Genomic DNA, 113,471 nt, shown 5'->3' with positions numbered 1-113,471 from the left:
GACCCGGTAGAGGTAGGTCGAGATGACGTCGGCCGTCGAGTACGTCAACGGGTTGTACAGCAACAGCACCTTCTCGAACCCGACATTGAGGAACGCGCCGATGTTCAAGATCAACAAGGTGATCATCACCGGGCGCAGCCCAGGCAGCGTCACGTGCCAGGTCTGCCGCAGCCGCCCCGCCCCGTCGATCTTGGCCGCCTCGTACAGCGCCTCGTCGATCGACGTCAGCGCCGCGAGATAGAGGATCGTGCCCCAGCCGAGGGTCTGCCACAGCTCGGAGCCGACGTAGATGGTCCGGAACCACTCCGGCCGCTGGATGAACGCGACCGGCTCGCCGCCGAAGGCCTCGACGATCTGGTTGACCGTGCCCTGCAAGGACAACAGTTGCAGCACCATGCCGGCCACGATGACGATGGACAGGAAGTGCGGCAGGTAGGTGATCGACTGGACCACCCTCTTGAACGCCTTCTTCCTGACCTCGTTGAGCATCAGCGCCAGCACGATCGGCAGCGGGAAGCAGACGATCAAGGTCGTGCCACCGAGGATCGCGGTGTTGGCGAAGACCTTCCAGAACGAGGGGTCGCCGATGAACATCTCGATGTAGCGCAGCCCGACCCATTGCTCGCCGAAGATGCTGCCGCCGGGCCGGAACCGGCGGAACGCGATCACGTTGCCGAGCATCGGCCCGTACTTGAAGATCACGAAGAAGATCAACGGGAGCAGGGCCAGCGCGTACAGCTGCCAGTCGCGCCGCACCGCCTGCCGCCAGGTCCGCCGCCGCGGCCCGACCGGCCGGGGTGGGTCGAGGATCTCCGGTCCGGGCCGAGCCGCCGGATCGGCCGGCGGGTCACCGGCCCCGGACCGGGATGCCGGATCCGTTCGTAGGGTCGCCATGGGTCGCTCCGCGCCGCCGGCGGCCTCAGCCGTTCTGCTCGACGAAACGCTTCCGCGCCCCGTTGAGAAGATCAAGATAGTTTTGCAGACCCTGGCCCTCCAGCTCCGCCACGTACTGGTCCCACTCGGCGATGTCGCGATCCCCGAGGATGAACTTCAGCGTGTTCGTGTCGACGGTGTCCTTCAGCGGGGTCGCCATCAGGGAGGCCTGCTCGAGCTCGGCCTCGTTCAGCGGAGCCGGCGGGTAGGGCTCCCGCGGCTTGCGGCTCGTCAGCACGGCGTCGATGTAGCTGACGAATTCGGGCGCGTTGTAGGACTCCTTCAGCGCCCTGGACTCGGTCGAGTCGGCGAAGACGGCATTCGACCAGCCGAGATCCTTCTGCAGGTCGGTCTTCCCCTTGGGGTTGAGGTTGTACGCATCGAGCGAGTACTCCGGCTTCAACGTGATCTTGCCGTCGGCACCCTTGGTGTAGGTCTCACCCTCGACGCCCCACCGGATCAGCTCCCGGGCCTGCGGGTTGTAGTAGAGCCAGTCGAGGAACTGCAGCGTGGCCAGGAAATGCTCGGAGTCCCTGAGCTCGGAGTTGAGCATGAAGCCGTTCCAGAAGTTCCGCGGCTCCACCACCTGGCCGGCCGGGCCACCGGGCGGTGCGATCTGCAGTACCTCGAACTTGCCCTGGCCCACCGTCTCGGCCAGGGCCTGGGCGAACTCGATCGCCGTACCGGCCGAGCCGGAGGCGGCGAAGACGCGCTGGTTCGCGAACTTCTCCGCCACGCTGCCGCCACCGCCGCCGTCGTTCGACGCGGTCATGGACTCGGTGTCGACAAGATCATCGGCGACCAGGCCGCGGAAGTACTCCACCATCTGCTTGTACTCCGGCGAGGTCGCCGTGTACTTGAGGCCGCCGGCGCCGTCGTCCACCATCCCGTCGCCGAAGCCCCAGCCGGCCCGGGCGCCCCAGGCGTGGGAGGCGTAGTTGAGCAGCGACTGTCCTTCGAAGCCGTCGGCCAGCGGCTTGGAGTCCGGATACTTCTGTTTGATCTTGAGCAGCGCCGTCCGCATCTCGTCCCAGGTCTGCGGCACGGCGGCGCCGACCTCGTCGAAGACGTCCTTGCGGATGATCACCGTGAACACCGGGACGGATACCTCCTGCAACCCGGGCACCATGTAGGACTTGCCGTCGGACTGCTTGAGCCGGGTGATCATCTCCGCCAGGTCCCATTCCTGGACGTACTTGTTGAAGTTGGGCATGTGCTGGACGTAGTCGCTCATCGGCAGGATCGCGCCGGAGGAGACGAACGACTCCTCCTCGCCCGTGTAGACCAGCGGAATGACGCTGGGTGCGTCGCCGGCACTGATCAACAGGTTCCGCTTCTCGGTCGCGTCGCTGAACGGGATGTGCGTGGTCTCCAGCGTGACGCCGGTGCGCTTCTCGATCTCCTTGAAGAACGTCCACGAGTCCTTCACCGGCAGGTCCGGCCAGTCGGTCCAGAGCACCGACAGGGTGAACGGCTCGGTCGCCTTGAACTGGGTGTCCGCGGCGAACCCCTCCATCGCCCCCTTGGACTTGCTCGCGAGGTCGCCCTCGGGATCGCCGCCGCCGGTTTCGGCGCTGCAGCCGGCGACGGCCAGCCCCGCCGCGGCGACCGAATATCCGAGGACCTGTCGGCGGCTGGCCCGCAGGGGCCCCCGCCCGAACGCGTCTGACATGTCTCTCCTCATTGAGATGGTGTGAAGCCGCCGGCCGATATCCGACGACAGAAAGTTTCGTAGAAGATGCGATACTTTCCCTGAATCTAGAAGCGCTTGGGAGAGGTGTCAAGGGTTCGGGTGGGCTGTGATCCTTCGGTGACGCGTGGATCGCCGAGGGGCCGAGGTTGGTCCGCCAGGGTTCGAAAGTTTCGTCGGGTTAACGGTCGAATCGAGCGAGTGGATCGAAAGTTTCGGTACGATCCCGGTGCCACGAACATCGGAGTCGAGGAGGACCATGGCCGACAAACGTCCCCGCATCACGATCGCCACCATCGCGGACCAGGCAGGCGTGTCGATCCCGACCGTGTCGAAGGTGCTCAACGGGCGCGGCGACGTCGCACCGGCCACCCGGGAACTCGTCGAGGCGCAGTTGCGGGAGTCCGGCTACCAGCGCCGCCGCACCGCGGCCCCGAGCCCGGTGCCGATGATCGATCTGGTCTTCCACGACCTCGGCAACCCGTGGGCCGTCGAGGTGATCCGCGGCGTCGAGGAGGCGGCGCGGGAGGAGAACGTCGAGGTCGTGCTCTCCGAGTGCGGTGCCGCGCGACGGCCGCGCCAGGAGTGGATCAACTCGGTGCTGATCCGCCGGCCGGCGGGCGTGATCATGGTGTTCTCCGATCTCGCCCCGGATCAGCGGGCGCAACTCGACGCCCGCCAGATCCCTTATGTGGTGGTGGATCCGATCGGCGAGGAGGACGAGTCGGTCGCGTCGATCGGCTCGAACAACTGGAGCGGCGGCCGGGCGGCGACCCGGCACCTGATCGAGTTGGGCCATCGCCGGATCGCCGCCATCAGCGGCCCGGCCGACACCCTCTGCGCCCGGGCCCGGATGGACGGCTACGTCGACGCGCTGCGCCGGGCGGGGCTGCCCGATGCCCCGGAGTTGGTACGCGTCGGCGACTTCAGCGTCGAGGGCGGCTACCGGTGCGCGAGGGATCTGCTGGCGCTGCGCGATCGCCCGACGGCGATCTTCGCGGGCAGCGACATGCAGGCGCTCGGGGTGCTCCGGGCCGCTCGCGAACTCGGCTGGGACGTACCGCAGGACCTGTCGGTGGTCGGGTACGACGACCTGCCGCTGGCGTCCTGGGTCTGGCCCCGGCTGACCACCGTCGCGCAGCCGCTGGTCGAGATGGCCGGCCAGGCCACCCGGCTGGTCCTGGCGCTCGCCCGCGGTGAACAACCGGCGGTGCGCAAGATGGACCTGGCGGTCCGGCTGGTCGAACGGGAGAGCACCGCGGCGTGGCCCGGTGGACCGGCGGCCGGCCAGGGGCAGGACCGGTCCTGAGCCGACGCCGCGGCACCCTCGCTACCGGGTCCGCTGGTCCGCGACGTACTCGGCGAGGTGCTGTCCGGTGAGGGTCGACCGGCTCGCGACCAGCTCGGCCGGGGTGCCCTCGAAGACGATGCTGCCGCCGTCGTGTCCGGCGCCCGGACCGAGGTCGATGATCCAGTCGGCGTGCGCCATCACGGCCTGGTGGTGCTCGATGACGATCACCGACTTGCCCCCGTCGACGAGCCGGTCCAGCAGCCCCAGCAGCTGCTCGACGTCGGCCAGGTGCAGGCCGGTGGTCGGCTCATCCAGGATGTAGGTGCCACCCTTCTCCGCCATCCGGATCGCCAGCTTGAGCCGCTGCCGTTCGCCGCCGGACAGCGTGGTCAGCGGCTGGCCCAGGGTGAGGTAACCGAGCCGGACGTCGGACATCCGGGACAGGATCGCGTGCGCCGCCCTGGTCTTCGCCTCGCCCGCGGAGAAGAAGACGTCCGCGTCGGCGACCGACATCGCGAGCACCTCGCTGATGTCCTTGCCGCCGAGCTTGTACTCCAGCACCTCGGCCTGGAATCGTTTGCCGCCGCACTCCTCGCACACGGTCGCCACCCCGGCCATGATCGCCAGGTCGGTGTAGATCACGCCGTTGCCGTTGCAGTTCGGGCAGGCGCCGGAGGAGTTCGCGGAGAACAGTCCGGGCTTGACCCCGTTGGCCTTCGCGAACGCGGCACGGATCGGATCGAGCAGCCCCGTATACGTGGCCGGGTTGCTCCGCCGGGAACCGCGGATCGCGGTCTGGTCCACCGACACGACGCCCGCGTCCTTCGGGATCGAGCCGTGGATCAGGGAACTCTTGCCCGAGCCCGCGACGCCGGTGACCACCACCAGCACGCCGAGCGGGATGTCGACGTCGACGTTGCGCAGGTTGTGCCGGTCGGCGCCCCGGATCGGCAGCGTCCCGGTCGGCTTCCGGGTGGTCTCCTTGAGTCGGGCCCGATCGTCCAGATGCCTCCCGGTGAGTGTGCCGCTGGCGCGCAGCGCTTCGACCGAACCCTCGAAACAGATCGTGCCGCCCGACCCGCCGGCGCCCGGGCCGAGGTCGACAACGTGGTCGGCGATCTTGATCGTCTCCGGTTTGTGCTCCACCACGAGCACCGTGTTTCCCTTGTCCCGCAGGCGAAGCAGCAGATCGTTCATCCGCTGGATGTCGTGCGGGTGCAGGCCGATGGTCGGCTCGTCGAAGATGTACGAGACGTCGGTCAGGCTGGAACCGAGATGCCTGATCATCTTCGTCCGCTGCGCCTCGCCGCCGGACAGCGAGCCGGACGGGCGATCGAGACTGAGGTAGCCGAGCCCGATCTCGACGAACGAGTCGAGGGTCTGCTGCAGCGTCTTGAGCAGGGGAGCGACCGCCGGGTCGTCGAGCTTGCGGATCCATTCGGCCAGGTCGCTGATCTGCATCGCGCAGGCGTCGGCGATGTTGATCCCGTCGATCCTGGACGCGAGCGCGGCCTGGTTGAGCCGGGTGCCGCCGCACTCCGGGCAGGCGGCGAACGCCACCGCCCGCTCGACGAACGCCCGCAGGTGTGGCTGCAGCGCGTCCTTGTCCTTCTGCAGCAGCGCCTTCCGGATCCGCGGCACCAGTCCCTCGTAGGTCAGGTTCATGTCGCCGACCTTGACCTTGCACTGCTCCTTGTAGAGGAAGTCCGCCAGCTCCTGGTCGGTGTAGTCGCGGATCGGCTTGTCCGGGTCCAGGAACCCCGACTCGATGTAGATCCGCACCTGCCAGCCGTCGACGTTGTAGCCGGGGATGGTCAGCGCGCCCTCGCGGAGCGACTTGTCCCGGTCGTACAACTCGTCCAGGTCGATCTCGGTCGCCGTACCCAGGCCTTCGCAGCGCGGGCAGGCGCCCGCCGGCAGATTGAAGCTGTAGTGGAACGACGGGCCGGCGCTCGGCCGGCCGAGCCGGCTGAACACGATCCGCAGCATCGCGTTCGCGTCCGTCGCGGTGCCGACGGTCGACCGGGAGTTGGCGCCCATCCGTTCCTGGTCGACGATGATCGCCGTCGTCAGGCCCTCCATCAGGTCGGTGTCGGGCCGGTCCAGGCTGGGCATGAAGCCCTGGACGAACGTGCTGTACGTCTCGTTGATCAACCGCTGCGACTCGGCCGCGATGGTGCCGAAGACGAGCGAGCTCTTGCCGGAGCCGGACACTCCGGTGAACACGGTCAGCCGTCGCTTCGGGATGGCGACCGAGACGTCCTTGAGGTTGTTCTCGCGGGCACCGTGGACGTGGATCAGATCATGCGAATCCGCTGGATGAGGCATGACGGAGACCGTAGTCGGGAGCACCGACACCAGGCGCCCCGAGCGGGCGTGCCGCGGGCCGGTGGCGGCGTGTCGTGGCGGTTCCGGAAAGTCCAAGCGGACTGTCGGTGGCACCGGGTAGGTTCGGGCTCGCGTCGGGGACCAGCGCCGATTCTTGACCTTAACCAGACTTGAAGTTCTACGGTGCGAGTCCGTACCGAATTCGTTGACCGAGGGAGATCATGACCGAGACCGAGGCCGTCGCCGTTCCGGCCCATTGGCGACGCAACCTTGCCATTTTCCTGTCCGGCCAGACCGTGTCCCTGTTCGGCTCGATGATCGTGCAGTACGTGGTGATGTGGTACGTCACGCTCGAGACCCAGTCCGGCGTCGCCGTCGCGCTCTACGCGGTGGCCGCCTTCGCCCCGCAGGGGATCGTGTCGATCTTCGGCGGCGTGCTCGCGGACCGGATGAACCGGAAGGTGCTGGCGATGTCGGCCGACATCGGGATCGCCGCGTCGACCCTGGTGCTCGCGCTGCTGATGATGAACGGGATCACCGACCTGTGGATCATCCTGCTGGCGGTGGGCGTCCGGTCGCTCGGCGCCGGTGTGCAGACCCCGACCGTGCAGGCGATGATCCCGCAGCTCGTGCCCGGTGATCAGCTGATGCGGGTGAACGGGATGTTCCAGACCATCCAGTCGGTGATGTCGCTGTTGGCGCCGGCCGTGGCGGGGGCGATCTACGCGTTCGCCGGCATCGTCCCGGTGTTCTTCCTCGACGTGGTGACCGCGGTGATCGGGGTCGTGCTGCTGGGTCTGGTCACGGTGCCCACCCTGGCCCGGGCGACCGAGTCCACGACGACGTACGGGCAGGACCTGGTGGAGGGGATGCGCTACATCACCACCCATCCGATCGTGCGCTGGCTGCTCGGGGTGTTCGCGATCTTGTTCCTGCTCACTGTCGCGCCGTCGTTTCTGACCCCGTTGATGGTGGCCCGCAGCTTCGGCGACGAGAAGTGGATGCTGGCCGTGCTGGAGATCGTGTTCAGCGTCGGCATGATGCTGGGCGGCGTCCTGGTGTCGACGATCCTGGCCAAGAAGAACCCGATGCGGTTGATCTTGGTCGCGACGTACGGGTTCGCGCTGTTCACCATCCTGCAGGGCCTGGCGCCGAACCTCTGGGTGTTCTACGGCTTCATGTTCGCGTTCGGGCTGATGGTGCCGCCGTTCTCGTCGCCGTTCATGACCCTGTTCCAGCGCACGGTGGAGCCGGCGAAGCACGGCCGCGTGTTCAGCTACGTCGGGATCGTGATGGCACTCGCGACGCCGATCGGGATGGTGGCGTTCGGGCCGCTGGCCGACGTGATCAGCGTGCAGCTGCTGCTGATCATCGCGGGCACGGCGACCATGATCGTGATCACCGTCGCGATCTTGCTGCCGTCCGGCCGGGCGGCCCTCGCCGCGGCCAGGGAGTCGGAGCCCGACGAGGACTCCGGCGACACCGCCGACCAGGTGCCGTCCGACACCGTTCCGTCCGACACGGTTCCGTCCGGCACCGTGCCGTCCGGCACCGAGCTCCGCGCTCCGTCCGGTTCCGACTACCCGGAGCCGGAGGCTCCCGCGACGCTGCGCTGATCGGGGCGCCGGTCCCGGGCTGCCGGGGCCGGCGCCGCAACCTTCCCGCTCCGTGGACCGGCCGAACAGTTAGTTCAGCAGATTAACTATAATGTGGGCCGGGAGGTGCCCATGGGGAAGCGGCAGAGTCGTCGTGATGCGGTCCGGACACTGCTCCGGGCCGGGCGGATGCTGGACCGGGTGAACACCGGCCTGACCCCGCCGCAGTACCGGCTGCTCTCGCTGCTCGCCGACGGCACCGAACGTTCGACGGCGCTGGCGCAGCGCCTGACGGTGTCCAAACCGGCGATCAGTGCCGCGGTCGAGTCGTTGTCCGCGGCCGGGTTCGTCCGCCGGCGCAGCGACGAGTCGGACCGGCGGATCACCTGGCTGGAGATCACGACGGACGGCGAGACGGCGCTGGCCGTGGCCGACGACGCGCTGGTGCGGCGCTTGGACGAGGTCCTCGACGAGCTGGGCGACGCCTCGGCGGTGTTGACCGCGTTGGCGGCTCTGGACGAGGCGATGGAGAAAAACCGGGAGGAACGACGGCGTGCTCGACAGGCGTGAACAACCAAACTCGGAGCCGGATCCACCGCAAGCCGTGACCACGGGCGAGGCACCGCCGGGTTGGATCAAGCGGCTCGCCCGCTACTGCCTGCGGCACCCGGTGTTGTTCACCGTCGCGTTCGGCGCGGCACTGATCGGCATGGCGGCGAACGCGATCTCGCCGCTGATCGTGCGTGAGGTCGTCGACCACGGGATCCTGACCCAGGCGCAGCCGATGCTGCCGTGGATCATCGCCCTGATCGCGGTCGGCCTGGCCAACTTCGGGGCCGGCTTCCTGCGGCGGTTCCTCGGCGGCCGGCTCTCGATCGATGTCCAACATGATCTTCGCCGCGAGGTGTTCGCATCCCTGCAACGGATGGATGGCCGCAGCCAGGACGAGATGCCGCCGGGCCAGATCGTCAGCCGTTCGATCTCTGATCTCAACCTGGTCCAGGGCCTGCTCGGGATGATGCCGATCATGATCAGCAACGTGCTGCTGTTCATCGGCTCGGTGATCATCATGTTCACCCTGTCGGCGCCGCTGACCCTGGTCGCGCTGCTGGTCGGGCCGGTGCTGTGGTGGATCGCGATCCGTGGCCGGCGCACGCTGTTCCCGGCGAACTGGGACGCCCAGCAGCGGGTCGGCGAGGTCGCCGGTGTGGTCGAGTCGGCCGTGACCGGAGTCCGGGTGGTCAAGGGGTTCGGCCAGGAGGAGCAGGAGCTCGCCCGGCTCGACGCCACCGCCCAGGGCCTGTACGGGTCCCGGACGCGCACCATCAAGCTGAACAGCTTCTACAACCCGCTGATGCAGGCGATCCCGGCGCTGGGTCAGGTCGGCATCCTCGGCGTCGGCGGCTGGATGGCCCTGCACCAGCAGATCACCCTCGGCACGTTCCTCGCCTTCTCCACGTACCTGGCCTCGATGGTGGCGCCGGTCCGGATGCTGTCCGGTCTGCTCACCATCGGCCAGCAGGCCAAGGCGGGCGTGCTGCGGGTCTTCGAGATGATCGACGCGAAGCCGGGCATCGTCGATGCGCCGGACGCGACGACGCTGCCCGACCGGCCGCTCGACGTGACCTTCGACCGGGTCAGCTTCGGCTACGCCGAGGACCAGCCGGTGCTCGACGAGGTCAGCTTCACCGTGCAGCCGGGGGAGACGCTGGCCCTGGTCGGCACCGCCGGCTCCGGCAAGTCCACCGTGTCACTGCTGCTGCCGCGCTTCTACGAGGTCGGCGGCGGGGCGATCCGGGTCGGCGGCCAGGACATCCGCGACGTCGCCCTGGAATCGCTGCGCGGCTCGATCGGGATGGTGTTCGAGGACAGCTTCCTGTTCTCCACGACGGTCCGGGAGAACCTGGCGTACGGGCGCCCGGACGCGACCCAGGACGAGATCGAGGCGGCCGCCCGGGCGGCCGAGGCGCACGACTTCATCATGCGGCTGCCCAAGGGCTACGACACCGTGGTCGGCGAACAGGGCCTCACCCTGTCCGGCGGCCAGCGCCAGCGGGTCGCGCTGGCGCGGGCCCTGCTGACGGATCCGCAGGTGCTGCTCCTGGACGACGCGACGTCGGCGATCGACGCCCGGATCGAGGCCGAGATCCACACCACGCTGCGGCGCGTGATGGCCGGCCGCACCACCGTCCTGATCGCACACCGGCGCAGCACTCTCGAGCTGGCCGACCGGATCGGCGTGCTCGACCGGGGCCGGCTGGTCGACATCGGCACCCATGAGGAACTCGAGCGCCGGTGCCCGCTCTACACGATCCTGCTCACCGGCCCGGAGGACCTGGACCGGCTCGACGAGGACGAGGTGGCGGCCGAGGTCGAGGGGCGGGCCCCGGTCGCGGCCGAGCCGGAGCCGGACCAAGAGCCGTTGGTGGACGGGATCACGCCGTCGGCCTGGCGCGAACCCGACCTGACGCCGGAGGAGCTGGCGCTGGAGCGCGCCTATGGCCTCGTCGAGCGCAGCAGCGGGGCGATGGCCGGCGGCGGTGCTCCCGGCGGTGGCATGGGGATGCGGGCCGGTGGCGGCGGCCGCGGGATGGGGCCGATGGGCTCGATGGTCGCCGCGCTGCCGCCCTCACCGGAGCTGCTGGAGCAGGTGGCGCAGCTACCGCCGGCCACCGACCGGCCCGACGTCGATCCGTTGCACTACCGGCAGCCCGACCCGGCCTTCCGGTTCGTCCGGCTGCTCCGGGTGTTCCGGGCGCCACTGTTGATCGGCCTGATCCTGGTCGCCGCCGACGCGGTCGCCCAGCTGATCCTGCCGGCCGCGGTACGGCTGGGCGTCGACCAGGGCGTGACCGAGAACCGCGGCGACGTGATCATCATCGCCGCGGTGCTCGCGTTCGTCGTCACCGTCGGCGACTGGCTGGTCCAACGCGCCCAGATCCAGGTGACCGGGAAGAACGGCGAGCGGATCCTGTACCTGTTGCGGATGAAGCTGTTCGCGCACCTGCAGCGGCTCGGGCTCGACTTCTACGAGCGTGAGATGGGCGGCCGGATCATGACCCGGATGACCACCGACGTCGACGCCCTCTCCACGTTCGTCCAGACCGGGCTCGCGACGGCCGTGGTCAGCCTGCTGTCCTTCTTCGGCGTGCTGGTGGCGATCGTGGTGATCAACCCCTCACTCGCCCTGGTCGTGCTGGCCGTGCTTCCGTTGGTGATCATCGCGACCCTGATCTTCCGGGCCAGGTCGGCGAAGGCGTACCAGATCTCGCGGGAGCGGATCAGCATCGTCAACGCCGACCTGCAGGAGAACGTGGCCGGCGTCCGGGTGGCGCAGGTCTTCCGGCGGGAGGGGCGCAACGAGGAGACCTTCGGCGAGCTCTCCGAGAGCTACCGGGTCGCCCGGGTGCGCAGTCAGCGCTACATCGCCACCTTCTTCCCGTTCATCGCGTTCGTCTCCGATCTGGCCACGGCCCTGGTCCTGCTGTTCGGCGCCGGCCAGGTGCACAGCGGGGCCCTGACCGCCGGCGGCCTGATCGCCTTCATGCTGTACGTGACGATGTTCTTCTCGCCCGTCCAGCAGCTCTCCCAGGTCTTCGACGGCTACCAGCAGGCGGCCGTCGGCCTGCGCCGGATCTCTGAGCTGCTCCGCACCAAGCCGTCCACTCCGGAGCCGAAGGACCCGGTCCCGGTGCCGAGCCGGATCGCCGGCGAGCTGGAGTTCGACGACGTCGTGTTCAGCTACGGCGGTGCCGACGAGCCGGCGCTGCGCGGGATCTCCTTCCGGGTGCCGTCCGGCCAACGGGTCGCGGTGGTGGGGGAGACCGGCGCCGGCAAGTCGACCGTGATGAAGCTGCTGGCGCGCTTCTACGATCCCGGCGACGGGGCGGTCCGGGTCGACGATGTCGATCTCCGCTCCTATGACCTGGCCGGCTACCGGCACCGCCTCGGCTACGTCCCGCAGGAGGCCTACCTCTTCTCGGGGACCGTCGCGGACGCGATCCGTTACGGCCGGCCGAACGCGACGCCGGCCGAGGTGGAGTCGGCCGCCCGTGCGGTCGGTGCGCACGAGATGATCCGGCAGCTACGGCACGGCTATCACCACCAGGTCGGCGACCGGGGCCGCAACCTCAGCGCGGGGCAGCGGCAGCTGATCGCGCTGGCCCGGGCCGAATGCGTCCAGCCCGACCTGCTGCTCCTCGACGAGGCCACGGCGGCGCTCGACCTGGCCAGTGAGGCCGCGGTGACGCGGGCGGCGGACCGGCTGGCGCAGCGGCGGACCACGGTCGTGATCGCGCACCGGCTGACCACCGCGGCCCGGGCCGACCGGGTGCTGGTGCTGGACCACGGCAAGGTGGTCGAGGACGGGACCCACGCCGAGTTGCTCGAGGCGGACGGCACCTATCGCCGGCTCTGGCAGGCCTTCGCCGGGGATTTGGTCGACACTCCGTCGCGCTGAACCGCCGGCCGGGGCGCGACGCTCACCGCACCGCGGAACGGACTGATCCAACGCTCGGCGGTGCCAGGAACCTCACGCTCGCCACCGGCACCCGCACCGGCAGCAGGCGTCCTCGAGGCCCTCGGCGCGGCCCCGGTCGCCCGTGCCGGCGCGCCTCGGGAAGCTGGCTCCGGGACGATCGCCGCATCGCTCGGCGAAGCCCGGCCGTGTGGCAGCGGGCCGAGCCGCGCCAGGTATCGTGCCGTTGGCACAACACCTGCGAGGACGCGTTCTGCGCTCGCGAAGGGAGATCGGTGAGCAACCAATCTGCGACCCTGCCCGGACCCTGGGCCGGGTTGGTCCGGCGCTGGCGGGCCGTGACGGCGCCCGAGGTGCTGCCGCGGTGGGCGGTCGCCGCCCTGGTGGCCAACATCGGGATCGTGCTGACTGGCGGCCTGGTGCGGCTGACCGACTCCGGACTCGGCTGCCCGACCTGGCCCCGGTGCACCGCCGACTCGTACGTGCCGCACCCGGCCTACGGCATTCACGGCGTGATCGAGTTCGGCAACCGCCTGCTCACCTTCGTGCTGGCCGCGATCATGATCATGACCTTCCTCACGGCCCTCCGGGCTGCCGACCGGCACGCCCGCCCGCGCGCCCGGCTGATCGCCCTGCTGCTCGGCCTGGGTATCCCGGCCCAGGGCGTGGTCGGCGGCTTCACGGTGCTGTCCCAGTTGAACCCGTTCGTCGTCGCGTTCCACTTCCTGGTGTCGATGGCCCTGATCGCGCTGAGCGTGCTGCTCGTACACCGCGCCTTCGGCATCACCGGCACCCCGGTCCGTTCCGTCGCCCAGCGGGCGGTGGTGATCGCGACCTTCGTGGTCGTCTGGGTCGCGCTCTGGTTGGGCACCGTCGTCACGGGCTCCGGGCCGCACTCCGGCGACATCAACGCCCAACGTACCGGCTTCGACCCGACGGTCGTCACGCACATCCATGCCGCGGCCGTCTATCTCCTGGTCGCGCTGACCATCCTGGGTGTCGTCTGGTTCCGCAGCCGCGCGGTGCTGATGCTGCTCGCCGTCGAGCTGTTCCAGGGGCTTGTGGGCGTGATCCAGTTCAACACCGGCCTGCCCATCGTGCTGGTGCTGCTGCACCTCGTCGGGGCAGCGCTCGCCGTCGCCGCCGCGACCCACTACCTGCTCACTCACCAAGGCCCGCTCCGGACAGGCTGAGCTACTCGGACCGGCCGGCCGACTGCGCCGCCTCCGCCTCGGCCTCGACGGCTACGGCACTGATCCAACAACCTTGACCGGGCGGCTGCGAGCAACTTCCACGCCCCCGTCTTCTGCGATGGGGGTGACACAAATCTGCCTCACAACGGGTTCCGGAAGCCGAGAAATCGGTTGCGGGAGGCGTTGTGTTGCAGATTTGTGTCACCTGGCCAGACCCTGGGGAGCCAGGGACCCTGTTTCAGCCGATCACCCGCGTTGCGGTGCAGACTGGGCCACGATCGGTTCGGGGCCAAGTGCACCTCGGGGTCGAATGCCACTGCTGGATCCGTGGTCGCAGCGTCGGTCACGGTGTGCCCAGATACCGCGCCCCGCCATCGAGCCGCCGCGCCGAGCCGAAGGGCAGATCCGGGTCAGGAAATCCGTGCTGTCATGTTCGTCCGCAGGGCCTCGACGCGAAATCCGTGTCCTGCGCGAGGTGGAGCTCGCAAGTTCGTGGGTTGTCACCACGCCGTGTGTGACCGTCCCAGCTTGATCAGCGACATTTTGCGATCCGTGGCCGCAGGATTGAGATTCGAATACGTGTTCGATAGTATCGGGGCATGGCAGGGGATGGAAGTAGGTATGTGCCGCCGGGCTGGCCACCGATGGTCAGGCCGCCGGGAGCCGTCGACTGGGAGATGACCGCGTCAGCGTTTCTGCTCGACTGCTGCCCGCCGGACTTCCGGCTCTACCCGGTGCTGCGCCGGCATCCGGTCGTGCTGGCCCGGTTCGCGGCGAGGTCGCTGGAGGGTCAGGCGAAAGCGGTCGAGACGGGGGTGGCGGAGGTGCGGACCGAGCTGGGGCCTTGGGTCGCACCGGAGGTGGTGGAGCAGGCGATCGACGCTTGGCAGCGGTTCGGTGCACTGCTGCCGAGGACCCAGCGAGCGGTCGACCTGGTCGAGCGGGCGCTCCGCGGAGAGGAGTTCATGCCGACGTTGTGATGATGCCGACAGTCCGGGGGTGGCTGGGCCGGGAGCCGGGTTGGGCGCCGGACGAGGCCGTAAACTCGGGGCCATGCCATCCGCATCTGTCCCGGACCAATCGTCGCTGCTGCCGACGATCCGGCGCCCGAGCGACCTGCGGTCGTTGAGTCAGGATCAGCTCCGGCGGTTGAGCTCGGAGATCAGGTCATTCCTGATCGAAGAGGTGAGCCGGACCGGCGGACACCTGGGGCCGAACCTCGGGGTGGTGGAGCTCACGCTGGCTGCGCACCGGGTGTTCGATTCACCGGCCGAGCCGATCGTGTTCGATACCGGCCACCAGGGGTACGTGCACAAGATCGTCACCGGGCGGGCCGACCGGTTCCACACCCTGAAGCAGCGGGGCGGGCTGTCCGGCTACCCGAGCCGGGCCGAGTCCGAGCACGACTGGGTGGAGAACTCGCACGCGTCGACCTCGCTGTCGTACGCGGCGGGGCTGGCGAAGGCGAAGCTGGTGCGGGGTGAGCGAGGCTCAGTGCTGGCGGTGATCGGGGACGGCGCGCTGACCGGCGGCATGGCATGGGAGGCGTTGAACAACATCGCCGCCGACGACAAGCTGCCGTTGGTGATCTTGGTCAACGACAACGGCCGGTCCTACACGCCGACCGTGGGTGGGCTCGCGGTGCACCTGGCCGGGTTGCGGACCAATCCGCGCTACGAGCAGATCCTCGAGGTCATCCGGCGCAACCTGGTCCGGGTGCCCGGTGTGGGCGGGACGGCGTACGACCTGCTGCACGGGATCAAGATCGGCCTGAAGGACGTGCTGGCTCCGCAGGGCATGTTCTCCGACCTCGGCCTGAAGTACGTCGGCCCGATCGACGGCCACGACGTGGCGGCCGTGGAGACCGCGTTGCAGCAGGCCAAGCAGTTCGGCGGGCCGGTGCTGGTGCACTGCCTGACCCAGAAGGGCCGCGGCTTCCCGGCGGCGGAGAACAACGAGGAAGATCAGTTCCACCAGGTCGGCAGGATCGACTCGACCACCGGCGAGCCGCTCTCGACGGGCGGGCCGGACAGCTGGACCGACGTGTTCTCCCGGGAGATCGTCAAGCTCGCCGCGACCGATCCGCGGATCGTCGGGATCACGGCGGCGATGCTGTATCCGACCGGGCTGCACCGGTTCGCCAAGACGTTCCCGGACCGGGTGTTCGACGTCGGCATCGCCGAGCAGCATGCGGTGACCTCGGCGGCCGGGCTCGCCATGGGCGGGCTGCATCCGGTCTTCGCGGTCTACTCGACGTTCCTCAACCGGGCGTTCGACCAGGTGCTCTTGGACGTGGCGCTGCACCGGTGCGGGGTGACGTTCGTGCTCGACCGGTCGGGCGTGACCGGCACCGACGGGCCGAGCCACAACGGCATGTGGGACATGTCGATCCTGCAGGTCGTGCCGGGGCTGCAACTGGCCGCGCCGCGGGACGCGACCCGGCTGCGTGAGGCGCTCGCGCACGCGGTGACGGTGGACGACGCGCCGACGGTGATCAGGTACTCGAAGGAGAAGGTTCCCGCGGACCTGCCGGCGGTCGATCAGGTGGGCGGCGTCGACATACTGCGGCGCACCGAGTCGCCGCGCGTCCTGATCATCGGGTACGGAGACTTCGCCGGCCTGGCCCTCAAGGCCGCCGACCTGCTGGCGGCCCAGGGCATCGGCGTGACCGTGGCCGACCCGGTCTGGGCCCTGCCGGTCAACCCGGCCCTGATCGACCTGGCCCGTGATCATGAACTGGTGATCACGGTCGAGGACAACGGCGTGGTCGGCGGCTGCGGCTCCCGGCTGGCCCAGGAACTGCGCCAGCGCGACGTGTACACGCCGCTGCGCGAGTTTGGCGTGGAGCAGCGGTTCCTCGACCACGGCAGCCGCGCCGAGGTCCTGGAGGAGGTGGGCCTGACGCCGCAGCGGATCGCCCGCTTCGCCGTCGAGGCGATCGCGCGTGCCGACCAGAACGCCGCGCAGCCCAGCAACATTCACTGACCAGCGGTGCCGCCCGCGCACTGAGCCTGTCGAAGCATGTCCTGAGCCTGTCGAAGGGGGCGAAGCCTGGCCGGGCTGCCCCTTCGACAGGCTCAGGGAACGATCAAGCCGGCAGGCTCGCGACGCCCGGCGGCAGCAGGCGCCGGCCGAGGACCTTCTCGCTGACGCCTTCCCGGTCCAGGTAGGGCACGATGCCGCCGAGGTGGAACGGCCAGCCGGCACCGAGGATCAGGCAGAGATCGATGTCCATCGGCGCCGCGACGACCTGGTCGGACAGCATCAGGCCGATCTCCTCGGCCAGCGCGGCCAGCACCCGCTCCCGAACTTGATCTTCGGTGCTCGGCCGGTCGCCGACGGTGAACAGAGCCCGGGTCTCCTCCGCGACGTACGGCTTGCCGTCGGCGGTCCAGTCGTAGATGCCCGGCCGCTTCGCGGCGACGAGAGCGCGCAGGTTGTCCGAGACCGGGAACCGGTCACCGAAACGATCATGGAGCGACTCGTTCACGTGCAGCACGACGGCCGGCCCGACCAGCTGCGCCAGCACGAAGGGCGACATCGGCAGGCCGAGCGGACGCAGGGCCCGGTCGGCGACCTCGAGCGGCGTTCCCTCGTCCACGGCGGCGTCGATCACCGTCATCAGCCGGAGCAGCAGCCGGTTGACGACGAACGCGGTCTCGTCGGCCACCAGCACGGCGTTCTTCTTCAGCGTCTTCGCCACCGCGAGCGCCGTGGCCAGGGTCGCGTCGTCGGTCTTCTCGGCCCGGGCCACCTCCAGCAGGGGCAGGACGGCGACCGGGTTGAAGAAGTGGAAGCCGACCACCCGCTCGGGATGATCAAGGTCGGCGGCCATCTCCGAGACCGACAGCGAGGACGTGTTGGTCGCGAGCAGGCAGGTCTCGGAGACGTGCTGCTCCAGTTCGCCGAACACCTGCTTCTTGACCTCGAGCTCCTCGAACACCGCCTCGATCACGAAGTCGCAGTCGGCGAAGTCGGCCCGGTCGGTGGTCCCGGTGATCAGGGCCTTGAGCCGGTTCGTCTCGTCCGGCGACAGCCGGCCGCGCCCGGCCAGCTTGTCGATCTCCGCGGTCACGTAGCCGAACCCGCGATCGACCCGCTCCTGATCAAGATCGGTGATCACCACCGGCACCTGGAGCCGGCGCAGGAACAGCAGCGCCAGCTGGCTCGCCATCAGCCCGGCACCGACGATGCCGACCTTGGTGACCGGCCGGGCCAGGTCCTTGTCGGGGGCGCCGGCCGGCTTCTTGGCGCGCTTCTGCACCAGGTCGAAGGCATAGAGGCTGGACCGGAGCTCCTCGCTCATGACGAGATCGGCCAGCGCCTCGTTCTCGGCCGCATAGACCGTCTCGCGGTCGGCGGTCTTGGCGGCCGCGATCAACTCCAGCGCCCGGTACGGAGCCGGCGCCGCGCCCGAGGTCTTCAGGTCGGCGATCGCCTTGCCGCGCGCGACGGCGGCGTCCCAGGCCTCGCCGCGGTCCGGTTCGGGGCGGTCCAGCTTGATCGTGCCGGCGACGATCTGACCGGCCCAGCCGAGCGACTGCTCGATGAAGTCCGCCCCGTCGAACATGGCGTCGGCGATGCCGAGCTCGTACGCCTGCGGGCCCTTGAGCATCCGGTTCTGGTTCAGCGCGTTCTCGATGATCACCGTGACGGCCCGGTCGGCGCCGATCAGGTTCGGCAGCAGGTAGGCACCGCCCCAGCCGGGCACCAGGCCGAGGAAGCACTCGGGCAGTGCGATCGCCGGCGCGGCGGCCGACACGGTCCGGTACTGGCAGTGCAGCGCGAGTTCCAGCCCGCCGCCGAGCGCGAGCCCGTTGATCAAGCCGAACGTCGGCACGTGTGCGGTGTGCAGCTTGTCGTAGATCGCGTGGCCGATCTCGGCGATCGCCAGCACCTGATCACGGTCGGACAGGGCGCCGAGCTGGGTCAGGTCGGCACCGGCGGCCAGGATGAACGGCTTGCCGGTGACGGCGATCGCGGCGACGTCGTCGCGGGCGAGCGCGGCGTCGATGGCGTCGTTGAGTTCGCGGAGGCTGTGCGGGCCGAGCGTGTTGGGGCGGGTGTGGTCGCGGCCGTTGTCGAGCGTGATCAACACGCCCGTCTTGCCCGCGTGCGGGAGGGTGAAGTCACGGCTGCGGGCGTGCGTGACGACCTCGTCCTTGGCCTGGGCCGTCGCGATCTCGAGCAACTCGTTGAGTCGTTCCGGAGTGGTCACTGTGCGGCCTCCTGGGCGCTGTGGTTCGGGTTCTCCCAGATCACGGTGCCGCCCATGCCGAGGCCGACACACATGGTGGTGATCCCGTACCGGATCTCGGGATGATCATGGAACGTACGAGCCAGCTGGGTCATCAGCCGCACCCCGGAACTGGCCAGCGGGTGACCGAAGGCGATCGCCCCGCCGTACGGATTGACCCGCGGGTCGTCGTCGGCGATCCCGAAATGATCAAGGAACGCGAGCACCTGGACGGCGAACGCCTCGTTGATCTCGAACGCCCCGATGTCGGAGATCGCCAGCCCGGAGGAGCGGAGCGCCTTCTCGGTGGCGGGCACCGGGCCGACCCCCATCACCTCGGGGTCGACGCCCGCGAAACCGTACGAAACAAGGCGCATCGCGATCGGCAGACCGAACTCGGTGGCCACCTCCTCGGCGGCGACCAGGCAGGCGGTGGCCCCGTCGTTGAGGCCGGCGGCGTTCCCGGCGGTGACCCGCCCGTGCGGCCGGAACGGCGTCTTCAACGCGGCCAGACCTTCCAGCGTGGTGTCCGGGCGCGGCGGCTCGTCGGCCGTGGCCAGGCCCCAGCCGAGCTCGGCGCTGCGCGCGGCGACCGGAACCAGCATCGGCTGGATCACCCCGTCCGCGTACGCCTTCGCGGCCCGCTGCTGGCTGGCCACGGCGAACGCGTCGGCCCGCTGCTTGGTGATCTCCGGAAAACGATCATGGAGGTTCTCGGCGGTCGAGCCCATGATCAACGCGGACGGGTCGACCAGTTTCTCGGCGACGATCCGCGGGTTGGGGTCGATGCCGGAGCCCATCGGGTGATGGCCCATGTGCTCGACGCCGCCGGCGATCGCGACATCGTAGGCACCGAAGGCGATCCCGGACGACACCGTGGTGACCGCGGTCATCGCGCCGGCGCACATCCGGTCGATCGCGAAGCCGGGCACCGAGCGGGGCAGCCCGGCCAGCAGGGCCGCGGTGCGGCCGATGGTCAGACCTTGATCACCGGTCTGGGTGGTGGCGGCGATCGCCACGTCGTCGATCCGGTCGGCCGGCAGTTCCGGGTGCCGGCGCAGAAGTTCGCGGATGCAGTTGATCACCAGGTCGTCGGCACGCGTCTCGGCGTACATCGACCCGGCCTTGCCGAAGGGGGTACGGACGCCGTCGACGAAGACGACCTCGCGGAGAGAACGGGGCATGCGCCCATATTACTCACGAGTAACCCCATTACCGTCCAGCTCGAGGGCCGCGGCGAAGATCTCACCCGGCTGCCGAAGGAAGATCTGCGGGTTCACCCCGAAGATCGAAGCCAGTTCGGCCAGGTCGTCGATCGACCACCGCCGGCGTCCGCCGAGCTTGCCGCTTAGAGTGCTGGGCGCGATCTCAAGGGCCGCCGCCAGCTGGTTCTGGCTCATCCGTCGGATGGCCAGCAGGGTGAAGACCACGCCGGTGACGCGGTCTTGCAGTGTGTCCGCCCCGTAGGTCGGCCGCAGCTCGGATACCTTCGCTTCACTCATGGCGCAGATCGTACACCGAAATCCGCGCACAAGTAAGCACAATCTGCACCGCGAGCACTTCGGGGCTTGACATTGCGCGAAACGCGAACAATGGTGCTCACTATGACAAATCTGAGCACATCGGTTGCGGGTGAGCTCCGGGCACAGATGGCGAGGCAGCGGGTCACCGCGGTCGACCTGGCGGACCAGACAGGGGAGTCGGTCTTTCGGATCCGGCGCATGCTCGACGGCCGGGTCAACCTGACCGTCGACGACTTCGGCATGTTGTGCGAGGCCCTGGGGCTGTCCCCGGTCGACGTGGTGGTTGCCGCGCTCGGGGTGACATCGTGACGCCGGCGGACCTGGTGCAGGCGCTCGAGCTCGAGCGCGTCCAGCATCGGCCCGGCCGCCACATGGCGCCCGTGGCCTACGACGACCGGCCGCAGACCGCAGCCGAGCGCCTGGCGGCCGTGGTGGCCGCGTCCCGCCTGTACGACTGGGAGCCTGCCCGGAAGAACCGTGCTCGGTACCACCGTCGTCAGCGTCGGCTGCTCGCTGTCGAGCGTGCCCGTCAGGCGGCCGGACGGTGAGGCCGGACGACGTCGGGATCGGCGCGGACATGCCCGCCGATCGCCGCGCCGGCTGCTTCTCGTTCTCGGTGCTGGCCGCGGTGATCATGGGTCTGCTCGGCCGGCTGCGGGGTACCCGATGAACCGGCTGCAGCGCAGGAACTACGGCGGCGGCCACGGATACGAGCTCGACGGCCGGAAGGTGCCCGGCGTGACCACGATCCTGAACGTGCTGGACAAGCCGGCCCTGCAGTCGTGGGCCGCGCGCGAGTCGGCCAGCTACGCCATCGAGCACTGGGCGCGGCTGTCGCAGCTGCCGCTGATGCAGCGGGCGAAGGAGATCGAGGAAGCCCGGTACAACACGAACCGTAAGGCCGTGGTGAAGGGGAACCGGATCCACGACGCCGGCGAGAAGCTGGCCCGGACGGGTGAGTTCGATGCGCCGGACGAGATCCGTAGCCAGGTCGAGGCGTACGCGAAGTTCCTCGACGTGTGGGAGATCGAGACCATCGCGGCCGAGTGCCCGGTGGCGAACACCGAGCGCGAGTACGCCGGGACGCTCGACCTGTTGTGCCGGTCGCCGCGGCTCGGAACGATCTTGCTGGACGTCAAGACCGGCAAGGGTGTGTATGCCGAGACCGCGTTGCAGACCGTGGCCTATCGGAACTGTGACCTGCTGCAGATCGGCCGGCATGTGCCCGGGCCGCGGGGCGGGAAGGGCAAGACCGAGTACGACGAGCAGCCCATGATCGAGATCGACGGGTGCTGGGTCGCGCACGTGCTGAACGACGATGTGGAACTGCTGCCGGCCCGGGCCGAGAAAGACGAGTTCGACGCGTTCCTGTACCTGCGGGAGGCGTACGACTGGCATCGGGCGGCGACTGATCGGAAGTTCGACGGGTACAACCCGCCGATCGGTGCGGCTGTGTTCCCTGAGCAGTTCGAGCGGGCATCGTGAACGCGGCCGAGCTCGCCGCGATCCGGGCGCGGACGACGGACGGCCATTGGCACCCGCGGGCGGACCACAGGGCCGACGCGGCGAAGCTGCTGGCCGAGCTCGATCTGCACTGGCGGGCCGCCGAGCGGGCCAGCGCGAAGATCCACGACGTCCGGACCGTGCTGCTGCAGGTCGAGGACGCCATCAAGGCGCATGACGACACCACCGACTGCCCGGTCTGCTGCGGGATGTGCAGCACTCCGCCGGCCATCGACGACGCGCTGCTGCAGCTGCGGCGGATCGTGGGCCCCCGATGATCGGCGAAGTCCTGTTCGTGCTCGGCTCGCACGTCCGCCACATCGGGGTGTTCGTCCGCCGCCACACGGGCGGGTGGGGTCCGTTGTGCCGGCAGGTGCGGCCAGCGAACGACCTCAACAACCTGCGGTGGCCGATCGCGTCGACCCCGGCGCACAACTCCCGCCCGGTCTGCGCCCGGTGCGTGCGTGAGCTCCGCAAGATCGCGCGGGCCGTCCTGTGACCCGGCTCGATCGCGTGCTCGAAGCCGCCGAACACTTCCTGAACCACCCCGCCGTGATCAACACGCTCATGATCATCTGCTCGGTCGTGCTCGGCCTGGTGTTCGCCATGTGGCTCGCGGGGTTCGGACGATGACAGATCCTCGCCGAGATACACCATACGAACGCGCCATGCGCCGGGTTGAGGTTGACGCTGCCGGGTGCTGGATCTGGACCGGGCCCCTACGGAAGGACGGCCGCGGGCAGGTCTCCGTCCGCGGCAAGTACCAACTTGCCTACCGGGTGATCTTCGAGCACTTGCGCGGACCAATCCCGCCGCGGCTCGTACTTGATCATCTATGCCGGAACCGCGCCTGCGTCAACCCTGACCACCTCGAGTCCGTCGAGCAGGCCGAGAACGTTCGCCGCGGCCGCGCCGCCGAGGCCACCCGGGCGGTGTTCGACGCGCTCTGGTCTGACCGGACGCACTGCGCCAACGGCCACGACCTCGTCCGCGTCGGACTCCTCACTCGTTCCCGCAACGGATACACCACGCGCGAATGCCGCGCCTGTCGCGCCGAGCAGAAGCAGCGCGCCCACCTGCGGGCCATGTCCGACCCCGACCGCGCATCCCGGATTCGGGAGCAGAACCGAGCCGCCGTAGCCCGCTACCGCGCACGAAAGGAAGCGTCATGACCGTTGAGCGGTACGAGGGCCGCGAGCTCTCGCTGTTGAACCCCGTGACCGACAGCTGGACCGCCGTACTCGAGCAGGTCGCCGACCTGGCCGTCAAGATCGCACCGACCGACTTCGTACCCGATGGACTCCGCGGGAAGCCCGGCCAGGTCGCCGCCGCGATCCTGCACGGTCGTGAGTTGGGCTTGGCTCCGATGACAGCGCTGGCGTCGACGCACGTGATCAAGGGCAAACCGGCGATCAGCGCGGAGGCGATGCGGGCGCTGGTGCAGCAGGCCGGACACGAGCTCGGTTTCGTCGAGTCCACATCGGCCCGGTGCACCGCTCGCGGCCGCCGGCGCGGGGACGAGGACTGGACCACGGTCACGTGGACGATCGACGACGCACGGCAGGCCGGGCTGATGTCCAACAACCAGTGGAAGACCTACCCGCGGCAGATGTTGACCGCCCGGGCATCGGTCGAGCTCTGCCGGATGATCTTCGCCGACGTGATCCACGGCATGCGCGCGCTCGAAGAGATGGACGACGTGACGCCGTGGGAGGGCCCGGCCAGGGAGGTCGAGCAGGTCGCCGGCCCGGCCACGACGAAGGTCCGCCGCGCCCGGAAGACGGCCGACGCTCCAACGAACGATGCAGCGTCCCCGGCACCCTCCAACCCCGAGCCTGATCCGGTTGGAGCGTCCACGCCCGAGCAGGGCACCCCTGAACGTCGGCGGCCCGCGCTACCTACCCGCGGCCGCCGACCCGAGTCCGAGACGGCGCCCCCCGTCTCCGTCCCGGACTCAACTGACGCCGGGGCGGATGACTCAGCCCCTACCGCCCCGGCGTCACCCTCCCTCGAGGAACAGCAGGCCGAGTTCCGACAGCTGGCCGAGCAGCACCGCGGCCAGTCAAGCAACCGGCAAACAACGCCCGAGCCGGCCGACGCCGAGCCCGTCGACGCCGAAGTGATCGACACCGCCGACCGCCGCCAACTGTCACCCGGTCAGCGGGCAACGATCATGATGCACTTCGCCCGGTTGAAGGTCGAGGACCGGGCGATGCGGCTCACGTTCACCTTGGTGCTGTCCGGGCGGGACCAGCTGACCAGCACCAACGAGCTCACGTTCTCGCAGGCGTCCGACGTGATCAAGGCGTTGGAGCAGTGCCGTGATCTGGACGCCCTCGAAGCCCTGGTCAACGGCCAAGACACCCTTACCTGAAAGGCATCTGCGGGACACGACCGTGATCATTCAGCACCTGCCGTGCAAGCACGCGCCCGAGCCGGGCGCTCATTCGATCTGCCGCTGCGTGCACTGCGACACCGCGCTGAAACGGATCTGGGTCGTCGACCCGGCCGACGCGCCCGAACCGATGCCGTTCTGACCCCCCAGATCCCCACCACATAAGGAGAATGCATGTCCGCAGCAGTCAAGCTGTCCTCGGCCCTGCCGGGTGACCCGAACATCAACGGACTGGACGTCCAAGCCGCCGACCTGATCGCGAACCCGAAGGACCTCCGCGTCGCGATCACCTGGTACGACGCATCGAAGGTCGTCACCAACACCGACGACGGCACCGAAGTGCCGTACGTCCGGATCCGCCGGTTCGAGCCCATCGGGAAGGTCGCTGACGTCTCGCCGGCGCTGCAGAAGACGCTGCAGAAGGCCATCGAGGATCGGACGGGCGAGCCCGCGCTGCCGTTCGACACGGCCGAGCCGTACGAAGTCGAGGCCGAGTGATGCACCCCTCAACCGGCGCACTGCTGCGCTACTTCGAACATGATCACCTGCCGGCCAAGCTCGAAACGGTGAGCGTCAAGTTCTACCAGCTGGCCAACTCGCTGGCGGTGATGCTCCCCAACGGACCCGAGACGACCGTGGCGCTCCGCAAGCTGCTTGAGGCCAAGGACGCGGCCGTCCGCTCCGCCCTCGACCTCGACGAGAGCGGGGCCAAGTGATGGCGACCGAACACGACACCCCCACGTCGGCCGTGATCAGCATCCCCGGCATCGGCCCCAACCTCGGGACCACGTATGCGCAGCTGTACGACGACCAGGAACGCCGCGCGCAAGCCATCGAGCGCGCCGCCGCCGCCCTCGTCGACGCTGACGCCGCGCCGGTGCTCGCCGTCGCGGACTACGTGATCACCGGCCGCAACCTGTTCGTCGAGGCCGAGTGATGGCGGCCGACGTGATGGAGCCGCTGCCGTTCGACCGTGACGATGACCCGACGACCGAGATCGTGCTCCGCACCGAGTGGGACGGCGACCAGTGGGCCGCGATCGCCACCAACGCCGAAGCCGAGCTAGGCCGAGCCATGGACGCGTTCGAACGCCGCGTGCGCCGGCTGCTCGCCCGGCCGCCCAAGGACCTCGCGTTCTGGCTGCAGAAGGCCATCGGCCAGTGGGAGAACCGGACCGGTGCCGCGCAGGTCGCGTTGGCCACGGCGAACCGGTACAAGCCGGCCGACGGCTGGCGGCCGATCGAGCTCCCCGCGTCGGCGGGGTGACGGTCCGGCGGCGAGCCCCGACCTCGCCGCCGGCGCCGCGACCCCACCGACTACCACCGACCAGACGGGAAACGATCATGAAACGGCCATCGATGCGGGCCCGAGTCACGTTCACCTGGGGCGCCTGGATGTACCGGCTGCAGTCCGGGCCCGAGTTCATCGAGTACATCCACCCGATCGGGTTCCCGACCCCGCACATGGCCGCCGACGCCGCCCGGCGCGAGCTCGCGATCCGCGGCGAGACCGACCCGGTGAAGCGGGCCCTGATGCGTGTCGGCGTGCTGCCGGTCCCGACCCGGCCCGAGTTCGCGCTGGCGAACTGATGCCCGCCGTCCGCGTCTACGGGACCCCGATTCCCAAGGGCAACATGACGTGCCTCGGCCCCCGCGGGAAGGGCGGCCGGCACCTGATCGTCGACGCCAAGCGGCGCGAGCTCGAGGTATGGCAGGGCAAGGTCACCGCGGCCGCCGGCGCGCTGCTCGCCAAGATCGGCCACCAGCTGGCCGGGCCGGTCGCCGTGTCCGTGACCTTCACCGTCGAGCGGCCCAAGACCGTACCCCTGACGAAACGGCCGTGGCCGATCACCCGGTCGGCAGGCGGAGACGCCGACAAGCTGCTGCGCGCCGTCCTGGACGGCCTGACCGATGGCGGCGTGATCGCCGACGACTCGCAGGTTGCCAGCTGCGAAGTCTGGCGCTGCTACCCCGACACCCCTGGCTGCCCGGACCGGATGGACCGGCCCGGCGCCCTGATCCGAATCGAGACGATGTGACCACCAACCACGGCCGCCTGCACCAGCTGGGCCTACACCACGGCACCGACAAAGCCACCTACCACGGCTATCTCGACTTCTACGAGACCCATCTGCCCGCCGCCGTCGGCCGGCTGCTCGAGATCGGGATCATGGACGGCGCCAGCCTCAAGATGTGGCACGACTACTACCCAGACGCCACGATCGTCGGAGTCGACAACGACGAGCAACGCGGCCGGCGGAATATCCCCGGCGTCCGCACGGTCTGGCTCGACGCGACCGACCCCAGCGAGGTCGAGTTGCTGACCGCCCGGCTCGGCCCGTTCGACGTGATCATCGACGACGGCTCACACATGACCGCCGACCAGCAACGCAGCTTCGAACTGCTCTGGCCAGCTATCACCCCGGGCGGCAGCTACGTGATCGAGGACCTGCACACCTCCCACATGTCCAACTACGTCAACAGCCGACAGACCACGATCGAGTGGCTGAACGACATGGCCGCGCAGGTCGACGGCGGCCACAACGTCGCGATCTCGACCATCATCGGGTTCTGGAAGAACCAGGGCGACCCTGCCGGATTCGTTGCCAGGCACGGGTTCCCGACCGGCCGCGACCTTTGGATCGGGCCCGAGCGAGCCGAATCGATCACCGCGATCATCGTCAAGGCGCCCGCGGTTGATCGGAACCTGGCCGACCACTTCGCCGCCGACATGGTCACCGACGACGACGAGGTCGACTGATGCCCGACTCGCTCGCCGTATTCCTGATCTTGTGGGCCGTCGCCGCGGTCCTCGGACTGTGCGTCGGCGGCATGGCCCGGCTGATGCTGAACCGGAACGACCACCGCGACATCCGGACCGCCTACCTGATCATCCTGGCGGGGCTCGGCGCACCCGTCGCGATCCCGTTCTGGATCGGGTACGGATTCCGGGCCGCGGTTCTCGAGTATCGCCGGAACGCCGCCACGGTCCGGGAGCTCGACCGATGAGCGCGTCGAAGCCGATCGCCACGTTCGGCGTCACCCGCGACGCCGCCGACCCCAAGGCCGGACTCACCCTCGACGAGCTCGGCGCATTCGTCCAAGCCTGCCACCGGCTCGGCCACCCCGGCGACACCCCCATCAGGATCACGATCGGCTGGGCCAGCCAGATCAAGTCCATCCGGTCCCACCCGCGGCCGGTCACGACCGTCGAGGCCGACCATGACGGCTGACGAGCTCGAACGGCTCGCCGCCACCCTCGACCCGACTCGCTGGCACATCCGGCGGGTCTTCCTCACGTCCGGCCGGTTCCGCGGCTGGTGGTGGGTCACTATCGCCGCCGGCCACGGCAGACGCACCATCCGCCACTTCGAGACCCAAGCCGAAGCGATAGCCATCACCCCGAAGCGCAGGAGGTCGCCCGATGCCCATCCGGCCAGAGAACCGGCACCGGTACCCGCCGAACTGGCGCGAGATCTCGACCTCGATCAAGGACCGGGCCGGCTGGCGCTGTGAGTGCGCCGGCGAGTGCGGACGTGGCCACGCCGGGCGCTGCCCGAACGAGCACGGCGCCAAGGCGTACGGCACCGGCTCGACCGTCGTACTCACCACCGCGCACCTGAACCACACCCCGGAGGACTGCGACCCCGCCAACCTCCGGGCGATGTGCCAGGGCTGCCACCTGCAGTACGACCGCGACCACCACCGTCAGACCGCTGCAGCGACCCGTGAGGCCGCCCGGGCTGCTGCTGGCCAGGAATCCCTACTCGGCGGGTCCTGATGGGCGCCATGCTCGTCGGTGCCGCCCTGAACCCCCACTGGGCGCAACTCTCCGAGACCGACCGACTCATCCTCATCACGATGGCCCACACGGCCCTGGACAACAGCCGTACCGGCGACCGGCCCGCCCGCGTCTACTGGGCCGGCCACGAGTACCTGATGGCCGTCCTGCTCGGCCACGAACCCGACCCCGGCACCCCGGAGTGGGAAGCCGCCCGGAAGCGCGTCCAGCGGTCGATCGGGCGCCTGATCGCCGCCGGCACGATCGAACGAGTCGACAACGCCACCGGCCAAAAACGAACCCGCTACCGAATCCGACTCGACGAATTCAACCAACCCGAATTGCCCACCGAAACGGAATGATCATGGCCAATATCCCACCTGTGATAACCGACCGTACGGGGCCGGCCGACCAGCACGCCACCCACCCCGCAGCCTGTGGAAAACTCGACCGACCCGCCAACCTAGTGGGACACCTGAATGTCCCACTACTAGGCATCCAGATGTCCCACCACTCGCAAAGTAGTGGGACATCTGAGTACCCAGTAGTGGGACACCTAGATGTCCCACAAAGGAACCAAGGAGGAACCAAGAAAGACGGAACCACAAGAGGACCCAACTCAACCACCTGCCCAAGGTGCGCACGCGCGACCCTGTGGACACACCCCGCCCAGCAGCCCAACAATTCACCAACCCGAATTCACCAGACCTACAATTCGACCATGCCGAGCAGCGCCCTCCGGAAGACCGGATCAACCCGAGAATGGCGCCGACTCCGAATTCCACTACTCGCCGCGCTCGCCCGAAACGGATATCTGAACTGCGCAGCCCAACGATCACCCCGCTGCCTCCGCCAGATCACCCGACCCCAAGACCTCGTCGCCGGCCACGTCACCGCCCGATCAGCAGGCGGCACCGACACCCAGCTACAGCCCGAGTGCCGACCCTGCAGCGACCACCAAGGCGGCCAACTCGCCCACCAGCAACAGCCCACCGCACCCGAACGGAAGTGGTAACCATGCATCCCGCAACCGCCGCCCTGCTCCGGTACTTCGATTACGACCACCTGCCCACCAAGCTCGCCCGGATCAGCGTCCGGTTCTACGAGCTCGCTCACTACGTCGCCAACACCCTGCCCGACGGACCCGAGACCACCGTCACCCTGCGGAAGCTGCTCGAAGCCAAGGACGCCGCAGTCCGCTCCGCCCTCGACCTCCCCGACCAGCCATGACCCGACGACTCGACGAGCGCCGCCGCCGGCAATACGACCGAGCACTCACCGCGCTCTGCTGGCGAAGGGGCAAGCTCCGCCCACTCGACGAAGTCTGGTTCACGCCAACCACCGTCACCGCCGCCGAGCTCGACGGACACGACACGCTCTGCGCCGACCGGATCGCAGGCGCCGACTGTGACTGCGCGTTCCACCAGCAACCAGAAGTTGATCATGGTCCCTCATCCGAGGTCACGAAACGTCAAGACCAAGATCATCACCCCAAGTCAGACCCCAGTTTTTTCGAGGGCGCGTCGCTGGCGGACACCTCCGCTGTCCGGAGTTCTCTCTCTCCGGCCGAGGGGCAGCGGTGACCGGGTGTGTGAACGGGTTCTACGTGCGCCACTGGTTCGCCTATCCGGGCGAGGTGGGGACGTCGTCGCCGGTGTGCGTCCGGTGCGGCGCGCCGAACCCGAACTACCGACCGCACCGCGACCCGAGGGGGACCGTTGACCGAGACGAAGCCGCCGCGGTACTTCCGGACGCCGCGCGCGAAAGCCGGCCCGGCGCGGGAAGCGCTGGACGCGGCGCTGAGCGACCGGGATCTGACGGGGATGGACGGGATCACGGCGGAGATTGCGCGGGGCGCGGCGGACCTGGTGGACGCGGCGCGGAGGCAGCAGGATCCGCGGCTGTGGTTGAGCGCGTCGGGCCGGCTGCTGGCGCTGGTCGGGCAGCTGGACCGGCGGCCGGGGACGGTGCCTGATGACGGCGGCGGAGATCGAGACGACGACGGCGAGCCCGACGAACTGGCCGCCGCGCTGGGGTCCGGCCCCACGCTGGGCGACGTCGAGGAGTCCTGAGCGGCCGACGTTCGGCCCGGCGGTGGCGCGGATCGCGAAGCAGCTGGGTAAGCCGTTGTTTCCGTGGCAGCGGTACGTCGTTGACGTCGCGCTCGAGGTCGACCCGGCGACGGGCGAACTCGCCTACGACGAAGTGATCGTGCTTGTGCCGCGCCGGTCCGGCAAGACGGTGCTGATCGAGCCGGTGACGACGCACCGGTGCGGCCGGCGTGGGGAGACGCGGCAGGCGTGGATCACGGCGCAGAAGCGGGACAACGCGGTGAAGCGCTGGCGGGACACGTCCGAGGTGATCGTGCGGGCGATCGGCGAGCCGACCGTACGGCGGACGATCTCGAACATGGGTGAGGCGTTGCGTTGGCCGGCGACGGGGTCCAAGTTCGTGCCGTTCGCGCCGGACGAGGATTCGATGCACGGCGAGGACCCCGACCTGGTGTGGGTGGACGAGCTCTGGTCGTTCTCGCTGGCGCAGAAGCAGGCGATCCAGAAGGGCTACCGGCCGGCGTGGTCGGTGAAGGCTGGCCAGGAGTGGAAGCTCAGCGCGGCCGGCACGGCGCGGTCGGAGTGGTTGAAGGCGGACCGGATGCGCGGGCGGGCGGCGGTCGAGTCGCAGGGCCATGCCAGGATCGCGTTCTTCGAGTGGTGCGTGCCCGAGGTCGTCGACGGCGGACCGGTCGCCGAACTCGAGGACGACCGGCTGATCTCGGTGATTCTGGACAACCATCCGCGGCGGGATCACGGCGTGCGGCCCGGGTTCCTGTTCGAGGAACTGGCCGACCTGGGGCGGGCGGCGGTGCTGCGGGCGTACGGCGGGCTGGACGAGGACGACACGGCCGACGAGTCGGTGATCCCGGCGGATGTGCTGGCGGCCCGGTTCACGGTCGACCGGATCCCTGAGCGGGTGCGGGTGGCGTTCGGTCTGCAGGTCGACGAGCAGCGGCGTGAGGCGTCGATCTCGGCGGCGTGGCGGGATGCCGGCGGCCGGGCGCTGACGCAGGTGCTCGACTCCCGGCCGGGCTCGAGCTGGGCGGCGGCGCGCGCGGCCGAGCTCGTCGCGTCGAACGACGGCGCCAATTCGGTGGGCGCGGTCACGGTGCTGAACGCCGGCCCGGCGCGGAACGTCGCGGACGAGCTCGACCGGGCCGGGGTGCCGGTGCTGCGGGTGTCGCAGACCGACTACGGCGCCGGCTGCGCGGTCGTCGAGGACCAGCTGACCGACGGCCGGCTGACGCACGACAACGATCCCCGGCTGCTCGACGCGTTCCGGGTGGCGGCCTGGCGTCGGATGGGCGGATCCCGGGTGTGGGCGCCGACGGCCGGTGTCCCGATCACGGTGCTGGACGCGCACACGCTGGCCGTGTGGGGGTTCGACCACATGCCTGACCCGGAGCCGGCCCCGGCTCCGTTCCGGATCTACTGAGAGGACTACGGGATGAGCGCGATGGTGTGGCCGATCGCCACACAACCCTGGAACCGGGTGATCTTCCCGGCGCCGACCGATGGGCTGGTCGGGCTGCCGATGTCAGTCACGCGGGCGAAGTCGATCCCTGCTGTGGCGCGTGCGCTGCAGCTGATCGGCGGGATGGCCCGTCAGATGCCGCTGAACGACATGAAGGACGACGAGTTCCTGCCGCGGCCGCGGCTACTCGAGCAGCCCGACCCGGACCAGTCCCGGGCGTGGTGGGTCGGGGTCCAGCTGGACGACTACCTGGTGAACGGAAACGCGCTCTGCTACGTGACCGCGAGGGATCGGGACGGATGGCCGGCGGCGGTGTCGTGGCTGCCGGCGGACTGGACGACGGTCACGGTCGACCCTGCCGACGGGTCGGTGTCGTACTGGATCGGCGGTACCGAGCTCGACGGCGACCGGGTGATCCATGTCCAGCGGGGCGCGCATCCGTTGATGCCGCAGCGGGGAATCGGGGTCGTCGAGCAACACATGATGTCCCTGGCCCGGGTCGCCGACGAGGAAGCGTACGAGTCGGACGTGCTGAACGGGGCGGCGGTGCCGTCGGTCGCGGTGATCACTCCGAACCCGCACCTGTCTACGACCGAGGCGCAGGAGGCGAAAGACGTCTGGGTTGAGAAGTTCGACGGGCCGGCCCGGCGGCCTGCGATCTTGCCGGCCGGGACGCAGGTCATCCCGCTGTCGTGGTCGCCGACGGATTCGGATCTGGTCGAGGCACGGAAGCTGTCCCTGACCGATGTGGCGAACATGTTCAACCTCGACGGCTATTGGGTCGGCGCGCCGGCCGGGTCGTTCACGTACCGGTCGCCGGGCCCGATGTACCTGAACCTGATCCGGCAGACCGTGGGCCCGATCCTCGAGGACTTCGAGGGCACCTGGTCGGCGGCGTGGCTCCCGCGTGGGCGGCGGGTCCGGTTCGACCGGATCGCGGTGCTGAAGGACGATCTGCCGACGATGGTCACGGCGCTGAACACGGCGACCGGTGGGAAGGCGGTCCTGACGCAGTCCGAAGCGCGGGTGTATCTCGGCTACTCGGCGAACGTGCCGGCCGAGCTCAAGCCGAAGCCGGTCCCGGCCGCGCTGGCTGCCGCGGCCGAGCAGGACCAGGACCAGCAGGACGAGCAGCTGGCCGACGAGGAAGACCAGGAAGGATGATCATGGAATCTGTCACTCTCAGGGCGCCGGAGGTCCGCACGTACCCGGCGTTGGAGCTCCGCGAGATCGAGGCTACGAAGGGCGCCGGCGGGCTGTGGCTCGAGGGCCGGGCGGTGCCGTACGACACGTGGACCGACGTCGGTTGGTTCATGGAACGGATCACCCGGGGCGCGTTCAAGAAGTCGATCCGCGAGGCCGCGGCCGGGCTGCCGCTGCTGCTGTGGCACGACAACCGCACGTTCCCGATCGGGGTGTCGACCGAGTGGCGCGAGTCGGACGACGGGCTGGACGGGGTCTGGCGGCTCGACGATCAGGATCCGCTCGCGGTCGAGGGTGCCCGGAAAGCTGCGGCTGGCATGCTGACCGGGATGTCGGTCGGGTTCTCCCCGATGGTCGAGGAGGACGACATCGAGCTCGACGACAACGGGCTGCCGTGGATCACCCGGTCGCAGGCTCGGCTGCTCGAGGTCTCGCTGACGCCGACCCCGGCGTACGCGGGTGCGCAGGTGTCGCTGGTTCGGTCGCGGGCGGCGCAGCAGCAGCGCGGCGAACGTCGGCGGTCGGCCGAGATCGACAGCTGGCGGGCGTTCGCCGAGCAGGCGCGGCAGCGGTGACACCGGCCGAGTTGCGGCGATGGGTCGTCGCCATGATGAGGGCCGGCGCCGGCCGTCATCCGCTGGTCGAGACGCCCGAGCCGCCTATCACGACACGCGGCGGCCGGCGGCCTGCTGGTCGAAAGTCGGCGGCGCGACGTACCATTCCACCGAACAGACCTCACGCCGGAGACGATGGCGAGCCAGGCCGGAGCAGATAGCACGGGCCACCACCTGGCAGCCGGGACGGGCCACCACGTGAGGCAACTAACCGTTGCCTCATCGATTGGTGGCCCTTTCCATGTCCCGAGAGAATCCCGTTCTGACCCGGCTCCGCGATGATCGCGCCGAGCAGGTCCAGTTCATCGATCAGCTGCTGTCGAAGGTCGACGAGGATGGCCGCGACCTGGTCGACGCCGAGCGGTCGAACCTGACCGCCGCGAAGGAACGCATCGTCAAGCTGGACGAGCAGATCAAGCCGCTCGAGGAGTTCGAGGCGATCGTCGGCGAGCACCGCGCTGCCAAGCCGACCCCGTCCCGGCGTGAGCCTCAGGACGACGGCGGCCGCCGGTCCCGGCTCGGCGATGTGACGCCGCGGCCGGTCGAGTACCCGACCGCCGGCCACTTCATCGTCGACAAGATCCGCGCCGTCGGCTACCCCGGCGAGCAGCTGAAGCCAGACGCGGAGGCGCTGCAGCGGGTCATGGCGGCGGTGCAGACCCGGATCGTGCACCAGACCACGGCCGATACCCCCGGGCTGCTGCCCGAACCGATCATCGGTCAGATCCTGACCGACCTCGACGGCGCCCGGCCATTCCTGTCCTCGATCGGCGTGCAGAACCTCGCCGGGATCCCGGGCAAGGTGTTCCACCGTCCGCACGTCACCCAGCACACCCGGGTCGACGAGCAGACGGCCGAAAAGACCGAGCTCGTGTCCCGGCAGTTCAAGGTCGAGGGTCTGCCGTTCACGAAGCGCACCTTCGGCGGCACGCTGAACGTGTCCCGGCAGGACATCGACTGGACCAGCCCGTCGGCGTGGAACGCGTTGATCACGGACCTGCAGATGGAGTACGGCGCCGACACCGAGGACACCGCGGCGCAGGAGTTCGCCGCGGCCGTCACTCAGACCGAGGCGGTGACGGACGAGAACAGCCTGCAGGCGTGGATCGATGCGCTGTACCAGGCGGCCGTGAAGTCGGCCACCGCGAACGGCACCCGGCGCGCCACGTCGCTCCGGCTGCCGAACCGGATCTGGACGTCGATCGACATGTGGGCGTCGCTCGGCTCGGTGATCTCGGCGGCCCGTGCCACCAACCGTTCGAACGACAACCCGGGGTCGTCGCAACCGACCGGGTTCGCCGGCGACATCCTCGACATCCCGCGGGTCATGGCGCCCGGCCTGCCGGCCGGGACCGTGATCGTGGGCCGTGACGCGCTGTTCGAGGCGTACGAGGAACGGATCGGGCTGCTGCAGGCGATCGAGCCCAAGGTGCTCGGCGTCGAGGTCGCCTATGGCGGGTACGCGGCGTGGGGCATGCTCGACGCGACCGCGTTCACGAAGCTGACCGTCGGCAGCTGATCATGGCCGCCCGGCCCGACATCACCGCGTACGAGCAGGTGAAAGCCTCGGTCGCACCGAGCGCGGACGACGCGATCCTGAAGCCGTTGTGGGAGGCGGCCGAGGACTACGTCTGGCAACGCATCCGCGCCTGGTATGTGCCGGATGCCGAGGGGAATCCGCCTGACCCGGTGCCGCCCGCCCCGGCGTCGCTGGGTCAGGCGGTCCGGCAGCTGACGGCGCGCTACTTCGCGCGGCGGAACAGCCCTGACGGGTTCCTCGGAATGGGCGAGTTCGGGCCGGCCCGGGTCCCGACCGTTGACCGTGACGTCGAATCGCTGATCGGGCCGTACCGGCCGGTGGTGTTCGGATGATCGACCACGCGGCCGGCCGGGCGAAGCTCGCCGAGATCTGCCGTCTGGCCGTCGATGGGGTCACCGTCGACGGCCAGGCGGTCACGGTTTATGAGTCGGCGATCGACGCGCAACCCACCTTCCCGCTGATCGCGATCGGTCTTCCGCGTTGGACGCCGAACGTCGGCCCGTGCATGGACCGGTCGCAGATCCCGATCGCGGTCGTGGTCAAGCAGCCCGGCGGCGATGCCTCCCACCAGCAAGACGAGCTCGAACGGATCTGGCAGCTGGTCGTCGCCGCGCTCACGGCGGCGTTCGGCGCCGATCAGAACCTCGGTGGCCTGTGCCACTGGTCCGAAATTGAGCGGTCTCTGCCCGGCCAATTCCGGCTGCAGGGCCACGAGTACCCGGCGCAAACGATCTTGACCAACCTCGACGGATAGAAGGAAAACGATCATGGCACTCGACCCGAATCTCAAGCTGCTGATCAACATGAAGGACGTCAATCTGATCTTGGGATCAGAGGCGACGGGAACCGACTTCGCGTGCCAACTGAAGTCCGTTCTGCTCAGCCCGGATACGAACATCGTCCGCGAGGAAACGCTCTGCCCGGACGGCCAGTTCGCCGACGTCGGCAACCCTGTGTGGTCGCTGAACCTCGGCTACATCTACGGCAAGCACGCCACCACGGCCGAGAAGGCGCTGGCCGATTACCTGCTGGCCCACCACGGCGAGCAGGTCGATTTCTTCTTCGCGCCGTGGGCCGGCGGCGACGGCTACACGGGCCTGGTGACCTTGATCGCGGGCGCGATCGGCGGCGAGCAGGGGTCGTCCTCGAACCAGACCGTCGAGCTCCCGGTGGACGGCCAGCCCGAGCCGTGGGCCGGGATCGTCGGTTCCTGATTTTCAGCAGTACCCAACTCCCACAACCGAAAGGAAATGATCATGGCGAGTAAGTCCGCATTCGCGATGAAGCACCGCTTCGAGCTCAACGACGGTACCGAGTTCGAGGTTGAGTCGTCGATCGTCGACGTCGTCCGGTTCGAGCGGGCCGAGAACACGGCGTACCTCGACGCCGACACGGCCAACATCAAGATGTCGACGCTGATGTGGGTCGGCTGGGCGGCCGCGTGCCGCGCGAAAAAGATCAACGACAAGGCCGGCCGGGCGAAGTTCGAGATGTTCCTGCCGCTGGTCGCCGACTACGAACCGATCTTCGAGGACCCGGAGGACGACGACGAGCCGGGGTCGGGCGAGTCGGACCCTACCCAGCCGGATCCGCAGCCCGAGAACTGATCGGCCTGGCCATCCTCACCGGCATCCCGATGTCGGTGTGGGTGGCCGAGGGCAGCCGGACCATCGCGACGGCAATCGAGTTGGTCGACGAGCTCAGGCAGCAGCAGCGCAAGGGGAGGTGAGTGCAGGTGACCGACATCCAGGTCGAGGGGATCGACGAAGCGGTGCGGTTCCTGTCTCGCCTCCCTGCTGCTGTTGACCGGGCCAGCGATGACGCGGCCGCCGACGTCGGCCGTGTCGAGGTCCCGCGGATCCGGGCGCGGGCCGGGCAGGTCGGCCGGCGCGAGGCGTTGGCGGTCCGGTCGGTCCGGGCCAGTGCTGACGGGATCGAGGTCGGGGCCGGTGGTGGGGTCCCGGCCGCGATCTTCTTCGGTGCCGAGTTCGGCGGCGGTGCCCGGCCCCGGACGCGGCAGTTCGCGCCGTACCGGGCAGACGGCCATTTCCTGTTCCCGCAGCTGCGCGACGACGAGGAACGGATCGTCGATCTGTTCGCCGACGCGCTCGATCCGAGGCTCGGAGATCTCTGATGGTGTCGCGCGAAGTCACGATCGAGTACAAGGGCCGGGCCGCGGCCAGCGTCAAGCAGGCGTCGGAGCAGGCCGCGCGGGCGGTCGGCCGGGTCGGGTCCGAGTCGGAGGAATCGGCCAGCAAGGCGCGCGGCGGTCTGACGAAGATCGGCGCCGGTATCGCCGGGTTCGCCGGCGGCATCGTCGGCAACGCGGTGTCGGCCGCGGCCGGCAAGGTGAAGGACTTCGTCGGCCAGTCGATCACCGCGGCGTCCGACATGCAGGAGACGCTGAGCAAGTCGCGGGCGATCTTCGGCGACCAGGCCAAGGCGATGGAGCAGTGGGCCAACGGGGCCCCGAAGCAGTTCGGTTTGGCGAAGTCCGAAGCGTTGGGCTACTCGGCCGGGCTGGGCGACATGGCCCGCCAGATCGGGTTCACCGCGAAGGAAGCTGCGACGTTCGGCAAGGACATCGTTCAGGTCTCCGGTGATCTTGGTTCGTTCAACAACCTCGAGACCGGCGACGTGCTCGACCGGATCACGTCGGCGCTCCGCGGCGAGTACGACTCGCTGCAGGCGATCATCCCGAACATCAACGCGGCGCGGGTCGAGCAGGAAGCGCTCGCACTGTCGGGCAAGAAGACCGCGAAAGAACTCACCGAGCAAGACAAGGTGCTGGCCATTCAGGCGATCCTGCACAAGGACGGCGCCCGGGCTATGGGTGACTTCGCCAAGACCAGCGGCGGGTTCGCGAATCAGCAGAAGATCGCGGCCGCGCAGGTGCAGACCCTGCAGGAACGGCTCGGCACGGTGTTGCTGCCGATCCTCACGCAGGTGATGGCGTTCGTGACCAACACCGCGGTGCCGGCGCTGGCCAAGTTCGCCGAGGAAATGGGCCCGAAGATCGGGCCCGCGGTCGAGCAGGCGGGCAAGTTCCTCGAGGGACTGCTGCCGTTCGTCGGCCAGCTGGCTACGTTCATCGCCGAGAACATCGCCGTACTCGGCCCGCTCACGGCCGGGTTGGCGCTGCTGAACGTCGTCCTCTCGGCGAACCCGATCGGGCTGGTGGTGCTGGCGCTCGGCGCCCTGGTCGCCGGGCTGATGTACGCCTACCAGAACAGCGAGACGTTCCGGAACATCGTCAACGGCGCGTTCACCGCGGTGAAGACCGTCGTGTTGGCCGTCGGGAACGCGGTCGTCGGCGCTGTCCGGGCCATCGCCGACTGGCTCGCCCGGACCTGGCAGGCAGCGGTCGATTTCGGGGTGCGGTTCGTGCGGGCGTTCCAGCAGACGAACGAGCGCGTCGGCTCGTGGATCCGGAACATGGTCTCCACCGTGCTCGGCTGGGTGACCGATCTCCGCGACCGGGCCGTACGGTTCGCGCTGCAGCTGCGTGACCGATTCATCCAGGCCAACGTCCGGCTCCGCGATGGCGCCGTATCCGCGATCCTCGGACTGCGGGACAAGGCGGTCGGGTTCGTGCGGTCGCTGCGGGATCAGGGCGTCGCGTTCGTGATCAGCCTGCGCGACCGGGTGATCGGTGGGGCCCGGTCCATGCGGGACCAGGCCGTGGCTGCGGTGACCGGGCTCCGCGATCGGGCCGTGGCGCGGGTGGTGTCGCTGCGTGACCGGGCGGTGGCGTTCGCGCTGAGCCTGCGCGATCGGTTCATCGCCGCCGGCCGGGCCCTGCGTGACCGGGTGATCGAGGCCGTGCAGTCTCTGCGCGAGCGGGCGGTGGCGCGGATCGTCGCGCTGCGCGATACGGCGGTGCGGGTCGCGCTGCAGGTCCGTGACAAGGTGCTGGCGCCGTTCCGGGCCCTGCGCGATAAGGGCGTCGAGGTCTTCCGCGGGCTGCGCGACACCGCCGGCCGGGTCATGTCCGGGCTGCTCGACAAGGTGAAGGGCCCGATCCGGACCGTTTTTGGCTGGCTGAACGACAAGCTGATCAAGCCGCTGAACACCGTGACGTCGAAGTTCGGTCTGACGATTCCGACGCTGCCGAAGTTCCACCGCGGCACGTCGCGGGTCGGGCCGGATGGCCGCGAGTACCCGGCGATCCTGCTTGGCACCGAGTCGGTGCTGAACCCGCAGGCGACGCGCCGGCTCGGCCGGGACAAGATCGACAAGCTGAACCGCGGCGAGGCGATCGGCGGGCCGGGCGACTGGTGGAACAACTTCACTGAGTTCATCAGCCGGCCGGCGAAGCTGGTTGCCGAGATGGCGCAGCGCGGCGCGAAGTGGGCCGTGTCGCAGGTGATGGGCGCGATCCCGAACGCGCCGACGACCGGTGTCCCGATGGCTGACCTGATCCCCGACGTGCTCAACCAGCTGAAGTCCAAGATCACCAGCTGGGCATCGGGGAAGGACGCCGAGCAGAAAGCCGAGCTCGGCTCCGTCGGCGGGTCGATCGGTACGGGCCCGTGGGTGAAGCCGGTCGCGGCCGGGATCGGGAACGGCTATCTCGGCTACCCGGGCCACTACGGCGTGGACATGCCGGTGGGGATCGGCACCCCGGTGCACGCGGTGTCGAACGCGATCGTGACCAAGGCGGCCAGCCTGACGGGCAGCTACGGCCGCCACCTGTTCCTGCGGCACGCTGACGGGCTGGTGACGGTGTACGCGCACCTGTCGCAGCTGCTGACCAGCGTCGGTGACCGGGTGAAGGCCGGCCAGGTGATCGGCCGGTCCGGGAACACGGGCAACAGCACCGGGCCGCACCTGCACTTCGAGACGCGGGTCGGCGGCGGTTACCCGGGCCCGAACCCGCGCACGGTGATGCGGGCCCGTGGCGTCACCCTCGACTCGGGCGGCATGCTGCAGCCCGGGTTCACGCTGGCCTACAACGGCACCGGCGGCCCCGAACCCGTACTCACCGGCAGCCAGTGGTCCGACCTGACCAAGGCCAAGGACGCACCGACGGTCGTGATCAACATCGACGGCGCGCTCGATCCCGACGCGGTGGCCCGACAGGTCATCAGCCTGCTTGACCGGTACGACCGGAACCGTGGCGGCGTCAAGGTGAACCGGAGGGCCCGCTGATGGCCGAGCGAGCATCGGCCACATGCGAGGTGTTGATCGACGGTCAGCCGATCGCCTGCACCCGGGAAGCATTGTTCGCCGGCGCACCCACCATCCTCGATCCGCTGACGATGACCTGGGGCCGGCCCGGTGCGTGGGATCAGCCTGATGCGGGCTCGGCGTCGTTCCGGCTCCGTGACCAGCGGACGAATCCGCAGCCGATCGTCGACACGATCCATGTCGGGTCCAAGGTCGACGTGTTCGCCGAAGCGCCGAACCCGGACCCGCAGCCGCAGGTCGTGATGAACCAGGGGTTCGAGAGCGCAGGGACCTCCGGCGGCGAGCTGCTGGACAGCTGGTGGGCGTTGGAGACGCTGCCGTCCGCGCTGAAACGGACCAACCTGGCCACCGATCCGAGTTTCACCACGACCAGCGGTAAGACGGCTGGCGGTTCGGCCACGCTGGCGATTTCGAATGCTTGGGCGCAGTTCGGCTCGACGTCGCTTTCGATCACACCGAACGGGTCGAGCAACCTGTCGGCCGTCTTCCCGCTGGGTGGCAGTGGAATGACGGCGTTCGAGACCGGGAAGACCTACACCGTGTCGGTGTACATCCGTCTTACCGCGGCCCAGATCGGGACCCTGAATACCGACGCGCGGCGGATCCGGCTGCACCAGGCGACCGGCGGTGCGACCACGATCGTCGCCCGGTCGGCCCCCGCACCGAACGCGGCCGGCGTGTACCGGCTATCCCTGACGTTCACCGTGGCCGTCGACGTCACCCAGTGCATCATCAGCGTCTGCAACGGGTCCTCGTTCGCGGCGGACGTGATGTGGGTCGACGGGCTGCTGATCCAGGAAGGCTCGGCGCTGGACGTCTACTTCGACGGGACGACCGCCCGGCCCGGCTACACCTACGCGTGGACCGGCACGGCGAACGCCTCAACCAGCACCGAGCGCTACAACGCCACCAGCACCAACGCAACCGTGCGCATCTACGACACGGGCAGCGGGTTCCCGGTCGGCCAGGGATCGCGGTCCGCGCTGCTCGACAACGACAACACCCGGGCCCGGTACCTGTTCCCGCCGGCGCAGTGGGGGCGTCCCTGGATGCGAAACCTGCGCCCGCTCCAACCGAACGAGGTCTGGACCTACTCGTTCATGGCCCGGCTGCCGGCTGGCACCACGGCTTCGTTCTCCACACGCGGTTTCTCCGCGTCCACGGTCGACGGCCAAACCATCAACATGACCGTCGACGGCGCGCTCGCACGGACGATCACCGGCACCGGGAACTGGGAGACCTACACCGGCACGGTCCGCAACGCGTCGATCCCGGCGCTGCCGCGGTGGCCGGTGTTCGCGCTGACCGTGTTCCCTGAGAGTCGGGACTTCGCGGGCGGTATGCCCGACGTGGACGCGATCACCTATACGGCGCCACCGCTGGCTACCGAGCGTGTGCAGGTCTGGGCCGGCCGCGTCACCGACCTGACCGTGGTGAAGGCGACCGGCCGCGGCGCAATCGAACTGGACGTGACCGCCACGGGCGAGATCGCCGAGGTGGAGAACGTCGTGGTGGGGGACGAGCCGTGGCCGAGCGAGACGAGCGACGCCCGGATTGACCGGATCATCGACCTCATCCCGCTGCCCGTGACCGACTTCTCGGTATCGCGCGACCTGCTCAACTGGGAGCTCGTCATCCCGCGCGACGTCGATGCACAGCCCGCGCTCGGTCTGCTGCGCGACTACGCCTCCATGGTGCTGGGGGCGGTATGGCCGATCAGCGTCCCCGGGGCCCGCAACCACGCCTGGATCGAGAACACGCTGAACCGGTGGTCCGGCTGGTCGGGCCCGGTCGGCCAGCTGTCGGCCTGCAACATGGACGCTTCCAAGATCGCGATCACGCAGGCCGCCGATCAGGTGATCACGGTGGCCGCGGTCACCTGGCAGCAGATCCAACCTGATTCGTCGTTCATCGAGCGCACCGAGTCGCGGGTCGACCTGGTCGCGTCCGCGATCTACGGGGCGCGGAACCTCAACCTCGCAACGGAATTCTCCTCACTTCCCGCGGCCCAACGGACCGGTGACCATGTGCTGCAGTCTGCTCGGGCGTCGGACTGGGGATTGTCCGGAGTGGAGTTCGACACCAAGCACGTGGACAACACCGACGGCAACGCGCAGCGGCTGTTGATGTTGCTGCTCAACTCGGCGCGCCGGCCAGGGTCCTGGCTGACGATCACCGACCTGCCGGAATGGATGCCCGTCGAGCTCGCATCGGGGTTCGTCGAGGGCGGAACGATCACCTACACCGGCGGCCGCTGGCGGTTTGACCTCAACATGTCCAGCGGCAACCCGAACGGCGGGTCATGATCAGGAGGGCGGCGGGTGGACCTGACATTGCTGACGGGGCTGGTCGTCGGTCTCGGCGGTGCTGCCGCCGGTGTGATCGCGGCGCTGGCTTCGTATCAGAAAGCTACGGCCAGCCGCACCACGGACCGTTCGATGCTGCTGATCATCTTCGACACGCTCGAGTCCAAGGGCGCGCTCGATCTCTTGCCGCCGCGGGTCCGGCGCTACCTCCGGACGATCGCCGGCCAGGACTCCACCCCGGGGAGTGACGACGATGCCGAAAGTTCTGTTGACGCCTAGGGCGTCGGTGATCATGGGCGTGGTGGCGGCCGCCGCGTCGTTGATCTTGCTGGCGCTGCTGGCCACGATGTGGTTCCGGCTCGACGCTCAGGCCCGTGCGATCGAGGCGCAGGGACGAACGATCACCGAGGCGAACGACCGGCTCAGGGCGGCCGGCGAGCAACCTGTTGAGCCGCCGCCGACTCCGCCGGCGCCCCCGATGGTTGGCCCTGCTGGTCCGTCCGGTCCGCCGGGACCGCCAGGGCCGCCCGGGGAGCCCGGCGAGGACGGTTCGCCCGGCCCATCGGGGCCGCCGGGAAAACCCGGGGCGCCGGGGAAGCCTGGTCCAGATGGCGACTCTGGGCCGAGTGGGCCACCTGGCGTACCCGGTGCGGATTCGACTGTGCCAGGGCCCCCCGGTGAGGACGGCCAGGACGGGCAGGACGGCGCCCCTGGCAGCCCGGGGCCGCCCGGCCCGACCGGGGAGCCCGGACCACCCGGGAAAGACGGCCAGGACGGCGAAGACGGCGCGCCCGGCAGCCCGGGCCCACCGGGCCGCGGCATCGCCGAGGACGGCACCAAGTGCCTGGACGGCCGCTGGCGCATCACCTACACCGACGGCACCACCGAAGACGCGGGCCCGTGCCAGCCGGCACCAGGCCCCACCGAAACGGTGACGGTCACCCCGCCACCACCAACCGGAGAGGAAACCCGATGACCGAGCACGATCACGACGACGACGTGATGCCCGACGAAGGCGACGTCACCCCCGAGGACGAAGACCTGGACCACGACCCCGAGTCGGGCGAGGACGACCCGGACGAGGAAGACGAGGCCTGAGCCATGGGCGTCTACGACAAGATGGGCAAGGTCACCAAGGCCACCCGATCGCGGGCCGAAGAGATCGTCGACTACGTGGCCAGCAAGGGCTACAAGCTGACCCGGATCTGGGGCATGGGGTCGTCCGGCTCCGAACACCCGACCGGCCGTGCGCTGGACTTCATGATCACCGGACCCGGGCTCGGGATGGTCGTCGGCAACCTGATTGCCAGCTACCTGTGGAAGAACCGGAAGCGGCTCGGCGTCAAGTGGGTCATCTGGGACGAGCACATTCGGTCGACCAGCCCTGGGAAGTCTGGCCGGTGGGAGGACTACCGCGGGGCGAGCAAGCACGAAGATCACGTGCACGTGTTCTTCGGCACCGGCGCGTACGTGGCGCCGCCGGTCGCCGGCGGTGGCGGCGGATCCGCGGTCAAGGTCGTGGATCTGTCGCAGCTGATCGAGGCTGCGGAACGCGACACCGACCGCAAGCAGGGAGGCACCACGCCGGGCGCCGCCGACGACGTGAAGATCGTCGAGGCCGCGCTGAAGGCCGAGGGTCTGCTGTCGGCCCGGTACGCCCGCGACGGGTCGTTCGGGTCGCTCACGGTCAAGGCGTACTCGAAGTGGCAGGAGTCCAAGGCCGGCGGCAGCTACCGCGGGAAGGACTCCGACGGCATCCCCGGCCGGAAGTCACTCGAGCGGCTCGGCAAACGGAACGGATTCAAGGTGAGGAGTTGATCATGAACAAGGAACCCGCAGTCATCCTCGGAGTCATCGGCGCGGCGGTTGCCGCGGTGCTCGGCGTCCTGGTGGCGTTCAACCTGCCGCTCACGCAGGACCAGCAGGACGCGATCATGGCCGCCATCGGCCCGGTCGGCCTGCTGATTATCGCGCTGATCACCCGGCAGTGGGTGACGCCGGAAGCCAGGGCGCGGTCCCGCGAGCGGGCAGCGCTGCGCCAGGGCCGGCAGGAAGCGACGCCCGGCACCGTCCGCGACGTCGACCTCGACCCACCGGCTGAGGCATGACCAGCACGCCCAGCGACGCCGCCCGCACCCCCGCGGGCGGCGTCGCGCTATCCCTGCTGACCTGCTCGACCAACACCCGCTACCGCACGTTCGGCCGGGCGATCCAAGACCAGATCTGGCCCCAGTACGACGCGCTGCCGGAAGCCGACCGGGCCCGGGTCGAGATCATGATCCTGACCGACAACAAGGCCATGATGCTCGGCGAGAAACGCAACGTCATGGTCGACGCCGCCCGGGGCGAGTACGTCCAGTTCATCGACGACGACGACCGGATCGAACCCGACCTGATCACGTCGGTGCTTGCCGCGATCGACGCCAACCCCGGGGTCGACGTGATCACGTTCCTGGCGTCCGTGACGATCAACGGCGGCCCGCCGAAGATCTGCCGGTACTCGAAGGCGTTCGGGCGGGACCTGAACACCCCGACCGAGTACCGGCGGCTGCCGAACCACATCTGCTGCATCCGGCGCGAGGTCGCGCTGCAGGCGACGTTCCCGAACCTGATCAGGGGCGAGGACTCGGCATACTCCCGGCTGCTGCTGCCACACCTGCGGACCGAGCACGCGATCGACCGGGTGCTGTACCACTACGACTACAGCGACGAGACCACCGAGACGCAGCAGCACCGCCGCGGCGTGATCCGGACCCGGCCCGACCAGCCGCCGATCGTCGACGTCGTGGTGTTGTCGAACGCCACCGGTGCTCGGCTGCGCCGGATGACGCAGCACACGATCGATACCTGTCTCGCCGGCGCCAACACCCTGCCGGTGCGGGTGATCGTGCTCGAGCAGCAGCAGGTCCGGTACCAGCGCGCCGAGACCGTGCACGCGCCCGAACCGTTCGGCTTCAACGAGTTCGCCAACCGCGGCGCCCGGCTCGGCTCGGCCGAGTGGATCATGATCGCGAACAACGACCTGGTCTTCGAGGACGGCTGGCTGCACCAGCTGCTCGCCGCCGGCCACCCGATCGTGTCCCCGCTGAACCCCGGCGATCACCGGCAGCGGGACCTCGACGGGAACGAGACCGGCCGCGTCAACGGCCGCCACCTGTCCGGCTGGTGCTACATGATCACCCGGAAGCTGTGGCAGCAGATCGGCGGGTTCGACGAACGGCTGCGGTTCTGGTGCTGCGACGACGCCGTGCTCGAACAGTGCGTCGCGGCCGGCGTGGACCCGATGATCGTCCCGGCCGCCCGGGTCCGGCACCTGGTATCGGCCACCCTCCGCAGCAGCGCGAGCTCGACCGACCGCGACGCGCTGACATGGGGTCAGGTGGACCTGTTCAACCGGCTGTACGGCCGGGACAAGTTCACCGACGATCCCCGGTACGCAGCGTGGCGGGCCCGCAACGCGGCGGTACCGGCATGATCAGCTGGGCCGTGATGGGGCACCCGTCGCGGTCGAGGGAAGCAACCGCGCTCGCGTGGGCGCTCGGCGGCCGGTTGTGGCTCGACGAAGACCAGGTCGGGGAGAACGCCAACGGTGACCGCTGCTGGGCCGCCTACGACCCCGCCGCGGCCTGGCACGTGGTGATGCAGGACGACGCACTGCCGGTCGCGGACATCGCCCGCCAGGCCCCGGCCGCGCTCGCCGCCGCACCCGCCCCGGTCGTCTCGTTCTACCTCGGCACGAACTACCCGCCGGCCACCGTCCAGCCGGCCCGCCGCGCCATGGCCGCAGCCAACGACACCGGCTCGGCGTGGATCACCGCGCCCCGGCTGTACTGGGGCGTGGCCGTCGCGATCCGGACCGACCTGATCGGCGACATGCTGGCCGCGGTCCGCCGGATCAGCCGGCCGTACGACGAACGGATCTCCCGGTGGGCCGAGACCGCCGGCCACTCGGTCGCCTACACCTGGCCGTCCCTGGTCGATCACGCCGACGGGCCCTCGACGATCCCGCGGCTGATCCAACGGCTGGCGCCCAGACGTGCGTACCGGGTCGGCCGCCCAACCACCTGGACGACCGACCCGGTACCGATGTGACAAAGGTGAAGCCGCCCCACCTGTGAGGATGGGGCGGCTTCGACGTGCAGCCGGGCCCTGCGGAAAGCCCAACCTCACGGTGTCGACACGGGCCGGACTCTACCGGCACACTGGCCAGATGACGACCGATGCGGGACGGTACCGGGGCCACGTCGACAGCGGCCCCCGCGGTGGGGTGTGGATCGCGTACGACGACGACGAGACCATCCCCTGCGCGTCGAGCGACGAGGCCGACCAACTACGGGTCGGGCGCCGAACGATGCGGGTCGCGTTCGTGCCGTTCGGGACCTCGATCGGTGACGCGATCTACGCCGCCGAGTCGGCCTAGTCCGACCGCTTCCACTCGCCGCAGTTGCGCGACTCGAAGAACCCGTCAGACTTCTTGATCGTCACGGACATGCGCGATCCCGGCTCGCCGTTCTCGTTCGCGATGATCGCCTCGAACTCGCCGCTGTCGTCCTTCAGTCGGGCCCAGTAGCAGCCGAACGAGTCGTCCGGGACCACGGTCTTGTACCGGCCCGGCTCGACGTCGACGCCGACTTCGTACGTGCCGTCAGCGAGCCCGGCCGGTTCCTCCGGTTCCTCGGCCGGCTCGGTCGGCTTCTCCTCCTCGGCGGGCTTCTCGGCCGGTGCAGCCTTGGCCGTTACCGTCTTAGTCACGGTGGGCGCCGGCACGCCGGCCGTACCGCTGCCGCCGCGGGCCAACGCGCCCGTGCACGACCCGACAGCCAGCGAGCACGCCACGGCGATGATCAGCGCGAGCCACCCGAACCGCTTCCGCTTCGGCGGCTGGACGAACTGCTGCGGCGGCGGCGGGATCATGGTTGACATCTCTGGTTGGTTCCTCTCAGTTGGTGGTGTTGATCAAGATCAGCGCGAACGTGATCAGGCAGGCGGCCAACTCGATCGCGATGATGAGCAGCAGCAGCAGACCCCAATCGATCTGCCGGGGTCGGGGATCGTCGCCCGGCCGGCGCCGTCGCGGGATCACCGCCGGCCCTTCCTGTCCTGCCAGTACCGGGCGCACCCTTCGTCACAGAACCATCTGTTCCAGCGGGCGACCCGGCTATCGGGCAGGGACCTGCCGCAGTTGGTGCAGAAGGCCCGTACCTCTCTCGGGTCATCGGTAGGGTGATGCATGGCTGATCGACTCCTCGTAAGTCGGTCGGTTGGCCCCGGCCGGGGGAGTCCGGACCGGGGTAGCTCGGCGGGAGGGCTCCACCCCTCCCGCCGAGCGTCGTTCTAGATCAGGCCCTGCCGCCGGTACTCGTCGCACCGCCGAGAGTTCTCGGCGGCCAACACCGCCTCGGCGGTCTTCGCCTCGGCATAGTGGGCCAGGGCGAACGGCAGCAGATCCTCGTTGCCGTCCAGCGCGAAGTCAGCCACGGACGTGGCCCACCCGTCCCGATCGATCCGCGCCAACTGCAGCCGCTGTGACAACTCCAGCGCATCGAGCTTGGTCAGGTCCTCTGCCTCCGTCTCGGCGCTCATGACCCGTACACCCGTCGCAGGGTGTCCAGGTGGTAGTAGCCGAGCAGCGGCGACCCCGCGCTGTTGATCGACTGGTTCATCACGTCCCGCTTCGTCGTGTGGTTGAAGCCGAGCGCGTGCCCGATCTCGTGCCGCACCAACATCACCTTCAACTGGTACGGGTACGACTTCACGATCCTGTCGTTGATCGTGATTACCGCCCGCTTGTACCGGCCGTAACCATCCTTCGACGTCGAGCAGTACCCCAACGTCCCGGTCGGCAGCTGGCCCCACTTCACCGTGATGATCGACGTCCCCCGGATCGGCGCCGGCCCCTCGACCGCGACCAGGTCCAACGCGGACGAGTCGTCCCAAGCCTCGGCCGCGGCCCGGACCGGCCACGCCGACCCGAGCAGGTTCTCAACGTGGACCGTCGTCCGGTTCCACCGCGCTACGCCGGCAGCGTGCGCCTGCTCAACCCCAACCAGCCCGGCGACCACACCGACCCCGATCAGGCCGAGCAGCCCCCGCCGCGACACCGTGCTGTTGATCATGACGCTTTCCCTTCCACAGGATGGATATCCCCAACGATCGGGTTCCAATGCAACGCACGGACCCCGTTCAACAACGTGACGTTGTCGACCTCGGTGTACTTCATCGAGGACGCCAACGACTTGTGCCGCAGGTACGCCTGAGTGACTCGGATGTCCTTCACCTGCCGCTGGAACCGAGTAGCCCCCGTGTCCCGCAGCTGGTGCGCCGTCGCCCGGCAGCCCACCGAGCGCAACGCGTTCCCGACCGTCTGCGACACCGTCACCGCCGACACATGATCATTCGTCCGGATCGGCGACGGGAACCACCACCCGTACTCCGGCATTGACTCGGCCAGCTTCTCGATCTCCGGATGGATCGGGATCGGCTTCACGACCCCGCCCTTCCCGGCCACGGTCTGCCAGCCAGCGGCCAGGTCGAGTTCCTCACCGCGGATCTTCGCGATCTCGTGAACCCGCAACGCCTGGAACAGCGCCAGCCGGACGTACGCCGCAGCCCGCCGCGACAACCTCGCCTTGAGTAGCGCGTTCACCGCCTCATCGGTGATCGGCCGCGCGATCGGATCGGGGATCTTCGGACGCGGGATTCCCTTCGTCAGTTGAAGATCCCCAAGATCAAACTCTGTCAACCACTGATCGAACGCCCGCAAGCTTCGCCAGTAGGTGACCTTCGTCCACGGCTTCCGCGGCCTGGCCAGCCAGGTGAGCACGTGCATCCGTGTCAGGGTCAACGGGTTGGTCACTTCGGCTGTCTTCATCAACGAGTGGATCGATCGGATCCGCGTCGCGACCGTTGCGGGGGATGCCCCGGTGGCGGTCATGTACTCAGCCCATGCGTCTAGAACAGACATTGTTCGGTAGCCCCTTGTGATCTTGAGAACGGTCAGGCCACCTTGCGCAAGGGGGAAAGATCAAGTTTACGGCGCCGAGCGGCTTGCAGCGAAGAAATCTTCGTTACCTGGACAGGGCAACGGAGGTACTCACGAGTAACAACGGCGTGGCAAGCCATCCCGCTCCCCAGCGGGTCGCGCGCCGACGCTGACGTCACGGCGCCTCGGCGGCGTCGAGCAGCCGCTGCCCCATGGCGCGCACGTAGTCGGCGAACGACGGCGGCTCGACGACCCGGAACGGGACGCCGATCAGCCCGATGCTGATCGCCGCCAGTTCGTACGAGTCGGCGGCGGTCCGGAACTGGCTGCTCCGCTCATCGATCGCCGTCACCTCGCCCCACTCGGGCCGCATCCAGCCGATCACCTCGGCGGCCGGCACCTCGAGCGTGACGGTGACCTGGACCCGCCGCGCGTGCTCGCCGAACACCCTGGCCAGATAGGTGGCCGCGTCGCCGTCCGGATCCGGCCGGGGCCGGAACCTTGGCCCGCCGGGCGTCCGCAGCCGGATCCGGTCCAGCCGGAACGTCCGCCAGTCGTCCCGGTCGGTGTCGTACCCGACGAGATACCAGCGGCGATGGTGGACGAGCCGCTGCGGGTCGACACGGCGCAGCGCGGTCACCCCTTCGACCGTTGTGTAGTCGAAGCGCAGGCCCTGGTGGTCCCGGCAGGCGTTGGCGATCGCCGTGATCGTCGCGGGATCGATCCGCGGGTCGGCCCGGCGCACGGTCGTCGTGCTGTCCCGCAGCACGGCGGCCCGGGCCCGCAGCCGGGGCGGCAGGATCCGGTCCAGCTTCGTCAACGCCCGGACCGAACTCTCCTCGATCCCGGTCACCGAGCCGTCGGCGACGCCGACCAGGCCGAGCACGATCGCCACCGCCTCCTCGTCGTCGAGCAGCAGGGGCGGCAGCACGGCCCCGGCCCCGAGCCGATAGCCGCCGCCGACTCCGGAGACCGCCTGCACCGGATAGCCGAGGTCGCGGAGCCGCTCGACGTCGGTACGGACCGTACGGGTGGTCACGCCGAGCCGGTCCGCCAACTCGGGGCCGCTCCAGGCGCGGGAGGACTCGAGCAGGCCGAGCAGGGTCAGCAGCCGGGCCGAGGTCGACGTCATGATCAGATTCTCGTTCCGATCGCGGAAGGAAACGTTCCGCGATCGATTCTAGGCTCCGGACCAGGACAACCGAACGAACAGAAAGGACACCCGATGACGATTCTCGTGGCCGGAGCGACCGGGACCGTCGGTCGCAGCCTGGTCCGTGCCCTGCTCGACCGAGGGCAGCAGGTACGGGCGCTGACCCGCGACCCGGCGACCGCAGACCTGCCGGCGGCCGTGGAGCGGGTCGCCGGCGATCTGGCCGCTCCGAGCACGCTGAGCGACGCGCTCCAGGGGGTGACCGCGGCCCATCTGATCGGCTTCGACGGTCCGCGCGGAGCGGGCGGCGGGGCGGCGCTGGGCACCGGGCCGGAGCTGCTCCGGCTGGCCGAACAGGCCGGCGTGACCAGAGTGACGCTGCTGCAGAATGGGCACTCCGGGCCGATGGAGGACGCGGTCCAGACGGGGCCGCTGCCGTGGACGATCATCGCGCCGGTCGGTTTCATGGCCAACGCCCGCCAGTGGGCCCCGGCGGTCCGGGCCGGCGAGCCGATCCGGGAACCGTTCGGCGACAGCGTCGGCGCGATCATCCACGAGGACGACATCGCCGCAGTGGCCGCGGCCGCGCTGATCGAGGAGGGTCATGCCGCGCAGACGTACCTGCTCAGCGGGCCGGAGGCGCTGACCGTGCGGGAACAGCTCCGGCAGCTGGGCGAGGCGCTCGGCCGGACCATCGAGTACGTCGAGCTGACCGAGGCGGAGGCGGTCGCGGGCTGGCGGGACCAGGGACTGGACCAGGAGTCGATCGACTTCTTCCTGGAGATGGGCCGGACCACACCGTGGGTGGGGCGGACCCCGCTGCCCACGGTCGAGCGGGTCACCGGCCGGCCGCCGCGGACGTTCGCGCAGTGGGCCCGGGAGCACGCCGCTGAGTTCGCCTGAGCCGAGGCTCAGGGCGTGAGCAGGGGAGTGATCAGCGGTACGGCGAGCTCGCGCTGCCAGGCCCGGGCACCGTAGCCGGCCAGCGCGGCGTCGACGGCCTCCTCGTTGACCGGCTCGGGCGGCCGCCAGGCCAGCCGGCGGACGTACTCGGGGGTGAGCAGGTTCTCGGCCGGCAGGTCGAGGGCCGCGGCGCGCTTGGCCAGGGCCTCCCGGACCCGGGCCAGCCGCTTCGCCGCGACGGGATCGCGGCTCGCCCAGAGCCGGGCTTGCGGCGGCCCGTCGGAGGTGATGTGCATCGGCGGCAGGTCGGCCTCGGGCAGCGCCAGCGCGGCGGCGATGGCGTCCGACCAGTCCGCCTCGTACTGGCGGGCGAGCCGGCGCCGGAACCCGCCGATGCCGCGGAACGAACGCGGCGTCAGGGACTGGTCGCCGGCGGCCTCGGCGATCGACAGGTCGGTCAGCACCTTGCCCGGCGCCCGGTCCAGCTCGGCCGCGATCGCGTCCCGGGTCTGCCAGAGCGCCCGGACGACGGCCAGGCCGCGGCGGCTGCGGACCTTGTGGATGCCGGAGGTACGGCGCCAGGGGTCGGGCCGGGCTTCCGGCGGCACCGAGGCGCCGGCGATCAGCGCGTCGAACTCCTGCCGGGCCCACTCGCTCTTGCCCGCTTCGTCCAGCTGCTCGGCCAGCCGGTCCCGCAGCCCGACCAGCAACTCCACGTCCAACGCGGCATAGGTGATCCAGTCCGCGGGCAGCGGTCGGGTCGACCAGTCGGCCGCCGAATGCTCCTTGAGCAGCCGGATCGAGAACAGTTCCTCCAGCATGGTGCCGAGGGCGACCCGCGGGTAGCCGAGCAGCCGACCGGCCAGCTCGGTGTCGAACAACTGCCGCGGCAGCATCCGTACCTCGTTCAGGCAGGGCAGGTCCTGGCTCGCCGCGTGAATCACCCATTCGGCGTCCGTGATCGCGTCCGCGACGGGGGACAGGTCGGCCGGGTCACCGAACGGGATCGGATCGATCAGCCAGGTCCCGGAACCCTCGCGGCGCAGCTGGATCAGATAGGCGCGCTGGCTGTACCGGAAGCCGTTGGCCCGCTCGGCGTCCACCGCCACCGGCCCGGAGCCTGACCGCAGCGACGCGATGGCTTCCTCGAGCCGGTCCGGTGTCGCCACGATCGGCGGCGCACCCTCCGCAGGGCGGGTGAGTACGGTGACGTCGGGCGAGTCCGTCGGATCGCCGTCGGTGTCCGACAAGGGTCGGGCCGGGCCGGCTGCGCCGGGTGTCGTGGTCGTCACCGTCTCCGTAAGGGTCGATTCTGCGGCTTGCGCCGGGACGGGATCGGCACCACACCGGCGGGCAGGGGCGGCAGCCCCGCCGTCGTACAGAGTAGTTCACTCCACGCAGCCAGATGTCTGGACAGTCCGGTACCGTCGTCCAGCTGCGGCGTCCAGGAGGCCCGGATCTCGACCTCGGCGCGGGCCGGTTCGTCCTCCATCCCACCGAACGACTCGCTGTGCACCGAGGTGACCGTGCCGCTCGGCGCGCCGAAGTCCGCCTGGTGCGCCTGCAGGGCGTCGATCAGCCAGGACCAGCCGACCTTGGCCAGCAGCGGATCGGTGACCATCTCCGGATCGACGTCGGCCCGGGCGAAGGTGACACAGCGGAACGTGCCGTCCCAGGCCGGATTGCCGGCCGGGTCGTGCAGCAGCACCAGCCGGCCGCTGCCGACCTCCTCGCCGCCGCTCAGCACATCGGCCGTGATCGCGACCGCGTACGGTGCGATACGCTGCGGGGCACCGATCTCGGTGACGACGAGTTCGGGGCGCCACGAAGCCGCTCTGAGGTCCTGCACCGCGCGGCCGAAAGGGGCCGGCAACGAGGCGGGTTCCGTCTTTGCTCCCACGTGTGTGACCTTATGTCAGCGCACCCCGGTGATCCGTTTTCGACGCGCCGTAAGGTCGGCCCGGACGCGGTCGCACGCGGTCTTCGGCGGCGTGACAAGATGCCAGCGTGTCCCCGACGGAATCGGAATTCCTGGCGGCGTGCCGCCGGCGGCAGACCGGCGTCCCGGTCTGGTTCATGCGGCAGGCCGGTCGATCGTTGCCCGAATACCACCAGGTCCGGGCGGGCATCGGCATGCTGGAGAGCTGCGCCCGGCCCGACCTGGTCACCGAGATCACGCTGCAACCGGTGCGTCGGTACGGGGTCGACGCCGCCATCTACTACTCCGACATCATGGTGCCGCTGAAGGCGATCGGGATCGACCTGGAGATCGTCAGCGGCACCGGCCCGGTGATCGCCGAACCGATCCGCAGCCGGGCCGACCTGGACCGGCTGCGGCCGCTGGAACCCGCCGACGTCTCGTACGTCAGCGAGGCGGTCACCCAGCTGGTCCGCGAACTCGGCCGCACCCCGCTGATCGGCTTCGCCGGCGCCCCGTTCACCCTGGCCAGTTACCTGATCGAGGGCGGGCCGAGCAAGGACTACGCCAAGACCAAGGCGCTGATGGTCTCCGAGCCGGCGCTCTGGGACGTGCTGTGCACCCGGCTGGCCGACCTGTCGGCCATGTTCCTTCGGGTGCAGATCGAGGCGGGTGCCTCGGCGATCCAGCTCTTCGACTCCTGGGCCGGCAGCCTGTCCGCCGCCGACTACGAGCGCTCGGTGCTGCCGCACTCGGCGCGCGTGTTCACCCAGCTGGCCGAGTTCGACGTGCCCCGGATCCACTTCGGGGTCGGCACCGGTGAACTGCTCCGGTTGTTCGGCGAGGCCGGTGCCGACGTGGTCGGCGTGGACTGGCGGGTGCCGCTGGCCGAGGCGAGCCGCCGGATCGGGCCGGACTACGCCGTGCAGGGCAACCTGGACCCGGCGCTGCTGTCGGCGCCCTGGCCGGTGCTGGCCGACCGGGTCCGTGCCGTGATCACCTCCGGTGCCGCGGCGCCCGGGCACATCTTCAACCTCGGCCACGGCGTCCCGCCCACCGCGGACCCGGCCGTGCTGGGCCGGATCGTGGACCTGGTGCATGCCGAGGGCCCCGCGCTGCGGGCCACCGCCCCGGCCTTCGCCGGCACGAATTGATCTTGAACGCATGAACGGCAGGGTCGTGGTCGTCGGCGGCGGTGTCGCCGGCCTGACGGCTGCCCGCGCGCTGGCCGGGGCCGGTCGCTCGGTGCTGGTCCTGGAGGCCGCGCCGCGACTCGGCGGCAAGATCATCTCCGTGGCACCGGACGGGGTTTCCTTGGACGGCGGAGCGGAATCCCTGTTGGCCAGGCGCCCCGAGGCGGTGCGGCTGGTGGCGGAACTGGGCCTGCCGATCGTCCATCCGACCGGCGCATCCTCGAAGTTGTTGATCAAGGGGCGGCTGCAGCCGCTGCCGCGGCAGGCGATGGGGATCCCGGTCGACCTGGACGGTCTGGCCGAGCTGCTGGAGCCCGATGATCTTGCTCGGGCCCGGCGGGAGCCGGAGCTGCCGGCCCCGGCGTTGGCGGGCGACATCGGGATCGGGGCGTACGTCGACGCCCGCTTCGGCCCGGCCGTCACCGACCGGCTGCTGGAGCCGATGCTCGGCGGGGTGTACGCGGGACGGGCCCGGGAGCTGTCCTTCGAAGCGGTGAACCGCGCCCTGTACGAGCGGGCCCGGGCCGGTGGTTCACTGCTGGGGCATGCCGCGGACCTGGTCGCGGCGGGCAGCGGCGTCGCCGGCGGACCGGTGTTCGCCGGGCTGCCCGGCGGCGTCTCCGGGTTGCTGCCGGCGCTCGTCGCTGATCTTGAACGGTCCGGGGTCGAGCTGCGGACCGGTGCCACCGTACGGGACCTGGAGCGGGCCGGGTCCGGCTACCGGCTCACGGTCGGGGCGGCGACGACTTCTCCCCTGGCCCTTCGACGGGCTCAGGGCGCCGAGGTCCTGCAGGCGGACTCCGTCGTCCTGGCGGTGCCCGCCGCGCCGCTGAGCCGGCTGCTCGACGGACTGGCCGGCCCGGTCGTCGAGGAGGTCGCCCGGGTGCCGTACGCGTCGATGGCGGTGGTCACCCTGGTGGTCCGCGGGTTCACCGGCGACGGGTCGGGCGCGCTGGTGCCACCGGGGGAGCTGCCGACGATCAAGGCGTTCACCCACTCCTCGTTCAAGTGGGACTGGGTGGCCGACGCGGCGCGCGCGGCCTGGGGTGCCGGCGCCGCGGTGATCCGGGCCAGCGTCGGCCGGATCGGTGAGGAACGGCTGCTGCAGCTGGACGACGAGCGGCTGGCGGCCCGGACGTACGCCGAGGCGCGGGACCTGGTGCCGGGCTGGGCGGGCACCGAGTTGATCACGCACGCGGTGACCCGGTTCGGCGGCGGGCTGCCGCAGTATCTGGTCGGGCACGTCGACCTGGTCCGGCGGTTGCGCGCGGCGGTCGGCGCGCAGCCGGGCCTCGCCGTCTGCGGCGCGTTGTTGGACGGCGTCGGGATCGCGGCCTGCATCGGCAGCGGGCTGGCCGCCGCGGAAACGATCATGAACGATCGATCATCGACAGGGACGAGGGCATGAAGGCACGCGAGATCAACGAGACGATCCGTTACACGATGTGGTCGGTGTTCCGCCGTCCCCCCGAGCCGGTCGGCCCGGCCCGGGCCAACGACGTCGAGCAACAGGTGGCGGCGGCCGTCGGTGATCGCGATCTCGAGATCCGCGGCTGGTACGACGTCGCCGGGCTGCGGGCCGACGCCGACCTGATGGTGTGGTGGCACGCGCCGGACATCGAGACCGTGCAGGACGCCTACCACGCGCTGCGCCGGTCCGACCTCGGCCTGGTGCCGGTCTGGTCCCAGGTGGCGCTGCATCGGCCGGCCGAGTTCAACAAGGGGCACGTGCCGGCGTTCATGTCCGGCGAGGACCCGAAGGCGTACCTGTGTGTCTATCCGTTCGTCCGCTCCTACGACTGGTACGTGCTGCCGGACGAGGAACGCCGGGCGATGCTGGTCGAGCACGGCCAGCAGGCGCGCGGCTACCCGGACGTCCGGGCCAACACCGTCGCCGCGTTCGCGCTCGGCGACTACGAGTGGATCCTGGCCTTCGAGGCCGACGAGCTGCACCGGATCGTCGACCTGATGCGTGACCTGCGCAAGTCGAAGGCGCGGCTGCACGTGCGGGAGGAGATCCCGTTCTTCACCGGCCGGCGGCGCGAGCTGACCGAGATCGTCTCCGCCTGGTGATCTTGCTCAGCGGATGAACTGATCGACGAAGTCGGCGCCGAGCCCCACCTTCGCGTAATGCGCGCGGCAGAGTTCGATCTTGGTCCAGACGTCCTCGTAGCCGGTCTGCCGGCCCTCGGCGTCGACGTAGATCATCGCGCCGGTGACGTTGAAGAACGTGATCATTTCCGAGCAGTCCTCCGGCACGGCGAGCGTGTGGATCTCGCCCGGCGGCTCGTACACGAAGTGGCCTTCGCGGGCGACCCAGTCGTGCTCGTGGTAGTGCCAGGTGCCCTTGATCACGTACCCGAAGACGGCGGCCGGATGGCGGTGCCGGGACACGATGCCGGACCGGGTCACCTTGAGCAGGTTGCACCACTGGCCGAGCACCGTGTTCAGCATCAGCGGGCGGAAGAAGACGTTGCGTTCCTGCTCGACCCAGAGCCGGTGGTCGTCCGGGATCGCCGGAATCGCGATGTCGTGCAGATACTGGTTGACGTTGCCTTCCATGGATCTACTTGCTCGGCGGTAGAGTCGCCGCCGTCGATGGTGATCAGGCGCGGACCACCACGCCCTGGCTGGCCGGTTCCGCGGCCAGGGGATAGGCGACGAACGCGAACCGCTCGCCGTCCGGCGCCCAGCTGTTGACGTTGATCGTTCCCTGTCCGCCGAACAGGGCGAGGTCCATGATCGGGACGTCCCAGTCGGGCGTCCGGACGACCCGCAGCTCCACCGGCTGGTCGGCGGGATGGCCCAGGGTCCCGGCGGGGAAGCTGAGGTAGCAGGCCAGGTCGCCGCGTGGTGCGAGATGCGGGAACCAGTCCACCCGCTCGGACCGGAGCAGCCGCTCGAATTCCGTGCCGTCGGTACGGATCCGGGCCAGCTGGGCGTGCCCGGGGGCGTCGGTGAACGACTCGGAGTTGATCAAGATCCAGTCGCCGTCCGGGGAATACTCCGGCCCGTCGCAGTGGCCGTCCCCGACGTCGATCAGGCGCCGCTCGCCGCCGGTCACCGGGAGCACGGCTAGCCGGCCCGGCACCCCGAACTGTCCGCGCGGAAGCTCGACGTACGCCAACTCCGAGCCGTCCGGGCTCACCCCGTGCAGATAGTGCGCCGTCTCCGGATCGTCGGTGATCTTGGTCGCGGGGCCACCGGCCAACGGCGCCCGGTAGAGCTGTCCGTCGTTGGCCGAGAGCAGGATCGTCGTCCCGTCCGGATGCGGTACGTGATCATTGTTGATCGGCGGCAGCCCGTCGAACGGGATCGGGCTCAGCGCGCCGGATCCGACGTCGACCGACCAGAGTCTGCCGTCGCCGTTCACCACCAGCCGGTCGGCGGCGAGCCAGTTCGGCGCCTCGATCAGCAGGTCGGTGTACTGGGCGATCCGCTGCACCCGGCCCGCGGCCGGCTCGGCGATCCAGAGCTCGGCGCGCTGGCCGGGGCGAAGGGTCCGGCCGCGGTGAACCTGATCTTGAGTCACGCGCACCAGGATGTCATGCCCGCCGCCGGTCTCAGGCGGCGCCGCCGGGGTCAGTCGGCGCTGTCGGGCTCCAGGGTCAGGCTGATCGAGTTGATGCAGTACCGCTGATCGGTCGGGGTGTCGTAACCCTCGCCCTCGAACACGTGGCCGAGATGGGAATCGCAGGCCGCGCAGCGGACCTCCACCCGCCGCATCCCGAGAGAGACGTCCTCGATGTAGCGGACCCGGTCCTCGGCCAACGGCGCGAAGAACGACGGCCAGCCGCAGTGCGACTCGAACTTGGTGTCGCTGCGGAACAGTTCGGCGTTACAGGCCCGGCAGCGGTAGAGGCCGGAGGTCTTGGTGTCGGTGTACTCGCCGGTGAACGCCCGTTCGGTGCCGGCCTGGCGGAGTACGTGATACTCGGCGGGCGAGAGCTGGGCCTTCCATTCGGCCTCGGACTTGATCACCTTGCCGACCGTGCTCGCCGGTCCGGATTCCGTCATGTCGCCCTCCTCGCACTCGTGGGTGTCGCACCCGGTCAACCGCGGCCCGCTCCAGGGTATTCCGGGCCGGTTAACCGGTGGCGGCCGGCGCCGTCGGTTTGGCACCGTGACCGGTGTGCCACTGCCGTACGACCAGAGGACGCCGGGTGCACGGAGGGCGCGCGACCTGATCCGGCAGGTGCTCGGCACCGCACCGGTCCGGGTCTGGCCGACGGAGAGTCCCGACGCTAAGTTCGCCGAACTCCCCGACGGCCGCCGCGTCGTGGTCAAGTGGCCGGAGTGGCGCAACGACGTGGAGTCGATCCGGGCGGAAGCCTGGGCGCACCGGCGTTGCCGCGAGGCCGGCCTGCGCGTTCCCGAGTTGGTCGCGGCCGCAGACGATCCGACCTGCCTGATCACCGAGGTGCTGCCGGGCGAGACGCTGGCCGACCGAGACCCGAGGGAACCGGCGACCCGGGCCGGCTGGGCCGAAGCGGGCGCGGAACTGCGCCGGTTGCACGAGATCCGGCTGCCCGGCTTCGGGCCGCTGCGGGCCCGGGCCGGGACCGCTCGGGGAGCGGCGGCCGCCTGGTGTCCGTACCTGGACGAGGCACGGGACCGCGGCGTCGCGTGGCTGGTCGACCGAGGCTTCCTGGACCGATCGGCGGGTGACCGGCTGGTCCGGTGCCTCACCAGGGCCGCCCCGGCGCTGGCCGAGCTGACCGACGGTCGGCTGCTGCACAGCGACCTCTCGGGCGGCCACGTACTCGTCGGCCCGGACGGTTTCGGCGGGATCATCGACCTCGGTCAGGCGCAGGTCGGCGACCCTCGCTGGGATTTCGCCCGCGTCCTGTTGTGGGACGGCGACCCGGCGCTGGACGCGCTCCTCGACGGCTACGGGCGGGAGGTCCTCCCGGACGAGGAGCGACACACCGTCCTGCCCCTCTACCTGTTCGCCTACTGCTGTCATCACGCGGTCGGTCATCCGAACGACGAGTACATCGCCCTGCTGCTGGAGCGGTCCCGCTGGCGCGCGTTGCTCTAGGGACGGGGAAGAACCGGCCGCGTGTTCAGGGTGTTGCAGAATTCCATCCGTAGGCGCCATCGCCGAAGATCTTGAGGCCCTGCCCGTGCTCGATGCACACGACCGGAGTGAGTTTCGGCCGGTCAGTCGCGGCGGAAAATCACAGCGGTCGGGTCGTGAGGTGGACGCCATCCAGCAGCAACAGCAAGCTGCGAGGGCGTGCCACTTCCCATTCAATCAGCGGACGCGTTGACCTCCATTTCGGGCCGGATCGCCGGTCAAGGCGTCCGCTCGACGACGTCACCGCAACAGGCTCTAGCCGCGGCGGCGGGTTCCCCGATCAACGCCAGGCGTAGAGCAGGCCGCCGGCGCTGACGACCCCGATGATCGGATACGCGAGCACGCCGACCACGATCCCGGCGATGCCGAAGCCGCGGCCTCTGCCCTGCGCGGTGGCGACGATCGAGAGGACGAAGCCGACCACGCCGATGATCACGCCGCCGACGGCCAGGCCGATCCCGAGCGGCGGGACCGGCTTCGGGTCGCCGTCCAACGGCCCCGTCGTGGTCGCGACCAGCCAGAGGCCGACCGCGGAGGTGAACACCGTGGCGAGGACCACGATGATCAGGCCGAGCACGCCGAGGGTGCGCGTCCGGCGCCGCTTGACCGGGGGAGCGGGAGCAGGGACGGGCGGCGGATACGGCACGGGCGGCTGGACCCGGCTCTGCGGATGCGGCGCGTTCGGGTACGGCGCGTTCGGGTACGGGGGTGGTCCTGGAGCCTGTCCCGGCTGGAGACCCTGCGGGGGATAGGGACCGGCCGGCGGGTCGGCCGGATGCGGCGGTGGCGGTCGGTTCTCCATCCGGCCAGTTCAACGGATTGCCGGGCCTTCGTCCAGTCCGGCGCGGACGAGTCGCACCGTCGCCTGAGGTCCCGTGCCGACCGATCCTGGTCCGGGGCGCTGACGGTCCGGCCTCCTATGCTGTGGCCATGGCCACGCCTGCGACGGAGTTGAGCATCGGTGAGCGGACGGTCCGGGTGTCGAGCCCGGACAAGATCTACTTCCCCGAGGTCGGGCTGACCAAGCTCGATGTCGTCAACTACGTGGTCGCGGTCGGCGATGGGTTCCTGCCCGCGCTGCAGGACCGGCCGGTGACCATGGAGCGCTGGCCGGGCGGATACAGCCCGGACGCGAAGCTGAGCACCCGGGAGAGCCGGTTCGGTGAGGCCTTCTACCAGAAGCGGGCGCCGGCGAAGGGGATGCCCGACTGGGTGGAGACGGCGGTGATCACGTTCCCGTCCGGCCGGACCGCGACCCAGGTCTGTGTCACCGAATTGGCCACGATCGTCTGGATGGCCCAGCTGGGCACGCTGCGCTGGCACCCCTGGGCGGTGAGCCGGGCCGACACCGAGAAGGTGGACCAGCTGCGGATCGACCTGGATCCCCAGCCCGGCACGGATTTCGCCGACGCCGCGGTCGCCGCGGCCGAACTGCGGTCGGTGCTGGCCGACGCCGGACTGACCGGGTTCTGCAAGACCAGCGGCGGGCGGGGCGTGCATGTGTTCGTCCCGATCCGGCCGGACCACGGGTTCATCGAGGCCCGGCACGCGGTGATCGCGATCGGCCGCGAACTGGCCCGTCGGATGCCGAAGCAGGTGACCGTCGACTGGTGGAAGGAGGAACGCGGTGAGCGGGTCTTCATCGACTTCAACCAGATGGCGCGGGACCGGACCATCGCGTCCGCCTACTCGATCCGGCCGATGCCGACCGCGCAGGTCTCCGCGCCGCTGACCTGGGACGAGCTGCCCGACGCGGCGCCCGAGGACTTCACGGTGCCGAAGATGCGGACCCGGTTCGCGGAGCGCGGTGATGTCTGGAAGCCCTTCTACGCAACGGAACCGGCCGGCATCGACACCGCTCTCGAGTGGTACGAACGCGACGAACGTGATCATGGTCTGGGCGAGCTGCCGTACCCGCCGGACTACCCGAAGATGCCGGGCGAACCGCCGCGGGTGCAGCCGAGCAAGAAGGTCTCCGAGCACTGGGACGAGCAGGGCAACCGGATCGAGAAGTAAATCCCCTCGCCGGGCCGGGCGGTGCCCGGCTAGAGTGGACGGCACGTCACCCGGGACGGAAGGAGGTGCGCCAGTCATGATCACCATCACCGTGCGCAGCCCCGCCGTTCCCTTGCCTCGTTGACGATCGGCGGCGGGTCGCGCTCCTGAATCCAGGAGATTCGCATGTCAGTCAGGATCAGAACGATCACGTTCGACGCCGGGCCGGACCACTATGCCGTCGGCAGGTTCTGGGCCGAACTGCTCGGGTACGGAGACGTACCCGGCAACCCGAACCATCCGGACGACCCGGAGACCGTGATCATCGGGCCGGACGGCGGCCCGGCGATCCTGTTCCTTCCCGTACCGGAGCCCAAGACCGTGAAGAACCGGGTCCATCTCGATCTCGAACCGGAGAACGAGACCCGGGACGAGGCGGTCCAGCGGGCCCTCCGACTCGGTGCGACCCAGGTCGCGGACCACCGGAACCCCGATGGCAGCGGCTTCGTGCAGCTGGCCGATCCGGCCGGCAACGAGTTCTGTATTGAAGGGTCGGCCGCCGAGCGGGCCCGGTTCGCTCAGCCGGCGACGTAACTGAGGAACAGCGTCTGGTCGTCGGCGAGCAGGACCTTGTCCGGTCGGTAGCCCGGAGCCGGAGTGATCCAGTCTCCGTGCACCGTCCGCGGGCCCTCGCCGCCGACGACCGTCGGCGCCAGCGTGATCGCCAGCTCGTCGACCAGGCCCGCCGCGATCAGCCCGTGGTGCAGCCGCGGGCCGCCCTCGCAGAGGATCCGGCCCGAACCCTGGCCGGCCAGCCGGTCGACCAGCTCGACGAGCCGCACCGTGCCGCGGCCGAGCTGCCAGACCTCGATGCCCGCCTCCCGGAACGGCGAGATCCTCGCCGCGTCATGATCATCGATCGTCGCGATGATCACCGGGCCGCTCGGCGCACCGTCGGCCCGGCCGATCATGGGATCGAGGTCGAGGGTGGCGGTGACGATCACCAGCGTCGGGAACTCGGCCAGCCCGCGCCGCTGCCGTACCTCACGCTGCCAGGGAGCAAGATCAGCGGCCCGGTAGCCCTCCACCCGCGCGGTCCCGGCGCCGACCAAGATCACATCGGCCAGGGCGCGTTGCAGCGCGAACAGGTGATGATCACTCTCGGTGTTGATGCTGCCCGAGCGGCCGTCCGGTCCGTAGATCGAACCGTCCAGGGTGGTGACGAAGTTGGTCCGCAGCCAGCGACCCTGCGGCCCGACCGGGTGGGCGTAGAGCTGTTCCAGCTCCGGCCCGGTCAGGGCCTTCGGCGGTCGGCCGGACTCGTCGTACAGGAGGCGCACGCGGCCATCCTTTCACCCGGCCCCGCGATGCCTGCGGATCGGGCAGAATGCCCGCATGGCGAAGAGCAAAGGCTCCAAGAAGAAGGCCGCGAAGCCCGCAGGCCCGGTCACGCTGCGGGACGGCGAACGCCTCGCCGACCTGCTCCGGGTGCCCGCCGGCGAGGTCGACCCGGCCGGCTTCGACCCGCGGGCGACACCCGGGTTCGACGGCGACAAGGCCGACGCCCCGGCAGCGATCGCGGCGCTGAGCCCGGAACTGAGCGACCTGCAGGAACGGCTGTACGCGTCCGGCCGGGCGGAGCCGGAGCGGGCCCGGCGGGTCCTGCTGGTGCTGCAGGGGATGGACACGTCGGGCAAGGGCGGCGTGCTGCGGCACGTGATCGGGCAACTCGACCCGCAGGGGACGTCGATCAAGGCGTTCAAGGCGCCCACCGAGGAGGAGCTGGCGCACCACTTCCTGTGGCGGATCGAGCGAGAGCTGCCGACGCCGGGCATGATCGGGATCTTCGACCGTTCGCAGTACGAGGACGTGCTGATCGCCCGGGTCAACCAGCTGGCCGGCGAGGACGTGATCATGACCCGCTACGACGAGATCAACGCCTGGGAGGCCGACCTGGTGCAGACCGGGACGGTGGTGATCAAGTGCTTCCTGCAGATCTCGAAGGACGAGCAGAAGGCCCGCCTCACCGAACGGCTGACCGACCCGGCCAAGTACTGGAAGTACAACCCGGGCGACCTCGACTCCCGCGCCAAGTGGGACGCCTACACCGAGGCGTACGCCGCCGTACTGACCCGCTGCAACCCCGACACCGCGCCCTGGTACGTGATCCCGGCGGACCGGAAGTGGTACCGCAACTGGGCGATCACCCGGCTGCTCACCGAGCACCTGCGCGACCTCGGCCTGGGCTGGCCGGCCGCCGAGTTCGACGTCGCGGAGGAGCAGCGCCGGCTCGCCGAGAGCTGATCACCACAAACGTTCCCTGAGCCTGTCGAAGCGCTGTCCTGAGCCTGTCGAAGGGGGCAGACCGCGCAGCCCGGATCCACCACCGGCCACTGATTCCAGCGCGTGATGTCGCGATTTCTCTGCTGACGGACCGTTGCCGCCCATTACAACGTTGCGCCCTCTGACGCGAAGAGAAATGGCGACACCCGACCCGCCCGCAGCCGCTCCGGCTACCGCGACCTCTCCGGCCACTGCGACTGCCCCTCATCATCGCTGCCTCGACCACACCGAGCCGACTGCTTGACCCGCAGGATCCGCCGAAATCGAGGTCAGATCGTCTCTCAGTGATCACCCCGCCGTTCCCGCCTCATGCTCGGCCCGCGGCAGGATCGCCTTCGCGCCGAGCCGTACTGCGCCCGGCCATGATGGCCACGGCCTCCTCCGGGATCTCCGCCGGCTGGGTCAATTCGGGCGACGGGTTGGCTCGGGGCGAGTGGGGGGCGGGCTTGGCGGTGGAGGGCTTTCAGGGCGCTGCGGACGAGTAGGTACGCAATCCGAGCGACTCGGCCTGGTCGGCCAGTCGGCGGTCGAAGGTGGCGATCGTGCCGGCGATCTGTTCGGCGGCGAGCAGCACGCAACAGTCCGGCATCCGCAGACCGGTGGCGGCCCGGAGCTGGGCCAGGCGCCGCGGCGCATCCCCACGGAGCTCGACGGTGCCGATCGAGATCTGCTCGAGCCGATTCATGATCATGTCCGCCTGCCCGGCCCGGGCCGGACCGACCAGCACCTCGGCCAGCGTGATCGGGCTGGTGACCAGGACCTCCCTGGCCGCTTCGGCCAGCAGGCTCGTGGCGTGCCCGTGATGGGCATCGGCGGGATCGAGATAGGCGATGACGACGCTCGCGTCGACGACGATCACTCCGGCCAGTCCTCGCGCAGCCGCTCCAGGTAATCCGGGCCGAACAGGCCGGCGCCGGATCCGGCGTGATCACGAATCCTCGCCCGGCGATTCTCGACCGCGAGCCGGTCCTCGTCCTCGAGGGTCCTCCGGCCGGCCTGGACGAGCCGCAGCAGCAGTCGGGCCGGACTGTCGGACTCGGCCGGCCAATGATCGCGGGCGACCGCGATCGCGGCCGCGACCTCGTCGGTCTCGGTGACCATGATCCGATGGCGAGCGGTGGGCACGCACCGAGTGTAGCACCGTGGGGTCGGTGCTACACCCGAATCGCAGCCGGCTCCGGAGCCGTCGGCGGCGGGGTCAGGCGCCGACCACGGAGAGGTGGCGCACCGGGGTCTCGACGACGTCCAGGTCGATCAGGTCCATCGCGGAGACGACGTAGCGCCCCAGGATGATCGAGGCGACCTCCGGCGCGGCGCCGATGGGCGGTGCGACGGCGACGGCCCGGGCGGCCTGGGCGAGGGTGGCCTGGCGCCGGAAGCCCTCGTCGGCGGTCAGGAACCAGCTGCCGACGGCGATGTGCCGGCGGCCCTGGGCGCGCAGCGAGCGGATCGCGTCGGCCACCGAGGGGCCGGTGCCGCCGGTGGCGACCAGGCAGGGGAGCCGGTGCCGGCTGGACCACTGCCGGGCCCGGCGGGCCAGCAGCGCATTGCTGCGGACGTCGGTGGTCGCCTCGGTGGACAGCACCAGCCCGTCCAGCTGGTCGGCGCGGCGGGCGCGCAGGGCGTCCCGGAGCCGCTGGTCGACCACGGCGAGCAGCTGGGCCTCCGGACCGACCGGGTCGGCGGCGATCACCCGCAGGCCCGGCTGCGCGGCCCGGATCTGGGCGATCAGGGCGGCGGTCTCCGGTTGCCGCGGATGCGCGTCCGACAGGTGCAGCGGGACCACCACCACCTCGGTCACCCCGCGCTTGGCGAGCTTTCCGGCCACCTGCAGGCAGCGCGGGTAGCCCTCGTCCAGGAACGCCACGGCCACGTCGAGTTCCGGGCGCTGGGCGTGCAGCATCGCGCGCAGTTCGTGGCTGACTCCGGCCACCCGGGGATCCGTACCCCCGGTGCCGAGCAGAATCAGAGATGGTGCGGTCATGGTCGTCCCCTTTCGGGATCGCTACTGCTGGTCGGCGCCGCCGGAGCGGTGCCGGAGTTGGGTCGGTCATCGACCCGGGTGGCTGCGAGGGAGGACGGGCCGGCCATGCCGGCGCCGAGGGTCCAGCCGTCGGCCTCGTCGACGAGGATGAAGGCCCCGGTGGAACGGTGCTCCCGGTAGTTGTCGATCGGCAGCGGCGAGGCGAGCTTGAGCCGGAGCCGGCCGATGTCGTTCAGGCCCAGCCGGTCGGCGGGGATCCAGGCCGGCCGGGTGCCGTCGCCGTGGTCCAGGTCGAGCGCGCCGTCGATGCCGGCCACGATCGCCTTGCTGATCGCCGTACCGTGCTGGACCAGCAGCCGGGCCCCGACGGTCAGCGGCCGCTCGGCCAACCACGCCACGGTCCCGACGAGTTCGCGGACCGGGATCGGCGGCGCGTCGGTCGAGGCCACCAGGTCGCCCCGGGACAGGTCGATGTCGGCGTCCAGCCGGATGATCACCGACTGGCCGGCGGCCGCCTCGTCGAGCGGCCCGTCCGGGGTGTCGATGCCGACCACACTGGCGTGGCTGCCGCGCGGCAGCACCACCACCTCTTCGCCGACGTGGATCCGGCCGGATTCGATCTTGCCCGCATAGCCGCGGTAGTCGCCGTCGACGGCCGGCGTGCTGGCGGCCCACGGCGCCCGCGGCGCGTGCTGAGGCCGGATCACCTGCTGCACCGGGAAGCGGAACTCGGCGCCGACCGCGGTCGGGGTGTCGTCGACCGCTTCGAGGAAGCCGAGCACCGTCGGGCCGTCGTACCACGGGGTCTTGGTGGACCGGGTGACGACGTTGTCGCCCTCCAGTGCCGAGACCGGGATGCAATGCGTCTCGCCGACGCCGAGGGCCCGGGCGAGCACCGCGAAGTCGGTCGCGATCCTGGTGAAGACCGCCTCGTCGTAGTCGACCAGATCGATCTTGTTCACCACCAGCAGCACATGCGGTACGCGGAGCAGGGAGGCCACCGCCAGGTGCCGGCGGGTCTGCTCGACCACCCCGGCCCGGGCGTCCACCAGCACGATGATCACGTCGGCGGTGGAGGAGCCGGTCACCGTGTTCCGGGTGTACTGCACGTGGCCGGGGCAGTCGGCCAGGATGAACTTCCGGGCCGGCGTGGTGAAGTAGCGGTACGCCACGTCGATCGTGATGCCCTGCTCGCGCTCGGCGCGCAGGCCGTCGGTCAGCAGCGCCAGGTCGGCCCGCTCCAGCCCGCGTCGCTTGCTCACCTTCTCGACATGATCAAGTGTGTCGCTGAGCACCGAGTTGGTGTCGTAGAGCAGCCGGCCGACCAGGGTCGACTTGCCGTCGTCCACCGAGCCGGCGGTGGCCAGCCGGAGCAGGGTCCGGCCGCCGGGCGCGACCGGCTTCGTCAAGGGCGCGGTCATCAGAAGTACCCCTCCCGCTTGCGATCTTCCATGGCCGCCTCGCTGAGCCGGTCGTCGGCGCGGGTGGCGCCGCGTTCGGTGATCGTGCTCAGGCCCACCTCGGTGATCACGTCGGCGACGGTGGTCGCGTCGGAGAGCACCGCGGCGGTGCAGGACATGTCGCCGACGGTCCGGTAGCGGACCGACCGCAGCTCGACCGCCTCGCCGTCGCGGGGCGGCGTGACCCGGGTGACGGCGACCCACATGCCGTCCCGGTTGATCACCTCCCGCTCGTGGGCGTAGTAGATCGACGGCAAGTTGATCTTCTCCGCGGCGATGTAGTCCCAGACGTCCAGCTCGGTCCAGTTGGACAGCGGGAACACCCGGACGTGCTCGCCGGGCAGGTGGCGGCCGTTGTAGAGCGACCACAACTCCGGGCGCTGATTGCGCGGATCCCATTGCCCGAAGGAATCCCGCAGGCTGAACACCCGCTCCTTGGCCCGGGCCCGCTCCTCGTCCCGGCGGCCGCCGCCGAAGACCGCGTCGTGCTTGCCCTCGGTGATCGCGTCCAGCAGCGGCACCGTCTGCAGTGGGTTCCTGGTGCCGTCCGGCCGCTCGGTGAGCCGGCCGTCGTCGATGTAGTCCTGCACCGAGGCGACCTTGAGCCGCGCGCCGTAGAAGGCGGCCGACTCGTCGCGGAACGTGATCACCTCGTCGAAGTTGTGCCCGGTGTCGACGTGCAGCACCTCGAACGGGACCGGCGCCGGCCAGAACGCCTTCGCCGCGAGGTGCAGCATCACCACCGAGTCCTTGCCGCCGGAGAACAGCAGCACCGGGTTGGCGAACGTCGCCGCCACCTCGCGGAAGATGTGGATCGACTCCGACTCCAGCGCCTGCAGTTCGGTCAACGGACGGATGGCGCTCATAGCGGTTCCTCCCCGGCGTCGTCGGTGATCGAGGCGATCAGGTCCCGGCCCAGCCGGACCGAGGTGGCAAGATCAACTTCGGCGGTGTCGATCACCAGCGCGGCATCGGTCGGCGGTTCGTACGGGTCGTCCAGCCCGGTCAGGCCGGTCAGTTCGCCGTTGCGGGCCTTCGCGTAGAGCCCTTTGACGTCACGGGATTCCGCGACCTCGAGCGAGGTGGCGACGTAGACCTCGGCGTACCGGACGCCGTGTTGATCATGGTCGGCGCGGACGGCGGCCCGGGTCTCCGCGTACGGCGCGATGACCGGGACCAGGACGACCACGCCGTGCCCGGCCAGCAGTCGCGCGACGTACCCGATCCTGGTCACGTTGCGGTCCCGGTCGGCCTTGCTGAAGCCCAGCTCGGCAGACAGGTACGGCCGGACCTCGTCGCCGTCCAGCACCTGGACCCGCCGGCCCTCGGCGACGAGCTCGGCGGCGAGGGCGTGCGCGATGGTGGACTTGCCGGCCGATGGCAGGCCGGTCAGCCAGAGCGTGGCGCCGGTCCGTACGGCGGTGTCGACGGCGGCTTCGGTGCGCTGATTGAGATTCGTGGTCACAGGTGGATCCCGCATTCCGTCTTGGCCAGCCCGGCCCAGCGGCCGGCCCGGGGGTCGTCGGCGGAGGCTCGCTGGGTGCACGGCGCGCAGCCGATCGACGTGTAGCCGTCGTCCAGCAGCGGATTCACCAGCAGCCCGTTCTCCTCGATGTAGGAGGCGATCTGGTCGTCGGTCCAGCGCGCGATCGGGGCCAGCCGGACCAGCTTGCGCCGGTGGTCCCAGGACACGATCGGTGTGTTGGCCCGGGCGGGGGAGTCGGCCCGGCGGATCCCGCTGGCCCACGCCGCGTACCCCTGCAGGGCCTCGTCCAGCGGAGCCACCTTGCGCAGCGCGCAGCACTGATCAGGGTTCCGGCCGAACAGGTCCTTGCCGTGCTCGGCGTCCTGCTCCGCCACGGTCTGCTTCGGGGTGATCGTGATCAGATTCACGTTGTGTACGGTAGCGACGGCGTCCCGGGTCCCGATCGTCTCGGCGAAGTGGTAGCCGGTGTCGAGGAAGATCACGTCGATGCCCGGAACCACCTGCTCCGCAAGGTGAATCAGCACCGTGTCCGCCATCGAGGACGTGACCACCAGCTTGCCGCCGAAATGATCATGACCCCAGCGCAGCACGTCCAGGGCGTCCGCCTCGGCAAGATCACGATTGGCCGCGGCGACCTGCTCGCGCAGCGCGCGCTCGTCGACGTCGGTGATCATGATGCGCTCGCACCCTGCTCGGCGGGCCGGAGCCCGAGGAACTTGATCGAGAACGCCCGCCAGCAGCTGCGGCACTCCCACGCCCCGCCCTCGATCGGGAAGAGCGTCTCCTCCGCGCAATAGGGGCAGTACATGACCGCCTGCCGGGTCGCCGTCGTCCCTTCGCTCATGACAGCAGGCTCTCGTCGGCCCGGCCGGCCCACTGGGCGAACCGCTCTTCGGGCTGCCGGTCGGCCAGGTAGGCCTTGGCGACCCGCTCGATGTAGTCGGGCAGCTCGGTGGCGGTCACCTTGTGGCCGCGCAGCTTCCGGCCGAAGCCGGCGTCCAGGCCGAGCCCGCCGCCGAGGTGCACCTGGTAGCCCTCCACCTGGCTGCCGTCGGGGCCGGGCACCAGCTGGCCCTTGAGCCCGATGTCGGCGGTCTGGATCCGGGCGCAGGAGTTGGGGCAGCCGTTCAGGTGGACGGTGATCGGGTTGTCCAGCGAGCCGAGCCGGGCCTCCAGCTCGGACACGACCCGGGCGGCCTGCGCCTTGGTCTCGACGATGGCCAGCTTGCAGAACTCGATCCCGGTGCAGGCGATCACTGAGCGGCGCCAGCTGGTCGGGTCGGCGGACAGGTCGATCTCCTTGGCGGCGGTGATCAGCGAGTCGATCTTGTCCTCGGCGACGTCGAGCACCAGCAGCTTCTGCATCGGCGTGGTCCGGATCCGGTACGAGCCGTGGGCCTCGGCGATCTCGGCCAGCCGGACCAGCGCCCGTCCGCCGGTGCGGCCGGCGATCGCGGAGAAGCCGACGAAGTAGTTGCCGTCCTTCTGCAGGTTGATCCCGACATGATCACCGGGCGCGGTCGGGGTCTCCGGCGCCGGCCCGTCGATCAACTTGCGGTGCAGGTACTCGTCCTCCAGCACTTGGCGGAACTTCTCGGCGCCCCAGTCGGCGACCAGGAACTTGATCCGGGCCCGGCTGCGCAGCCGGCGGTAGCCGTAGTCGCGGAACACGGCGACCACGCCGGCCCATGCCTCGGCGACCTCGTCGACCGGGATCCAGGCGCCGAGGCGTTGGGTGAACATCGGGTTGGTGGACAGGCCGCCGCCGACCCAGAGGTCGAAGCCGGGACCGTGCTCGGGGTGCACCACGCCGACGAACGCGACGTCGTTGATCTCCGGCACCACATCCTGGGACGGGTGTCCGGTCAGCGCGGTCTTGAACTTGCGCGGCAGGTTGGCGTACTCGGGGTCGCCGACGTAGCGGTCCGCGATCTCCCGGATCGCCGGGGTCGGGTCGATGATCTCGTCGGCGGCGATGCCGGCCACCGGCGAACCGAGGATCACTCGCGGGCAGTCGCCGCAGGCCTCGGTGCTGCTCAGCCCGACCTCCTCGAGCCGGCGCCAGATCTCCGGCACGTCCTCGATCCGGATCCAGTGCAGCTGGATGTTCTGCCGGTCGGTCACGTCGGCGGTGTCGCGGGCGAACTCGACCGAGATCTGCCCGATCACCCGCAGCTGCTCGGTGGTCAAGGCGCCGCCGTCGACCCGGACCCGCAGCATGAAGTACTCGTCGTCCAGCTCGTGCGGCTCCAGCGTCGCCGTCTTGCCGCCGTCGATGCCGGGCTTGCGCTGGGTGTAGAGCCCGAACCAGCGGAACCGGCCGCGCAGGTCGCCCGGGTCGATGCTGGCGAAGCCGCGGTGCGCGTAGATGTTCTCGATCCGCGCCCGGACGTGGAGCGGGTGGTCGTCCTTCTTGGCCTGCTCGTTGGCGTTCAGCGGCTCGCGGTAGCCGAGCGCCCACTGGCCCTCGCCCTTCTTGCGCTTGGCCGGACGCACGGTCTTGCCCGGGGTACGGGCAGGCCGTCCACTCTCCGAGCGGGCGTCGGGTGCGGGTCGATCGACGGTCGTCATTCGCTGTCCTCGGTCGGGGTCGTCATCCGGACTGGCTGCGGGTTCGGGCCCGCAGGGGTGCATCCTTGGTGGCGCGAGGCTGACTCACTCGCAGCGATGCCGGGCGTGCCCGCAGCAGCGGCCGGTCGCGCGGTCAGCGATGGCAGGAAGCCGGACAGATCATCGACTCGGTTCGTCCGTAATCGACGAACCGGCGCTCCGTGAGGCCGAGCGAGGCAGGCTCGCCGGTCAACCGGCGGTAGCTTCGCTGAGTCGGGCGCATGGCTCAACGATCCGCCAGCCCTCCGGAATCCACCAAACACTTTCTCAATATTCGGTACGAATGCCTGCTATTTGAGACGGCGTCGAATATGAGGCCGTAACGACGGCATCTGTCCATATAGCGCGACAGTTCGGGCTTCACTGATCAAGAATCCTCGCTCGGAGCCGGCTGAATGCGTTCGGTTCGCCCATCGCCGGTACGGCGGCGAGGATCTCGGCGGCGCAGTCGGCGGGGGAGCGGTCAGTGGTGTCGACGGTGAGGTCGTCGTCGCCGTGCGCGTGGACCAGGGCGAGCTGGGCCGCGGCCGTGCCGGGGTGCCGGTCGCCGCGGGCGCGTTCCCGGCGGGTCAGTTCCTCGGGCGCGCAGCGGACGCCGACCAGCAGCACCGGGAACGGCCGGAAGAGCTCCAGACAGTCGGCCAGCCGCCACGGCTCGCTGAGGACGTGGTCCATGATCACGTCGTTGCCGGCGGCAGCCATGCCGGCGACGACGCGGTGGAAACCGGCCCGGGTGCGGCACAGCGTCTCGCCCAGCTCTGGCTCGGGGAGGGCCAGGGTCTGCGCCTTGGCCCGCAGCGCGTTGAGATCGTCCACCGCCAGCCGGAACGCCGGCCTGGGCCAGCGCCGCAGCAGCTCCTCGGCGATGCTGGATTTGCCGGCCGAGGACGTACCGTTCAGCAGCACGATCCGGCCCGGTTCGATCATGGCCAGAGTCTGCCGGACCGACTTCGCGGAGCAACGCCCGGGCCGGCGGGTTCGGCGCCGGGAGTTGCCCGGTCCGGTGGCATGATGGCAGTCGTTTGAGAGCACCTTTCCAGGACGGGGAATCGACCGAGATGCAGTTCAGCGAGGCGCTTGGGGCTTCCTACCGTCTCAGTGACCGCATCGGCACCGGCGCGGCCGGCGAGGTCTGGCGCGCGATCGACACCCGTACCGGCGAGACGGTGGCCGCCAAGCTGCTCCGGCCGGAACACGCGGCCGACCACGCGGTCGTCGAGCGGTTCATCCGGGAACGGTCGCTGCTGACCGGCCTGCGGCACCCCAACATCGTCGCCGTCCGCGACCTCGTCGTCGAGGGCGACCGGCTCGCCATCGTCATGGACTACCTCGAGGGCGGTTCGCTGCGTGACCTGCTGGCCGACCAGCGGACGCTGGCACCCACCGTCGCGGTCCACTTCGCCGCGTCCGTCCTGGACGGCCTGGCCGCAGCGCACCAGCGGCAGATCCTGCACCGCGACGTGAAGCCGGACAACGTGTTGCTGGAGGGGGACTGGCGGACCAGCCGCCAGGACGGGGTCAAGGTCACCGACTTCGGCATCGCCGAGATGATCTCCGAGCAGCCTCGGACCGACAGCGGCGGCCTGCTCGGCACCCCGGAATACATGGCCCCGGAGCTGGTCAGCACCGGCGAGGCCGGCCCGCCGGCCGACGTCTACGGCGCGGGCATCCTGTTCTACGAATTGTTGGCCGGGCGGACGCCGTTCGCCGGCCCGGGCACCGACTTCACGATCGCGCAGCGGCACGTGACCGCCCGGATCCCGGCCCTGAAGCTGCCGGCCGAACTGTGGCGGCTGGTGCGCAGCCTGCTGGACAAGAACCCGCGATCGCGACCCACCGCCGCCGAGGCCGCCGCCGAGCTGCGCCGGCTCAGCGGTTCGGTGTACGTGGTGCCGCCGCTGGCCCTGGTGCCGCTGCCGCAGACGTTCGAGCGGGCCGACCGGCCGGCGACCGCGGTCCGCGGCGTCGCCGAGCCGACGCCGGACGAGGTGGTCCAGGTCCGGGCCACCCGGCCCAGTTCGGGACCGGCACCGGATCTCGGCACGCCCGTCCAGCCGACGATGCACCGGCCACTGCCGCAGCGCCCGGTCACGCCGGCCGAGCCGGAGCGCTCGGGCGAGCCCGATCCGGATCGACCGTGGTGGAAGACGCCGCGGGTGATCATCATGGCCGCCGGCGCGCTGGTCATCCTGATCGGCGCCGGTGTCGCGGCGATCCTGCTCACCCGGCCGCAGACCGCTGCCCCGCCGCCGCCCTCGACGGCGCCGCCGCCGCCGGCGATGCAGGCCAGCCAGCAGGACCAGCCGACCCCGACCGGGCTCGGCATCAGCCGCCGCGCCGAGTACGACCCGGCGACCGCGACGATCCGGTTGACGATCACGTACAGCGCGCAGAACTCGGCGCTGCGCGGGCCGTTCCTGGAGGTGCTCCCCGGGCTGGACCCGAAGGCCGCCTGCCCGACGGTGAGTTGGACCGGGGCGAAGCAGGCGCAGAACCTGCCGAGTGTCACCGGGATCAGCCAGCGCTGCGGCTGGAGCGTCGACGGCGTCAATGTACCGGCGCAGGGCAGCAAGGAGGTGTCGGTCGCGGTACGGCAGCCGATCGCGGACTCCGCCCAGCTGCAGACCTGGCTGAAGACGGCCGCGGAGACCACCACGGCGGCGGTCGAGGACGACGAGGTGACCGGCACCGCCTATCCGGTGCAGCGGCTCCGCGACATCCAGCTGAGCACACCGTCGAGCACGGTCAGCCAGCAGATCCTGCCGATCACGCTGGTGCCGGTCTGGCCGAGCGGCACCGACAAGGTGAACCCGCTCTATCGGAGCCCGTCGGTCGGCGCGCCGTCCGAGATGCTGGTCGCGATCGCCGGCGGCGAGAAGGGGATCCGGTTCAGCGACGGCTGCTCCGGCGCGGTCTCGGTGTCCTCCGACGGCCTGACCGTCACCGCGCTGTCGCAGACCCCGGAGTGCACCATCAACGCCAAGGTCGGCAACTTCTCCGACCTGCAGAGCCCGCCATTCGCGATCGTCACCCGAGGCGGCTGAGCCGCACCGGCCCGTCCGGCTTGGCCGGCCCATCGGCACCGGCCGGCTCGGCCGGCGACGGGCTGGCCGCCTGGATCAGCGCCATACCGCCGGCGACGCAGGCGTAGCCGCGGCCGGCGGTCATCGCCACCGGCGCCCGGCGGGGCAGCGTGACCCCGAGCAGTTCGCCGTCATAGTCGACGTTCGGCTGCAGCAGCACCCCGCAGCGGGACTTCCGGACCGTCTTGGTCCAGTGGCTGTAGAGGCTGCGCAGGTCGTCGGAGCGGCCGGCGGCGAAGATCCGCAGGTCCGGCGCGGCGGAGTCCAGCAGGCCGCTGATCGCCTGGTCGGAGTCGTCGAACCGTTCCGCGTCGTCGATCAGGACGGCGAGCGGGCCGTCGTGCATCCGGGCCGCGGCCAGCAGCGGGGCCAGTTCGTCGGCGCCGGAGGCGGACCGGTCCAGCAGCGGTGACCCGACCAGCGGCGAGCGGCGGTCGCCGACACCCCAGACCTGGATCGGCGGGCCCGCGTGGTCGGCGGTCCGGAGCACCTCGGCGATCGACAGCAGCAGGGTGGACTTGCCGGAGCGGGCCGGGCCGGTGACCAGCAGGTGTTCGCCCTCGTACAGCTCGAGCTGCTGCGGCTCCACGTCGACCTCGCGGATCCCGACCGGGATCAGCCACGGCTCTCCGCCGATCGTGGCCTTGACGCCGAGTTCGGCGACCGCCACCTGGTCCGGCAGCTGGCCGACCACGTCCTGCTTGCGCTGGCTGCCGGTCCACTTGGCCGCGATCCGCGCGACGGCGTCGCCGAGGCCGCAGCCGGGAGTCGCGACGTGGGTCTGCAGCCGGGTCTCGCCCAGCACGCAGCGCCCGGCGACCGCGGCCGGCGCCTCGTGCGCCTTGACCCCGGCAGCCGAGTAGTCGTACTGGTCGGCGAGGCGGAACAGCCACTTCTGGGTGGTCACCTCGTCGATCGCCGGCGGCACCGACTTGGCCCGAGTCGTCGAGGCGGCGAAGAAGAGGCCGAGGTCCGGTCCGTCGGCGTACGCGCGATAGAGGCTGTCCAGCAGCGCGATGCCCTCGAAGTCCTGGAACTCCTCGCGCAGCGCGGCCAGGCCGTCGATCAGCACCACGGTACGGCGACCGTCGGCCCCGTCGGCCTTGCGACGGTCCAGCTCGGTCCGCAGATAGCGCAGGAACCGGACCTGCTGCTCCCGCGCGCCGCTGCCGGAGCCGACGTAGCCGACTGTGTGCGGCAGGTCGATCAGCGGCCGCAGATCGCCCGAACCCATGTCGAGGATCAGCAGGTCGAGGTCCTCCGGGGCGACCGCGTCGGCCAGCGTCAGCGCCAGCGTCGACAGCGTGGTGCTGGTGCCGCTGCCGGGGATGCCCATCAGCAGCAGGTTGCCGCGCGGGATGTCCCAGCCGGCCGGGATCTGCCGCTGCCGGTCCGGGTCGTCGGAGATCGCGAACGTGGCCCGCAGGTGCTCGTCGACGCCGCCGACCACCGGCAGCGGCGGCGCGTCCGGGTCCCGGTCGTCGGCCCCGCCCTCGGCCTGGAACCCGGCCAGTTCGACCCGTTCGCCGAGCGGCTCCGGCCAGACCGGCCGGGGCCGGGCGATGCCGGCCGCGTCCGCGGCCTCGACGATCGCGTCGATCATCAGGTCGAGGTCGGCCGGGGCGTCGTCGGAGGTCTGCGGGCGGGGCGTCACCTCGACCCGGCCGAAATGGACCGGATGGGCGTCGATCTTGGTCGTCGACTGCTGCTCGGACTGGCCGGTGACCAGGGCCGTCTGCACCGGCGTGATGTCGTCCTGGCCGAGCTTCACGTACGCGCGACCCTGCTGGCGGCGGCTGATCGCGGCGGCGTCGGGGACCCCGATCACGTTGGAGGAGTCCTCCCGGCTCTGCACCCGCAGCGCGACCCGGAGGTTGGTGTTGGCCAGGATGTCGTCGTTCACGACGCCGGCCGGCCGCTGGGTGGCCAGGATCATGTGCACGCCGAGGGTACGGCCGACGGCGCCGACGCTGACCAGCGACGACAGCACGTCCGGGAACTCCTTGGCCAGCATGGCGAACTCGTCCACCACCAGCAGCAGCCGCGGCATCGGCTCGCTCGGGTTCGTCGCCAGATACGTGTCCAGGTTGTCCACGCCCTCGCCGGCGGCGGCGAACTTGCGCTGCCGGTACTGCATCTCGGCCTCGAGCGCGCGCAGCGCCCGGTTGGCCAGCTGCTCGTCCAGGTTGCTGATCGTGCCGATCGTGTGCGGCAGCCGCTCGCAGGTCTTGAACGCCGCGCCGCCCTTGAAGTCGATCAGGATGAAGGTCAGCCGGGTCGGGTCGTTGCGGGCCGCCAGCCCGGCCACCAGTGAACGCAGGAACTCGCTCTTGCCGGAGCCGGTGGTGCCGCCGACCAGGCCGTGCGGGCCGTCCCGGACCAGGTCCAGCGAGAAGGCGCCGCCCTCGCCGATGCCGACCGGGGTGGAGACGCCGGTCGGCGCGGACCAGCTCTGCCGGATCGTCTCGGCGGAGATCTCCTCGAAGTCCAGCAGCGGCGGCAGCCGGACCAGCGACGGCAGTGCGGCACCGGGGACGACCAGGTCCGGGTCGTCGAACCGGGCCAGGTCCATCGCGGTACGGCGAGCGGTGTCCAGGCTGATCCCGGCCAGCACCACATCGTCGACCTGCTTCAGGTCGCCCGGCCGGGTGACCGTGCCGGCGGCGTCCGCACCGACCCGGATCACGACCGTGCAGGCGGCCGGAAGTTGATCTTCCGACGACGCGACGACGATGCCGGAGACCTGGGTGTCCGGCCGCTTGTTCGCGGTGGGCTGGACGCCGCGGCCGTGCCCGAGCAGGGTCCGGGCCGGGGCGTTGCGGCCCTCGGTCAGCACGTCGGAGTCCAGCACCAGCAGTACGGCCCGGGTCGGATGATCATGGATGCCGTCGCGCAGCGCCCGGAGCAGCTCGTCGCTGCGGGACCGGTTGTCGGACAGCCAGCGCTCGCCGGCGCCGCCGCCGTGCCGCCGCAGATGGGGCAGCCAGGAGGTCCAGGCCCAGTCCTCGTCCCGGCCCTGGTCACAGAACACGCCGACCGTGACGTCGGCCGGGCCGCTCTGCGTCGAGGCCTGCGCGACCAGGCTGCGGGCCACGGCCAGCGCGCCGGCCCGCTCGCCGACGATGCCGACCACGCCGGCGTCCGACAGGTCCACCTCGACGGCGCCGGCCGGCAGCCGGCTCTCCTTCATCGCGGCGCGGATCTTCTCGTCCAGCCGGCCGCCGGACCGGTTCTCCACCGGCGGGGTCCAGGGGACGTCGCCGACGCCGGCGTGCAGGTGCAGGAAGTCCTCGGCCTGCGGCCGGCGTTCCCACAGCGTCATGGTGGGGATCGCGGCCCGGCGGATGACCGTCGCCGGGTCCGGCGTATCCAGGTACGACCGCCGGCCGCCCTCCGCCGCGGCCTCCCGCAGCTCGCCGCGGAACGTCTCGATCGCCTCGTCGAACCGCTTCTCCTCGGCCTTGAGGTTCTTCGACCGGCGGTGCTTGCCCTCGATCCAGGTGCCGATGCCGAGCACCGGGCTGAGTGCCGACAGCAGCGCGAACCGGGGGTCGCCGATCACCAGCACCATCGCGCCGGCCAGGACCAGCGGGGCCAGGATCATCGCAATGCTGAACCGGCTGGCGTCCGGTACGTCCTTGCGGGCCGGCGGCTGCACCGGCTCGGGGTCGCCGAGCCGGCCGGGTCGCGGCGGGCGGTTGAACGGAGCCGTACCGGCCGGGGTCAGGTTGTGCAGCGAGCCGGGCTTCGGGGCCGGTGTCTCGACCAGTTGCTTGCGGACCAGGATCGTCACGCCGCCGGCGGTGATCACCGCCTGCTCGGTGACCAGGACCCCGTCCGGCCGCGGCGCGGCGGGCTGTTCCCGTCGCGTCTTGCGGCGGATCAGGTCGGCAGCCCGCTGCCGCCGGTTGGGCTTGTCCGCGTCGTCCTCGGGCTCGTCCTCGCCGTCCGGGTCGTCCTCGTCGGCGTCGTCCTCGGCCCGGCCGATCTTCCGGCCGTCGACCAGGGTGCCGTTGGTGGAGCCGGCGTCGCGGATCCGTACCCCGTCGCCCTCGAGGGTCACGGTGGCGTGCTCCCAGGACGTACTCGCCGAATCGACCGAGAGGTCGGCCTGCGGCGACCGGCCGATGATCAGCGGCCGATTGGCTGGTACGGGGACGACGCGGCCGGCGTCCAGGCCGCCGGACAGGGTGGCGGTCCAGCCCGAGATCGGCTCCGGCCGCTGCAGCGGTGCGCGGGAGACCGTACTGCCCTCGAGCAGCATCAGATCGGACAGCAGCGTGTCGGCCGGGTAGGCGGTCTCGTCGACGCAGAGCGTGGTGTCGTCGCCGATCCGCTGCCCGCAGGTCTCCGCGACCAGATCGCCGAGCGTCGCCGAGTGAGTACTGCGGCTCACCTCGATCTCGCGCGGAGAGCCGTCGAGGTCGATCAACAGACGCAACGCCGTTCCCTTCCCGAAGCCGATGTCCCTCTCGTCACTCTAGTGGCGACCGGTGGCGTGGCTAGGGGGCGAAGAACCAGATCAGCCGCGGCGCCGCGCCGTCCGCGGCCGGGCGCAACCCGAGGTCCTGGCCGGACGAACGGAGGGCGACGACCGAGTCCTCGGCCAGCGCGGCGGTGTGCGAGAAGTCCAGGGCCGGGCCGGCCAGTCCGTTGCTGTGGTCGAGCCGGAGCGAGGGGATGGCGCCCATCGGGTTGCCGTCCTCGCGGGCGGCGGTCGCCGCGGCAGCGTAGGTCAGCGCAATGATCGCGTCATGGCTGCGGGCGTCCGCGGCGTCGGCCACCTTGATGAAGGGCTGGTCGCCGAGCAGCGTCGTCTGCTCCGGGTCGGCCGCCCGCAGCCGGACCGCGGCGAGAAACGCCGACATCGCCTTGCCGGTCTCGTCCGAGGCCAGGGCGGCCGGGTCGTCGGAGTCCGTACCGACGGTGCCGAGGCTGGTCGACAGGCTGCCGCCGGCCTTGATCAGCGCCGCGGTGAACGCCGGGCTGGTGGCGTCGGGGGAGAGGAAGATCGGCAGCGTGACGTCGGCCCCCTGCAGGGCCTGGACCACGACGGCCTGCTGGGCGGCCGGGCCGGAGATCAGGACGGAGTCGATCTTGTTCTTGCCCTCGGTCCGCTCGAGCACCTCGGCCAGCAGGTTCTTGACGTCGTCGCCGGGCTTGAAGTGGACCTTGCCGGACACCTTCACCGACTCCGGGGTGCCGCCGCCGACGTCGATCAGCAGGGTCCGCTTGAGGTTGTGAGCGGTGAGCGTCTGCTGCAGCGCCGCACCGATCGCCGAGTCCATCGGGCCAGTGCCCCAGACCAGCGTGCCGAGCAGCTCCGGGTCCGATTCGTACGGCAGCAGCAGCGGCAGCTCGGCCTGCTGCGCCGCCTTCACCGCCCCGCGCAGGTGGGCGCCCTGGGTGGCCGCGACGATGCCGCTGACCCCCTCGTCGGCGAGTTGTTCGACGGCGCGCTGGGCGCCCTCGGTCGAGCCCTTGTCGTCGACCGTTACCAGCTTGACGTTGACGCCGCCCATCGACAGCCGCTGCGCCGCGACCTGGGCGCCTTCGGCCGCGTACTTCTGTTCGGAGCCCTCGCCGGGCTTCGACGACAGCGTTACGACGACGCCGAGCTTCACCTCGGCCGGGGCGCCGGGGACGGAGATCGCCACCGGCTGCGCGACGGCCGGCTCGGTCTTCGGGGCGTCCGCCTGGGCCCGCCACCAGACGAACCCGCCGGTGCCGCCGCCGAGGACCAGGAGGACGACGGCCCCGAGGATGATCCAGCGCTTCTTGCTCACTGAGCCCCGATTCGGAAGGTGTACACGGTCTGGCTCTCCGCGCCCTCCGGCACCTCGAGCTGGAAGGCGGGCAGTTCGGCGCCGGCCCGCAGGGCGGCCTGCAGCTGGGCCTGCTGGAGCAGGATGCCGTTGATGTCCTGGCCGCGGACGTTCGCGTACGCCTCGGTCTGGCCGGACGCCAACGCCAGCTGATAGTCGGCCGTGCCGACCCGGGCCGCGCTGGTGGTCATCGAGCCGAGCAGGCCGGAGCCGTTGACCTTGCGGTCGCCGAGGTCCAGCAGCACCTTCTTCAGGCTGGCCTGGAGCAGGACGAACGAGGCGTCCATGTCCCGGGTCGAGGCGGAGACGCCGCGGGCCAGGTCACTGAGGGAGCGGTCCACCTGTTCGGCGGCCGCGGCCGCAGTCCTACGTTCGGACTCGCGCAACTCGCGGCGCTGGCCCTCGATGATCCGGGCCCCGTTCCGGTTCAGCGCCTCGGAGGCGTTGGACAGGCCGGCGGCCGACTCCTCGAACATCTTGCCGACCGCTTCGCTGTCGATCTCGGCCTGAGCGGCGATCTTGCGGATCGCCGGCTCGAGCGCGGCGGCGAGTTCCTTCTTCGCCTGGTCCGAGGCGCTCTTGAACCCGGCTCGAATCTTGCCCGGCAGCTCCTTGTGGTACTTGTCGAACTTGTTCATCGGATCGGCCATGGCCGCGTAGGAGTCCTGGAAGACCTTGATCGTGCTTTCCAGGTCCTTGACACTCTCATTGAGCTCTTCCAGCTCGGGCAGCTTCGTGTCGATCACGACATCCTCGGGCACACCATCGCGAATCTTCTGGATCGCATCCCGGTTCTTCTGGTTCGCGTTGCGGTTCGCCTTGATCGCCTCATGCAGGTGGCCGATCCGGGTGTCGGCCACCTCGAGTTGGGTTCGTACGGACTTGAGCGCCGAATAGAGGCTGTCGTCGCGTTCCTCGTCGGTCAGGTCGGCGACCTTCTGCCAGGCGGCGGCCTGATCGTGGACTCGCTTCACCAAGGGCTCATCGAAACGACCCGGAGGTTCGACTTCCGGAAGTACTTCGGGTGTCTCGGGATTGTTGTCGTGATCCTCGGGCTCACAACCCAAGCCCACGAGATAACCCCGCATGTCGTCGACCTGACTCTGACGCGCGCCACCGCCGCCGATCCCACCTCGACCCATCCGACAAGCGAGCTCGGCCGCTTCCCAGATCTGGGCCTCGACCGACATCCCCCGGTCGGGGTTCTCCGGGTCATCACTCTTGAGTTCCGCGATGGCCTTCTCGGCATCGTCGTGGATCCCGGCCAGGCCGTCGTCGAGAGCATCGAGGCCCTCGGACGTCTTGTCGAGTTCACCGGTCAGGATCACCAGTTGCTGGTCCAGGTCGGCCAGGCCCTTGTCGTGCTCGACGAGCTTCTGATCGAGGTCGGCGAGCTGCTGGTCGGTGCCGGCCAGGTCCCGCTCCAGCTCCAGCTCGACATCCTTCAGCCGGTCCTCGGCCGCCTTCTGCCATGCAACGGCCGCACGGGAAACGGCGTGGGCCGCAACGCCGACGCCCTTCACATCACCACCGAGTTCCTTGTACTTCTTCATTGCGGTGTCGACGATGCTCGGTTGCATCTCGGCGATCAGCGCGTCGCCGCGCTCGACCAGCCGCTTCATGATCGCGGCGAAGGTCTGCTCGGCGGCCCAGATCGAACACGTGGTGGACTTGTCGTTCTTGCAGAGCTCGGCGTTCGGCTCGGCCGGGCCGACGGAGCGGAGCAGCACCTGCTGCGCCTCGGCCTTGCAGTTCTTGCTCGCGGTCGCGTAGCCCTCCAGCTGGGCGGACACCTGGACCAGGTTCCCGTACACGCTGCCAACGGCCTGCGGGGCGCCGACCACGGTCGAGCAGCCGTTGCCGCTGACCCGCGGCGCCGGCGGATCGCCCGAGGTGTCGCCGAGCAGTTTGTCCATCGCGTCGACCGTCTGGCCCAGCTCCTGCAGCACCGCCGACTGGGCGCCGGCGACGGTGCCCTTGATGTCGGAGTTGAGCTGGGTCAGCTGGTCGTCCAGCGCCTTCATCGAGGTCGCGACGCCCTTCGTACTCTCCTGCAGTTCCTTGACCGAACGGGTACCGAGGGTCTTGGAGGTCGAGTCGAGGTTCTTGCGCACCTTGGAGATGTCGGTGCTGGCCCGAGTCAGCACCTGGTTCACGTCGGTGATCACCTGGATCGTCCGCTGCTCCAGCGCCAGCTGGGAGGTCGGGCTGGTGTTGAACGCCGACTCCAGCACCCGGCTCACCGACGGGTCGGTGACCAGGCCCGCCTGGACCGACATGTCGATCGTCGGCACCTTGAAGTCCTTGGCGTCGGCGACCAGGGTCAGCGTCGCGTTCGCGCCCATCTGCGGTGAGGCGAGCAGCGCGGCCCACTGGATCACGGCATCGCCGTTCTCGGACCGGCTGAGCACGCCGTTGGTGGCGGCCGCCGTCGACGAACCGGTGGCGGTGATCACGTCGGTCGGCGCGACCCCGGCCAGCGCCGTCGAGGCGACCACGGTCAGCGGCGCCCCGACCAGGGCGGGCTGGGTCCGTGACGTACCGGCGACGTCGTAGGTGAGGTTCTCCGGCTGCATGGTCAGGTTCTGCACCGTGATGTCGATCTCGATCCGGCCGTTGTGGCCGGCCAGGTCGTTCAGGTTGGTGCCGGTGCGGTCCGCGGTCCGGTACGCCGTCGTGACCCGGACCGGGAGCTTGTCGGCGACCTCCTTCGGCGAGTACCTCACCGTCTCGGTAGTGGCATCGCCGGCGTTCTCCCGTACCGAGACCGTGGTGGATTCGATGTCGGTCATCGTGCTGTCCGGCGTCATCTTCACGGCGACGGACTGCAGGATCCGCTGCGGCGGCAGGTCGGGACCCTGGTCCTGGTTGGTACAGCCGGCAAGGAGCAGCAGGAGCGCCACGCCGGCGGCGACCGGCCCTCGCGCAGCAGCGAAGGGGAGGCGGCTGTCGGACCTGCCGAGACGGGTCCGGCCGGGCCTGGTGAACGTCATCAGTTCCTTCGTCAGTCGGTGTTCAGGCGGCTGGATGATGCGATCTCGAACGCCCGGGGCGTCGTCATGCTGCGGCAGCGTATCGCAGACGCGCGTCACGCCGGCGGCCACGCCACGCCCCTTCTTTCCTTCGTGAACGGGAGAAGAACAGTCGGTGGCGGGAAGCTCTGGCCGACCCGGGCGGCCTTAAGTTGATCTTGGTTCCAGTCGGGCCGTACCGGGCGGGCGGTGTGCCCGCGCGTCCGTTTCCGGGTCTGCCAGGAGCCATCACCCAACAGGTAACCGGTGATCGGGCCGGTGTCAAAGGAGGAGGGGCCATGAGCCGCGTTCTGTCCACGGAGGAAGCGAAGTCGGCGATCCGGCAGATTCAGGCGATCGTGACCGGTGGTCTGACGGATCAGATCTCGCAGCTGGACACGCAGGGGCAGAAGTTGTCCCAGCCGGACGTCTGGGACGGCCCGTTGGCGGCGACGTTCCGGAGCTCGACGTGGCCGGAGACGAAGGCCGCGTTGGACAAGGCCAAGCAGGAGCTGGACGACCTGCGCGGGCAGCTGGAGAAGATCTCCACCAACATCTTCTCGGCCGGCGGAGGCAGCTGACGCCCCACTCGATTCAGGCAGGGTCGAGTCGCCGCGGCTGCAGGTCGCGGCGATTCGCTGCCTGACGCCAGTCATCAGTCTTCGGTACGGGGAGCGGGGTCAGGTGCCCTGGCCCTGCTCAGCTGCGTCAGCGGAAGGTTGCGGAAGTGGTAGACATCTCGGATCTGGGCGCCATCGATGAGAACGTGCCCTTCGACAACGACGTGGCCGACGCGTTGATCGCCGCGTTCGACGGCGCCGCGTCGACGATCGAGGGACAGGCGGGTACGCGGTCTTCGGCCGTCACGTCCGCCAAGGACGACTTCAAGGGTCATTTCTCCGAACTCTTCTCCGGCAACGCCTCCGTGGCGGCCGCGGACGCCACCGAGCTGTGCTCCCGGCTTCGCGAGGTCGCGACCGGCGCCCGCACGCTCAAGGAGGAGGCGCGCAAGGAACAGCAGCGCCGTCAGACCGCGCGGGAGTGGAAGCAGCGGCAGGACGACCGCAACGTGTTCCAGGAGTTCGGCGACTGGGTGACCGGCGGCGAGGATCCGCCGGTCGGTCCGCCGGCCGACCCGGTCTCGATCACCGCCTCGTCCCCGCAGAACGGGACGCGGCAGACCCCGGAGCCGGGCACCGGCCCCAGCGGCGGCAGCTCGACCACGACCTCGGCCCGGCCGTCGAACCTGCGCGAGTTCGTGACCGGCAGCGCTCCCTTGAACGAGGCGCTGAACGGGAAGCCGGGCGCGCTGCGTACCCACCTGACCAGCTTCGCCGCCTCCTGCCAGTGGGGCCGGCTCGAGGCCGAGGGCGTGGTCACCGGCTTCGAGAAATGGCTGACCGCCAACAACGAGGACGTGCGGTGGGTGACCACCGTCGCCGACGCGTTCGCCCGGGCCGGCGGCGAGGGCAACATCACCTGGCTGCTGAACAGCACCCTGTCGTCGGTGCTCGCGGCCGCTGGCGTGGCCGAGACCCGGCAGGACCTGACCATCGAGGCTCCGCAGGCGTACGGGCACCCGCCGACCACCGGTTACGCCGACGACCCGGTGAACACCGCCACCGGCAACTTCGTCGAGATCGAGGTCGACCTCGGGTTCCCCGGCGCCGCCGCGAAGGTGGAGTTCACCCGGACCTACAACGCCATCGACGACCAGGGCGGTGTCTTCGGGCTCGGCTGGTCCTCGCTGCTGGACCAGCGGCTGGACCTGACCGACGAGGGCGCGACGCTGGTGCAGGCGGACGGGCGGCACATCCTGTTCCCGCGGTTCGGCGACGGCTGGGACCGGGCGCCGGGCGAGCGGCTCTGGCTGCACCGGGCCGCCGGCGGGGAGCTGGTGGTGACGGACAACGACGGGCTGCGGCGCACCTTCACGCCGGGCGGCCAGTGGCTCTCGGACAGCCGCGGTCCCGGTACGACGATCGTCGCGGAGCGGGACGGCGACGGCCGGCTGACCCGGCTGGCCCACGAGCGCGGCCGCTGGATCGCGGTCGGCTGGAACGGCCGCCGGGTCGAGCAGGTCACGGCCTCCGACGGGCGCCGGGTCCAGTACGGCTACGACGACGCCGGCCGGCTGGTCTCGGCGACCGGGCCGCTGGGCACCCGGACGTACCGCTGGAACGGCGCCGGCCTGATCGACGCGGTCGTCGGCGCCGACGGCGTGGTCGAGGTCGAGAACACCTATGACGAGCGGCGCCGGGTCACCGGCCAGCGGTCGCCGTTCGGCCGGCAGACCCGCTACGCCTACCTGTCCGGCCGGATCACGGTGGTCTCCGACCAGGACGGCGAACGATCGAACACCTGGATCGCCGACCAGCGCGGCCGGCTGATCGGGGTGGTCGACGCCGACGGCCACCGGCAGTCGATGAGCTACGACGGCTTCGGCAACGTGGTGTCGGTGACCGAGCGGAACGGGGCGACGACGACCCACGGGTACGACGAGCGCGGCCGCCGGGTCCGGACCCGTACCGCCTCCGGCGCCGACCTGACCTACGGCTACGACGACGCCGACCGGGTGACCACCGTGGTCACCGAGGCGGGCGCCGTCACCGAGTACGCCTACACCGGCAGCGACCGCAACCCTTCGGTGATCATCGACCCGGAGGGCGGCCGCACCGAACTCGGCTGGGACGGCCCGCTGCTGCGCCAGGTCACCGACCCGGTCGGGGTCCGGCTCCGGTTCGAGTACGACGAGCAGGGCGACCTGGCCGCCGTCATCGATGCCGCGGGCCACCGGGCCCGGCTGGAACGCGACGCTACCGGCCGGGTGACCGCGGCGGTCACGCCGTCCGGCGCACGCACGACATTCCACTTCGACGCGGCCGGCCTGCTGGTCTCGCGCCGCGACCCGAACGGCGCGATCCACCGCTTCGAGCACTCGCCGGGCGGCCGGCTGACCGCCATGATCGACCCGCTCGGCGGCCGGACCGAGCTGGAGTACGGCCCGCACGGCGAGGTGACGAAGGCGGTCGACGCGCTCGGCCGGGCGGCGAACCGGACCTTCGACGACCTCGGCAACGTGGCCGCCGTGGAGCTGCCGGACGGCAACAGTTGGCGGTTCGTGCACGACGCGCTGTCGCGGCTGCGGGAGACGGTCGACCCGGCCGGTGGTCGCTGGCGGCGGGAGTACGACGCGAACGGGGACCTGCGGTCGTTCACCGACCCGACCGGACTGCTCCGGGAGGTCCCGGCGGACCGGACCGGCCGCAGCGCCACGCTGATCGAGGCCGACCAGACGGCGGTCGCGCGATTCGACCCGATGGGGCGCCAGGTCGGGACGGAGGACCCGGACGGCGCCACCGAACTGATCACGCACGACCGGTGCGGGCGGCCGGTGGAGCTGCTCGACGGCGAGGGCGGGCTGACCCGGCTCCGTCGCGATGCCGCCGGCCGGCTGGTGGAGCGGATCGCTCCGTCCGGCGCGACCACCCGGTACGAGTACGACGTCTGCGGCCGCCTGGCCGCGGTGATCGATCCGACCGGCGGCCGGGTCAACCTGGAGTACGACGCCGACGGCCGGGTGGTGCGCGAGGTCTCATCGACCGGTGAGGTCGCCTGGTCCGAGTACGACGCAATGGGCTGGGTGGTGGCCCGGTTCGTCCCGGGCGAGGGCCTCAGCCGGTATGCGTACGACCTGATGGGCCGGCTGATCCGCCAGATCGACTCCTGGCACGGCCGGCGCCGGTTCCGTTACGACGCGGCCGGGCAGCTGGTCGAGGCGGTCAACGGCGCCGGCGGGGTGACTCGCTACGACTACGACGGCCGCGGCCGGCTGATCATGATCACCGACCCGCTGGGCGGGGTGACCCGGCGTTCCTACGACGCGATGGACCGGTTGACCGGCGAGACCGACCCGCTGGGCCGCACCACCACCATCGAGTACGACGCCGCCGGCCGGCTGGTGGCCCGGACCGATCCCTCCGGTCGGCGTACCGAATGGTCGTTTCTGGCCGGCCGGATGTCGTCGCTCCAAGTCGACGGCCGGCTGGTCGCCGAGATCACCCGCGACCTGCGGAACCGCCGGGTCCGGGTCGCCGACCACTTCGATCCGGACCGGCCGGTCGAGCACGAGCTGACCTGGAACGGACGGCGGCAGCTGACCTCCCGTCGGCGCGGGGCCGATCGGGTCGAGTGGACGTACGACAGCGACGGCCGGCGCGACTCCAGAACGGGCCCGGACGGACGGCGGACCGGCTTCGAGTACGACGGCAACGGCCGGCTGACGGCGGTGGACCACCCGCTGCTCGGCCGCGCGACGTTCGGCTACGACGGCGCCGGCCGGTTGATCCGGGCCGGCGCCGGCGACCTGATCCAGGCCTGGAGCCATGCGGACGGCTTCGTCGTCGAGCACACCCTGACCGGGCCCGACGGCGCGGCAAGGACCCGGCTGGAGCGGGACGCGTGGGGCCGGATCGGCTCGATCACGGACGGCTCGGGCCGGCGCAGCTTCGGCTACGACGAGGCGAGCCAACTGGTCGAGGAGCGGCGGGACGACGGCACCGTCTCGACCTGGCAGTTCGACCGGGCCGGCCGGCTGGCGGTCGAGGCCGTCGCGGGCCGCCGGTGCGGCTACGCGTACGACGCGGCGGGGCAGCTGATCTCGACGGACACCGGCGAGACGCAGGTGCGGTATCACTACGACGAGGCCGGCCGGCGGGTTCGCGCCGAAGGTTCCGACGGCCGGATCCGGGAGTTCGGCTGGTCCGAGGTCGGCGGGTTGTCCACGATCGTCGACCGCGGCGGGCTCGGCGGGACCCGGACGACCCGGCTCCAGGTCGACGCGCTCGGCGAACTGGCCCGCGTGGACGGCACCGAGACGTGGTGGGACACCGCCATGAGCTACGCCCCCGCCCTGATCCAGGCGGGGGACACCCCGGTGCTGCACACCGGCGGCGGCCTGACCGGCGTCGGAGACGTCTGGCATGCGCCGGGCTGGCGTACCGCGCGGGCGGCCTCGCCCGATCCGTGGGCGATCGCCCCGGCCGCGCAGCTCACCGGCGGGATGGCCGTCGGCGCGGCCGGCGAACTGGTGGTCGCCGGGCTGGAATGGATGGGGGCGCGGGCCTACGACCCGGCCACCCGGGCCTTCCTCTCGGTGGACCAGTTGGAGCCGGTGCCCGGTTCGGGCTGGGCCGGGAATCCGTACGCGTTCGCCGGGAACGACCCGCTGCACGCCCTCGACCCGGCCGGGCTGAGTCCGGTCACCGACGAGGAGCTGAAGGCGTACGCCGCCTCCAACGACGGTGCCTGGAACGCGGTCACCGACTGGGTCGGTGACAACTGGGAGTATCTGGCCGGCGGCGCGATGGTGATCGCCGGCGGGGCACTGATGTTCACCGGCGTCGGCGGTCCCGCCGGCCTGGCCTTGATCAGTGCGGGCGCCGACACGATCATCCAGAAGGCGACCACCGGCTCGGTCAACTGGGGCCAGGTGGCGGTCTCCGGCGTCGTCGGTGGCGTCACGGGTGGCCTCGGCAGCCTGGCCATCAAAGCCAGCACGAGCGGGACTTCCGCCCTGATGACTCGGCTCGGCGTCTATGGCGCCGTCGGCGCCCTGAGCAGCGAGGGGGTCTACCTCACGCAGAACTGGGGCAACCTGAGCTGGCGGGGCGCGCTGGGCGCCGGCGCGGGCGGCTTCGTGGCCGGCATGTTCTCCGGCGGGCGCGGCCCGGGCGGCGGAAGCCTGGCGACCTGGGCCGGGCAAGGGGCCAAGTCGCTCGCGGCCCGGGGCTTCACCGCCGGGCTCGGCTTCGTCGGCGGGACCACCGGATCGATCACCAACAACATCGTCGCCGGGAATCCGATCAACTGGCGGGCGGCGTTGGTGTCCGGGGGCCTTTCGGCGGGGACCTCGCAGATCCCAAAGGTCGTCAACGCGCCCAGCGGAACCTCGAGTACGCTGCCGCAGGTGTCCCAGTACGGCCCCAGGTTCAACAATCTGGCGAGTTTCGGCGACCGGGGCACGGCCGCGCTCTACGCCGGCGCGGTCCAGAGCGGTCTCCAGAGCTATGGTGCGAACATCGCCCTGGGGCCACTCCTGGAAGGCACCCCCTATCACCTCTTCGGTCAGTGAGTGAACACCACCGGCCCGACCCGAAGGCGCCGCCGCCGTCCCCCGAAGTACCGGCGGCTGCGCCCGTTGGACCTGTGGTTGCTCCTGATTCCGGTGGCCATCGGCATCGTCCTGCCCGTGCTGTGGCAGATCCGGCCCGAGCTCGCCGCCCTGGTGATCCTGCTCGCGCCCGCACTGGGGTTCGGGACGGTGCAGTTGCCGACGATCGCGCGAGAGATCCTGATGTGGGTGCTGGGCTTCGGCGTCGCCCTCGCCTGGGGTCTGCAGAGCCCGGTGCTCGCGGTGAGCTGGCTGGTGCTGTTTCCGTGCGGCTTCGCCCTGGGCGGGCACGTTAGGGCGATCCGATCCGGCGTGCCGAAGCCGGGCAGCGTCCCCGTGGTGCCGGCCTCGGACCGGATGGTGTGCAATCCCGGCGAGGACGAGGCCGAAGAGGTGGTGATCGAGCCGTCGCTTGCCGCGGTCCTCGCCGCGATCGATGCCCTGGACGGGATCGATCGGACCGTGATCAGCCTGTTCCGCGGTCCGGCCCGGCTGGACCTGGCCGGCCGGCCCGACGGGCCGATGCTGGTGTACCACTGCGCCGACCAGACGGCCGCGCGACCGGAGTGGAGCCACCTGACGACGCCCGGCGCGCCCGACGTCGAGGTCGCCATCCAGCTCGCCGTCCTGGGCCATTTCCGGCTCTGGCAGACCACCACCCTGGAACCCGCCCGGAAAGCCGTGGCCGAGTTCCTCGCTACCGGCGGCCGGGCTTCCGGACTCTCGTGGCGAACCGACCCCGACGTGACCGACCTGAGACCCCCGGGCCTCGACCCGGACTGAGGGGCCGCTCGTTTCGGTCGAGGAGGCGACCGTCCCGCACGATGCTTCATCGATCCACCCCCGGGTCGCGAAGCACCACCCCTCCCGCGAGAACGCTCCGACCCCGCTGCCGCGACGCCCGGCCCCGGCTTCCACGCATGACATAGCCGGCCCAACGCTCGACGCCACCACCCCGGAGGGAGTTCCGCCCGGGCATGGCGGTTTTCCTCCACGGTTCGCGCGCTTACCGCGGATACCACGTGGAAATGCTCGAGCCATGGAGGAAAAGCGACACCGCACCTCACGCCGTGGCGGGGACCTCGGGCGGCGCGTGCCTCACTGCATGCGGGAGCGGCAGCGTACTGGGACGCCTGAACGCGGCGGAGTGGGTCCGTCGCAGCGCATCTGGTTCCGCTCCGGCGGGCTCGGCCGGGCGCACGATCCCGGCGCATCTGGATCGGCCCCGCGGCCAGTGCGCGGGCGCTGACCGGGTCGATCGGGTTCGGTCCCGGCGGCCAATGTCTGGGGTGCGCGGTCCCGGCGAATGCAGTTCCGCCCCGGGCGGGCAGGGTCCGGTCGCACGGTCCCAGCGCATCCGGTCACCCTGCGGCGCCGTCCGGGCCCGATCCAGCAGACACCGAGCGCTCCGTCCCGCGCGTACGCCGGCCCAGATCGGAACCTGTTGCAGACGATCACGCGGGTTGGGTGTCACAAATCTGCAGTGGAACGCCTTCCGCAACCGATTTCCCGCCTTCGGGAAGCCGTTGCGTTGCAGATCTGGGACACCGGCCCGGCAGGCCCGCGCTCGCAGCGCGCTCGCGCCGGCGACGCGCTCCGGCCGGGCCGCCCGAATGCGTTCGCTCCCACCGGTGAGCCGCGTCCTGTTAAGTTGTCGAACAACTTTCGGGCCTGCTGTGTTGGCGAGAAGTTCATTCGGCCCGAAGGGTTGGTGACCCTGTAGTCGGTTGCCGGCGCGGGTGCCGGCCGTTTCGAGGAGGACGCACATGTCTCGAGTTCTGTCAACGGAGGAAGCGAAGTCGGCGATCCGGCAGATTCAGGCGATCGTGACCGGTGGTCTGACGGATCAGATCTCGCAGCTGGACACGCAGGGGCAGAAGTTGTCCCAGCCGGATGTCTGGGACGGTCCGCTGGCGGCGACGTTCCGGAGCTCGACGTGGCCGGAGACGAAGGCCGCGTTGGACAAGGCGAAGCAGGAGCTGGACGACCTGCGCGGGCAGCTGGAGAAGATCTCGACCAACATCTTCAGCGCCGGCGGCGGGAGCTGAGTCCGGATCTGCCTCCGGGCAGATCGGTGGGTTCCACGGCGTCGTCAGCAAAGGTGCGGTCATGGTTGACATCTCGGATCTGGGCGCGATCGACACGGACGTACCGTTCGACAACGGTACGGCCGACGATCTGATCGCCGCGTTCGACAACGCGGCGACGGCGATCGACGACCAGGCGTCCTCCCGGGCGTCGTACGTGACGACCGGGTCGAAGGACTTCAAGGGCCACTTCTCCGAGCTCTTCACGAGCAACGCGGCGGTGGCGTCGGCGGACGCCACCGAACTGGCCAGCCGGCTCCGCGAGGTCGCGACGGCCGCGCGCAACCTCAAGGAGGAAGCGCGCAAGGAGCAGGAACGCCGCAAGACCGCACGGGAGTGGAAGCAGCGGCAGGACGACCGGAACGTGTTCCAGGAGTTCGGCGACTGGCTTTCCGGCGGCGAGGACCCGCCGGTCGGCCCGCCGGCCGACGAGCCGACGATCACGACCTCGGCGCCGCAGAACGGGACCCGGGAGACCCCACCACCGGGCGGCGGCGGCAGCGGCGGCGGGGGCACCTCGTCGGCCCGGCCGTCGAACCTGCGCCAGTTCGCCTCGGGCTCGGAAACCCTGAACGAGGCCCTGAAGGGCAAGCCCGGCACGCTGCGGACCCACCTGACGAACTTCGCCTCGAAGTGCCGTTGGGGCAGGTTGGACGCGTCCGGCGTGACGACCGGGTTCGACAAGTGGCTGACGGCCAACGGCGAGGACGTCCGCTGGGCGAACACGATCGCCGACGCGTTCAAGGCCGCCGGCGGCGAGGGCAACATCTCGACGCTGGCCAACAGCGCGCTGGCCGCGGCCCTACAGGCGAAGGGGATCGCGGCGACCCGGCAGGACCTCACGATCGAACCGCCGCAGGCGTACGGGCATCCGCCGACCACCGGCTACGCCGACGACCCGGTGAACACCGCCACCGGCAACTTCGTCGAGACCGAGATCGACCTCGGGTTCGCCGGTGCCGCGGCGAACCTGGCGTTCACCAGGACCTACAACGCGATCGACGCCGCGGTCGGCCCGTTCGGGCCGGGCTGGTCGTCGATCCTGGACCAGCGGCTCGAGCTCGCCGACGACGGCGCCCGGCTGGTGCTGCCGGACGGCCGGCAGGTGCTCTTCCCGCGCCAGGGCGACGGGTGGGACCGGGCGCCGGGCGAGGCGCTCTGGCTGGACCGGGTCGAGGGCGAGTCCGGCGCCGTGCTCGTGGTGACGGGCAACAACGGCGCTCGGTGGACGTTCAGCACGGGCGGCCAGTGGTACGCCCGCAGCCGCGGCGCCGGGACCGGGATCGTGGCCGAGCGCGACGACGCCGGGCGGCTGGTCCGGCTGCTGCACGAGCGCGGCCGGTGGATCGAGATCGGCTGGACGGACGGCCGGATCGGCGAGGTCACGGCCTCGGACGGACGCCGGGTGGCCTACGCGTACGACGAGGCGGGCCGGCTGGTCTCGGCCACGGGACCGAACGGGACGCGGACGTACGCCTGGAACGAGGCCGGCCTGCTCACGGCGGTGACCGGCGCCGACGGCGTGGTCGAGGTCGAGAACAGCTACGACGAGCGACGCCGGGTGACCAGCCAGCTGTCGCCGTACGGCCGGCGGACCCGCTACGTCTACCTGCCCGGGCGAACCACGGCGGTCTCGGATCTCGACGGCGGCCGCTCGAACACCTGGATCGCCGACCAGCGCGGCCGGTTGGTCGGAGTCGTCGACACCGACGGCCGGCGGCAGTCGATGAGCTACGACGGCTTCGGCAACCTGGTCTCGGCGACCGAACGGAACGGTGCGACCACCACGCACGGATACGACGAGCGTGGTCGCCGGGTCCGGACCCGTACGGCCTCCGGGGCGGACCTGACCTTCGGCTACGACGACGCCGACCGGGTGACCACCGTCGTCACCGAGTCCGGGGCGGTGACCGAGTTCGACTACCCGGGCGATGGCCGGAACCCGTCGGTGATGACCGACGCCGAGGGCGGCCGGACCGAGTTGGTCTGGGACCGCGGTCTGCTGCGGCAGATCACGGACCCGACCGGAGTGCGGGTCAGCTTCGGGTACGACGACCACGGCGACCTGCTGACGGTGACGAACGCCGTGGGCAACCAGGCCCGGCTGGAGCGCGACGCGGCCGGTCGCGTCACCGCCGCGATCAGCCCGTCCGGCGCCCGGACCAGCTACCACTACGACGCGCGCGGTTTTCTGGTCTCGCGGCGGGAGCCGAACGGCGCGACCTGGCGCTACGAATACACGGCCGGCGGGAAGCCGACCGCGGTCATCGATCCGTACGGCGCCCGGACCGAACTGGAGTACGGGCCACACGGTCAGGTGACGAAGACGATCGACGCGCTGGGCCGCGCGGTGACCCGGACCTTCGACGACCTGGGCCAGGTGTCCGGCGTCGAACTCCCGGACGGCGCCGGCTGGCGGTTCGTCCACGACGCGATGTCCCGGCTCCGCGAGACGATCGACCCTACCGGTGGCAGCTGGCGTCGCGAGTACGACGCCAACGGCGACCTGGTCGCGGTCACCGACCCGACCGGGGTCCGGCGCGAGGCGTCGACCGATCCGACCGGGCAGTCCGCCTCCGTGACCGAGGCGGACGGCACCTTCGGGCTGCGGTCGGACCAGCTGGGCCGCCCGATCGCCGCCGAGCAGGCGGACGGGTCGGCCGAGCTGATCAGTTACGACCGCTGCGGGCGGCCGGTGGAGCTCGTCGACGGCGAGGGCCAGCTGACCCTGCTCCGCCGCGACGCGGCCGGCCGGATCACCGAACGCGTCGCCCCGTCCGGCGCGACGACCCGCTACGCGTACGACCGCTGCGGCCGGCTGGTCGCGGTCACCGATTCGCTCGGTGGCCGCACCAAACTCGAGTACGACGCCGACGGCCGGGTGGTCCGGCGGGTGTCGCCGACCGGCGAGGTCTCCTGGGCCGAGTACAACGCGATGGGCTGGCTGGTCGCCCAGTTCGTGCCCGGCCGCGGGCTGGCCCGGTTCGCCCACGACCTGGTCGGCCGGGTGATCCGGACCACCGATTCCTGGTACGGCCGGCGCCGGTTCCGCTACGACGCGGCCGGGCAGCTGATCGAGACGGTGAACGGCAACGGGGGCGTCACCCGGTACGACTACGACGCCCGCGGCCGCGTCGTCACGATCACCGACCCGCTCGGCGGCGTCACCCGCCGTGAGTACGACGCGATGAACCGGGTGATCGCCGAGACCGACCCGCTCGGTCGCACCACCACCGGCGAGTACGACGCCGCCGGACGCCGGACCGCCCAGACCGACCCGAGCGGGCACCGGATCGAGTGGACCTACGACGCCGCCGGCCGGGACGCGAACCTGTTGGTCGACGGCCGGCTGGTCTCGGCGATCACCCGCGACCTGCGGAACCGGCGGGTGCTGATCGCCGATCATTCCGACCCGGACCGGCCGACCGAGCACGAACTCGGGTGGAACCGGCGTCAGCAGCTGGTCCTCCGGCGCCGCGGCGAGAGCCGGATCGAGTGGACGTACGACAGCGACGGCCGCCGGGCCACGATGACCGGACCGGACGGCCGGCTGACCCGGTACGAGCGCGACGGCGGCGGCCGGGTGATCGCGGTCGACCACCCGCTGCTGGGCCGCGCGACCTTCTCCTACGACGCGTCGGGACGCCTGGTCCGCGCCGGTGCCGGCGACCTGATCCAGACCTGGCGCCGCGCCGACGGCTTCGTCGTCGAGCACACCCTGACCCGTCCGGACGGCGCCGAGCGCACGGCGATCGAGCGGGACGAATGGGGCCGGATCGTCGCCGTCCAGGGCGGCTCCGGCCGGCGGAGGTTCGGCTACGACGAGGCCGCTCAGCTGATCGAGGAACGGGTCGGCGACGGCACGGTGTCGACCTGGCAGTACGACCGGTCCGGGCGGCTGACCGCTGAGGCGATCGGCGGCACCCGGCGCGACTACAGCTACGACACCGCCGGCCAGCTGACCTCGACGGTCACCGGCGGGGTGCGGGTGCGCTACTCGTACGACCGCTCGGGGCGGCGGACTCGGGCCGAGGCGTCCGACGGCCGGGTCCGCGAACTCGGCTGGTCCGACACCGGCTGGCTGTCCACGATCACCGACCGCGACGGCGACGAGACGAAGACGACCCGGCTCGGCGTCGACGCGCTCGGCGAGCTGAGCCGGGTGGACGACGCCGAGACGTGGTGGGACACGGCCACCGGCTGCGCGGCCGGCCTGGTCCAGGCGGGGGAGACGCCGGTCGTGCACACGCCCGGCGGGCTGACCGGCATCGGCCAGGACTGGGCGGCGCCCGGCTGGCGTACCGCCCGGACGGCCGGCGCGGATCCGTGGTCGGCCGGCGCCGCCTCGGCCGGGACCGACGGGTTCGCGATCGGCGCGGCCGGCGAGATGAAGATCGCCGGACTGGAATGGCTGCACGCCCGGGCCTACGACCCGGCGACCCGCGGCTTCCTGTCCGTCGACCCGCAGGACCCGACGCCGGGAGCGGGCTGGGCCGCGAATCCGTACTCCTATGCCGGGAACGATCCGCTGCACGCCCTCGACCCGGCCGGCCGCCAGCCGGTCACCGACGAGGAATTGAAGGCCTACGCCGCCTCCAATGATGGCGCCGCGGCCGCGGTCGGCGACTGGGTGGGCGACAACTGGGAGTACCTGGCCGGCGGGGCGATGGTGATCGCGGGCGGGGTGCTGATGGCGACCGGGGTCGGCGGGCCGGCCGGGATGATGCTGATCAGTGCGGGCGCGGACACGATCATCCAGAAGGCGACCACGGGCTCGGTCAACTGGGGCCAGGTCGCGATCTCCGGTGCGTTCGGGGCCTGGGGCGGTGCCGGCGCGGCGGCGAAACTCGGGGCTCGTACGCTGCTGCAGAAGACCGTCGTCGGCGGGATGATCTCCGGTACGGCGAGCGGCGCCACCGGCGGCGCGTACAGCTATCTCACCGGGCCGGGACCGCACACGGTCAGCGGCTTCATGAAGACGACCGCGCTCAGCGCCGGGGTCGGCGGGGCCACCGGCGGCGCGGCCGGGGCGTTCGGGCACGGGGCGAACACGCTCGGGCAGCGGCTGTTGCCGCGGACCGCGGCGCCGACGCCACCGCCGACGCTGGCCGACGAGGCCCGTGGATTGATGGGCAACCCCGGCGACACGGTGGTGCTCGGCCGGCTGCCCGACACCGCAGTGGCGCGGGACTGGGACGACCACGTCGTGCTGCAGACCGACAACTGGTCGCCGGAGTTGAACGACGAGTTCATCCAGGCCACGATCGACTATCAGCGACCGGTGTATCTGGCCAGCCCGATCGAGGGGAACATGATCCAGACCGAGGGCCCGTACGCGGGGCAGCCGACGATCTTCCAGCGGGAGCTGGAGATGCTCAACGACGCCGGCTACACGATGGACGGCGACTACATGTATCCACCGCGATGACGTCGGTGGTGGGGCTGCTGGACTCCTGGAGCAAGGAGCGAGCCGACGCGTGGCGATCGGAGATTGCGGCGTCGCTCGGAGCGGAACCGGACGCCTGGCTCGCTGTCGTCGGGGCAGGGGAGTTGAACCGAGACCGCTGGTGGCTCGTGCTGTCCTGGGTCGAGCAGACCGCGTCGCTGATCGCCACGACCCGACGGGCCGAGTTGGTCGAACTGTCAGCATTCGCGCTGTCGCTGTTGGAGGACGGTCCGGTCGACGGCCGCGAGGCCTGGCTGATCGGCTCCGTGGTCCGATGTGGAACCAAGCACGCCGGTTTGGACTTCCTGCCGTTGATCGCGGCGGGCTGCGCCCGGGCCGGAGACCGCGGCGAGCAGTGCCTACGGTGGCTGTCGAAGGCGTCGGACCGGTTGCCGTCGACCCATCGTGAGGTCGGCGAAGGTCCGACGTTCAGGTTCGAGCGGAAGCTGACGGAGTTCGACGAACAGGCCTTCATCCGGCGGCTCAAGGGCACGTGATGAGCCACCGTGGCGATCCCGGGCCGACCGACCAGTCGGAGACCAAGCCCTGGCCGAAACCGGTCCGCTACACCCTGCTGATCCTGCTCATCTCCCTGGTCGGCGTCGGCGCCGTCTACCTGCTCTATTCGCGCGGGATCCTGCCGATCGCCGGCCCGTTCGTGGCCATGTTCCTCGGCCCGCTGTTCGTCTGGCTGGGCCTGCTCTGGCGGCGTCGCCGGCTCGTCCGGCGCTCCCGCGACCTGGTGTCCGAGTTGCAGCGGTTCGAGGCGCGGCTCGACCAGGAGCGGCGGCTGCCGGCGGCGGCCCGGTCCAGTGCGGCGTCGGACCTCTCGCTCGAGCAGGCCGCCGAGGTCGTACGGCTCAGCGGTCAGCGGCTGGCCTGGGGCCAGGAACTCTCGGCCGCCGAAGCTCTCGTCGAGCTCGCGGACCGGGCCGGGGCGCAGTGGCAGGCCGGCGCCCCGCTGACCGTCGAACTACGACGGATCGCCGACCGGGCCCGCCCGCTGGTGGCCCTCGGTCGCAAGGATCGTGATCCCGGCCACTGAGCGATCGCCGCTCGCGCATCTGACCCAGCGCCGTGGTTAGGGTGACTGGCGAACGTGTAGGGCGAATGTCAACCAGGCCGGCCTGCGGCCGGCGTCAAGGAGGAGTTGCGGATGAGTCGGGTTCTCTCGACCGAGGACGCGAAGTCGGCGATTCGGCAGATTCAGGCGATTGTGACCGGTGGTCTGACGGATCAGATTTCGCAGTTGGACACGCAGGGGCAGAAGTTGTCCCAGCCGGATGTCTGGGATGGTCCGTTGGCGGCGACGTTCCGGAGCTCGACGTGGCCGGAGACGAAGGCCGCGTTGGACAAGGCGAAGCAGGAGTTGGACGACCTGCGCGGGCAGCTGGAGAAGATCTCCACCAACATCTTCTCCGCCGGCGGCGGCAGCTGACCCGAGCGGTCTCCTGCTGCGGTTCGGGCCGCCGCGATCCCTGGGTCGCGGCGGCCCTTTCGATTCGCATGACCTCGGCAACCGGCCGTCACGTGAACCGACGCCGAACCGGTTGACGATGTGGGGCCCTGGTGATGACCGGCTCACCCGCGCGCGACGTACTGACGGTCTTCCTCGACGGCCCGGTCCGAAGGCGAGTGATCGACCGCCCGTTCCGGCGTACCCCTATCCTGGCGCGGTGCATCGATGGAGCGAGCGGGGCGGGTACGACTGGCAGCTGATCGAGCCGACCGAGCCGTCGCCGGAGGTCGTGCTCGGCGCGACGCTGGCGTACGGGATGCTGGACGAGTCCGTCGCCGATTACGGGACGCTGCAGACGGTCGCCGGCGCGATCCGGGCCGAGCTCGGCCGGCCCATCGAACGGCCCGAGGGCGGGGTCTCCGTTCCGGAGGGGCTGGTGGAGATCGGCCAGGACACCCTGACCTTCGCGGTACGGGGACGGCCGGAGGCCGTGGTCTCGACCTGGCGCCGGGTGGCCGGCTACTTCAACGGCACCGTCCCGGTCGACGGCGCCGACCCGCATCCGGTCGACACGTTCGGCTGGACCAGGGATGCGGCCCTCCGCGCGGGCATGAGTGCGTTCGTGCTGTCCCTGCTGGAGCTGCCGCAGACCGAGGTGTCGCCGGACAAGGTGGAACAGCTGCGCCGGCACCTCGACCCGGCCCAGGGCACCGTACGCTGCGCGTTCTTCACCAACGATGAGTCGCTGATGGCGGTCGACGCGTTCGCCGCGCCGGCCGTCGATCCCCGCCGGCAGTCGACCCCGGCACCCGGCCGGGCCCGCGGGGCGGCGACGCCGGGCAGCCTGGCCGCGCCGCTGGGCCCGGTCCAGTTCACCGCCGTCGTCCCCCGGACCCGGGCCGGACTGGCCGCCGGCCTGGCGCTGCGGACCCACTTCGCGGCCGCACTGTCGGCGGCCGGCGGCGGCGACCCGGGCACCGGCTGCGCGGTGCACGAGTTCGGCGCGGACCGCTGGATCACCATCGTCTGCGACGGCGTGCCGGCGCCGCAGCACCGGGACCGGGCGATCGCTCGCACCCTCTCCACGCCGATCGCCGACGCCCGGCTGGCCGCGGTGATCACCGAGCTGGAGTCGCTGGCGGACAGCCAGTGGGCCCGGAACCGCCGCGTCCTCGGCCTGCCCGCGGACGAGGAGCCGCTGACCGTACCGGCGGTCCGCAACGCGCTCGCCGCCGCGCTGAACACGGTGCACGTGACCAGCCTGCTCGGAGCCGCCGACCGCAGCGTCTCCGTCCTGCCCGGTTACCCGGAACTGATGTCGGCCCTGCCGGCCGAGCGCGGCGAGAAGTTCAACGCCTGGCTGGCCCAGTCGCCGATGGGCGGGGCGACGGCGGGCAGCGCCCGGCTCGGTGCCCGGACGCTGCTGGTCGAGTCGCCGGCCGAGGCGCTGGGGGAGCCGGCCGAGCGCGAGATCGTCGACCTCGACGCCGCCGCGGTGATCATCGAGTACAGCGCGACCAACCTGGTGATCTTCGACGACCGGCTGCGCGGCGTGGACGTCGACACCGGGCGGTTGCGGCGCGGGCCCAAGCTCCGCGAGCAGTTGGACCGGCGGCTGGCTGACGTACCGCGGCTCAAGATCATCGACCAGGCCAAACCCGCCGCGGAGTCGCCGCAGGTCCGCTCGACCAAGCGCCGGTACGTCATCGGAGCGATCATCGCGGCTGTCGCGGTGAGCGCGGTGTTCACCGGCTCGATCGTGCAGAACGCGACGCGGGCCAAGCCCGTCACGTCCCGGGTCGCCGAGGGCCAGACGGTCGAACTCGCCGGCGGCACCACCCTCACGGCCCGGAGCATCGAGGCGCGGGCGGACGGCCGCGATCTGTTGGTCAACGCCACCGTCCGGATCTGTGCCGGCGGCGACATCAGCGCCCGCGGCACCGATCCGGCCGTGCAACGCGCCGTCGGGCCGGCCAACTTCGGCCTCTACTCCCAGGACGGCATGACCGGCGAACGCACCGGCGGCGGCGGCCCGCAGCTCGCCGCCACCACGCTGCCCGAGGGCCAGTGCCTCGACGGCGAGCTGACGTACCGGATCCGGGACACCGGCAGCCCGCTGACCTTCGGGTACCGCAATCCGTTCGGCGACGACGTCGTCTGGTACGACCAGTAGCGGCTCGCGATTCTGCATCGCGAAATCCGGAGGCACGTTTTCTGTAGGGTGAGGGCCACTTCACCGAGGTCGTCACATGGGAGGTCGGGTGCCGGAGGAAACGGTGCGGGCACGCGGCGGCGTGCAGTCCGTCGAGCGCGTCTTCGAACTGCTGGAGCTGATGGCCGAGGCCGGCGGGGAGATCTCGTTGAGCGACCTCGCCGCGCGGGCCGGGCTGCCGATGCCGACCATCCACCGGCTGCTCCGCACCTGTGTCACGCTCGGCTACGCCCGGCAGTTGCCGTCCCGCCGGTACGCCCTCGGCGCGCGGCTGATCCCGCTCGGCGAACTGGCCGGCCAGCAGCTCGGCCGGGTGGCCCAGCCGGAACTGGTCCGGGTGGTGGCCGAGCTGGGGGAGACGGCGAACATGGCCCTGCTGGACGGCGACCAGGTCGTCTACGTCGCGCAGCAGCCGTCGCCGCACTCGATGCGCATGTTCACCGAGATCGGCCGCCGGGTGAGCCTCCACGACACCGGGGTCGGGAAGGCGATCCTGGCCGGGTTCGGCGACGACGTCGTACGCCGGATCGTGCAGCGGGCCGGCCTGCCGACGCCGACGGCCAAGAGCCACGGCACCGTGCAGTCCCTGCTGGCGGATCTCGATCAGATCCGCGAACGCGGCTATGCGATCGACGACGAGGAGCAGGAGGTCGGGGTCCGCTGCTATGCGGTCGCCGTGCCGGGTACCCCGTCGCCGATGGCGATCTCGGTCTCCGGCCCGCTGGCGCGCGTCGACGAGGACTTCGGCCGGCGCGCCGTACCGGTGCTGCGCCGAGCCGCGGCGGCGATCGCCGCCGAACTGGTGCCCTGACCGGCACTGCCCCTGTTCCCGGCCACTGGTGATCCCAAGGCACGGGCTGCCCCGACCCATCGCGTTGTAATTCCGCAAAGCAGAAGTTAACATCCGTAATGTCGAAGTTCGAGGAGGAATCTTGAACAGCCCCAGCCCCGGCTACTCGATCACCCTGCGGGTCGAGGTCGCCGCCACGGCCGGCTCGACCACCGACCTGGCCTCGGCCGTCGCCGAGACCGGCGCCCCGGTGACCGCGCTGGACATCGTCGAGTCCAGCCACGAGAAGATCGTGGTCGACGTCACCTGCAACACCGTCGACGACGGGCACGCCCAGCGGATCGCCGAAGTGCTCGAATCCCGTCCGGACACCCACGTCCGCAAGGTCAGCGACCGGACGTTCCTGCTCCACCTCGGCGGCAAGCTCTCGGTCGAACCGAAGGTGCCGCTGAAGAACCGGGACGACCTGTCCCGCGCCTACACGCCCGGCGTCGCCCGGGTCTGCCTCGCCATCGCCGCCAACCCGGAGGACGCGCGCCGGCTCACCATCAAGCGCAACACGGTGGCCGTGGTCACCGACGGCACCGCGGTGCTCGGCCTGGGCGACATCGGCCCGGCCGCGGCGCTGCCGGTGATGGAGGGCAAGGCGGCGCTGTTCAAGCAGTTCGCCGGCGTCGACGCCTGGCCGGTCTGCCTGGACACCACCGACACCGAGGAGATCATCTCCATCGTCAAGGCGATGGCCCCGGTGTACGGCGGGATCAACCTGGAGGACATCGCCGCGCCGCGCTGCTTCGAGATCGAGCGCCGGCTCCGCGCCGAGTTGGACATCCCGGTCTTCCACGATGATCAACACGGTACGGCGATCGTCGTCCTGGCCGCCTTGATCAACTCGCTCCGGGTGGTCGGCAAGAAGATCACCGACGTCAAGATCGTGATCTCCGGCGTGGGTGCGGCCGGGCACGCGATCATCCAACTGCTGCAGGCCCAGGGCGCGGCGCACATCGTCGGCTGTTCCCGGACCGGCGCGATCCACCGCGGCGGGACCTACACCGACGAACACCGGCAGTGGATCGCCGAGAACACCAACCCGGACGGCGTTTCCGGCAGCCTGCACGACGCGCTCGTCGGCGCCGACGTGTTCATCGGCGTGTCCGGCCCGAACATCCTCGGCGCCGAGCACGTGGCCACCATGGCCGACCGCTCGATCGTGCTGGCGCTGGCCAACCCGGACCCGGAGATCCCGCCGACCGAGGCCGCGAAGCACGCCGCGGTGGTGGCCACCGGGCGGAGCGACTTCCCGAACCAGATCAACAACGTGCTGGCGTTCCCGGGCCTGTTCCGCGGCCTGCTCGACGCCGCCGCGCACAAGATCACCACGCCGATGCTGGTGGCGGCCGCCGAGGCGATCGCCGACTGCGTCTCGCCGGACGAGCTCAACCCCAGCTACATCGTGCCGAGCGTGTTCGACAGCCGGGTCGCCCCGGCCGTCGCGGCCGCGGTGGCGGGTACGGCCGGCAACTGACCCGCATATCCCGACAGGAGGAACGAGAGATGACCATCACGGTGACCGACCGCCACCCGATCGACCGAGCCGAGGAGATCCTGACCGACGACGCGCTGGCGTTCGTCGAACGGTTGCACCAACGCTTCGCCGGGCGGCGGGACGAACTGCTCGGGGCGCGGGCGACGCGCCGGGCGGCGGCCGCCGAGACCGGTCGGCTCGACTTCCTCCCCGAGACGGCCGAGGTACGGGCCGCGGACTGGCAGGTCGCGCCCGCACCACCGGCGCTGCAGGATCGCCGGGTCGAGATGACCGGCCCGGCGACTCCGGCCAAGATGGCGATCAACGCCCTCAACTCGGGCGCCAAGGTCTGGCTGGCCGACCTGGAGGACGCCAGCTGCCCGACCTGGCCGAACGTGATCGACGCGCTGCTCAACCTGTCCGACGCGGCGGCCGGGACGCTGGCGTACACGCAGCCGGACGGCAAGACGTACGCCCTGCGGACCGACGCGCCGCTGGCCGTCGTCGTGATGCGGCCGCGCGGCTGGCACCTGGACGAGGCGCATGTCGAGGTGGACGGGCGGACCGGGATCGGCGCGCTGGTCGACTTCGGTCTGCACGTGTTCCACCTGGCCCGGCCGCTGCTGGCCGGCGGCCGCGGACCGTACTACTACCTGCCGAAGCTGGAGAGCCATCTCGAGGCCCGACTCTGGAACGACGTCTTCACGTTCGCCGAGGCCGAGCTCGGTCTTGATCATGGAACGATCCGGGCCACGGTGCTGATCGAGACGATCCCGGCCGCGTTCGAGATGGACGAGATCCTGTACGAGCTCCGCGAGCACGCCTCCGGGCTGAACGCGGGCCGCTGGGACTACCTGTTCAGCATCATCAAGTACTTCCGCGACGCCGGGCCGGAGTTCGTCCTGGTCGACCGGGGCGACATCACGATGACGGCGCCCTTCATGCGGGCCTACACCGAGCTGCTCGTGCAGACCTGCCACAAGCGGGGCGCGTTCGCGATGGGCGGCATGGCTGCGTTCATCCCGAGCCGCAAGGACCCGTCGATCAATGCCGCCGCGCTGGAGAAGGTGCGGGCCGACAAGACCAGGGAGGCCGGCGACGGGTTCGACGGCTCCTGGGTGGCCCACCCGGACCTGGTCGACGTGTGCCGCGAGGTGTTCGACGGCGTGCTGGGGGAGCGGCCCAACCAGGTCGACCGGCAGCGGCCCGAGGTGTCCGTCACCCCGGAACAGCTGCTCGACGTGGCGTCGGCCGAGGGCTCGAACACCGAGGCCGGGCTGCGGAACAACCTCGAGGTGGCGGTCGCCTACACCGCCGCCTGGCTGGCCGGCAGCGGCGCGGTCGCGATCCACAACCTGATGGAGGACGCGGCGACCGCCGAGATCTCCCGCTCCCAGGTCTGGCAGTTGATCAACAACGCGGTCACACTGGCCGACTCCGGCGAGACGGTGACCCGGGAGCTGGTCGCCCGGATCCTCGACGAGGAGACCGAGCAGCTGCGCGGCCAGGTCGACGCCGACACCTTCGAGCGCTACTACCTGCCGGCGAAGAAGTTGATCAGCGACCTCTGCCTGGCCGACGACTTCGTCGACTTCCTCACGCGCCCCGCCTATGCACTACTGAATTGATCAACCCCTGCCGATGAACGGCATCCCGGCTGCGGTGATCACCAGCGAGTTGATCGTCGCCTCCGGCGGCAGTTCGGCCATCGCCAGCACCACCCGGCCGACCTCGGCGACGTCGAAGGTCGGTTCAGGGCGGAGCTCGCCGTCGGCCTGCAGGGTGCCCTGCGCCATCCGGCCGGTCATCGCGGTCGCCGCGTTGCCGATGTCGATCTGACCGCAACTGATCTGGTACGGACGCCCGTCCAGCTCGATCGACTTGGTCAGCCCGGTGATCGCGTGCTTGGTGGCCGTGTAGGCGGCGGACCGGGGCCGCGGTGTGTGGGCGGAGATCGAGCCGTTGTTGATGATCTTGCCGCCGCCCGGCCGCTGCTCCTTCATGATCGACACCGCGGCCGCAGCACAGAGCATCGCGCCGGTGAGATTGACCGCCACACAGGCGTTCCAGTCGTCCAGCGAGATCTCGTCCACACTGCCGGCCGGCCCGAACCAGCCGGCGTTGTTGAACAGCACGTCGATCCGGCCGAACGCCGACCTGATCCGGTCGAACCCGGCGGTCACGGCGGCGGCATCGGTGACATCCATCGGCACCACCAGGCCGTGTTCATGATCACCGACGGTCTCGGCCAACGGCTCCGGCCGCCGGCCGCACGCGGCGACGCGATAGCCGGCGCCCAGGAACGCCTGCGCCACCGCCCGGCCGATCCCGCTCCCGGCTCCCGTGATCACCGCGACCTTCGATCCCGCCTCACCTGTCACGCGGCACATCTTCCCATCCGGCGACGTCCCGAGACCGACCCCACAGCCATCCGTGGGATCGCCCGACCTGGTAGACAGTGCCGATGAGCACTGAGGTGACGTATCTGGGGCGGGCGATCGAACTCGCCGTGGCCAGCGTCGCCGACGGCGGGGGACCGTTCGGCGCGGTGATCGTGCGGGCCGGCGAAGTGATCGCGACCGGGCAGAACCGGGTCACCCGCGACCACGACCCGAGTGCGCACGCCGAGGTGGTGGCGATCCGAACGGCCTGCCGAGTTCTGGGTACGCACTCGCTCGAGGGCTGTGTCCTGTACGCCTCCTGCGAGCCGTGCCCGATGTGCCTGACCACGTCGCTCTGGGCCAGGCTGGACGAGATCGTGTACGCCGCCGACCGCTACGCCGCCGCGCGCAGCGGGTTCGACGACCAGGCGTTCTACGAGCTGCTCGGCCGGGACCGGCGCACCTGGCCGACCCTGATCCGGCAGCACGACGTCCCGGCAGCCGAGCAGCCCTTCGCGACCTGGAACGAGTTGGATGACAAGATCGGCTACTGACCGCCGCCGATCGTCATACAGGAGCAGCATGGGAGAACCGGCCCGACCGCGCGTCCTCGTCGTCCAGAACGCCCGCCACGGAGGGCTGGGACGGTTCTCCGACTGGTGGCAGGAGGCCGGGCTCGCGCTCGACGTCGTGCACGCCTACGACGGCGAACCGATCCCGGACCTCGACGACCACGACGCCCTGGTGCTGCTCGGCGGCGGCCTGATGCCGGACGACGACGCGAAGGGTCCCTGGCTGGCCCGGGAGCGCGACGTCGCCACGAAGGCCTTGCAGAGCGGGATTCCGCAGCTCGGCATCTGCCTCGGCGGCCAACTGCTGGCGTACGTGGCCGGCGGCAGCGTCCACGCCGAGCACGGCCAACCCGAGGCCGGCAGCACCGTGCTCACCCGGCGTCCGGAGGCGGACCAGGACGCGCTGTTCGGCGAGCTGGCGCCCACCTTCCGGGCCATCGAGCACCACGTCGACCAGATCACCGAGCTGCCGCCCGAGGCGGTCTGGCTGGCCAGCAGCGACCGCTGCCCGTACCAGGGCTTCCGGGTCGGCGAGCACTCCTGGGGCGTCCAGTTCCATCCGGAGGTCGACCTGGACCGGATCCGGGCCTGGAACCCCGACAACCTGATCGCGCAGGGCTTCGAGCCCGAGCAGGTGATCAACGAGGCCGCCGAGTGGGAGCCGACCAGTGTCGCGGTCTGGCGCGGCTTCGCGGACCGGTTCGCCGGCGTCGTCCGAAGTTGATCAAGCACCGATAACCGGTGGCCCGGCCCATCCGCCGGTCGGTACGGTCTCGGCATGCGTGATCGACCGGACGAACTCGAGGACACCGACCTGGCCCGGGTGCTCGACGAGGGCTGGCAGATCGGCGTAGTGATCATGGACTACGCGCCGGTCGGGTTCGGCGACCACCACTGGACGGCAACCGGCGAGGACGGCCGGCGCTGGTTCATCACGGTTGCCGATCTTGATCACAAGACCATGCTCGGGCCGGACCCGGCGGCCGGGCTGGAACGGGCCCTGGCCACCGCGCTCGCCCTGGCCGGGCGGCCCGGCCTGGAGTTCGTGACGGCACCCGTCCCGGCCGTCGACGGCCGGGTCACCCGGCCTGTCGGAGCGCGCTACGCGATCAGCGTCTTTCCTTGGCTGGAAGCCGAAGCGGGCTCGTTCGACCGGTCCCGCGACGAGGCCGAGCGGGCCGCCGTGATCATGCTGCTGGCCCGGTTGCACGGCGTCCGGCCGCCGGCCGAGACGCCGCTGCAACCCATCGCGCTGACCCAGCGGGACGTGCTCGCCGAGGTCCTTGCCCCGCGTCAGGCCCGGTGGCCCGAGGCCGGGCCGTACACCTGGCGTGCGCAGCAGTTGATCATGGAGCACCGGACCGTCCTGGCCGACCGGCTGGCCGAGTTCGACGCCATCGCGGCCACCCTGCCGACCGGTGCGGATGAGCTTGTGCTGACCCACGGCGAACCGCATCCGGGCAACCTGCTCCGCGGCCCGGACGGCCTGCACCTGATCGACTGGGACACCGTCGGCCTCGCCGTCCCGGAACGGGACCTGGCCGGCATCGGCCCCACCGAGGCCGACCTCGACGGCTATGCCGCCGCGACCGGCCACCCGGTCGACCGGCGGGTCATCCACGGCTACCACCTGCGCTGGGACCTGGAGGAGATCGGCCTCTATGCCGCCGAGTTCCGCCGGCCGCATCGCGACGGCCCGGACCAGGAGACCGCCTGGGGCGGGCTGGCCGGATCGGTCAGCCGGCTGGCCGGATCGGACGGCTGATCATGGTCCGGCTGACGCCGCCGTCCGGCGCGAACCCGGCTGCCGAACTCGCCGCACTGCGCGCCCGGCACGCTGCGGACCTCGACCCGTACTCCACCGTGGAGCGGTTGCCGACCGAGTCCGAGCTCGCCGAGGCGCTGGACAGGGGAGGACCGGCCCTGCTGGCCGAGTCCGCCGCCGGGACCACGCTCGGGTACGGGATCGTCCGCGGCTGGACCGAGGACGACGGCACCGAACTCCGGCTGCTCGACGTCTGGGCCCCACCGGGCGCGACCCGGACCGACATCGAGGCCGCCCTGTTCCGGGCCCTCGAGACCGCGATCCGCGAGACCGCGATCCGCGAGGGACCGTCGCCCCGACTCGTCCTCGGCGCCAACGCACGGGCCGACGAACCGGACCGGCTGGACCTGCTGACCGGGCTCGGTTACCGCTCGACGTTCACCATGGTCGAGCTGGAGCTGGCCGGCCGGACGGCTCCGGTCCCCAGGCCCGAGGGCGTGACGCTGCGGACCGCCGACAGCTCCGATGCACCGGCGGTCACCGCCCTGCTGCGCCGGATCTGGGCCGGCCGCGCCTACTTCACCAGCCCCGAACCGGCCGACGTCCGGCGCTGGCTGCAGGAGTCCGGCCCGGACCTCTACCTGATCGCCGAGGACGGGTCCGGCCCGATCGGCCTGGCGGCAGGCCTCGCCGACGGCACCGGGCCGGTCGTCGACGATCTCGGCGTGGTCCCGGCCGCGCGCGGCCGCGGCGTCGGGGCCGCCCTGCTGTCCGAACTGCTGGACCGGCTGGCGCGGCACAGCGAAGGGCCGGTCCGGCTGCACACCGAGGCGCACGACCCGACCGGAGCCCTCCGGCTGTACCGGCGGGCGGGCTTCCGCGAGGTCGCCCGGCACCACCGGCTCCGCAAGCCCTAGCCCGACTGCTCGGGCTCCGCCGCCTCCTCCTTCGCCGCGTTCAGGTTGCGCTTCGACGGCGGGTGCTGGGCGGTCTCCGGGGTCGAACCCGGCGGCATCTCGAACACCCGGCGACCCTCCTCGTCGACCTGCTCCGGGTCGAAGTCGGCGTCGGGAGTGGTCGGTGATTCCGGCAACATGGCGAACTCCTCACCTCGGTTGATCAGGCGGCCAGCGGCTCCGGCCGGTGATCGGGATCGATCTGCTCCCGGATCACCCGGAGGATGCGCCGCAGCGACCGCGAGATCTGCATCTGGCTGACCCCGAGTTCGTCGGCGATCTGCTGCTGGGTCCGCTGCTCGACGAACCTCAGTTCGATGATGCGCAGGTCGTCCGGCGGCAGGCCGGCACACGCCTCGCGCAACGTACGGAGCCATTCGATCCGGTCGTAACCGCCGTCGACGGCACCGATCCGGCTGCCCAGGTCGGACGGCGACTCGTGCCGGGCGGCCGGGGCGTCCAGGGAGACCGGCGCGAAGCACGCCCCGGCCGCGGCCGCCTCGGCGACCTGCTCGACCGGCTCGCCGAGACGAACGGCCAGCTGCTGGATCGTCGGTGCGGCCCCCTGTTCCTGGCTCAAGGTGTTCCAGGTGTCGGTGAGCTCGTGTTGCAGCTCCTGGATCCGGCGGGGCGGCCGGACGACCCAGCCGTGGTCCCGGAAATACCGCTTGAGGCAGCCCCGGATCGTACTGACGGCGAACGGGACGAAGTCGCCTCGTTCCGGGTCGGCGCGGTCGACCGCCTGGACCAGTGCCAGCCGGGCGACCTGATCAAGATCCGCGGGATCGAGCCCGCGACCGTGGTAGCGCCGGGCCAGGGCGTCGGCCAGATCCAGGTGGAGCAGGACGACTTGTTGGCGGAGGCGCTGTTGTTCGGCCCGATCGGCCGATTTCGCCGCCTGGAGCAACTCGGTTGTCTCGTCCGCAGCGGATTCGTGGATGGAGGCCGAAGCGTCGGTCGGCCTGGGGGAAAGAGCGGGACGGGTGGTCATCGGAAGAATTCCTTCACCAGCGTCACGTTGATGGCCGGTGGCTCGACCAGATCTCCAGGCAAGCATCGGTAGCGCCGTTGTGCAACCCCTGTCCAGTGCGCTGGACGAGATCGTCCGCGATCCGGACATGATCAAGAACGTTTGAAGCCGCGCCGGCCGGGTACCTGCCCGAGGCAATCCACGCTCACCACGAGGAGGGGAGTCCGATGCCCCAGGAAGCCTGGAGCGACAAGCGCGAACGGCAGTACGAGCACATCAAGGAGGGTCTGCGCGAACGGGGCCGCAGCGAGGACGTGTCCGAGGAGATCGCGGCCCGTACGGTGAACAAGGAACGGGCCCGGGGCGGCGAGTCGAAGACGTCCAGCCGTACGTCCACCCACGACGTGTCCTCCGGACATCGCGGCGGTAAACGCTCGCACAGCGGCAGCAAGGGCCGGACCAAGGACCAGCTCTACAACGAGGCGCGGCAGCGCGGCATCAAGGGCAGGTCCACCATGACCAAGGACGAGCTCGCCCGAGCCGTCGGCCGCTGACGCCCGCACCATGGCAGGATCTTCACCCATCACCGCGGTACGCGGCGGCGCAGTTCAGAGCGGAGAGGACCCGGCCATGGACGATCCGGGGTCGGAGCCGGGGACCGACGGTCGCGGCGAGACCGAGAACCAGCGGATGGACCGGAACTGGAACGAACTGCTGCAGGAGTTGCGGGTCACCCAGACCGGCACCCAGATCCTGTTCGGCTTCCTGCTCGCGGTCGCCTTCCAGCCGCAGTTCGGCCGGCTCGACCAGTTCCAGCTCACCGTCTATCTGATCTTGGTGATCCTGGCCGCGTTGACCACGGCGCTGGCCCTGGCGCCGGTCAGCCTGCACCGCGCGCTGTTCCGCCGGGGGCTCAAGGCCGAGGTCGTCGGGTTCGGCCACCTGCTCGTCGTGCTGGCCCTGGTCGGCGTCGGGCTGACCCTGTCCGGGACCACGTTGCTGATCTTCGACGTCACGGTGGGCCGGCCGCAGTCCTGGATCGCGGGGGGCGCGATGCTGATCCTGGCGATCACCATCGGCCTGCTGCCGCGGGCGCTCGCCCGGCGCTGACCTGTTTGGGCCTCGCCGGCGCCGGGTACCGATCGCAGGACAGCCCGAGCCGGAAGGAGGCCAGCATGACGGCCGCTACGCGCCGCGGAGACGGATTCGGGCTCGGCTACCGGATCAGGTGGTGGATCGAGTACGGACTGATGCACGTCCTGGGCCCGGCCCAGCTCGACGAGGCACGCGACCCGCGGGCCAGGATGCGCCGCGAGTATGCCCGCCGCAAGTCCCAACACGAACGACAGCAGAGGAATTCGACCGACCGCCCGACCTCGGAATGAGCAGGCCGTGGCGGGCTCGGTGATGATCATGCCCGGGCTCGCCGTCCGCGGGTACGCCATCGACACGGCGGCCACGCTGGCGGGCGCCGGGCATCCCACTCGGCTGCTGGACCCGGTGACCTGGCGCTCCGTGCCGGACCGGCTCACCGACTACGGCGAGCGGGCGGCCGCGGACCTGGAACGCGACGGCGAGGACGTCGACCTGCTGGTCGGCCTCTCGGTCGGCACCCAGGCGGCGGCCGTCACCGCGGCCGAGACCCGCCGGGTGCGCCGGCTGCTCCTGATCAGCCCCACCGTCGACCCTGCGCTGCGCAACCGGCGGCGCCTGCTCGGCAAGTTCCTGGCCGGCGGCGAGCCGCGCGGGCCCGGGCTCGGCCAGCAGATCGCCGACTGGTCCCGCGCCGGTCCGGCCCGGATCGCGCGCGGCTTCGATTCGGCGATCCGGCTCGAGCTCGAAGACGTCCTGCCCCGGATCAAGGTGCCGACCATGATCGTCCACTGCGAGCACGACTCCCTCGGGTCGCACGACTACGCGGCCTCCCTGGCCGTCGGCCACGGAGCCGACCTCCTGTTGGTGCCGGGAGCCGGACACTCCTGGCCCGCGGACGACGCCGCGGCCTTCCTGCGCCTGGTGCGGGAGTTGCTCCGATGAGCGACCTGGCGCCGGACCGCAGCGCGGCCTCCTTCGACTCGGCGACGGCGCTGCAGGCGGCGCTGGCCGCGGCCCTGAACGGCAGCGGCTTCCCGCACCTCGGCCAGCCTGCTTCGGCGGCGCGGGCGATCCGGGCGGCCGCCTGGCTGCCGTGGCCGCTGCTGCGCCGGCTGTACAGCCGGTTGGGTGCCAGCGAAGGAGTCCGGCCCGATGATCTTGGCCGGGTGGACCTGGCCGGGGTCGCGGAGTGGCTGGCCGGCCGGCTGCCGCGGCGCCGGGTGCCGGCCGTCATGATCGGCTCCAGCAACGGTGCGCTGGTCCACCTGGCGGCGGCCCTGCAGGTGCCGTGGCTGCCGGGCACGGTCCTCGTCCCGGTCCGCCGGACCGGCGACCCGGACCGGCCGGACGACGCGCTGCGCTTCGGCGAACGCGTCGCACCCCCTTTGCTGGAACGGAATCCGGACATCGTGCTGCACCAGATGCATGATCAGGTCCAGGACGAGTTGATGGTCGCCGAGATGGCGTACTTCCGGGTGAAGTGGCAGCGCCTGCCGGAGGCGTACGCCCGCCGGCTGGCCGAGACCCTCGCCCCGGGCGCTCCGGTGATCATGATCGAGGACGGCTCCGCATGGCCCGTCGTGCGCGTGGGGGAGCGGCACCTGTTCCAGGCGGGCGCCCAGGGTGGTCTCGACCCGGCCGGCAACCTGGACCGACCGCATACCCCGACGCCGGACGGCGTGGCGGCCGAGGCGGAATGGGGTGCCGCGCCGGCCCTGACCGACGCCGTGGCGGCCTGGTGCGCCGACCATGATCATCCGCTGATCCGACTCCGGTACGAGAGCCCGCAGGCACCGTCGCACGCCGTCGCCACGATCTTCCGGGACTGGTATCGGGAACGCGGCGAGCGGGCCGACCGGCTGGTGGTGCCGAGCTTCGCGGTCGGCGATCCCTGGCGCATGATCAGCAGCGGCTCGGTGCCGTACTGGGCCTTCTTCTCGGTCCGCTCGGCCCTGGTCGCGCTCGATGATCACCTGGCCCGTTCGGACCCGTACCGGGAGATCGCGGTGCTGCCGTTCCAGCACGGCGTCTGGTCGGCCGGGATCGCCACCCCGGAGGACTGGGCCCGGGTCGGCCACGCGCACGGCGCCGAGGTGACGTTCCCCGGCCTGCGGCGCAGCGCCTTCCCGCATGACATCGGCTATCTCGGCCGGTACGGCGACGCCCTGCGCCGCCTCCCGCCGGCGAAGGAGCCGTGGCGCCCGCTGCCGGTCCCGCAGGCTCTGGCCGGCCTCCGCGAGGACCCGGCCATGATCATTCGGCAGGCGCCCCGCCCGGCGGCAGGTCGACCGGGGTCAGCACCCACCGGAAGCCGTACTTGACCGGCGAGGACCAGTCCACGCTGTCCGGCCCGAAGTACTCGGCGACCAGTTCCTGCAGCCGTTCGGCGAACTCCGCCGCCCGCTCGGACCGGAGCCGGGCCGCGTGCTCGGCGCCGGCCCAGCGTGCCGCCGGATCGAACATGCCGAACTCGAGGTCGACCAGGGCCTGCCGATAGTCCTGCACCGACGCGCCGGGCAGCTCGGTGAACGGCTGGTCCGGCGGGCGCGGCTCCTCGTCGAGGGTAGCGGGCGGGCCTGTGGCAGACTGGCCGTCGCGCTCGCTCCGTCCGGACCGGGCGCCCAGTGGTGGGGCTCGCTGGACCGAACCGCGACGGTGTCTCGTTGTCGACAACAGTCCCTATCTCGTGG

The 113,471-nt window shown here is 70.6% G+C and carries 114 protein-coding genes (1 of these 114 cut by a window edge); 78 read left to right on the top strand and 36 right to left on the bottom strand.

Translation table 11 applies throughout. From position 1 onward, the window contains the following. Both BKA15_RS01145 and BKA15_RS01140 read right to left on the bottom strand, forming a co-directional pair. Positions 1 to 894 carry the 5' portion of an ABC transporter permease gene (locus BKA15_RS01145; RefSeq protein WP_179747773.1) on the bottom strand. The gene continues 126 nt to the left of window position 1, outside the view, so only the first 894 of its 1,020 coding nucleotides appear in the window; its start codon is at positions 892 to 894; the stop codon falls past the left edge of the window. A gap of 25 nt (positions 895 to 919) precedes the next feature. Then, positions 920 to 2,605 carry an ABC transporter substrate-binding protein gene (locus BKA15_RS01140; protein WP_179747772.1) on the bottom strand — a complete coding sequence of 562 codons (1,686 nt, stop codon included), beginning with the start codon at positions 2,603 to 2,605 and terminating at the stop codon, positions 920 to 922. A gap of 277 nt (positions 2,606 to 2,882) precedes the next feature. On the opposite strand from BKA15_RS01140, the gene BKA15_RS01135 reads away from it, so the two are divergent. Continuing rightward, positions 2,883 to 3,932: a LacI family DNA-binding transcriptional regulator gene (locus tag BKA15_RS01135; RefSeq protein WP_179747771.1), complete on the top strand. Its 1,050-nt coding sequence runs from the start codon at positions 2,883 to 2,885 to the stop codon at positions 3,930 to 3,932. A gap of 21 nt (positions 3,933 to 3,953) precedes the next feature. Here the strand turns inward: BKA15_RS01135 and BKA15_RS01130 are convergent, their stop codons facing one another. Next, positions 3,954 to 6,242, bottom strand: coding sequence for an ATP-binding cassette domain-containing protein (locus BKA15_RS01130; RefSeq protein ID WP_179747770.1), 2,289 nt, complete (start codon positions 6,240 to 6,242; stop codon positions 3,954 to 3,956). Positions 6,243 to 6,463: 221 nt separating this feature from the next. On the opposite strand from BKA15_RS01130, the gene BKA15_RS01125 reads away from it, so the two are divergent. From BKA15_RS01125 to dxs, 6 genes are all read left to right on the top strand, one after another. After that, entirely contained in the window at positions 6,464 to 7,858 is a 1,395-nt protein-coding gene (locus BKA15_RS01125; RefSeq protein WP_179747769.1) for an MFS transporter, read from the top strand. A 111-nt stretch (positions 7,859 to 7,969) separates the two neighbouring features. Further along, entirely contained in the window at positions 7,970 to 8,407 is a 438-nt protein-coding gene (locus BKA15_RS01120) for a MarR family winged helix-turn-helix transcriptional regulator (RefSeq protein WP_179747768.1), read from the top strand. 34 nt (positions 8,408 to 8,441) lie between these two features. Beyond that, positions 8,442 to 12,296, top strand: coding sequence for an ABC transporter ATP-binding protein (locus BKA15_RS01115; protein ID WP_179747767.1), 3,855 nt, complete (start codon positions 8,442 to 8,444; stop codon positions 12,294 to 12,296). A 293-nt stretch (positions 12,297 to 12,589) separates the two neighbouring features. Beyond that, complete coding sequence (locus BKA15_RS01110) at positions 12,590 to 13,507, top strand: COX15/CtaA family protein (protein ID WP_179747766.1); 918 nt, start codon at positions 12,590 to 12,592, stop codon at positions 13,505 to 13,507. A gap of 644 nt (positions 13,508 to 14,151) precedes the next feature. Continuing rightward, on the top strand, positions 14,152 to 14,487 hold the full coding sequence (locus BKA15_RS01105) for a hypothetical protein (protein WP_218871001.1): 336 nt from the start codon (positions 14,152 to 14,154) through the stop codon (positions 14,485 to 14,487). Between the two features lie 73 nt (positions 14,488 to 14,560). Next, complete coding sequence (gene dxs / locus BKA15_RS01100) at positions 14,561 to 16,492, top strand: 1-deoxy-D-xylulose-5-phosphate synthase (RefSeq protein WP_179747764.1); 1,932 nt, start codon at positions 14,561 to 14,563, stop codon at positions 16,490 to 16,492. Positions 16,493 to 16,595: 103 nt separating this feature from the next. Here dxs and BKA15_RS01095 read toward each other — a convergent pair whose 3' ends face one another. From BKA15_RS01095 to BKA15_RS01085, 3 genes are read right to left on the bottom strand one after another with little or no spacing between them, the layout of a single operon-like run. After that, on the bottom strand, positions 16,596 to 18,725 hold the full coding sequence (locus BKA15_RS01095) for a 3-hydroxyacyl-CoA dehydrogenase NAD-binding domain-containing protein (protein ID WP_312878782.1): 2,130 nt from the start codon (positions 18,723 to 18,725) through the stop codon (positions 16,596 to 16,598). Further along, a complete protein-coding gene (locus tag BKA15_RS01090; RefSeq protein WP_179747763.1) occupies positions 18,722 to 19,927 on the bottom strand; it encodes a thiolase family protein in 1,206 nt (401 codons plus the stop codon). Before BKA15_RS01090 ends, BKA15_RS01095 begins: the two co-directional genes overlap by 4 nt. Before the next feature lie 9 nt (positions 19,928 to 19,936). Then, a complete protein-coding gene (locus BKA15_RS01085) occupies positions 19,937 to 20,245 on the bottom strand; it encodes a helix-turn-helix domain-containing protein (RefSeq protein ID WP_179747762.1) in 309 nt (102 codons plus the stop codon). A gap of 90 nt (positions 20,246 to 20,335) precedes the next feature. Between BKA15_RS01085 and BKA15_RS01080 the strand changes: the two genes are divergently transcribed. The 41 genes from BKA15_RS01080 to BKA15_RS00885 all read left to right on the top strand — a co-directional run bounded on the left by BKA15_RS01080 (position 20,336) and on the right by BKA15_RS00885 (position 46,745). Beyond that, on the top strand, positions 20,336 to 20,575 hold the full coding sequence (locus BKA15_RS01080) for a helix-turn-helix domain-containing protein (RefSeq protein ID WP_312879661.1): 240 nt from the start codon (positions 20,336 to 20,338) through the stop codon (positions 20,573 to 20,575). Further along, on the top strand, positions 20,572 to 20,814 hold the full coding sequence (locus BKA15_RS01075; protein ID WP_179747760.1) for a hypothetical protein: 243 nt from the start codon (positions 20,572 to 20,574) through the stop codon (positions 20,812 to 20,814). Before BKA15_RS01080 ends, BKA15_RS01075 begins: the two co-directional genes overlap by 4 nt. Next, positions 20,811 to 20,936, top strand: a complete 126-nt coding sequence (locus BKA15_RS36195; RefSeq protein ID WP_281385182.1) for a hypothetical protein — start codon at positions 20,811 to 20,813, stop codon at positions 20,934 to 20,936. Before BKA15_RS01075 ends, BKA15_RS36195 begins: the two co-directional genes overlap by 4 nt. Continuing rightward, complete coding sequence (locus BKA15_RS01070; RefSeq protein ID WP_179747759.1) at positions 20,933 to 21,751, top strand: hypothetical protein; 819 nt, start codon at positions 20,933 to 20,935, stop codon at positions 21,749 to 21,751. The genes BKA15_RS36195 and BKA15_RS01070 overlap by 4 nt, the downstream gene beginning before the upstream one ends. Then, positions 21,748 to 22,047, top strand: coding sequence for a hypothetical protein (locus BKA15_RS01065; RefSeq protein WP_179747758.1), 300 nt, complete (start codon positions 21,748 to 21,750; stop codon positions 22,045 to 22,047). The genes BKA15_RS01070 and BKA15_RS01065 overlap by 4 nt, the downstream gene beginning before the upstream one ends. Next, complete coding sequence (locus BKA15_RS01060) at positions 22,044 to 22,268, top strand: hypothetical protein (protein ID WP_179747757.1); 225 nt, start codon at positions 22,044 to 22,046, stop codon at positions 22,266 to 22,268. Before BKA15_RS01065 ends, BKA15_RS01060 begins: the two co-directional genes overlap by 4 nt. Further along, positions 22,265 to 22,402: a hypothetical protein gene (locus tag BKA15_RS01055; RefSeq protein WP_179747756.1), complete on the top strand. Its 138-nt coding sequence runs from the start codon at positions 22,265 to 22,267 to the stop codon at positions 22,400 to 22,402. Before BKA15_RS01060 ends, BKA15_RS01055 begins: the two co-directional genes overlap by 4 nt. A 35-nt stretch (positions 22,403 to 22,437) precedes the next feature. Next, a complete protein-coding gene (locus BKA15_RS01050) occupies positions 22,438 to 22,941 on the top strand; it encodes an HNH endonuclease signature motif containing protein (RefSeq protein ID WP_179747755.1) in 504 nt (167 codons plus the stop codon). Then, positions 22,938 to 24,143, top strand: coding sequence for a hypothetical protein (locus tag BKA15_RS01045; RefSeq protein WP_179747754.1), 1,206 nt, complete (start codon positions 22,938 to 22,940; stop codon positions 24,141 to 24,143). The genes BKA15_RS01050 and BKA15_RS01045 overlap by 4 nt, the downstream gene beginning before the upstream one ends. 22 nt (positions 24,144 to 24,165) lie before the next feature. Then, entirely contained in the window at positions 24,166 to 24,306 is a 141-nt protein-coding gene (locus BKA15_RS01040; protein ID WP_179747753.1) for a hypothetical protein, read from the top strand. Between the two features lie 32 nt (positions 24,307 to 24,338). Further along, positions 24,339 to 24,662, top strand: a complete 324-nt coding sequence (locus tag BKA15_RS01035) for a hypothetical protein (RefSeq protein WP_179747752.1) — start codon at positions 24,339 to 24,341, stop codon at positions 24,660 to 24,662. Continuing rightward, on the top strand, positions 24,662 to 24,880 hold the full coding sequence (locus BKA15_RS01030; RefSeq protein WP_179747751.1) for a hypothetical protein: 219 nt from the start codon (positions 24,662 to 24,664) through the stop codon (positions 24,878 to 24,880). Before BKA15_RS01035 ends, BKA15_RS01030 begins: the two co-directional genes overlap by 1 nt. Further along, entirely contained in the window at positions 24,880 to 25,101 is a 222-nt protein-coding gene (locus tag BKA15_RS01025) for a hypothetical protein (RefSeq protein WP_179747750.1), read from the top strand. Before BKA15_RS01030 ends, BKA15_RS01025 begins: the two co-directional genes overlap by 1 nt. Next, a complete protein-coding gene (locus BKA15_RS01020; RefSeq protein WP_179747749.1) occupies positions 25,101 to 25,430 on the top strand; it encodes a hypothetical protein in 330 nt (109 codons plus the stop codon). The genes BKA15_RS01025 and BKA15_RS01020 overlap by 1 nt, the downstream gene beginning before the upstream one ends. Before the next feature lie 77 nt (positions 25,431 to 25,507). After that, on the top strand, positions 25,508 to 25,753 hold the full coding sequence (locus BKA15_RS01015; protein WP_179747748.1) for a hypothetical protein: 246 nt from the start codon (positions 25,508 to 25,510) through the stop codon (positions 25,751 to 25,753). Beyond that, positions 25,753 to 26,202: a RusA family crossover junction endodeoxyribonuclease gene (locus BKA15_RS01010; RefSeq protein WP_179747747.1), complete on the top strand. Its 450-nt coding sequence runs from the start codon at positions 25,753 to 25,755 to the stop codon at positions 26,200 to 26,202. Before BKA15_RS01015 ends, BKA15_RS01010 begins: the two co-directional genes overlap by 1 nt. Continuing rightward, positions 26,199 to 26,924, top strand: a complete 726-nt coding sequence (locus BKA15_RS01005) for a class I SAM-dependent methyltransferase (RefSeq protein WP_179747746.1) — start codon at positions 26,199 to 26,201, stop codon at positions 26,922 to 26,924. Before BKA15_RS01010 ends, BKA15_RS01005 begins: the two co-directional genes overlap by 4 nt. After that, positions 26,924 to 27,172: a hypothetical protein gene (locus tag BKA15_RS01000; RefSeq protein ID WP_179747745.1), complete on the top strand. Its 249-nt coding sequence runs from the start codon at positions 26,924 to 26,926 to the stop codon at positions 27,170 to 27,172. Before BKA15_RS01005 ends, BKA15_RS01000 begins: the two co-directional genes overlap by 1 nt. Beyond that, positions 27,169 to 27,396 (top strand): hypothetical protein, encoded by a 228-nt coding sequence (locus tag BKA15_RS00995; protein ID WP_179747744.1) that lies wholly within the window; start codon positions 27,169 to 27,171, stop codon positions 27,394 to 27,396. Before BKA15_RS01000 ends, BKA15_RS00995 begins: the two co-directional genes overlap by 4 nt. A gap of 191 nt (positions 27,397 to 27,587) precedes the next feature. Beyond that, positions 27,588 to 27,944: a hypothetical protein gene (locus BKA15_RS00990; RefSeq protein WP_179747743.1), complete on the top strand. Its 357-nt coding sequence runs from the start codon at positions 27,588 to 27,590 to the stop codon at positions 27,942 to 27,944. An 80-nt stretch (positions 27,945 to 28,024) separates the two neighbouring features. Next, entirely contained in the window at positions 28,025 to 28,306 is a 282-nt protein-coding gene (locus BKA15_RS00985; RefSeq protein ID WP_179747742.1) for a hypothetical protein, read from the top strand. A gap of 655 nt (positions 28,307 to 28,961) precedes the next feature. Then, complete coding sequence (locus BKA15_RS00980; RefSeq protein WP_179747741.1) at positions 28,962 to 29,174, top strand: hypothetical protein; 213 nt, start codon at positions 28,962 to 28,964, stop codon at positions 29,172 to 29,174. A 488-nt stretch (positions 29,175 to 29,662) separates the two neighbouring features. After that, entirely contained in the window at positions 29,663 to 30,016 is a 354-nt protein-coding gene (locus BKA15_RS00975; RefSeq protein ID WP_179747740.1) for a hypothetical protein, read from the top strand. Then, a complete protein-coding gene (locus tag BKA15_RS00970; RefSeq protein ID WP_179747739.1) occupies positions 29,919 to 31,433 on the top strand; it encodes a hypothetical protein in 1,515 nt (504 codons plus the stop codon). The genes BKA15_RS00975 and BKA15_RS00970 overlap by 98 nt, the downstream gene beginning before the upstream one ends. Positions 31,434 to 31,445: 12 nt before the next feature. Next, positions 31,446 to 32,636 (top strand): phage portal protein, encoded by a 1,191-nt coding sequence (locus BKA15_RS00965; RefSeq protein ID WP_179747738.1) that lies wholly within the window; start codon positions 31,446 to 31,448, stop codon positions 32,634 to 32,636. A 2-nt stretch (positions 32,637 to 32,638) separates the two neighbouring features. Next, positions 32,639 to 33,250: an HK97 family phage prohead protease gene (locus BKA15_RS00960; RefSeq protein ID WP_179747737.1), complete on the top strand. Its 612-nt coding sequence runs from the start codon at positions 32,639 to 32,641 to the stop codon at positions 33,248 to 33,250. A 280-nt stretch (positions 33,251 to 33,530) separates the two neighbouring features. Continuing rightward, positions 33,531 to 34,808: a phage major capsid protein gene (locus BKA15_RS00955; RefSeq protein WP_179747736.1), complete on the top strand. Its 1,278-nt coding sequence runs from the start codon at positions 33,531 to 33,533 to the stop codon at positions 34,806 to 34,808. A gap of 2 nt (positions 34,809 to 34,810) precedes the next feature. After that, positions 34,811 to 35,161, top strand: coding sequence for a head-tail connector protein (locus BKA15_RS00950; protein ID WP_179747735.1), 351 nt, complete (start codon positions 34,811 to 34,813; stop codon positions 35,159 to 35,161). Further along, a complete protein-coding gene (locus BKA15_RS00945; RefSeq protein ID WP_179747734.1) occupies positions 35,158 to 35,583 on the top strand; it encodes a hypothetical protein in 426 nt (141 codons plus the stop codon). Before BKA15_RS00950 ends, BKA15_RS00945 begins: the two co-directional genes overlap by 4 nt. A 13-nt stretch (positions 35,584 to 35,596) precedes the next feature. Beyond that, complete coding sequence (locus tag BKA15_RS00940; protein ID WP_179747733.1) at positions 35,597 to 36,043, top strand: hypothetical protein; 447 nt, start codon at positions 35,597 to 35,599, stop codon at positions 36,041 to 36,043. A 42-nt stretch (positions 36,044 to 36,085) separates the two neighbouring features. Then, complete coding sequence (locus BKA15_RS00935; protein ID WP_179747732.1) at positions 36,086 to 36,436, top strand: hypothetical protein; 351 nt, start codon at positions 36,086 to 36,088, stop codon at positions 36,434 to 36,436. Positions 36,437 to 36,564: 128 nt separating this feature from the next. Beyond that, entirely contained in the window at positions 36,565 to 36,963 is a 399-nt protein-coding gene (locus BKA15_RS00930) for a hypothetical protein (protein ID WP_179747731.1), read from the top strand. After that, on the top strand, positions 36,963 to 39,980 hold the full coding sequence (locus BKA15_RS35165; protein WP_179747730.1) for a peptidoglycan DD-metalloendopeptidase family protein: 3,018 nt from the start codon (positions 36,963 to 36,965) through the stop codon (positions 39,978 to 39,980). Before BKA15_RS00930 ends, BKA15_RS35165 begins: the two co-directional genes overlap by 1 nt. Beyond that, a complete protein-coding gene (locus tag BKA15_RS00920; RefSeq protein WP_179747729.1) occupies positions 39,980 to 42,325 on the top strand; it encodes a hypothetical protein in 2,346 nt (781 codons plus the stop codon). Before BKA15_RS35165 ends, BKA15_RS00920 begins: the two co-directional genes overlap by 1 nt. Positions 42,326 to 42,340: 15 nt before the next feature. Next, positions 42,341 to 42,604: a hypothetical protein gene (locus tag BKA15_RS00915; protein WP_179747728.1), complete on the top strand. Its 264-nt coding sequence runs from the start codon at positions 42,341 to 42,343 to the stop codon at positions 42,602 to 42,604. A gap of 693 nt (positions 42,605 to 43,297) precedes the next feature. Further along, a complete protein-coding gene (locus BKA15_RS36190) occupies positions 43,298 to 43,423 on the top strand; it encodes a hypothetical protein (protein WP_281385181.1) in 126 nt (41 codons plus the stop codon). A gap of 3 nt (positions 43,424 to 43,426) precedes the next feature. Then, positions 43,427 to 44,143 carry a VldE C-terminal domain-containing protein gene (locus BKA15_RS00905; protein WP_179747727.1) on the top strand — a complete coding sequence of 239 codons (717 nt, stop codon included), beginning with the start codon at positions 43,427 to 43,429 and terminating at the stop codon, positions 44,141 to 44,143. A 2-nt stretch (positions 44,144 to 44,145) separates the two neighbouring features. Beyond that, positions 44,146 to 44,433, top strand: coding sequence for a hypothetical protein (locus BKA15_RS00900; RefSeq protein WP_179747726.1), 288 nt, complete (start codon positions 44,146 to 44,148; stop codon positions 44,431 to 44,433). Then, positions 44,430 to 45,800, top strand: coding sequence for a glycosyltransferase (locus tag BKA15_RS00895; protein ID WP_179747725.1), 1,371 nt, complete (start codon positions 44,430 to 44,432; stop codon positions 45,798 to 45,800). Before BKA15_RS00900 ends, BKA15_RS00895 begins: the two co-directional genes overlap by 4 nt. Beyond that, complete coding sequence (locus BKA15_RS00890; protein ID WP_179747724.1) at positions 45,797 to 46,417, top strand: hypothetical protein; 621 nt, start codon at positions 45,797 to 45,799, stop codon at positions 46,415 to 46,417. Before BKA15_RS00895 ends, BKA15_RS00890 begins: the two co-directional genes overlap by 4 nt. 118 nt (positions 46,418 to 46,535) lie before the next feature. Beyond that, the gene (locus tag BKA15_RS00885; RefSeq protein WP_179747723.1) at positions 46,536 to 46,745 is read left to right on the top strand and encodes a hypothetical protein; all 210 of its coding nucleotides are present in this window, start codon (positions 46,536 to 46,538) and stop codon (positions 46,743 to 46,745) included. Here the strand turns inward: BKA15_RS00885 and BKA15_RS00880 are convergent. From BKA15_RS00880 to BKA15_RS00855, 6 genes are all read right to left on the bottom strand, one after another. Next, entirely contained in the window at positions 46,742 to 47,248 is a 507-nt protein-coding gene (locus BKA15_RS00880; RefSeq protein WP_179747722.1) for an Rv1352/Rv1906c domain-containing protein, read from the bottom strand. The genes BKA15_RS00885 and BKA15_RS00880 overlap by 4 nt on opposite strands. 16 nt (positions 47,249 to 47,264) lie before the next feature. Continuing rightward, positions 47,265 to 47,408 (bottom strand): hypothetical protein, encoded by a 144-nt coding sequence (locus BKA15_RS00875; protein ID WP_179747721.1) that lies wholly within the window; start codon positions 47,406 to 47,408, stop codon positions 47,265 to 47,267. 251 nt (positions 47,409 to 47,659) lie between these two features. Then, a complete protein-coding gene (locus BKA15_RS00870; RefSeq protein WP_179747720.1) occupies positions 47,660 to 47,908 on the bottom strand; it encodes a hypothetical protein in 249 nt (82 codons plus the stop codon). After that, complete coding sequence (locus BKA15_RS00865; protein WP_179747719.1) at positions 47,905 to 48,441, bottom strand: zinc metalloprotease; 537 nt, start codon at positions 48,439 to 48,441, stop codon at positions 47,905 to 47,907. The genes BKA15_RS00870 and BKA15_RS00865 overlap by 4 nt, the downstream gene beginning before the upstream one ends. Next, a complete protein-coding gene (locus tag BKA15_RS00860) occupies positions 48,438 to 49,196 on the bottom strand; it encodes a tyrosine-type recombinase/integrase (protein WP_179747718.1) in 759 nt (252 codons plus the stop codon). Before BKA15_RS00860 ends, BKA15_RS00865 begins: the two co-directional genes overlap by 4 nt. 286 nt (positions 49,197 to 49,482) lie before the next feature. Beyond that, the gene (locus tag BKA15_RS00855; protein ID WP_179747717.1) at positions 49,483 to 50,439 is read right to left on the bottom strand and encodes a helix-turn-helix transcriptional regulator; all 957 of its coding nucleotides are present in this window, start codon (positions 50,437 to 50,439) and stop codon (positions 49,483 to 49,485) included. Between the two features lie 93 nt (positions 50,440 to 50,532). Here BKA15_RS00855 and BKA15_RS00850 point away from each other — a divergent pair, with 93 nt between their 5' ends. Next, positions 50,533 to 51,363 (top strand): NAD(P)H-binding protein, encoded by an 831-nt coding sequence (locus tag BKA15_RS00850; protein WP_179747716.1) that lies wholly within the window; start codon positions 50,533 to 50,535, stop codon positions 51,361 to 51,363. An 8-nt stretch (positions 51,364 to 51,371) separates the two neighbouring features. Here BKA15_RS00850 and BKA15_RS00845 read toward each other — a convergent pair whose 3' ends face one another. Together BKA15_RS00845 and BKA15_RS00840 are read right to left on the bottom strand one after the other, a co-directional pair. Beyond that, positions 51,372 to 52,655 carry an HRDC domain-containing protein gene (locus BKA15_RS00845; RefSeq protein WP_312878781.1) on the bottom strand — a complete coding sequence of 428 codons (1,284 nt, stop codon included), beginning with the start codon at positions 52,653 to 52,655 and terminating at the stop codon, positions 51,372 to 51,374. Further along, positions 52,652 to 53,263 (bottom strand): DUF3000 domain-containing protein, encoded by a 612-nt coding sequence (locus BKA15_RS00840; protein WP_179747715.1) that lies wholly within the window; start codon positions 53,261 to 53,263, stop codon positions 52,652 to 52,654. Before BKA15_RS00840 ends, BKA15_RS00845 begins: the two co-directional genes overlap by 4 nt. Before the next feature lie 107 nt (positions 53,264 to 53,370). On the opposite strand from BKA15_RS00840, the gene hemE reads away from it, so the two are divergent. From hemE to hemQ, 3 genes are read left to right on the top strand one after another with little or no spacing between them, the layout of a single operon-like run. Then, entirely contained in the window at positions 53,371 to 54,435 is a 1,065-nt protein-coding gene (hemE, locus tag BKA15_RS00835; RefSeq protein ID WP_179747714.1) for a uroporphyrinogen decarboxylase, read from the top strand. Between the two features lie 10 nt (positions 54,436 to 54,445). Next, positions 54,446 to 55,882 (top strand): protoporphyrinogen oxidase, encoded by a 1,437-nt coding sequence (gene hemG / locus BKA15_RS00830; RefSeq protein ID WP_246322238.1) that lies wholly within the window; start codon positions 54,446 to 54,448, stop codon positions 55,880 to 55,882. Further along, positions 55,879 to 56,547: a hydrogen peroxide-dependent heme synthase gene (gene hemQ / locus BKA15_RS00825; protein WP_179747712.1), complete on the top strand. Its 669-nt coding sequence runs from the start codon at positions 55,879 to 55,881 to the stop codon at positions 56,545 to 56,547. The genes hemG and hemQ overlap by 4 nt, the downstream gene beginning before the upstream one ends. 6 nt (positions 56,548 to 56,553) lie before the next feature. On the opposite strand, the gene BKA15_RS00820 is transcribed toward hemQ, so the two are convergent. From BKA15_RS00820 to msrB, 3 genes are read right to left on the bottom strand one after another with little or no spacing between them, the layout of a single operon-like run. Beyond that, entirely contained in the window at positions 56,554 to 57,036 is a 483-nt protein-coding gene (locus BKA15_RS00820) for a 2,4'-dihydroxyacetophenone dioxygenase family protein (protein WP_179747711.1), read from the bottom strand. 43 nt (positions 57,037 to 57,079) lie between these two features. Continuing rightward, positions 57,080 to 58,006, bottom strand: coding sequence for a TolB family protein (locus BKA15_RS00815; RefSeq protein WP_179747710.1), 927 nt, complete (start codon positions 58,004 to 58,006; stop codon positions 57,080 to 57,082). A 50-nt stretch (positions 58,007 to 58,056) separates the two neighbouring features. Then, on the bottom strand, positions 58,057 to 58,491 hold the full coding sequence (gene msrB, locus BKA15_RS00810) for a peptide-methionine (R)-S-oxide reductase MsrB (RefSeq protein ID WP_179747709.1): 435 nt from the start codon (positions 58,489 to 58,491) through the stop codon (positions 58,057 to 58,059). A gap of 106 nt (positions 58,492 to 58,597) precedes the next feature. Between msrB and BKA15_RS00805 the strand changes: the two genes are divergently transcribed. Next, entirely contained in the window at positions 58,598 to 59,515 is a 918-nt protein-coding gene (locus BKA15_RS00805; RefSeq protein ID WP_179747708.1) for a phosphotransferase family protein, read from the top strand. A gap of 319 nt (positions 59,516 to 59,834) precedes the next feature. Here the strand turns inward: BKA15_RS00805 and BKA15_RS00800 are convergent, their stop codons facing one another. Further along, positions 59,835 to 60,356 carry a hypothetical protein gene (locus BKA15_RS00800; protein WP_179747707.1) on the bottom strand — a complete coding sequence of 174 codons (522 nt, stop codon included), beginning with the start codon at positions 60,354 to 60,356 and terminating at the stop codon, positions 59,835 to 59,837. Between the two features lie 128 nt (positions 60,357 to 60,484). On the opposite strand from BKA15_RS00800, the gene BKA15_RS00795 reads away from it, so the two are divergent. Then, the gene (locus tag BKA15_RS00795; RefSeq protein WP_179747706.1) at positions 60,485 to 61,570 is read left to right on the top strand and encodes a DNA polymerase domain-containing protein; all 1,086 of its coding nucleotides are present in this window, start codon (positions 60,485 to 60,487) and stop codon (positions 61,568 to 61,570) included. A gap of 165 nt (positions 61,571 to 61,735) precedes the next feature. After that, positions 61,736 to 62,143 (top strand): VOC family protein, encoded by a 408-nt coding sequence (locus BKA15_RS00790; protein WP_179747705.1) that lies wholly within the window; start codon positions 61,736 to 61,738, stop codon positions 62,141 to 62,143. On the opposite strand, the gene BKA15_RS00785 is transcribed toward BKA15_RS00790, so the two are convergent. Then, the gene (locus tag BKA15_RS00785; protein WP_179747704.1) at positions 62,128 to 62,889 is read right to left on the bottom strand and encodes a dihydrofolate reductase family protein; all 762 of its coding nucleotides are present in this window, start codon (positions 62,887 to 62,889) and stop codon (positions 62,128 to 62,130) included. The genes BKA15_RS00790 and BKA15_RS00785 overlap by 16 nt on opposite strands. Positions 62,890 to 62,944: 55 nt before the next feature. On the opposite strand from BKA15_RS00785, the gene BKA15_RS00780 reads away from it, so the two are divergent. Further along, positions 62,945 to 63,853 (top strand): PPK2 family polyphosphate kinase, encoded by a 909-nt coding sequence (locus tag BKA15_RS00780; protein WP_179747703.1) that lies wholly within the window; start codon positions 62,945 to 62,947, stop codon positions 63,851 to 63,853. Positions 63,854 to 64,355: 502 nt separating this feature from the next. On the opposite strand, the gene BKA15_RS00775 is transcribed toward BKA15_RS00780, so the two are convergent. The 10 genes from BKA15_RS00775 to BKA15_RS00730 all read right to left on the bottom strand — a co-directional run bounded on the left by BKA15_RS00775 (position 64,356) and on the right by BKA15_RS00730 (position 72,359). Next, entirely contained in the window at positions 64,356 to 64,751 is a 396-nt protein-coding gene (locus BKA15_RS00775; protein WP_179747702.1) for a type II toxin-antitoxin system VapC family toxin, read from the bottom strand. Continuing rightward, positions 64,748 to 65,017: a hypothetical protein gene (locus BKA15_RS00770; RefSeq protein WP_179747701.1), complete on the bottom strand. Its 270-nt coding sequence runs from the start codon at positions 65,015 to 65,017 to the stop codon at positions 64,748 to 64,750. Before BKA15_RS00770 ends, BKA15_RS00775 begins: the two co-directional genes overlap by 4 nt. Positions 65,018 to 65,090: 73 nt before the next feature. Then, positions 65,091 to 65,876, bottom strand: coding sequence for a sirohydrochlorin chelatase (locus BKA15_RS00765; RefSeq protein WP_179747700.1), 786 nt, complete (start codon positions 65,874 to 65,876; stop codon positions 65,091 to 65,093). Next, positions 65,873 to 67,297 (bottom strand): sulfate adenylyltransferase subunit 1, encoded by a 1,425-nt coding sequence (locus BKA15_RS00760; protein WP_179747699.1) that lies wholly within the window; start codon positions 67,295 to 67,297, stop codon positions 65,873 to 65,875. Before BKA15_RS00760 ends, BKA15_RS00765 begins: the two co-directional genes overlap by 4 nt. Further along, positions 67,297 to 68,202, bottom strand: coding sequence for a sulfate adenylyltransferase subunit CysD (gene cysD, locus BKA15_RS00755; RefSeq protein ID WP_179747698.1), 906 nt, complete (start codon positions 68,200 to 68,202; stop codon positions 67,297 to 67,299). Before cysD ends, BKA15_RS00760 begins: the two co-directional genes overlap by 1 nt. Next, complete coding sequence (gene cysC, locus BKA15_RS00750; RefSeq protein ID WP_312878780.1) at positions 68,199 to 68,801, bottom strand: adenylyl-sulfate kinase; 603 nt, start codon at positions 68,799 to 68,801, stop codon at positions 68,199 to 68,201. The genes cysD and cysC overlap by 4 nt, the downstream gene beginning before the upstream one ends. Next, complete coding sequence (locus BKA15_RS00745; protein ID WP_179747696.1) at positions 68,798 to 69,496, bottom strand: phosphoadenylyl-sulfate reductase; 699 nt, start codon at positions 69,494 to 69,496, stop codon at positions 68,798 to 68,800. Before BKA15_RS00745 ends, cysC begins: the two co-directional genes overlap by 4 nt. Continuing rightward, on the bottom strand, positions 69,493 to 69,666 hold the full coding sequence (locus BKA15_RS00740) for an Insertion element protein (protein ID WP_179747695.1): 174 nt from the start codon (positions 69,664 to 69,666) through the stop codon (positions 69,493 to 69,495). The genes BKA15_RS00745 and BKA15_RS00740 overlap by 4 nt, the downstream gene beginning before the upstream one ends. Further along, entirely contained in the window at positions 69,663 to 71,393 is a 1,731-nt protein-coding gene (locus BKA15_RS00735; protein ID WP_179747694.1) for a nitrite/sulfite reductase, read from the bottom strand. The genes BKA15_RS00740 and BKA15_RS00735 overlap by 4 nt, the downstream gene beginning before the upstream one ends. Before the next feature lie 399 nt (positions 71,394 to 71,792). After that, entirely contained in the window at positions 71,793 to 72,359 is a 567-nt protein-coding gene (locus BKA15_RS00730; protein ID WP_179747693.1) for a chloramphenicol phosphotransferase CPT family protein, read from the bottom strand. Positions 72,360 to 72,490: 131 nt separating this feature from the next. Between BKA15_RS00730 and BKA15_RS00725 the strand changes: the two genes are divergently transcribed. Continuing rightward, the gene (locus BKA15_RS00725) at positions 72,491 to 74,476 is read left to right on the top strand and encodes a serine/threonine-protein kinase (protein ID WP_179747692.1); all 1,986 of its coding nucleotides are present in this window, start codon (positions 72,491 to 72,493) and stop codon (positions 74,474 to 74,476) included. Here BKA15_RS00725 and BKA15_RS00720 read toward each other — a convergent pair. From BKA15_RS00720 to BKA15_RS00710, 3 genes are all read right to left on the bottom strand, one after another. Next, complete coding sequence (locus BKA15_RS00720) at positions 74,460 to 78,956, bottom strand: type VII secretion EssC family protein (RefSeq protein WP_179747691.1); 4,497 nt, start codon at positions 78,954 to 78,956, stop codon at positions 74,460 to 74,462. The genes BKA15_RS00725 and BKA15_RS00720 overlap by 17 nt on opposite strands. Before the next feature lie 61 nt (positions 78,957 to 79,017). Beyond that, complete coding sequence (locus BKA15_RS00715; RefSeq protein ID WP_179747690.1) at positions 79,018 to 80,301, bottom strand: ABC transporter substrate-binding protein; 1,284 nt, start codon at positions 80,299 to 80,301, stop codon at positions 79,018 to 79,020. Further along, positions 80,298 to 83,333, bottom strand: coding sequence for a hypothetical protein (locus BKA15_RS00710; protein ID WP_179747689.1), 3,036 nt, complete (start codon positions 83,331 to 83,333; stop codon positions 80,298 to 80,300). The genes BKA15_RS00715 and BKA15_RS00710 overlap by 4 nt, the downstream gene beginning before the upstream one ends. Positions 83,334 to 83,650: 317 nt before the next feature. Between BKA15_RS00710 and BKA15_RS00705 the strand changes: the two genes are divergently transcribed. The 12 genes from BKA15_RS00705 (at position 83,651) to aceB (ending at position 104,670) form a co-directional block, all read left to right on the top strand. Then, positions 83,651 to 83,932, top strand: a complete 282-nt coding sequence (locus tag BKA15_RS00705) for a pyrophosphorylase (RefSeq protein WP_179747686.1) — start codon at positions 83,651 to 83,653, stop codon at positions 83,930 to 83,932. Between the two features lie 146 nt (positions 83,933 to 84,078). Then, positions 84,079 to 89,484 carry a DUF6531 domain-containing protein gene (locus tag BKA15_RS00700; RefSeq protein WP_179747688.1) on the top strand — a complete coding sequence of 1,802 codons (5,406 nt, stop codon included), beginning with the start codon at positions 84,079 to 84,081 and terminating at the stop codon, positions 89,482 to 89,484. After that, a complete protein-coding gene (locus BKA15_RS00695; protein ID WP_179747687.1) occupies positions 89,485 to 90,306 on the top strand; it encodes a hypothetical protein in 822 nt (273 codons plus the stop codon). It abuts the gene before it with no gap. A gap of 983 nt (positions 90,307 to 91,289) precedes the next feature. After that, on the top strand, positions 91,290 to 91,571 hold the full coding sequence (locus BKA15_RS00690; RefSeq protein ID WP_179747686.1) for a pyrophosphorylase: 282 nt from the start codon (positions 91,290 to 91,292) through the stop codon (positions 91,569 to 91,571). A 61-nt stretch (positions 91,572 to 91,632) separates the two neighbouring features. After that, the gene (locus BKA15_RS00685) at positions 91,633 to 97,038 is read left to right on the top strand and encodes a DUF6531 domain-containing protein (RefSeq protein ID WP_179747685.1); all 5,406 of its coding nucleotides are present in this window, start codon (positions 91,633 to 91,635) and stop codon (positions 97,036 to 97,038) included. Then, positions 97,035 to 97,553: a hypothetical protein gene (locus BKA15_RS00680; RefSeq protein WP_179747684.1), complete on the top strand. Its 519-nt coding sequence runs from the start codon at positions 97,035 to 97,037 to the stop codon at positions 97,551 to 97,553. The genes BKA15_RS00685 and BKA15_RS00680 overlap by 4 nt, the downstream gene beginning before the upstream one ends. Beyond that, complete coding sequence (locus BKA15_RS00675; RefSeq protein ID WP_179747683.1) at positions 97,553 to 98,101, top strand: hypothetical protein; 549 nt, start codon at positions 97,553 to 97,555, stop codon at positions 98,099 to 98,101. The genes BKA15_RS00680 and BKA15_RS00675 overlap by 1 nt, the downstream gene beginning before the upstream one ends. Before the next feature lie 204 nt (positions 98,102 to 98,305). Then, positions 98,306 to 98,494, top strand: a complete 189-nt coding sequence (locus tag BKA15_RS00670; protein WP_246322235.1) for a hypothetical protein — start codon at positions 98,306 to 98,308, stop codon at positions 98,492 to 98,494. Between the two features lie 238 nt (positions 98,495 to 98,732). Next, positions 98,733 to 100,688, top strand: coding sequence for a hypothetical protein (locus BKA15_RS00665; RefSeq protein WP_179747681.1), 1,956 nt, complete (start codon positions 98,733 to 98,735; stop codon positions 100,686 to 100,688). 76 nt (positions 100,689 to 100,764) lie between these two features. After that, positions 100,765 to 101,538 (top strand): IclR family transcriptional regulator, encoded by a 774-nt coding sequence (locus BKA15_RS00660; RefSeq protein ID WP_179747680.1) that lies wholly within the window; start codon positions 100,765 to 100,767, stop codon positions 101,536 to 101,538. A gap of 121 nt (positions 101,539 to 101,659) precedes the next feature. Then, positions 101,660 to 103,042: an NAD-dependent malic enzyme gene (locus tag BKA15_RS00655; protein ID WP_179747679.1), complete on the top strand. Its 1,383-nt coding sequence runs from the start codon at positions 101,660 to 101,662 to the stop codon at positions 103,040 to 103,042. A 29-nt stretch (positions 103,043 to 103,071) separates the two neighbouring features. Further along, positions 103,072 to 104,670 carry a malate synthase A gene (aceB, locus tag BKA15_RS00650; protein ID WP_179747678.1) on the top strand — a complete coding sequence of 533 codons (1,599 nt, stop codon included), beginning with the start codon at positions 103,072 to 103,074 and terminating at the stop codon, positions 104,668 to 104,670. On the opposite strand, the gene BKA15_RS00645 is transcribed toward aceB, so the two are convergent. Further along, positions 104,671 to 105,423 (bottom strand): SDR family oxidoreductase, encoded by a 753-nt coding sequence (locus BKA15_RS00645; protein ID WP_312878779.1) that lies wholly within the window; start codon positions 105,421 to 105,423, stop codon positions 104,671 to 104,673. A gap of 83 nt (positions 105,424 to 105,506) precedes the next feature. Here BKA15_RS00645 and BKA15_RS00640 point away from each other — a divergent pair, with 83 nt between their 5' ends. The 4 genes from BKA15_RS00640 to BKA15_RS00625 are packed head-to-tail and all read left to right on the top strand — an operon-like array spanning position 105,507 to position 108,677. Then, positions 105,507 to 105,977, top strand: coding sequence for a nucleoside deaminase (locus BKA15_RS00640; RefSeq protein WP_179747676.1), 471 nt, complete (start codon positions 105,507 to 105,509; stop codon positions 105,975 to 105,977). Positions 105,978 to 106,005: 28 nt separating this feature from the next. Beyond that, the gene (locus BKA15_RS00635) at positions 106,006 to 106,719 is read left to right on the top strand and encodes a type 1 glutamine amidotransferase (RefSeq protein ID WP_179747675.1); all 714 of its coding nucleotides are present in this window, start codon (positions 106,006 to 106,008) and stop codon (positions 106,717 to 106,719) included. A 54-nt stretch (positions 106,720 to 106,773) separates the two neighbouring features. Then, positions 106,774 to 107,760, top strand: a complete 987-nt coding sequence (locus BKA15_RS00630; RefSeq protein WP_179747674.1) for an aminoglycoside phosphotransferase family protein — start codon at positions 106,774 to 106,776, stop codon at positions 107,758 to 107,760. 2 nt (positions 107,761 to 107,762) lie between these two features. Continuing rightward, entirely contained in the window at positions 107,763 to 108,677 is a 915-nt protein-coding gene (locus tag BKA15_RS00625) for a GNAT family N-acetyltransferase (RefSeq protein ID WP_179747673.1), read from the top strand. Here BKA15_RS00625 and BKA15_RS00620 read toward each other — a convergent pair. Beyond that, positions 108,674 to 108,856, bottom strand: a complete 183-nt coding sequence (locus BKA15_RS00620; protein ID WP_179747672.1) for a hypothetical protein — start codon at positions 108,854 to 108,856, stop codon at positions 108,674 to 108,676. The genes BKA15_RS00625 and BKA15_RS00620 overlap by 4 nt on opposite strands. A gap of 23 nt (positions 108,857 to 108,879) precedes the next feature. Continuing rightward, on the bottom strand, positions 108,880 to 109,707 hold the full coding sequence (locus BKA15_RS00615) for a sigma-70 family RNA polymerase sigma factor (RefSeq protein WP_179747671.1): 828 nt from the start codon (positions 109,705 to 109,707) through the stop codon (positions 108,880 to 108,882). Between the two features lie 206 nt (positions 109,708 to 109,913). Here BKA15_RS00615 and BKA15_RS00610 point away from each other — a divergent pair, with 206 nt between their 5' ends. The 5 genes from BKA15_RS00610 to BKA15_RS00590 all read left to right on the top strand — a co-directional run bounded on the left by BKA15_RS00610 (position 109,914) and on the right by BKA15_RS00590 (position 113,102). Further along, the gene (locus tag BKA15_RS00610) at positions 109,914 to 110,240 is read left to right on the top strand and encodes a plasmid stabilization protein (RefSeq protein ID WP_179747670.1); all 327 of its coding nucleotides are present in this window, start codon (positions 109,914 to 109,916) and stop codon (positions 110,238 to 110,240) included. 76 nt (positions 110,241 to 110,316) lie between these two features. Further along, a complete protein-coding gene (locus BKA15_RS00605) occupies positions 110,317 to 110,796 on the top strand; it encodes a DUF6328 family protein (protein WP_179747669.1) in 480 nt (159 codons plus the stop codon). Between the two features lie 65 nt (positions 110,797 to 110,861). Next, complete coding sequence (locus tag BKA15_RS00600) at positions 110,862 to 111,071, top strand: hypothetical protein (protein ID WP_179747668.1); 210 nt, start codon at positions 110,862 to 110,864, stop codon at positions 111,069 to 111,071. A gap of 7 nt (positions 111,072 to 111,078) precedes the next feature. Continuing rightward, positions 111,079 to 111,723, top strand: a complete 645-nt coding sequence (locus tag BKA15_RS00595; RefSeq protein WP_179747667.1) for an alpha/beta fold hydrolase — start codon at positions 111,079 to 111,081, stop codon at positions 111,721 to 111,723. Beyond that, complete coding sequence (locus BKA15_RS00590; protein WP_179747666.1) at positions 111,720 to 113,102, top strand: hypothetical protein; 1,383 nt, start codon at positions 111,720 to 111,722, stop codon at positions 113,100 to 113,102. The genes BKA15_RS00595 and BKA15_RS00590 overlap by 4 nt, the downstream gene beginning before the upstream one ends. Here the strand turns inward: BKA15_RS00590 and BKA15_RS00585 are convergent. After that, entirely contained in the window at positions 113,035 to 113,454 is a 420-nt protein-coding gene (locus tag BKA15_RS00585) for a hypothetical protein (RefSeq protein ID WP_179747665.1), read from the bottom strand. The genes BKA15_RS00590 and BKA15_RS00585 overlap by 68 nt on opposite strands. Positions 113,455 to 113,471: the final 17 nt, after the last annotated feature.

This window comes from Microlunatus parietis, from assembly GCF_013407955.1.
GTDB lineage: Bacteria > Actinomycetota > Actinomycetes > Propionibacteriales > Propionibacteriaceae > Microlunatus > Microlunatus parietis.
This window is presented reverse-complemented; position numbering and strand designations above follow the sequence as displayed.

Coding starts and splice junctions, on each gene's coding strand:
- BKA15_RS01140 (WP_179747772.1), bottom strand. CDS start 2,605: ATGTCAGACGCGTTCGGGCGGGGGCCCCTGCGGGCCAGCCGCCGACAG.
- BKA15_RS01135 (WP_179747771.1), top strand. CDS start 2,883: ATGGCCGACAAACGTCCCCGCATCACGATCGCCACCATCGCGGACCAG.
- BKA15_RS01130 (WP_179747770.1), bottom strand. CDS start 6,242: ATGCCTCATCCAGCGGATTCGCATGATCTGATCCACGTCCACGGTGCC.
- BKA15_RS01125 (WP_179747769.1), top strand. CDS start 6,464: ATGACCGAGACCGAGGCCGTCGCCGTTCCGGCCCATTGGCGACGCAAC.
- BKA15_RS01120 (WP_179747768.1), top strand. CDS start 7,970: ATGGGGAAGCGGCAGAGTCGTCGTGATGCGGTCCGGACACTGCTCCGG.
- BKA15_RS01105 (WP_218871001.1), top strand. CDS start 14,152: ATGGTCAGGCCGCCGGGAGCCGTCGACTGGGAGATGACCGCGTCAGCG.
- dxs (WP_179747764.1), top strand. CDS start 14,561: ATGCCATCCGCATCTGTCCCGGACCAATCGTCGCTGCTGCCGACGATC.
- BKA15_RS01090 (WP_179747763.1), bottom strand. CDS start 19,927: ATGCCCCGTTCTCTCCGCGAGGTCGTCTTCGTCGACGGCGTCCGTACC.
- BKA15_RS01085 (WP_179747762.1), bottom strand. CDS start 20,245: ATGAGTGAAGCGAAGGTATCCGAGCTGCGGCCGACCTACGGGGCGGAC.
- BKA15_RS01080 (WP_312879661.1), top strand. CDS start 20,336: ATGGTGCTCACTATGACAAATCTGAGCACATCGGTTGCGGGTGAGCTC.
- BKA15_RS01070 (WP_179747759.1), top strand. CDS start 20,933: ATGAACCGGCTGCAGCGCAGGAACTACGGCGGCGGCCACGGATACGAG.
- BKA15_RS01060 (WP_179747757.1), top strand. CDS start 22,044: ATGATCGGCGAAGTCCTGTTCGTGCTCGGCTCGCACGTCCGCCACATC.
- BKA15_RS01050 (WP_179747755.1), top strand. CDS start 22,438: ATGCGCCGGGTTGAGGTTGACGCTGCCGGGTGCTGGATCTGGACCGGG.
- BKA15_RS01045 (WP_179747754.1), top strand. CDS start 22,938: ATGACCGTTGAGCGGTACGAGGGCCGCGAGCTCTCGCTGTTGAACCCC.
- BKA15_RS01035 (WP_179747752.1), top strand. CDS start 24,339: ATGTCCGCAGCAGTCAAGCTGTCCTCGGCCCTGCCGGGTGACCCGAAC.
- BKA15_RS01030 (WP_179747751.1), top strand. CDS start 24,662: ATGCACCCCTCAACCGGCGCACTGCTGCGCTACTTCGAACATGATCAC.
- BKA15_RS01025 (WP_179747750.1), top strand. CDS start 24,880: ATGGCGACCGAACACGACACCCCCACGTCGGCCGTGATCAGCATCCCC.
- BKA15_RS01020 (WP_179747749.1), top strand. CDS start 25,101: ATGGCGGCCGACGTGATGGAGCCGCTGCCGTTCGACCGTGACGATGAC.
- BKA15_RS01015 (WP_179747748.1), top strand. CDS start 25,508: ATGAAACGGCCATCGATGCGGGCCCGAGTCACGTTCACCTGGGGCGCC.
- BKA15_RS01010 (WP_179747747.1), top strand. CDS start 25,753: ATGCCCGCCGTCCGCGTCTACGGGACCCCGATTCCCAAGGGCAACATG.
- BKA15_RS01000 (WP_179747745.1), top strand. CDS start 26,924: ATGCCCGACTCGCTCGCCGTATTCCTGATCTTGTGGGCCGTCGCCGCG.
- BKA15_RS00995 (WP_179747744.1), top strand. CDS start 27,169: ATGAGCGCGTCGAAGCCGATCGCCACGTTCGGCGTCACCCGCGACGCC.
- BKA15_RS00990 (WP_179747743.1), top strand. CDS start 27,588: ATGCCCATCCGGCCAGAGAACCGGCACCGGTACCCGCCGAACTGGCGC.
- BKA15_RS00985 (WP_179747742.1), top strand. CDS start 28,025: ATGGCCCACACGGCCCTGGACAACAGCCGTACCGGCGACCGGCCCGCC.
- BKA15_RS00980 (WP_179747741.1), top strand. CDS start 28,962: ATGCATCCCGCAACCGCCGCCCTGCTCCGGTACTTCGATTACGACCAC.
- BKA15_RS00970 (WP_179747739.1), top strand. CDS start 29,919: ATGACGGCGGCGGAGATCGAGACGACGACGGCGAGCCCGACGAACTGG.
- BKA15_RS00965 (WP_179747738.1), top strand. CDS start 31,446: ATGAGCGCGATGGTGTGGCCGATCGCCACACAACCCTGGAACCGGGTG.
- BKA15_RS00960 (WP_179747737.1), top strand. CDS start 32,639: ATGGAATCTGTCACTCTCAGGGCGCCGGAGGTCCGCACGTACCCGGCG.
- BKA15_RS00955 (WP_179747736.1), top strand. CDS start 33,531: ATGTCCCGAGAGAATCCCGTTCTGACCCGGCTCCGCGATGATCGCGCC.
- BKA15_RS00950 (WP_179747735.1), top strand. CDS start 34,811: ATGGCCGCCCGGCCCGACATCACCGCGTACGAGCAGGTGAAAGCCTCG.
- BKA15_RS00945 (WP_179747734.1), top strand. CDS start 35,158: ATGATCGACCACGCGGCCGGCCGGGCGAAGCTCGCCGAGATCTGCCGT.
- BKA15_RS00940 (WP_179747733.1), top strand. CDS start 35,597: ATGGCACTCGACCCGAATCTCAAGCTGCTGATCAACATGAAGGACGTC.
- BKA15_RS00935 (WP_179747732.1), top strand. CDS start 36,086: ATGGCGAGTAAGTCCGCATTCGCGATGAAGCACCGCTTCGAGCTCAAC.
- BKA15_RS35165 (WP_179747730.1), top strand. CDS start 36,963: ATGGTGTCGCGCGAAGTCACGATCGAGTACAAGGGCCGGGCCGCGGCC.
- BKA15_RS00920 (WP_179747729.1), top strand. CDS start 39,980: ATGGCCGAGCGAGCATCGGCCACATGCGAGGTGTTGATCGACGGTCAG.
- BKA15_RS36190 (WP_281385181.1), top strand. CDS start 43,298: ATGACCGAGCACGATCACGACGACGACGTGATGCCCGACGAAGGCGAC.
- BKA15_RS00905 (WP_179747727.1), top strand. CDS start 43,427: ATGGGCGTCTACGACAAGATGGGCAAGGTCACCAAGGCCACCCGATCG.
- BKA15_RS00900 (WP_179747726.1), top strand. CDS start 44,146: ATGAACAAGGAACCCGCAGTCATCCTCGGAGTCATCGGCGCGGCGGTT.
- BKA15_RS00895 (WP_179747725.1), top strand. CDS start 44,430: ATGACCAGCACGCCCAGCGACGCCGCCCGCACCCCCGCGGGCGGCGTC.
- BKA15_RS00890 (WP_179747724.1), top strand. CDS start 45,797: ATGATCAGCTGGGCCGTGATGGGGCACCCGTCGCGGTCGAGGGAAGCA.
- BKA15_RS00885 (WP_179747723.1), top strand. CDS start 46,536: ATGACGACCGATGCGGGACGGTACCGGGGCCACGTCGACAGCGGCCCC.
- BKA15_RS00880 (WP_179747722.1), bottom strand. CDS start 47,248: ATGTCAACCATGATCCCGCCGCCGCCGCAGCAGTTCGTCCAGCCGCCG.
- BKA15_RS00870 (WP_179747720.1), bottom strand. CDS start 47,908: ATGAGCGCCGAGACGGAGGCAGAGGACCTGACCAAGCTCGATGCGCTG.
- BKA15_RS00865 (WP_179747719.1), bottom strand. CDS start 48,441: ATGATCAACAGCACGGTGTCGCGGCGGGGGCTGCTCGGCCTGATCGGG.
- BKA15_RS00860 (WP_179747718.1), bottom strand. CDS start 49,196: ATGAAGACAGCCGAAGTGACCAACCCGTTGACCCTGACACGGATGCAC.
- BKA15_RS00855 (WP_179747717.1), bottom strand. CDS start 50,439: ATGACGTCGACCTCGGCCCGGCTGCTGACCCTGCTCGGCCTGCTCGAG.
- BKA15_RS00850 (WP_179747716.1), top strand. CDS start 50,533: ATGACGATTCTCGTGGCCGGAGCGACCGGGACCGTCGGTCGCAGCCTG.
- hemG (WP_246322238.1), top strand. CDS start 54,446: ATGAACGGCAGGGTCGTGGTCGTCGGCGGCGGTGTCGCCGGCCTGACG.
- hemQ (WP_179747712.1), top strand. CDS start 55,879: ATGAAGGCACGCGAGATCAACGAGACGATCCGTTACACGATGTGGTCG.
- BKA15_RS00820 (WP_179747711.1), bottom strand. CDS start 57,036: ATGGAAGGCAACGTCAACCAGTATCTGCACGACATCGCGATTCCGGCG.
- msrB (WP_179747709.1), bottom strand. CDS start 58,491: ATGACGGAATCCGGACCGGCGAGCACGGTCGGCAAGGTGATCAAGTCC.
- BKA15_RS00800 (WP_179747707.1), bottom strand. CDS start 60,356: ATGGAGAACCGACCGCCACCGCCGCATCCGGCCGACCCGCCGGCCGGT.
- BKA15_RS00795 (WP_179747706.1), top strand. CDS start 60,485: ATGGCCACGCCTGCGACGGAGTTGAGCATCGGTGAGCGGACGGTCCGG.
- BKA15_RS00790 (WP_179747705.1), top strand. CDS start 61,736: ATGTCAGTCAGGATCAGAACGATCACGTTCGACGCCGGGCCGGACCAC.
- BKA15_RS00780 (WP_179747703.1), top strand. CDS start 62,945: ATGGCGAAGAGCAAAGGCTCCAAGAAGAAGGCCGCGAAGCCCGCAGGC.
- BKA15_RS00765 (WP_179747700.1), bottom strand. CDS start 65,876: ATGACCGCACCATCTCTGATTCTGCTCGGCACCGGGGGTACGGATCCC.
- BKA15_RS00760 (WP_179747699.1), bottom strand. CDS start 67,297: ATGACCGCGCCCTTGACGAAGCCGGTCGCGCCCGGCGGCCGGACCCTG.
- cysD (WP_179747698.1), bottom strand. CDS start 68,202: ATGAGCGCCATCCGTCCGTTGACCGAACTGCAGGCGCTGGAGTCGGAG.
- BKA15_RS00745 (WP_179747696.1), bottom strand. CDS start 69,496: ATGATCACCGACGTCGACGAGCGCGCGCTGCGCGAGCAGGTCGCCGCG.
- BKA15_RS00740 (WP_179747695.1), bottom strand. CDS start 69,666: ATGAGCGAAGGGACGACGGCGACCCGGCAGGCGGTCATGTACTGCCCC.
- BKA15_RS00735 (WP_179747694.1), bottom strand. CDS start 71,393: ATGACGACCGTCGATCGACCCGCACCCGACGCCCGCTCGGAGAGTGGA.
- BKA15_RS00730 (WP_179747693.1), bottom strand. CDS start 72,359: ATGATCGAACCGGGCCGGATCGTGCTGCTGAACGGTACGTCCTCGGCC.
- BKA15_RS00725 (WP_179747692.1), top strand. CDS start 72,491: ATGCAGTTCAGCGAGGCGCTTGGGGCTTCCTACCGTCTCAGTGACCGC.
- BKA15_RS00710 (WP_179747689.1), bottom strand. CDS start 83,333: ATGACGTTCACCAGGCCCGGCCGGACCCGTCTCGGCAGGTCCGACAGC.
- BKA15_RS00705 (WP_179747686.1), top strand. CDS start 83,651: ATGAGCCGCGTTCTGTCCACGGAGGAAGCGAAGTCGGCGATCCGGCAG.
- BKA15_RS00690 (WP_179747686.1), top strand. CDS start 91,290: ATGTCTCGAGTTCTGTCAACGGAGGAAGCGAAGTCGGCGATCCGGCAG.
- BKA15_RS00685 (WP_179747685.1), top strand. CDS start 91,633: ATGGTTGACATCTCGGATCTGGGCGCGATCGACACGGACGTACCGTTC.
- BKA15_RS00680 (WP_179747684.1), top strand. CDS start 97,035: ATGACGTCGGTGGTGGGGCTGCTGGACTCCTGGAGCAAGGAGCGAGCC.
- BKA15_RS00675 (WP_179747683.1), top strand. CDS start 97,553: ATGAGCCACCGTGGCGATCCCGGGCCGACCGACCAGTCGGAGACCAAG.
- BKA15_RS00660 (WP_179747680.1), top strand. CDS start 100,765: ATGGGAGGTCGGGTGCCGGAGGAAACGGTGCGGGCACGCGGCGGCGTG.
- aceB (WP_179747678.1), top strand. CDS start 103,072: ATGACCATCACGGTGACCGACCGCCACCCGATCGACCGAGCCGAGGAG.
- BKA15_RS00640 (WP_179747676.1), top strand. CDS start 105,507: ATGAGCACTGAGGTGACGTATCTGGGGCGGGCGATCGAACTCGCCGTG.
- BKA15_RS00635 (WP_179747675.1), top strand. CDS start 106,006: ATGGGAGAACCGGCCCGACCGCGCGTCCTCGTCGTCCAGAACGCCCGC.
- BKA15_RS00630 (WP_179747674.1), top strand. CDS start 106,774: ATGCGTGATCGACCGGACGAACTCGAGGACACCGACCTGGCCCGGGTG.
- BKA15_RS00625 (WP_179747673.1), top strand. CDS start 107,763: ATGGTCCGGCTGACGCCGCCGTCCGGCGCGAACCCGGCTGCCGAACTC.
- BKA15_RS00620 (WP_179747672.1), bottom strand. CDS start 108,856: ATGTTGCCGGAATCACCGACCACTCCCGACGCCGACTTCGACCCGGAG.
- BKA15_RS00615 (WP_179747671.1), bottom strand. CDS start 109,707: ATGACCACCCGTCCCGCTCTTTCCCCCAGGCCGACCGACGCTTCGGCC.
- BKA15_RS00610 (WP_179747670.1), top strand. CDS start 109,914: ATGCCCCAGGAAGCCTGGAGCGACAAGCGCGAACGGCAGTACGAGCAC.
- BKA15_RS00605 (WP_179747669.1), top strand. CDS start 110,317: ATGGACGATCCGGGGTCGGAGCCGGGGACCGACGGTCGCGGCGAGACC.
- BKA15_RS00600 (WP_179747668.1), top strand. CDS start 110,862: ATGACGGCCGCTACGCGCCGCGGAGACGGATTCGGGCTCGGCTACCGG.
- BKA15_RS00590 (WP_179747666.1), top strand. CDS start 111,720: ATGAGCGACCTGGCGCCGGACCGCAGCGCGGCCTCCTTCGACTCGGCG.